The sequence below is a fragment of the Bacteroides sp. MSK.20.82 genome (assembly GCF_019052485.1).
Taxonomy (GTDB): domain Bacteria; phylum Bacteroidota; class Bacteroidia; order Bacteroidales; family Bacteroidaceae; genus Bacteroides; species Bacteroides thetaiotaomicron.
In genome coordinates this window covers 1-115,343 of the sequence record NZ_JAHQUN010000009.1, presented here as the reverse complement: position 1 = coordinate 115,343, position 115,343 = coordinate 1, and the positions used below count along the sequence as shown (strand labels likewise).

General features: G+C 41.7%; 74 protein-coding genes and 2 tRNA genes (1 of these 76 running past the window's edge). 61 read left to right on the top strand and 15 right to left on the bottom strand.

Going from position 1 to position 115,343, the window contains the following annotated elements; genetic code table 11:
• Both KTR07_RS10990 and KTR07_RS10985 read left to right on the top strand, forming a co-directional pair.
• Nucleotides 1-4,068, top strand: the 3' portion of a protein-coding gene (locus KTR07_RS10990; protein WP_055228946.1) for a malectin domain-containing carbohydrate-binding protein. Its footprint begins 198 nt before the window's first position; 4,068 of the gene's 4,266 nt are visible here — the last part of the coding sequence; its start codon lies off the left edge, out of view; its stop codon occupies nt 4,066-4,068.
• A gap of 213 nt (nt 4,069-4,281) precedes the next feature.
• Nucleotides 4,282-5,127 carry an AraC family transcriptional regulator gene (locus KTR07_RS10985; RefSeq protein WP_048692061.1) on the top strand — a complete coding sequence of 282 codons (846 nt, stop codon included), beginning with the start codon at nt 4,282-4,284 and terminating at the stop codon, nt 5,125-5,127.
• Here the strand turns inward: KTR07_RS10985 and KTR07_RS10980 are convergent.
• Nucleotides 5,124-6,623, bottom strand: coding sequence for an ATP-binding protein (locus KTR07_RS10980; RefSeq protein ID WP_061473739.1), 1,500 nt, complete (start codon nt 6,621-6,623; stop codon nt 5,124-5,126). The genes KTR07_RS10985 and KTR07_RS10980 overlap by 4 nt on opposite strands.
• Before the next feature lie 354 nt (nt 6,624-6,977).
• Between KTR07_RS10980 and KTR07_RS10975 the strand changes: the two genes are divergently transcribed.
• The 15 genes from KTR07_RS10975 to KTR07_RS10905 all read left to right on the top strand — a co-directional run bounded on the left by KTR07_RS10975 (nt 6,978) and on the right by KTR07_RS10905 (nt 40,914).
• Entirely contained in the window at nt 6,978-10,256 is a 3,279-nt protein-coding gene (locus KTR07_RS10975; protein ID WP_061473738.1) for a glycoside hydrolase family 2 TIM barrel-domain containing protein, read from the top strand.
• Between the two features lie 51 nt (nt 10,257-10,307).
• Complete coding sequence (locus KTR07_RS10970) at nt 10,308-13,160, top strand: glycoside hydrolase family 2 TIM barrel-domain containing protein (RefSeq protein WP_048692047.1); 2,853 nt, start codon at nt 10,308-10,310, stop codon at nt 13,158-13,160.
• Nucleotides 13,161-13,310: 150 nt separating this feature from the next.
• Nucleotides 13,311-13,997 (top strand): response regulator transcription factor, encoded by a 687-nt coding sequence (locus KTR07_RS10965; protein WP_008761639.1) that lies wholly within the window; start codon nt 13,311-13,313, stop codon nt 13,995-13,997.
• Nucleotides 13,994-15,361, top strand: coding sequence for a HAMP domain-containing sensor histidine kinase (locus tag KTR07_RS10960; RefSeq protein ID WP_048692044.1), 1,368 nt, complete (start codon nt 13,994-13,996; stop codon nt 15,359-15,361). Before KTR07_RS10965 ends, KTR07_RS10960 begins: the two co-directional genes overlap by 4 nt.
• A gap of 120 nt (nt 15,362-15,481) precedes the next feature.
• Nucleotides 15,482-18,133: a magnesium-translocating P-type ATPase gene (gene mgtA, locus KTR07_RS10955; protein ID WP_117981290.1), complete on the top strand. Its 2,652-nt coding sequence runs from the start codon at nt 15,482-15,484 to the stop codon at nt 18,131-18,133.
• Between the two features lie 163 nt (nt 18,134-18,296).
• Nucleotides 18,297-19,811: a TlpA disulfide reductase family protein gene (locus KTR07_RS10950; protein WP_117981289.1), complete on the top strand. Its 1,515-nt coding sequence runs from the start codon at nt 18,297-18,299 to the stop codon at nt 19,809-19,811.
• A 156-nt stretch (nt 19,812-19,967) separates the two neighbouring features.
• Entirely contained in the window at nt 19,968-23,252 is a 3,285-nt protein-coding gene (locus KTR07_RS10945; RefSeq protein ID WP_371737207.1) for a glycosyl hydrolase, read from the top strand.
• 2 nt (nt 23,253-23,254) lie between these two features.
• A complete protein-coding gene (locus KTR07_RS10940) occupies nt 23,255-24,688 on the top strand; it encodes a sialate O-acetylesterase (RefSeq protein WP_117981287.1) in 1,434 nt (477 codons plus the stop codon).
• Nucleotides 24,689-24,697: 9 nt separating this feature from the next.
• Nucleotides 24,698-27,109 carry a DUF5703 domain-containing protein gene (locus tag KTR07_RS10935; RefSeq protein WP_117981286.1) on the top strand — a complete coding sequence of 804 codons (2,412 nt, stop codon included), beginning with the start codon at nt 24,698-24,700 and terminating at the stop codon, nt 27,107-27,109.
• Nucleotides 27,110-27,137: 28 nt separating this feature from the next.
• A complete protein-coding gene (locus KTR07_RS10930) occupies nt 27,138-29,786 on the top strand; it encodes a glycoside hydrolase family 2 protein (protein WP_117981285.1) in 2,649 nt (882 codons plus the stop codon).
• 777 nt (nt 29,787-30,563) lie between these two features.
• The gene (locus KTR07_RS10925) at nt 30,564-34,943 is read left to right on the top strand and encodes a hybrid sensor histidine kinase/response regulator transcription factor (protein WP_181981937.1); all 4,380 of its coding nucleotides are present in this window, start codon (nt 30,564-30,566) and stop codon (nt 34,941-34,943) included.
• Nucleotides 34,944-35,006: 63 nt separating this feature from the next.
• Nucleotides 35,007-36,689 (top strand): polysaccharide lyase, encoded by a 1,683-nt coding sequence (locus KTR07_RS10920; protein ID WP_117981283.1) that lies wholly within the window; start codon nt 35,007-35,009, stop codon nt 36,687-36,689.
• A 67-nt stretch (nt 36,690-36,756) separates the two neighbouring features.
• On the top strand, nt 36,757-39,852 hold the full coding sequence (locus KTR07_RS10915) for a DUF6298 domain-containing protein (protein WP_117981282.1): 3,096 nt from the start codon (nt 36,757-36,759) through the stop codon (nt 39,850-39,852).
• Nucleotides 39,853-40,028: 176 nt separating this feature from the next.
• The gene (locus KTR07_RS10910) at nt 40,029-40,580 is read left to right on the top strand and encodes an RNA polymerase sigma factor (protein ID WP_008765767.1); all 552 of its coding nucleotides are present in this window, start codon (nt 40,029-40,031) and stop codon (nt 40,578-40,580) included.
• A gap of 82 nt (nt 40,581-40,662) precedes the next feature.
• Nucleotides 40,663-40,914, top strand: coding sequence for a hypothetical protein (locus tag KTR07_RS10905; protein WP_008765766.1), 252 nt, complete (start codon nt 40,663-40,665; stop codon nt 40,912-40,914).
• A gap of 106 nt (nt 40,915-41,020) precedes the next feature.
• Here the strand turns inward: KTR07_RS10905 and KTR07_RS10900 are convergent, their stop codons facing one another.
• Entirely contained in the window at nt 41,021-42,274 is a 1,254-nt protein-coding gene (locus tag KTR07_RS10900; RefSeq protein ID WP_008765765.1) for an MFS transporter, read from the bottom strand.
• A gap of 105 nt (nt 42,275-42,379) precedes the next feature.
• Between KTR07_RS10900 and KTR07_RS10895 the strand changes: the two genes are divergently transcribed.
• The 3 genes from KTR07_RS10895 to KTR07_RS10885 are packed head-to-tail and all read left to right on the top strand — an operon-like array spanning nt 42,380 to nt 44,385.
• Nucleotides 42,380-43,147 (top strand): threonine/serine exporter ThrE family protein, encoded by a 768-nt coding sequence (locus KTR07_RS10895; RefSeq protein ID WP_008761612.1) that lies wholly within the window; start codon nt 42,380-42,382, stop codon nt 43,145-43,147.
• A gap of 1 nt (nt 43,148) precedes the next feature.
• Entirely contained in the window at nt 43,149-43,643 is a 495-nt protein-coding gene (locus KTR07_RS10890; protein ID WP_008761611.1) for a threonine/serine exporter family protein, read from the top strand.
• A gap of 13 nt (nt 43,644-43,656) precedes the next feature.
• Nucleotides 43,657-44,385 (top strand): DUF6064 family protein, encoded by a 729-nt coding sequence (locus KTR07_RS10885; protein WP_008765763.1) that lies wholly within the window; start codon nt 43,657-43,659, stop codon nt 44,383-44,385.
• A gap of 113 nt (nt 44,386-44,498) precedes the next feature.
• Here the strand turns inward: KTR07_RS10885 and KTR07_RS10880 are convergent, their stop codons facing one another.
• Nucleotides 44,499-45,308: an SDR family oxidoreductase gene (locus tag KTR07_RS10880; protein WP_008765762.1), complete on the bottom strand. Its 810-nt coding sequence runs from the start codon at nt 45,306-45,308 to the stop codon at nt 44,499-44,501.
• Nucleotides 45,309-45,454: 146 nt separating this feature from the next.
• Between KTR07_RS10880 and KTR07_RS10875 the strand changes: the two genes are divergently transcribed.
• Nucleotides 45,455-46,252 (top strand): DUF4846 domain-containing protein, encoded by a 798-nt coding sequence (locus KTR07_RS10875; RefSeq protein ID WP_008765761.1) that lies wholly within the window; start codon nt 45,455-45,457, stop codon nt 46,250-46,252.
• A gap of 72 nt (nt 46,253-46,324) precedes the next feature.
• Here KTR07_RS10875 and KTR07_RS10870 read toward each other — a convergent pair whose 3' ends face one another.
• The gene (locus KTR07_RS10870) at nt 46,325-46,945 is read right to left on the bottom strand and encodes an HAD family phosphatase (protein WP_008761607.1); all 621 of its coding nucleotides are present in this window, start codon (nt 46,943-46,945) and stop codon (nt 46,325-46,327) included.
• Between the two features lie 300 nt (nt 46,946-47,245).
• Between KTR07_RS10870 and KTR07_RS10865 the strand changes: the two genes are divergently transcribed.
• From KTR07_RS10865 to KTR07_RS10815, 11 genes are all read left to right on the top strand, one after another.
• The gene (locus KTR07_RS10865; protein ID WP_011107549.1) at nt 47,246-48,334 is read left to right on the top strand and encodes a hypothetical protein; all 1,089 of its coding nucleotides are present in this window, start codon (nt 47,246-47,248) and stop codon (nt 48,332-48,334) included.
• 141 nt (nt 48,335-48,475) lie between these two features.
• Nucleotides 48,476-51,610 (top strand): DUF2723 domain-containing protein, encoded by a 3,135-nt coding sequence (locus tag KTR07_RS10860; RefSeq protein ID WP_008765759.1) that lies wholly within the window; start codon nt 48,476-48,478, stop codon nt 51,608-51,610.
• Nucleotides 51,611-51,653: 43 nt separating this feature from the next.
• A complete protein-coding gene (locus KTR07_RS10855) occupies nt 51,654-51,875 on the top strand; it encodes a DUF3098 domain-containing protein (protein WP_008765758.1) in 222 nt (73 codons plus the stop codon).
• A gap of 94 nt (nt 51,876-51,969) precedes the next feature.
• Nucleotides 51,970-52,521: an RNA polymerase sigma-70 factor gene (locus KTR07_RS10850; protein WP_008765757.1), complete on the top strand. Its 552-nt coding sequence runs from the start codon at nt 51,970-51,972 to the stop codon at nt 52,519-52,521.
• A gap of 63 nt (nt 52,522-52,584) precedes the next feature.
• Nucleotides 52,585-53,559, top strand: a complete 975-nt coding sequence (locus tag KTR07_RS10845) for a FecR family protein (RefSeq protein WP_008765756.1) — start codon at nt 52,585-52,587, stop codon at nt 53,557-53,559.
• Between the two features lie 124 nt (nt 53,560-53,683).
• Nucleotides 53,684-56,305, top strand: a complete 2,622-nt coding sequence (locus tag KTR07_RS10840; protein ID WP_061473729.1) for a carboxypeptidase regulatory-like domain-containing protein — start codon at nt 53,684-53,686, stop codon at nt 56,303-56,305.
• Nucleotides 56,306-56,613: 308 nt separating this feature from the next.
• Complete coding sequence (locus tag KTR07_RS10835) at nt 56,614-58,122, top strand: 4Fe-4S binding protein (RefSeq protein ID WP_008765754.1); 1,509 nt, start codon at nt 56,614-56,616, stop codon at nt 58,120-58,122.
• 19 nt (nt 58,123-58,141) lie between these two features.
• Nucleotides 58,142-59,545, top strand: coding sequence for an aldo/keto reductase (locus KTR07_RS10830; protein ID WP_117981281.1), 1,404 nt, complete (start codon nt 58,142-58,144; stop codon nt 59,543-59,545).
• A complete protein-coding gene (locus KTR07_RS10825; protein WP_008761597.1) occupies nt 59,545-59,979 on the top strand; it encodes a DUF1893 domain-containing protein in 435 nt (144 codons plus the stop codon). Before KTR07_RS10830 ends, KTR07_RS10825 begins: the two co-directional genes overlap by 1 nt.
• 16 nt (nt 59,980-59,995) lie before the next feature.
• Entirely contained in the window at nt 59,996-61,894 is a 1,899-nt protein-coding gene (locus tag KTR07_RS10820) for a TonB-dependent siderophore receptor (protein WP_062695098.1), read from the top strand.
• Between the two features lie 12 nt (nt 61,895-61,906).
• Nucleotides 61,907-62,416 carry a hypothetical protein gene (locus KTR07_RS10815; protein ID WP_008765751.1) on the top strand — a complete coding sequence of 170 codons (510 nt, stop codon included), beginning with the start codon at nt 61,907-61,909 and terminating at the stop codon, nt 62,414-62,416.
• A 59-nt stretch (nt 62,417-62,475) separates the two neighbouring features.
• Here KTR07_RS10815 and KTR07_RS10810 read toward each other — a convergent pair whose 3' ends face one another.
• The 5 genes from KTR07_RS10810 to KTR07_RS10790 all read right to left on the bottom strand — a co-directional run bounded on the left by KTR07_RS10810 (nt 62,476) and on the right by KTR07_RS10790 (nt 71,408).
• A complete protein-coding gene (locus tag KTR07_RS10810) occupies nt 62,476-66,465 on the bottom strand; it encodes a hybrid sensor histidine kinase/response regulator transcription factor (RefSeq protein WP_217315403.1) in 3,990 nt (1,329 codons plus the stop codon).
• Nucleotides 66,466-66,657: 192 nt separating this feature from the next.
• Nucleotides 66,658-67,827: an ABC transporter permease gene (locus tag KTR07_RS10805; protein WP_011107546.1), complete on the bottom strand. Its 1,170-nt coding sequence runs from the start codon at nt 67,825-67,827 to the stop codon at nt 66,658-66,660.
• On the bottom strand, nt 67,811-68,995 hold the full coding sequence (locus tag KTR07_RS10800) for an ABC transporter permease (protein WP_011107545.1): 1,185 nt from the start codon (nt 68,993-68,995) through the stop codon (nt 67,811-67,813). Before KTR07_RS10800 ends, KTR07_RS10805 begins: the two co-directional genes overlap by 17 nt.
• A 4-nt stretch (nt 68,996-68,999) precedes the next feature.
• Nucleotides 69,000-69,989, bottom strand: a complete 990-nt coding sequence (locus tag KTR07_RS10795; RefSeq protein ID WP_011107544.1) for an HlyD family secretion protein — start codon at nt 69,987-69,989, stop codon at nt 69,000-69,002.
• A 6-nt stretch (nt 69,990-69,995) separates the two neighbouring features.
• A complete protein-coding gene (locus KTR07_RS10790) occupies nt 69,996-71,408 on the bottom strand; it encodes a TolC family protein (RefSeq protein WP_011107543.1) in 1,413 nt (470 codons plus the stop codon).
• 741 nt (nt 71,409-72,149) lie between these two features.
• On the opposite strand from KTR07_RS10790, the gene KTR07_RS10785 reads away from it, so the two are divergent.
• From KTR07_RS10785 to KTR07_RS10770, 4 genes are all read left to right on the top strand, one after another.
• Nucleotides 72,150-72,225 (top strand) — tRNA-Gly (locus tag KTR07_RS10785).
• 357 nt (nt 72,226-72,582) lie between these two features.
• The gene (gene proS, locus KTR07_RS10780) at nt 72,583-74,076 is read left to right on the top strand and encodes a proline--tRNA ligase (RefSeq protein WP_011107525.1); all 1,494 of its coding nucleotides are present in this window, start codon (nt 72,583-72,585) and stop codon (nt 74,074-74,076) included.
• A 132-nt stretch (nt 74,077-74,208) separates the two neighbouring features.
• On the top strand, nt 74,209-74,886 hold the full coding sequence (locus KTR07_RS10775) for a response regulator transcription factor (RefSeq protein WP_117981279.1): 678 nt from the start codon (nt 74,209-74,211) through the stop codon (nt 74,884-74,886).
• 22 nt (nt 74,887-74,908) lie between these two features.
• Complete coding sequence (locus tag KTR07_RS10770; RefSeq protein ID WP_217315401.1) at nt 74,909-76,186, top strand: HAMP domain-containing sensor histidine kinase; 1,278 nt, start codon at nt 74,909-74,911, stop codon at nt 76,184-76,186.
• Nucleotides 76,187-76,311: 125 nt separating this feature from the next.
• Here the strand turns inward: KTR07_RS10770 and KTR07_RS10765 are convergent, their stop codons facing one another.
• The 3 genes from KTR07_RS10765 to KTR07_RS10755 are packed head-to-tail and all read right to left on the bottom strand — an operon-like array spanning nt 76,312 to nt 79,159.
• Nucleotides 76,312-77,268, bottom strand: coding sequence for an ABC transporter permease (locus KTR07_RS10765; RefSeq protein ID WP_008761587.1), 957 nt, complete (start codon nt 77,266-77,268; stop codon nt 76,312-76,314).
• On the bottom strand, nt 77,261-78,004 hold the full coding sequence (locus KTR07_RS10760; protein ID WP_011107522.1) for an ABC transporter ATP-binding protein: 744 nt from the start codon (nt 78,002-78,004) through the stop codon (nt 77,261-77,263). The genes KTR07_RS10765 and KTR07_RS10760 overlap by 8 nt, the downstream gene beginning before the upstream one ends.
• Nucleotides 78,005-78,007: 3 nt before the next feature.
• Nucleotides 78,008-79,159: an NEW3 domain-containing protein gene (locus tag KTR07_RS10755; protein ID WP_011107521.1), complete on the bottom strand. Its 1,152-nt coding sequence runs from the start codon at nt 79,157-79,159 to the stop codon at nt 78,008-78,010.
• A 230-nt stretch (nt 79,160-79,389) separates the two neighbouring features.
• Here KTR07_RS10755 and KTR07_RS10750 point away from each other — a divergent pair, with 230 nt between their 5' ends.
• Entirely contained in the window at nt 79,390-79,827 is a 438-nt protein-coding gene (locus KTR07_RS10750; protein WP_008765741.1) for a PepSY-like domain-containing protein, read from the top strand.
• Between the two features lie 23 nt (nt 79,828-79,850).
• On the top strand, nt 79,851-80,732 hold the full coding sequence (locus tag KTR07_RS10745; RefSeq protein WP_011107520.1) for a PepSY-like domain-containing protein: 882 nt from the start codon (nt 79,851-79,853) through the stop codon (nt 80,730-80,732).
• Between the two features lie 48 nt (nt 80,733-80,780).
• Here KTR07_RS10745 and KTR07_RS10740 read toward each other — a convergent pair whose 3' ends face one another.
• The gene (locus KTR07_RS10740; RefSeq protein ID WP_011107519.1) at nt 80,781-85,235 is read right to left on the bottom strand and encodes a translocation/assembly module TamB domain-containing protein; all 4,455 of its coding nucleotides are present in this window, start codon (nt 85,233-85,235) and stop codon (nt 80,781-80,783) included.
• Nucleotides 85,236-85,435: 200 nt separating this feature from the next.
• Here KTR07_RS10740 and tsaD point away from each other — a divergent pair, with 200 nt between their 5' ends.
• From tsaD to KTR07_RS10645, 19 genes are all read left to right on the top strand, one after another.
• The gene (gene tsaD, locus KTR07_RS10735; protein ID WP_011107518.1) at nt 85,436-86,455 is read left to right on the top strand and encodes a tRNA (adenosine(37)-N6)-threonylcarbamoyltransferase complex transferase subunit TsaD; all 1,020 of its coding nucleotides are present in this window, start codon (nt 85,436-85,438) and stop codon (nt 86,453-86,455) included.
• Between the two features lie 423 nt (nt 86,456-86,878).
• Nucleotides 86,879-88,111: a competence/damage-inducible protein A gene (locus KTR07_RS10730; protein ID WP_048693669.1), complete on the top strand. Its 1,233-nt coding sequence runs from the start codon at nt 86,879-86,881 to the stop codon at nt 88,109-88,111.
• 122 nt (nt 88,112-88,233) lie between these two features.
• Nucleotides 88,234-88,494: a 50S ribosomal protein L28 gene (rpmB, locus tag KTR07_RS10725; protein ID WP_008765736.1), complete on the top strand. Its 261-nt coding sequence runs from the start codon at nt 88,234-88,236 to the stop codon at nt 88,492-88,494.
• 21 nt (nt 88,495-88,515) lie between these two features.
• A complete protein-coding gene (gene rpmG / locus KTR07_RS10720) occupies nt 88,516-88,704 on the top strand; it encodes a 50S ribosomal protein L33 (protein WP_008761579.1) in 189 nt (62 codons plus the stop codon).
• 14 nt (nt 88,705-88,718) lie between these two features.
• Entirely contained in the window at nt 88,719-88,877 is a 159-nt protein-coding gene (locus KTR07_RS10715; RefSeq protein WP_008761578.1) for a DUF4295 domain-containing protein, read from the top strand.
• Nucleotides 88,878-89,017: 140 nt separating this feature from the next.
• Nucleotides 89,018-89,977, top strand: coding sequence for a signal recognition particle-docking protein FtsY (ftsY, locus tag KTR07_RS10710; RefSeq protein WP_011107516.1), 960 nt, complete (start codon nt 89,018-89,020; stop codon nt 89,975-89,977).
• Nucleotides 89,974-91,284, top strand: a complete 1,311-nt coding sequence (rimO, locus tag KTR07_RS10705; RefSeq protein ID WP_008765734.1) for a 30S ribosomal protein S12 methylthiotransferase RimO — start codon at nt 89,974-89,976, stop codon at nt 91,282-91,284. Before ftsY ends, rimO begins: the two co-directional genes overlap by 4 nt.
• Nucleotides 91,277-91,549, top strand: a complete 273-nt coding sequence (locus KTR07_RS10700) for an HU family DNA-binding protein (RefSeq protein WP_008761575.1) — start codon at nt 91,277-91,279, stop codon at nt 91,547-91,549. The genes rimO and KTR07_RS10700 overlap by 8 nt, the downstream gene beginning before the upstream one ends.
• 15 nt (nt 91,550-91,564) lie before the next feature.
• On the top strand, nt 91,565-93,028 hold the full coding sequence (locus tag KTR07_RS10695; protein ID WP_008765733.1) for an HU family DNA-binding protein: 1,464 nt from the start codon (nt 91,565-91,567) through the stop codon (nt 93,026-93,028).
• Between the two features lie 239 nt (nt 93,029-93,267).
• Nucleotides 93,268-94,263, top strand: coding sequence for a MoxR family ATPase (locus KTR07_RS10690; RefSeq protein ID WP_008761573.1), 996 nt, complete (start codon nt 93,268-93,270; stop codon nt 94,261-94,263).
• Nucleotides 94,264-94,350: 87 nt separating this feature from the next.
• The gene (locus KTR07_RS10685; RefSeq protein ID WP_008761572.1) at nt 94,351-95,220 is read left to right on the top strand and encodes a DUF58 domain-containing protein; all 870 of its coding nucleotides are present in this window, start codon (nt 94,351-94,353) and stop codon (nt 95,218-95,220) included.
• Nucleotides 95,220-96,308 (top strand): BatD family protein, encoded by a 1,089-nt coding sequence (locus tag KTR07_RS10680; protein WP_011107515.1) that lies wholly within the window; start codon nt 95,220-95,222, stop codon nt 96,306-96,308. Before KTR07_RS10685 ends, KTR07_RS10680 begins: the two co-directional genes overlap by 1 nt.
• Nucleotides 96,309-96,352: 44 nt before the next feature.
• Complete coding sequence (locus KTR07_RS10675; RefSeq protein WP_008761570.1) at nt 96,353-97,336, top strand: VWA domain-containing protein; 984 nt, start codon at nt 96,353-96,355, stop codon at nt 97,334-97,336.
• A 44-nt stretch (nt 97,337-97,380) separates the two neighbouring features.
• Nucleotides 97,381-98,409, top strand: a complete 1,029-nt coding sequence (locus tag KTR07_RS10670; RefSeq protein ID WP_008761569.1) for a VWA domain-containing protein — start codon at nt 97,381-97,383, stop codon at nt 98,407-98,409.
• Nucleotides 98,410-98,418: 9 nt separating this feature from the next.
• Nucleotides 98,419-99,141 carry a tetratricopeptide repeat protein gene (locus KTR07_RS10665; RefSeq protein ID WP_172685117.1) on the top strand — a complete coding sequence of 241 codons (723 nt, stop codon included), beginning with the start codon at nt 98,419-98,421 and terminating at the stop codon, nt 99,139-99,141.
• Nucleotides 99,142-99,175: 34 nt separating this feature from the next.
• The gene (locus tag KTR07_RS10660) at nt 99,176-101,002 is read left to right on the top strand and encodes a BatD family protein (RefSeq protein ID WP_008765731.1); all 1,827 of its coding nucleotides are present in this window, start codon (nt 99,176-99,178) and stop codon (nt 101,000-101,002) included.
• A gap of 18 nt (nt 101,003-101,020) precedes the next feature.
• Nucleotides 101,021-101,854 (top strand): tetratricopeptide repeat protein, encoded by an 834-nt coding sequence (locus tag KTR07_RS10655; RefSeq protein ID WP_008765730.1) that lies wholly within the window; start codon nt 101,021-101,023, stop codon nt 101,852-101,854.
• Nucleotides 101,855-101,987: 133 nt separating this feature from the next.
• Nucleotides 101,988-102,278 (top strand): hypothetical protein, encoded by a 291-nt coding sequence (locus tag KTR07_RS10650; RefSeq protein ID WP_008761566.1) that lies wholly within the window; start codon nt 101,988-101,990, stop codon nt 102,276-102,278.
• Nucleotides 102,279-102,351: 73 nt separating this feature from the next.
• Complete coding sequence (locus KTR07_RS10645) at nt 102,352-103,473, top strand: universal stress protein (protein ID WP_008765729.1); 1,122 nt, start codon at nt 102,352-102,354, stop codon at nt 103,471-103,473.
• A 225-nt stretch (nt 103,474-103,698) separates the two neighbouring features.
• Here the strand turns inward: KTR07_RS10645 and KTR07_RS10640 are convergent, their stop codons facing one another.
• Complete coding sequence (locus KTR07_RS10640) at nt 103,699-104,916, bottom strand: M48 family metallopeptidase (protein WP_008765728.1); 1,218 nt, start codon at nt 104,914-104,916, stop codon at nt 103,699-103,701.
• 32 nt (nt 104,917-104,948) lie between these two features.
• On the bottom strand, nt 104,949-107,525 hold the full coding sequence (gene gyrA, locus KTR07_RS10635) for a DNA gyrase subunit A (protein WP_008765727.1): 2,577 nt from the start codon (nt 107,523-107,525) through the stop codon (nt 104,949-104,951).
• Nucleotides 107,526-107,931: 406 nt separating this feature from the next.
• Here gyrA and KTR07_RS10630 point away from each other — a divergent pair, with 406 nt between their 5' ends.
• From KTR07_RS10630 to KTR07_RS10615, 4 genes are all read left to right on the top strand, one after another.
• Nucleotides 107,932-110,457, top strand: a complete 2,526-nt coding sequence (locus KTR07_RS10630) for an ATP-dependent Clp protease ATP-binding subunit (RefSeq protein ID WP_008765726.1) — start codon at nt 107,932-107,934, stop codon at nt 110,455-110,457.
• Nucleotides 110,458-110,596: 139 nt separating this feature from the next.
• Nucleotides 110,597-112,642, top strand: a complete 2,046-nt coding sequence (gene htpG / locus KTR07_RS10625) for a molecular chaperone HtpG (RefSeq protein ID WP_008765725.1) — start codon at nt 110,597-110,599, stop codon at nt 112,640-112,642.
• 169 nt (nt 112,643-112,811) lie between these two features.
• Nucleotides 112,812-115,112, top strand: coding sequence for a patatin-like phospholipase family protein (locus KTR07_RS10620; RefSeq protein WP_032840909.1), 2,301 nt, complete (start codon nt 112,812-112,814; stop codon nt 115,110-115,112).
• Nucleotides 115,113-115,191: 79 nt separating this feature from the next.
• Nucleotides 115,192-115,265 (top strand) — tRNA-Arg (locus KTR07_RS10615).
• Nucleotides 115,266-115,343: the final 78 nt, after the last annotated feature.

Here is a 115,343-nt window from a genome sequence, read left to right as displayed (position 1 = left end):
TGGCTGATGACTTATGTCGTTTATAATGGCAAAACCGGCACGGATGGTCGTGGATACGAAACCTGGATTGCAGAAAGTGATAATCTGCTTGATTGGCGTACCTTAGGACGTGTGCTTTCTTATCGGGACGGTAAATGGGATTGTAATCAGCGTGGAGGATTTCCCGCGCTGCCGGATATGGAGTGGGGTGGAAGCTACGAACTTCAGACCTACAAAGGCCGCCACTGGATGACTTACATCGGTGGAGAAGGTACAGGTTATGAAGCTGTAAAAGCACCACTCTTTGTCGGACTGGCATCTACCAAAGGAGATATTTCCACCGCTCATGAATGGGAGTCTCTGGACAAACCGATTCTGAGCATCCATGATAAAGATGCGCAGTGGTGGGAAAAGTTGACTCAATATAAAAGTACCGTTTACTGGGATAAAGACAAAACACTGGGTGCTCCGTTTGTGATGTTTTACAATGCGGGAGGACGTCATCCGAAAACTGATTTAAAAGGTGAACGGGTGGGAATCGCACTTTCCAAGGATATGAAAACCTGGAAACGTTATCCCGGCAATCCGGTCTTTGCACACGAAGCGGATGGAACAATCACCGGTGATGCTCATATTCAGAAGATGGGTGACGTATACGTGATGTTTTATTTCTCTGCCTTTGAGCCGTCACGCAAGTATAAAGCCTTTAATACGTTTGCTGCTAGTTATGATCTCGTCAACTGGACAGACTGGCATGGAACTGATTTGATTATTCCTTCCAAGAATTACGACGAATTATTTGCACATAAAAGCTATGTGATCAAACACGACGGAGTGGTTTATCATTTCTATTGTGCGGTGAACAATGCCGAACAGCGTGGTATCGCTGTTGCTACAAGTAAGCCGATGGGACGCTCTGCCGTTCGCTTCCCGAAGCCGGAAACGAAGAATCGCCGGATGATTACCGAACTGAATGAAGGCTGGAAAACTTGGTTAATGGAGAACGAAGAATTAGGAATGAAGAGATCTGTTGGCCAAGATGGAGTTGATGTCTCTTCTATACCTCAAAACCTTTTTAAGACTGTGAATATTCCTCACAATTGGGATGATTATTATGGATATCGTCAGTTGACTCATGGCAATCTGCACGGAACCGCGATGTATATAAAAGACTTCATTCTTGATAAGTTTCAATTCTCAACACCCGACTCTCGACTCTTGCGACGTTATTTCCTCCGTTTTGAGGGGGTAGGTACGTATGCTACTATTAAAGTGAACGGACATGATTTCGGACGCTATCCGGTAGGACGTACCACGTTGACACTGGATGTGACCGATGCATTGAAACAAGGAACGAATCGTCTGGAAGTAAAAGCAGAGCATCCGGAAATGATAGCCGATATGCCGTGGGTATGTGGTGGTTGTTCGTCGGAGTGGGGATTCAGCGAAGGATCTCAGCCGTTAGGTATATTCCGTCCGGTGGTACTGGAGGCAACAGACGAGATCCGTATTGAACCCTTCGGAGTACACATCTGGAATGACGAAAAGGCGGCTAATGTCTTTGTCGAAACAGAAGTAAAGAACTATGGCAAGACCACGGAGACAATAGAAGTAGTCAATAAGTTGAGCAATGCGGACGGTAAACAAGTGTTCCGTCTGGTAGAGAAAGTAACATTGGCACCGGGAGAGATGAAGGTGATTCGCCAACAGTCTCCTGTAGAGAATCCAGTTTTATGGGATACGGAGAATCCCTATCTTTATAAATTGGCAAGTATGATTAAGCGTGATACCAAAACAACGGACGAGATCTCTACGCCTTTCGGTATCCGTACAATCAGTTGGCCGGTAAAGAGAAATGACGAAGATGGTCGTTTCTATCTGAATGGAAAGCCTGTCTTTATCAATGGTGTATGCGAGTATGAGCATCAGTTCGGGCAAAGTCATGCCTTCAGTCGGGAGCAGGTAGCTGCGAGAGTGAAACAAATACGTGCGGCAGGCTTCAACGCTTTCCGTGATGCCCATCAGCCCCATCATCTCGATTATCAGAAATATTGGGATGAAGAAGGCGTCTTGTTCTGGACACAACTTTCTGCCCATGTATGGTATGACACACCGGAGTTTCGAGAGAACTTTAAAAAGCTGCTTCGTCAATGGGTGAAGGAACGACGTAATTCTCCGTCAGTAGTGATATGGGGATTACAGAATGAAAGTACATTGCCTCGTGAATTTGCACAGGAATGCAGTGAAATCATTCGCGAAATGGACCCGACAGCACGTACGATGCGTATCATCACCACCTGCAACGGTGGTGAAGGAACCGACTGGAATGTTATTCAGAACTGGAGCGGCACGTATGGAGGAGACGTTACGAAATACGGAAAGGAACTTTCGCAGAAGAACCAGTTGCTGAATGGAGAATACGGTGCATGGAGAAGTATTGATCTGCATACGGAACCCGGCGAATTTGAAGCAAATGGAGTATGGAGCGAAAGTCGTATGTGTCAGTTGATGGAAACAAAGATTCGTCTGGCGGAACAGGCCAAAGACAGTGTTTGCGGACAGTTCCAATGGATTTTCAGCAGCCACGACAATCCCGGACGTCGCCAGCCGGATGAAGCATTCCGGAAAATAGATAAAGTAGGTCCGTTCAACTATAAAGGACTGGTGACTCCGTGGGAAGAACCACTGGATGTATATTATATGTATCGTGCCAACTATGTGCCGGCGGCAAAGGACCCGATGGTATATCTGGTATCACATACCTGGGCGGATCGTTTCGAGAAAGGACGTCGTCGGGCTACTATCGAGGCTTACAGCAATTGTGATTCCGTATTGCTTTATAACGACATGATCAATGACAAAGTGACTTATCTGGGACGTAAAAAGAATAATGGAACAGGTACCCACTTCATGTGGGAGAATCGGGATATTCGTTATAATGTACTTCGTGCTGTAGGATATCATAAAGGGAAACCGGTCGCCGAGGACATAATTGTACTCAACGGACTGGAGCAAGCTCCCCACTTTGACGTACTATATCAGAATACGAAACCTGTATTGAAAGGGAAAGACGGATATAATTACTTGTACCGTATTAACTGTGGAGGAGACGACTATACAGATAGTTTCGGTCAGTTATGGATGCAGGATAATACCCATTATTCCCGTTCATGGGCAGCGAACTTTAAAGAATTGAATCCATACCTTGCCAGTCAGCGCACGACGAATGATCCGATTCGGGGAAGCCGTGACTGGAAGTTGTTCCAACACTTCCGTTTTGGACGTCATCAACTGGAGTACAATTTCCCGGTAACTGACGGAACATATCGGATTGAACTCTATTTCACAGAGCCTTGGCATGGGACGGGAGGCAGTGCCTCCACCGACTGCGAGGGATTGCGCATCTTCGATGTGGCAGTAAATGATTCGGTAGTATTGGATGATCTTGATATTTGGGCAGAGAGTGGCCACGACGGAGTATGTAAGAAAGTGGTGTACGCTACTGTAAAAGGTGGAATACTGAAAATTCACTTTCCGGAAGTAAAGGCAGGACAGGGGCTGATTTCAGGTATTGCCATTGCTTCTGTTGATTCGAATCTGCAACCGACTGTATTCCCCGCATCCGACTGGAGCTGGGAAAAGGCCGGCAAAGAAGTCATGGGAAAAACTCCGAAAGAGTTGCTTCCCGAAGATAAGAATGCCCGTGTCAGTGTAGCGTATGAAGCTGAAACGGCAACCCTGAAAGGCAAGTTCCGGAAGAAAGAACATCGCAAGCAAACGGGAGTATTCTTTGATAAAGGAAAAGGGAACAGCATTGAATGGAATGTCTCTACCGGACTGGCACAGGTTTATGCCCTTCGCTTTAAATATATGAATGCTACCGGAAAACCAATACCTGTTTTAATGAAGTTCATCGATTCGAAAGGAGTAGTGCTCAAAGAAGACATTCTGACTTTCCCGGAGACACCGGACAAATGGAAGATGATGAGTACCACTACCGGAACTTTTATCAATGCCGGACATTATAAAGTATTACTTTCAGCGGAAAATATGGACGGTCTGGCTTTTGATGCACTGGATATTCAATAATTCTGCCGATAAACTGAACTTTCATAATAGAAGTAAAAAAGCGGGATGCAAAGAAGCTTGTATAGCTTTCTGCGTCCCGTTTCTTATTTTGAAACCTTTTTCTTATAAATAGAATATATATGTTATTTTTTTATGATTCGATACTCGGATTTTAATTGTTTCGTGCATCGATTTTAAATAATTTCTATATTTGAAGTCAAAAACAAAATAACGATGGAAAGCGATATACCGAGGTACGATTTAACAGTTGATTATATAGTGGGAGAAGGATTTGGGGTTAACTTGCTAAATGGGTATAAAAATGTTCATTGTAAAATAGAGGCGGGATTCTTTATACTTTGTGTGAAAGGAACAATACAGGCAACAATTAATGGAGAACGATATAATATTGTCGAGAATGATTTAATTACTCTGCCACCTAATTATTTCATGGAAATTCATGAGTTCTCGTCTGATATTCATCTTTATTATGCAGGTTTTTCATCTCAGTTCATAGAAAATATAAATTTGATGAAATCCACCCAGCATCTGCTTCCGATAATAGTAGAAAATCCGGTTATCAATTTGTCTCCATTGCAAGCCTGTAGCTATAAGATGTTTTATGAGTCATTGATTCTTGCGTATGCTTCTGCCAAGACATTGGCCAATAAAGAGATCGTAAAGGCTGTACTTACTATGTTTATTCAGGGAGCAACAGAAATTTATAAGCTACAGAGCAATCGGTATTTATCTACTCAATCAAGAAAATATGAGATATATCAGGAGTTCCTGCAACTGGTCATGAAGTATTATACAGTTCATCATGGCGCTTCTTTTTATGCTGATCATTTAGGACTTAGTCTGCCTCATTTTTGTTCAACAATTAAAAAGGCAGCGGGGAATACCCCGCTGGAAGTCATTGCTTCCGTCATTCTGATGGATGCTAAGTCTCGTTTAAAGTCAAGTAATGAACCTGTGAAGAATATCGCTTTGTCTTTGGGATTCAATAATATCTCTTTCTTCAATAAATTCTTTAAGCAGCATACCGGTGTCACTCCGCAGGAATACAGAGGGCACTAATTTACTGCCTGTCTCTCAAATGGAAGAATAACAGTAAAACGACTGCCTCTGCCCATCTCAGACTCAACAGAAATATCTCCTTGCAAATGTTCCACAATCGTTTTGCAGATAGAAAGTCCCAGGCCGGTTCCTTGTTTAAAAGTATCTACTTTATAAAAACGGTCGAATATATCTTTTTGGCATTCTTGAGGAATCCCCGACCCAGTATCTTCCACAAAGATATTCACAAAGTCTGCATTGACTGGGTCAACTGCATAACCAAAATGAATATACCCTTTTTCGGTAAATTTACGAGCATTGTTAATAAAGTTACATACGACTTGTTTCAGACGTGTAGCATCTGTGTTAATATAGACATCTTCATTGGGAAATGATGCTCTGATCTCTATTTCGGATATAGGTTTCATAGCTTGTTCTTTCTCTATATCCATCATGAGAGATTGAAGAGAACAGTCAGTAAAAGTAAATTTAATGGTATTTGATTCAATCTTGGATAAATCAAGTACATCATCAATCAGTCTTACTAAATGTTCGCTGTTGATACTGATTAATCTCACAAAATCGGCACGTTCTTCCTCGCTTAATTCATCATAAGTGGAACCGATTACATCAGAGAAGCCGACTATTGCATTTAGTGGTGTGCGAATCTCGTGGCTCATATTTGCCAGAAAAGCCATTTTGAGACGGTCACTTTCTTCAGCTTTCTTACGTGCTTTGATTAAGGTATTCTCTATGTCTTTATATTCTTGAATACTCATGCAGATACCGACCAACCGATAGGGATGCCCTGAGATATTGGCAATATAAGTAGACTGGCCTTCAAACCATTCCCAAGTTCCGTCTCCACGATGCAAGCGGAAGGGGACAGATTTATCGAACGTTTCCATGCCGCTAAGTTGCACAATAAAGGCGTCGGCCATAGCTTGCCGGTCGTCAGGATGAATCATATTTACGTATTCTTCCATAGTCAGAGTGTTGTTTTCTCCGGCCGAAATACCTAAATGTTCGAAATAACGGTTGTCGAGGGTAAACTCACTTCGGTTTATATCATAATACCACGGATATATCCTGGTTCTTTGTAAGGCTGTGTTCAGAATATACTCCTGTGTCAGTTCTACAGTGATATTACGAAAAAAGAATAAGATCTTTTTCAGATTGCCATCTTCCTTGATCGTTGCAAAATCACCTCTGATCGGGAATTGTGTATAATCAATCTGTTCTTGCATGAATGTGTGCTCCGGAAGCGAATATGTTTGTTCACCCTGACGAATCTTCTCTAAAATGACAGAAAGAATATCTTCTTTATTATTTAATAACTTGAATAGGTCATTGGTTGAAAGAGGCATCATCTCATTGGCTGATGAATGGACATGAAGTTCGGTTTGAGCCTGGCGATTAAGCTGGATAACCTCTCCATTTATATTAAATATAATAACTCCGTCAGGCAGGATATCTAGTAACTCATCATTGTAAAGTGTTTGTTTATTCTCTTCCATTTCTTTTGTTTTTTAATGCAGAACATGAGATAAATGACATGAATGTATAACAAAGAAAAACATTTCCCGGAAGATAATGCGATATTCATATATGTTTTTACTCCTGTCTGAAGGAGTATTTTAATTCGCAAGACCTTAATCGTTAAAACGATGTTTGCATTTTAATAATTGATATTCTTATTTTAATTACAGTTTTAGTTCCGAATCTTCAATCGTATGCTCATACTGTGCGTGTGAAGCAAGACAACCCTTCATAGAGTGTTTCTCCTTTTATTATTCTTCAATATTAATGTAAAAGAAAGGGGTACAAAATGCCCCTTCGTCCGTCTTCTTGGTATGAAGAAAAAAGAACGAATGAAAATATATACATTACTGCTTGGCGCATTGGTCGCTTGCCCGATGCAGGCACAAACAATGCATGACTGGGAGAATCATCATGTTCTCCAGATTAATCGTGAACCGGCACGGGCTGCTTTTACTCCTTTCTCCGTACAGAAAGGAGACTGTTCGATGTCTTTGGACGGAACATGGAAGTTCCGATGGACTCCTGTTCCGGGCGAAAGAATCATAGATTTCTATCAGACAGACTTTAATGATAAAGACTGGAAGGACTTTCCTGTTCCTGCCAATTGGGAAGTCAACGGATATGGCACACCTATTTATGTATCTGCAGGTTATCCGTTTAAGATAGATCCTCCGCGAGTAATGGGAGAGCCGAAAGCTGACTATACAACCTATAAAGAACGAAACCCGGTCGGACAGTATCGGCGCACATTCGTTTTGCCTGTGGGATGGGAAGCGGACGGACAGACTTTTTTGCGCTTTGAAGGAGTGATGAGTGCTTTCTATGTCTGGATAAATGGCGAACGGGTAGGGTATAGCCAAGGCAGTATGGAGCCAAGTGAATTTAACATCACCGACTATCTGAAGACTGGTGAGAATCAGATAGCATTGGAAGTGTACCGTTATAGTGACGGGTCTTATCTCGAAGATCAGGACTTCTGGCGTTTTGGCGGCATTCATCGTAGTATTCATCTGATACATACACCTGATGTTCGTATGCGTGATTATACAATACGCACTCTTCTTGCATCTGCCGGCAATTATAAGGACTTTATTTTGCAGATCGATCCGCAATTTAGTGTATACAGAGGTATGACCGGAAAAGGATATACCCTGCAAGCTGTGTTGAAAGACGTAAGTGGAAAGGAGATAGTAAAGTTACAGGGAGAGGTGGAAGAAATACTGGATCTAGAGCATAAAGCAAGCCGGATGAATGAGTGGTATCCGCAGCGTGGACCACGTAAGACAGGACGTCTGTCAGCCATGATAAAATCACCGGAAAGATGGACAGCGGAGACACCCTATCTTTATAAATTACACCTGACTTTGCAGAATGCGGAAGGAAAAGTGATAGAACAGGCGGAGCAGTCGGTCGGTTTCCGTACTGTAGAAATCAATAAAGGACAATTACTGATTAACGGTAATCCGGTTCGCTTCAGAGGTGTGAATCGTCATGAACACGATCCACGGACGGCACGCGTAATGAGTGAAGAAAGAATGCTTCAGGATATACTGCTGATGAAACAGGCAAATATCAATGCCGTTCGTACCAGCCATTATCCCAATGTGAGCCGTTGGTATGAACTCTGTGATAGTTTAGGGCTTTATGTGATGGATGAAGCGGATATCGAAGAGCATGGTCTGCGCGGGACACTGGCAAGTACTCCCGATTGGTATGCTGCATTCATGGACCGTGCAGTCCGCATGGCAGAACGTGATAAGAACTATCCAAGTATCGTGATGTGGAGTATGGGGAATGAAAGCGGCTACGGACCGAACTTTGCAGCTATTTCTGCATGGTTACACGATTTTGATCCTACACGCCCCGTTCATTATGAAGGTGCGCAGGGAGTAGATGGCAATCCTGATCCGAAGACGGTCGATGTGATCAGCCGTTTCTATACCCGTGTGAAACAAGAATATCTGAATCCGGGCATTGCAGAAGGAGAAGACAAAGAACGTGCGGAAAATGCACGTTGGGAACGACTGTTGGAAATAGCGGAACGTACCAATGATGACCGTCCGGTAATGACAAGTGAATATGCCCATTCGATGGGAAATGCGTTGGGCAACTTTAAAGAATATTGGGATGAAATATATAGCAATCCCCGTATGCTGGGCGGTTTCATATGGGACTGGGTAGATCAGGGAATTTATAAAGAATTGCCTGATGGCCGCATTATGGTGGCGTATGGCGGAGACTTCGGTGATAAGCCGAATCTGAAAGCTTTCTGCTTTAATGGTCTATTGATGAGTGATCGTGAGACGACTCCGAAGTATTGGGAAGTAAAGAAAGTATATGCACCGGTTCAGTTGGCCGTCAACAATGGACAATTGATCGTTACAAACAGGAATCATCATATAGACTTATCTCAGTATCGCTGCTTATGGACATTGACAATAGATGGTAAACAGAAAGAACAGGGAGAAATCACATTACCGAAAGTCGCTCCGGGTGAGAGTGAAACAATTACTTTACCAGCTTTCCGTTCCTTATCGGACAAGAAGGCTTTAAACAGAAAAGGCAACAACAGCAACTCAACGAATACGCTTTCTGATTGTCTGCTAAAAGTAAGCATCGTATTGAAATCTGATGCTCTTTGGGCGAAAGCCGGTCATGAAGTTACTTGGGAACAATTCTGCTTACAGCAAGGAGAATTGTTGTCTGCCGATCTGATCAATAAAGGAGCGCTGCAAGTAAAAGAGGATGATAAATCTTTATCAGTTAGCGGACGCGGTTTCTCGGTTCAGTGGGAAAAGAAAGCAGTCGGAAGTATAACTTCCCTTATGTACAATGGCAAAGAAATATTGACTCAGAATCATTTTCCGGTTCAGCCTGTCACGCAAGCATTCCGTGCACCGACAGACAATGACAAGAGTTTCGGAAACTGGCTGGCAAAAGACTGGCAACTGCATGGCATGGACCATCCTCTGATTAGTCTGGAGTCTTTCGATCATGAAGTACGTGCAGATGGGGCAGTCATAGTACGTATCCGGACGACTAATTTATATAAAGAAGGTAACGTGACAACGACATCCGTCTATACCATTTCTTCCGATGGAGTCATTGATCTGAAAACAACTTTCTTACCGCAAGGAGTACTTCCGGAATTGCCTCGTTTGGGGCTTGCATTCTGTCTGGCTCCTGCCTATAATACCTTTACATGGTATGGCAGAGGACCGCAGGATAATTATCCCGATCGCAAGACATCTGCTGCAACAGGACTCTGGAAAGGAACGGTAGCAGAACAGTATATACATTATCCTCGTCCGCAGGATAGTGGAAATAAGGAAGAAGTACAATTTTTTACGCTGACAGACAAACAGAATAAAGGTATCCGTGTAGACGCGGTAGAAGATGTATTTTCTGCCTCTGCTTTGCATTATACTGCACAGGATTTATATAAAGAAACTCATGACTGCAATCTGAAGCCACGTCCCGAAATTATTCTCAGTATGGACGCGGCCGTGCTCGGATTAGGGAATAGCAGCTGCGGACCGGGCGTACTGAAGAAGTATGCTATTGAGAAAAAAGAACATACGCTGCATATACGCATCAGCAAGCAGTAAAATAAGAATTGATACAAATAAATAGTAACTAACACAATAATAAAAGTAACAATGAGAAAAGTAACCACTTTATTATCAACCTTGGCGTTGGCAACTACTCTGGCTGCTCAAACCCTTCCGCAAACGGAACGGCAATACCTTTCCGGTCACGGATGTGATGATATGGTAGAATGGGACTTCTTCTGTACTGACGGACGCAATTCCGGCAAATGGACGAAGATCGGTGTACCGTCATGCTGGGAGTTGCAGGGCTTTGGCACCTATCAGTATGGAATCACCTTTTATGGCAAAGCATTCCCCGAAGGTATAGCCGATGAAAAAGGAATGTATAAGTACGAGTTTGAGGTCCCCGAGAAGTTCCGCGGGCAGCAGGTAAATCTGGTATTCGAAGCTTCGATGACAGATACCGAAGTTAAAGTAAACGGGCGTAAAGTCGGCTCGAAACATCAGGGAGCTTTCTATCGTTTTTCATACAATGTCACAGATTTCCTTAAGTATGGAAAAAAGAACCTGCTGGAAGTAACCGTTTCAAAGGAAAGCGAAAATGCCAGTGTGAATCTTGCCGAGCGACGTGCCGATTATTGGAACTTCGGAGGTATTTTCCGTCCGGTATTTCTGGAAGTAAAACCTGCGATTAATTTACGTCATATCGCCATCGATGCGCAAATGGATGGTTCCTTCCGTGCCAATTGCTATACCAATCTGTCTAATGACGGAATGAGTATCCGGGCACAGATTTTGGACAATAAAGGCAAAAAACTAACTGAAACGACCGTCCCTGTAAAAGCGGGAGGAGACTGGACTTCTTTACAGCTCAAGGTCTCTGATCCGGCTCTGTGGACAGCCGAAACGCCGAATCTTTATAAAGCTCAGTTTTCTTTGCTGGACAAAGACGGAAAAGTGCTGCACAACGAGACAGAAACATTCGGTTTTCGTACCATCGAAGTACGCGAAAGTGACGGATTATACGTAAACGGTGTACGCATTATGGTACGTGGTGTCAATCGCCATAGCTTCCGTCCGGAAAGTGGCCGTACATTAAGTAAAGCGAAAAATATCGAAGATGTTCTTCTGATGAAAGACATGAATATGAACTCCGTCCGTCTGAGTCACTATCCGGCTGATCCGGAGTTTCTGGAAGCTTGTGATTCTTTGGGACTTTATGTGATGGATGAATTAGGAGGCTGGCATGGTAAATACGATACTCCGACCGGAGTACGCCTGATCGAAGGAATGATAGAACGTGACGTTAACCACCCGTCTATTATCTGGTGGAGTAATGGTAATGAAAAAGGATGGAATACCGAACTCGATGGAGAATTTCACAAGTACGATCCGCAGAAACGTCCGGTGATTCATCCGCAAGGCAATTTCTCTGGTTTTGAAACCATGCATTACCGTTCTTACGGAGAAAGTCAGAACTATATGCGCTTGCCGGAAATCTTTATGCCGACAGAATTTCTCCACGGTTTGTATGATGGCGGTCATGGTGCCGGATTATACGACTATTGGGAAATGATGCGTAAACACCCCCGCTGTATCGGTGGTTTCCTTTGGGTACTGGCGGACGAAGGAGTGAAGCGTGTCGATATGGACGGATTCATTGATAATCAAGGAAATTTCGGCGCTGACGGTATTGTAGGACCACATCATGAAAAGGAAGGCAGTTTCTACACAATCAAGCAGTTATGGAGTCCGGTACAAATCATGAATACTTCTGTCGACAAGCAGTTTGACGGTAAGTTCTCTGTAGAAAACCGTTATGATTTTCTGAATCTGAACACTTGCCGTTTCCTTTGGAAACAGGTGAAGTTCCCTACCGCAACAGATGCTTCTAATACAACTGCTCAAGTTCTGAAACAAGGGGAAGTACAAGGAAGTGATGTTGCAGCCCATTCGGCAGGTGTGCTGGATATTAAAACAACGATCCTTCCGGATGCCGATGCCCTTTTCCTCACAGCCATCGACCGATACGGTCATGAACTTTGGCGCTGGACTTTCCCTGTGAACAAACTGAATCAGGCTAATGAAGTGCTCTCTCCCTTATCTAATAAGGTAACCTCTACAGAAACAGAAAATGAACTTACCGTAAAAGCGAAGAACCATACTTTCATTTTCTCAAAGAAAGACGGTCAGCTGAAAGGTGTATCTGTAAACAATCGCAAGATCAGCTTTGCCAACGGACCTCGCTTCATCGGTGCCCGTCGTGCCGACCGCTCATTGGATCAGTTTTATAATCACGATGACGAAAAAGCGAAAGAAAAGGATCGTACCTACAGCGAATTCCCTGATGCTGCTGTATTCACAAAACTGGATGTAAAAGAAGACGGAGGCAATCTGATTGTTACTGCCGATTATAAACTGGGTAATCTGGATAAAGTGCAATGGACAATCAATCCAAATGGAGAAGCGGTGCTGGATTATACCTACAATTTTTCCGGCGTGGTAGATTTAATGGGAATCTGCTTCGACTATCCCGAAGATCAGGTGATCAGTAAACGCTGGCTGGGAGCGGGGCCCTATCGTGTATGGCAGAACCGTATTCATGGCACGCAATATGATGTCTGGGAAAACGACTATAACGATCCTATTCCGGGTGAAACTTTCACATATCCCGAATTCAAAGGATATTTTGGCAGTGTTTCCTGGATGAACATCCGCACGAAAGAGGGTACTATCAGCCTGACCAATGAAACTCCGGATGCTTATATCGGAGTATATCAGCCGCGTGACGGTCGTGACCGTTTACTTTATACGCTTCCTGAAAGTGGAATTTCTGTCTTGAATGTGATTCCTCCTGTACGTAATAAAGTAAATTCTACAGATCTATGTGGCCCGTCATCGCAGCCTAAATGGGTGAATGGTCCGCAGAGCGGACGAATCATTTTCCGGTTTATGGAATAAATAAATGAAATAAAAAGGTACTCACATTGCGTTGGGTACCTTTTTTTAATGTAAATATAGCAAATATAAAATGGTTTAAAAGAGTCATAAGTGAGGAATAATCATTATTTTTGTTTCGTTTTATAGATTCAGATTAACGAGTTCTTTCCTATGTACACAATACTAATTATAGAAGACGAACCCAGGGTGGCAAGTTTGCTGATGAACGGGCTGGAAGAAAATGGTTATCAGACCATGGTAGCTTATGACGGATTAATGGGGCTGCGGCTTTTTCAGGCACATACGTTCGATCTGGTTATATCTGATATTGTTCTGCCTAAGATGGACGGATTCGAGCTGACGAAAGAAATCCGTAAGTCCAATCCCCGTATTCCTATATTAATGTTGACGGCATTAGGATCAACGAACGATAAGCTGGACGGTTTCGATGCCGGTGCAGACGACTATATGGTGAAGCCCTTTGATTTCAGAGAGCTGAATGCCAGAATCAAAGTTCTATTAAAACGTGTCTCAGGAAATGTACCGGAGTTACCGCAGGAACTTGTTTATGCAGATCTGCGCATTGATCTTCAGCGGAAAGACGTAGAACGAAATAACGTTCCCATTAAACTTTCTCCGAAAGAATATAACCTGTTGCTATATATGGTCGAAAATGCCGAAAGAGTATTGAGCCGGGTAGAGATAGCGGAGAAAGTCTGGAACACACATTTTGATACGGGAACCAACTTTATTGATGTATATATCAACTACCTTCGCAAAAAGATAGACCGTAACTTTGAACCGAAACTTATTCATACCAAAGCAGGGATGGGTTTCATACTGACTGACAAATTATGAAAATCCGGACAACGCTGACTCTGCAATATGCGGGCATTACAGCTGCGGTATTCTTCGCATTTGTTGTAGCTGTCTATTACGTAAGCGAGCATTCGCGCAGCAATGCCTTCTTTCGCAACCTGCAAAGTGAAGCTATAACCAAAGCTCACTTATTTCTTAATAATCAAGTAGATGCAAAAACAATGCAGTCTATTTACCTGAACAATCAGAAGTTTATTAATGAAGTAGAGGTAGCCGTCTATACCACAGATTTTAAAATACTGTATCATGATGCCCTTCAAAACGACATAGTCAAGGAAACACCCGAGATGGTAAAACGTATTCTGAAACGAAAGAATATCAGTTTCTATGTGGACGAATATCAGGCAATAGGACTTGTGTATCCGTTTGAAGGGCAAGACTACATTGTCACTGCCGCTGCCTATGATGGCTATGGATACGCTAACCGGGATGCACTGAGAAATATGCTCATTCTGTTATTTATCGGAGGATTGACCGTGTTGGCGGTTGTCGGATATATCCTCTCCCGAAGCACCTTAAAGCCTATACGCAATATCGTGAGAGAAGCGGAGAAAATCACCGCCTCACATATCGACAAAAGACTGCCAGTGAAAAATGAACAGGATGAACTGGGAGAACTGAGTATTACATTCAATGCACTGCTGGAACGTCTGGAGAAGTCCTTCAACTCACAAAAGATGTTTGTCAGCAATGTATCTCACGAACTACGTACACCTATGGCAGCCCTCACAGCCGAACTGGATCTGGCCCTGTTGAAAGAACGAACCTCCGGACAATATCAGGCAGCTATCGGCAATGCACTACAAGATTCCCGACGGATCATAAACCTGATCGACGGATTGCTGAATCTTGCAAAAGCCGACTATCAGTCGGAACAGATTACAATGGAAGAGGTCCGGTTGGATGAACTGCTGCTGGATGCCAGAGAATTAGTCCTAAAAGCCCATCCGGATTATCATATCGAATTAGTATTTGAGCAGGAAGCCGAGGAAGATAATGTGCTGACCGTAATCGGAAACAGCTATCTGTTGACTACTGCCTTTGTGAATCTGGTAGAGAATAACTGCAAGTACTCTTCCAACCGGACTTCATCCGTCCTGATAGCTTATTGGGAACAATGGGCTATTATCCGCTTGTCTGATAATGGCGTAGGAATGTCCGATGCAGACAAAGAAAACCTGTTTAAACTGTTTTATCGGGGAGAAAACAAGAATATAGCTTCCGGAAATGGTATAGGCATGGTTTTGACACAGAAAATCATTCACCTTCACAAAGGCGAACTTACCGTATCTTCTCATAAGGACGAGGGAACTACTTTTGTGGTAAAACTCCCGCATATCTAAGAAACTCTAATAGTTTTCTAATACCACTCTAATCATTCTCTAACGGCTTCCTCCCGAAGTCCTCCTTACTTTTGCATCGAATTAATAAATGCAGTTAGTAACTTAAAAAAATTAGAGAGTATGGTATGGAAGAAAAAACTGCGTTCATCACAGTACACATTCAATTCAGAGAGAGTATTTTTGGTTGCCACGCAACCCGGTAAGTCAATTTATTCCTGTTTGCAGACTACAAAGCTTGGATTAACACTGAGAGAAGTACAGGAGCGGCAATCCATTTATGGAAGAAACGAAGTCATCCATGAACAGAAAAAGAATCCGTTTATACTGTTTGTCAGAACGTTTATCAATCCTTTCATAGGCGTTCTGACAGGACTTGCCATCATATCCTTGTTTCTGGATGTATTGATGGCTGAACCCGGAGAGCAAGAATGGGCAGGGGTAATCATTATTTCGTCCATGGTATTATTCAGTGCTATCCTTCGTTTCTGGCAGGAATGGAGAGCAAGTGAAGCTACAAATTCTTTAATGAAGATGGTAAAAAACACTTGTCTGGCAAAACGTGCCGGAGAACAGGAAGAAGAGATCGATATAACAGAACTCGTTCCGGGAGATATTGTGTACCTGGCAGCCGGTGATATGGTTCCTGCCGATATACGTATCATCGATTCAAAAGACTTGTTTATCAGTCAGGCTTCACTGACGGGTGAGTCCGAACCGATAGAAAAGTTTCCGGAAGTACGGGGACAACAGTTTCGTAAGGGAAGTGTTATAGAGTTGGATAATATCTGCTATATGGGCTCCAATGTGATTAGCGGTGCGGCAAAAGGAATTGTTTTTGAGACGGGGAATAAAACCTATCTGGGTACGATAGCCAAAAGTCTGGTCGGACATCGTGCCACTACAGCCTTTGATAAAGGTATCAGCAAGGTCAGCTTTTTATTGATTCGTTTTATGCTGGTCATGGTTCCGTTCGTGTTTTTCGTGAATGGTTTTACGAAAGGTGACTGGTTCGAAGCCTTCATTTTTGCCGTATCTGTGGCAGTCGGTCTTACTCCCGAAATGTTACCTATGATTGTGACGGCTAACCTGTCTAAAGGAGCAATCGCCATGTCCAAAAAGAAAACAATCGTAAAGAACCTCAATGCCATTCAGAATTTTGGAGCAATGGATATACTTTGTACTGATAAAACCGGCACATTGACTTGCGATAAAATTGTGTTGGAGAAGTATATCAATGCAGACGGCAGCGATGACAACAGTAAACGTATTCTTCGTCACGCGTACTTCAACAGTTATTTTCAGACCGGCTTGAGAAACCTGATGGATAAGGCAATCCTCTCTCATGTAAGAGAGTTGAATCTGGAACATTTGAAGGATGCCTATACCAAAGTCGATGAAATTCCTTTCGATTTTACACGCAGAAGGATGTCTGTCGTTATAGAAGACAGGCAAGGGAAGCGGCAAATTATTACCAAAGGAGCGGTAGAAGAGATTCTCGATGTCTGTTTGTATGCCGAGTTCGACGGAGAGATACATCCTTTGACTGACTCCTTGAAAATAAAAGCGCAAAAGATCAGTGAGGAAATGAACCGTCAAGGTATGAGAGTATTGGCGGTTTCCCAGAAAAGTTTCATCGAAAAAGACTGTAATTTTGCCATCGAAGATGAGAAGGAAATGGTGTTGATCGGATATCTTGCTTTTCTTGATCCTCCCAAACCTTCTGCCGCTGAAGCCATCGAACAATTATATATGCATGGAGTAGCAGTCAAAATATTGTCGGGAGACAATGATACCGTAGTGAAAGCTATTGCCCGTCAGGTGGGGATTGATATCGGGCACTCCCTTACCGGAATAGAAATGGAGGAAATGGATGAAACAACATTGAAAGAAACAGTAAAAGACACCACTTTATTCTCCAAACTCACTCCATTGCAGAAGACGCAAATAATCTCTCTGTTGCAGGAGCAAGGTAATACAGTTGGGTTTCTGGGAGATGGCATCAATGACGCAGGCGCCTTGCGTCAGTCAGATATTGGCATATCTGTCGATTCGGCAGTAGATATAGCAAAAGAAAGTGCGGATATCATCTTGCTGGAGAAGGATTTGATGGTATTGGAAGACGGCGTACTCGAAGGTAGAAAGACATTTGGTAATATCAATAAGTATATAAAGATGACTGCCAGTTCCAATTTTGGCAATATGTTCAGCGTGATGTTTGCAAGCGCCTTTCTGCCGTTCCTGCCCATGATGCCGATACATTTGCTGATTCAGAACCTATTATATGATATATCACAGACAACCATTCCATTCGACCGTATGGACCCGGAATTTCTGAAGAAACCGCGCAAATGGGATGCATCCGACCTGAGTCGCTTTATGATTTATATAGGGCCTATCAGTTCTATCTTTGATATTGCTACCTATCTGGTCATGTGGTATGTGTTCAGTTGTAACAGTCCCGAACATCAGACTTTGTTTCAGACCGGATGGTTTGTAGAAGGTTTGTTATCCCAAACATTGATTGTCCACATGATACGTACCCGTAAGATACCATTTATACAAAGCCGGGCCACGTGGCCTGTTATGGGGCTGACGTTCTTAATTATGGCAGTAGGCATTCTTATTCCTTTCACAGCTTTCGGACGTTCCATCGGCCTGACGGCTCTTCCTTTGGGTTATTTTCCCTGGCTGATTGGTATTTTGCTTTCCTATTGTATCCTGACGCAATTGGTAAAGAACTGGTATATCAGGAAGTTTGTACGTTGGCTATAGCATTCGGCCTGTTTATCCCACAAATTATGTATATATAATGTGAAATATCTAAAATTGAGACAGATAACCTGTCAAAAGTTCTTGCCTCTAAAAATAATTTCATACATTTAGAGGCAAGAACTCTTAAATGTTAGATTTACGAACATACTAATATTCAAACACAATGAAACACAGTTTATACTTTCTGATAATAATTACCTTGTTGTTTGCCGGATGCCGTCAAAAAGCCCAGAGTAATTTCCAGTCCGAATCTTCTGCACAAACAGAGGAAAGCAATCCCTCATTGGAAGAGTATGCTGAAGAAGCAGTCATTACAGGCAAAGTTCTAAACCGGGATTTCTATCCTCAGGAAAAGGAACTGACTCTCATTATCCCATTTTTCAGAGATATGGGAAATCAGTATCGTTCGCCCATACAAAAAGATGGTTCATTCTCTTTCCGCTTTCCGGTTTATGCCAAATTAAGGGAGGTTTCTATCCGCAACTATGCAGAACATCTTTATATCCACCCGGGAGACAGCATACATGTAGAAATAGACTTCAAAGATCTTTTTCATCCTAAAGTAACAGGTGATGCCGAAAAGCTTAATCAGGAGATATTGGCGTTCACTGAAAGTGCATATTACTATATACAGAATTACAATATGAAACCGGAATCAGACGTTAAGGATTTTGAGGCTGAATTAAAAAAGGATTATAATTTTCGTTTGGAACGTAGGAATGAGTATCTGGTGAAGTACAAGCCAATGGAAGATGTAGTACTGTTTACTGAAGAATTGCTGAAGCAGGATTATTATTATGCGCTGTTATTCAATGGTATGTCATACTTGTTTAAAACGAGAAAAGAGATGGACCGTTATCATACACTTTTACCTGAAATCAATAGACTATATACTAAAGGTATACTCTCGGCACGCTTATACGATGTTGCTGATGAAGCAGAAAGATATATTGCTTATGGGATCGCTTTCAGAGATAAAAAGAATCCTTCAATAGAAGAGATCATGGCTACAATGGGGGAGAGTGAGATGAATCAGTATTTATATACTAAGTTGATAGCCGGTTCTTTATGTACTAATGACACACTTGCTTTTCACGAAAAACGTACACAGTTTGACTCAATCGTTAAAATGTCACATCTACGTGCACAGGTGATGCAGATCTATAATCAGACCAAATCGTATCTAAAAAATCCACAGCCTGTTTCCGACAATTTATTATATGGCGAATTCCATGAGAACTCAAAGCATACAACACGTATGCCATACATGAAACCTGTCTATGATGTGCTCGAAAAGAATCGTGGAAAAGTGATTTATTTCGACTTTTGGGCCAGATGGTGTCCTCCTTGTCTGGCAGAAATGGAACCTTTAAAACAATTGCGCAGCAAATTCTCTACGGATGATTTGATTATATATTCCATTTGTGTGAGTGAACCCAAAGAACAATGGGAGGAATGCCTGAATGAGTATTCATTGAAAAACCGGGGAATTGAATGTGTTCATGTGACTGATTATTTGGGAATAAATAACTATCAGAAAATTCGTAAGCAATGGAAAATAGACAGGATGCCTTACTATGTATTAATAAATAGAAAGGGGCAGATTATTGATTTCGGAACTGCGGCACGTCCCAGTAATCCGCAGTTAGTATCCCGAATAGAAGAAGCGGTGAAATGAGACTTATTTTGTAGAAAGCAATACTGCCTAAGAAATTAAATAGTTTAATTTGAGCAAGGAGAATACAGTGAGTACAAAACAGTCCGTTTTTCGTCTTATCTATATATAAAAATATAGATTAGAATGAAAAGCCGACTGAAACAACAAATATTTGCAATCTCATTATTGGCATGCACTGTTATATCTCCTGCCAATGCTCTGCAAACACATTCACTTCGCGAACAATTCCAAAATCCGTCTGACGAAGCAAAGCCTTGGACTTTTTGGTACTGGATGTTTGGAGCCGTATCCAAAGAAGGGATTACGGCTGACTTGGAAGCAATGAAACGTGCTGGGCTGGGAGGTACTTATCTGATGCCTATCAAAGGTATCAAAGAAGGACCACAATACAATGGAAAGGCGCAACAACTAACACCCGAATGGTGGGAAATGGTTCGTTTCAGCATGGAAGAAGCCGACCGCTTGGGATTAAAGTTAGGAATGCATATTTGTGATGGTTTCGCATTGGCTGGTGGTCCGTGGATGACTCCGAAAGAATCGATGCAAAAGGTAGTCTGGAGTGATACAATCGTTGATGGTGGCAAAATCAAAGGACTACACTTACCGCAACCGGAGGCATACGAAGGTTTTTATGAAGATATTTCTTTATTTGCCCTGCCTGTAAAAGAGGAAGCGGCAGACGTTATGCCGGCCAAAATAACCTGTGCCAATATAGCCACAGGAAATCATATTGACATCAAGAAGACTGTGAACATGGATGATGCCGGAGTCATCCGTTCATCATATCCCTGCTATATTCAATATGAATACGAACAGCCTTTCACCTGCCGCAATATTGAAATCATTCTAAGTGGCAATAATTATCAGGCGCACCGCTTGAAAGTGATGGCAAGTGATGATGGGATTAACTACCGTTTGGTGAAACAGCTCGTCCCCGCACGCCAGGGATGGCAGAATACAGATGAAAATTCCACTCATGCAATTCCTGCTACAACTGCCCGCTATTTCCGCTTCTACTGGACACCCGAAGGCAGTGAACCGGGAAGTGAAGATATGGATGCCGCAAAATGGAAACCAAATCTGAAAATCAAGGAACTGCGTCTGCATCGGGAAGCCCGACTGGATCAGTGGGAAGGTAAAGCCGGACTGGTATGGCGTGTAGCTTCCTCCACGAAGAAGGAGGAAATAGGGGAGCAAGATTGCTATGCCCTTTCACAGATTATCAACCTGACAGATCCCTTTAAAAATAGTCCGAGCGACAATTTTAAAGAAAGAACACTGACAACTACTCTCCCCAAAGGAAAGTGGAAACTACTCCGCATGGGACATACCGCCACCGGACATACGAACGCAACTGCCGGAGGAGGAAAAGGACTGGAATGCGATAAGTTTAATCCAAGAGCTGTTCGCAAGCAGTTCGACAACTGGTTTGCGCAAGCATTTGTAAAGACAAATCCGGACGTTGCCCACCGTGTATTAAAATACATGCACGTGGATAGTTGGGAATGCGGAAGCCAGAACTGGAGCGATACTTTTGCCGCAGAATTCCGGAAACGCCGTGGATACGACCTGATGCCTTATTTACCATTGTTGGCAGGTATTCCGATGGAGAGTGCCGAACGAAGCGAAAAGATTCTGCGTGATGTCCGCACAACGATAGGTGAACTGGTCGTTGATGTTTTCTATCAAGTCTTGGCCGACTGTGCCAAAGAATATGATTGCCAGTTCTCAGCCGAATGCGTAGCGCCTACCATGGTAAGTGACGGATTACTGCATTATCAGAAAGTAGACCTTCCCATGGGAGAATTCTGGCTGAACAGCCCAACCCACGACAAACCGAATGATATGCTGGATGCCATCAGCGGAGCGCATATCTACGGCAAGAATATCATCCAGGCAGAAGGTTTCACGGAAGTACGCGGAACATGGAACGAACATCCGGGAATGTTGAAAGCCTTACTGGACCGCAACTATGCTTTAGGCATCAACCGCCTTTTCTTCCATGTATATGTCCATAATCCTTGGCTGGACCGCAAACCGGGAATGACTTTGGATGGTATCGGCCTTTTCCTCCAGCGTGACCAGACGTGGTGGAATAAGGGTGCAAAGGCTTTCTGTGAATACATCACCCGTTGCCAATCATTGCTGCAATACGGGCATCCGGTGGCGGATATTGCAGTTTTTACAGGAGAAGAGATGCCAAGACGTTCGATATTGCCGGAACGTTTAGTTCCTTCTTTACCGGGCATCTTCGGTGCAGAGCGGGTGGAAAGCGAACGAATCCGTTTGGCAAACGAAGGACAACCCTTACGTGTGCGTCCTGTAGGCGTAACACATTCCGCCAATATGGCTGATCCTGAAAAGTGGGTAAATCCACTTCGAGGATATGCTTATGACAGCTTTAACAAAGACGCGTTACTCCGTTTGGCTAAAGCGGAAAACGGCAGGATGACATTACCGGGTGGAGCCAGTTACAAAGTGTTAGTATTACCACTTCCACGTCCGATGAATCCGGACCCCGCAGAACTGTCTCCGGAAGTAAAACAAAAGATAAATGAACTGAAAGAAGCAGGCATACTGATTCCTTCTCTTCCATATAAAGAAGATGATTTCTCCTCATACGGTCTGGAACGTGATCTGATCGTACCGGAAAACATTGCCTGGACACATCGGCAAGGAGAACAGGGGGATATTTATTTTATCGCCAACCAACTGGAAGAAACACGTACATTTACCGCCAGTATGCGCATCGACGGCAGAAAGCCGGAATGCTGGAATCCGGTGACGGGTGAGATTAACGCTGACATTCCTTACGAACAAAAAAGCCATCGTACGGAAATCACTTTAACATTAGCTCCGAATGAGTCTGTCTTCATCGTATACCCTGCAGAAGAAGATGATAAGGAAACTTCGGAAAAAGAGCGCAAGGAAAAGAAGGATTCGGTAAAAGAACCTTCGGAGACAGGCTTGGAAGCAACAGAATATACCGTGACTTTTACAGCAAACGGTAAGACTATCCAAAGACAGGAACTCTTTGACTGGAGCAAAGAAGAAGATGAGCAAATACGCTATTACTCCGGAACAGCAGTGTATAAAACAACATTCCGCTGGAAAAGTAAAGTGAAAGAAGGCCAACAAGTATATCTGAATCTGGGAAAAGTATGTGATCTGGCTACTGTCCGTGTGAACGGCATAGATTGCGGAACGATATGGACAGCTCCTTATCGGGCTGATATTACGGCAGCCTTAAAGAAAGGTGTGAATGAACTGGAAATCGAAGTGACCAATACTTGGGCGAATGCACTCAAAGGAGCCGATGAAGGAAAAGCTCCTTTCGATGGAATATGGACGAATGCCAAATACCGGAGAGCAGAAAACACCCTGCTTCCTGCAGGATTGCTCGGACCTTTGAATTTTGAAGTAGCGAATAAAAACAAATAAGAATGAAAAGTTCAGGAATTAAAACAAGCACAGTATTAGCAAGCTTTCTGCTCGCTGCCTGCCTGTCAATGCGTGCGGAAGTGAAACTTCCCGCTATTTTCTCTGACGGCATGGTGATGCAGCAACAAACCAATGCCAACCTTTGGGGAACGGCAACTCCGAATAAGAAAGTAACAGTCACTACCGGCTGGAACGGAAAACAATATGCAGTAACAGCAGACAAGAACGGCTCATGGAAACTTTCAGTCTCCACTCCGGAAGCCGGCGGACCGTATACCATCACTTTCGACGATGGAACCCAAAAGACACTGAATAATATTCTGATAGGCGAATTATGGCTGTGCTCCGGTCAGAGCAACATGGAAATGCCGATGAAAGGATTCAAGAACCAACCTGTAGAGAATGCCAATATGGATATTCTTCGCAGCAAAAATCCTCATATCCGCCTGTTTACGGTAAAACGAACTTCTACCATTACCCCTCAGAACGACGTAGTCGGTTCATGGAAAGAAGCGGCTCCGGTCAGTGTCCGTGATTTCAGTGCGACGGCCTATTATTTCGGAAGACTGGTCAATGAAATATTAGAAGTTCCGGTAGGACTCGTAGTAGCGGCATGGGGCGGTTCTGCTTGTGAGGCATGGATGACTGCCGATTGGCTGAAAGCATTTCCAGATGCAAAGATACCTCAATCGGAAGCTGATATCAAATCGAAAAACCGTACCCCGACCGTACTCTATAATGGTATGTTGCATCCATTGATCGGTATGACCATGAAAGGAGTGATCTGGTATCAGGGAGAAGATAACTGGAATCGTGCCCATACCTATGCGGATATGTTTACCACATTGATTAACGGCTGGCGTGCCGAATGGAAACAAGGTGATTTTCCTTTCTACTATTGTCAGATAGCTCCTTATGACTATGGTATTATCACTGAAAAAGGTAAAGAGGTGATTAATTCAGCCTATTTGCGAGAAGCACAGGCAAAGGTAGAACATCGTGTGTCTAACAGCGGCATGGCTGTACTGCTGGATGCAGGAATGGAAAAGGGAATTCATCCCGCAAAGAAACAGGCTGCCGGAGAACGTCTGGCACTCCTTGCACTGACAAAGACGTACGGAGTAGAGGGGGTGAACGGAGAAAGTCCTTATTACAAAAGTATTGAAATCAAGAATGATACTGTCGTCGTCAGCTTTGAACGTGCGAATATGTGGATCAGCGGTAAAAACTGTTTCGAATCGAAAAACTTTCAGGTGGCAGGTGAAGACAAAGTATTCTACCCGGCGAAAGCATGGATCGAACGCAGCAAAATGCTAGTAAAAAGTGATAAAGTTCCGCATCCGGTAGCTGTCCGCTATGGATTTGAGAATTATGTGGAAGGAGATGTATATTGTGATGGGCTGCCGTTGGGGTCTTTCCGTTCGGACGATTGGTAATTTGAAAATATGAAGAGATTTTATCTGGCTATAGCAATGATATTCGTTGGCGTGTCGGTTCTTTGGAGCCAGCATGCCAATGTCGTTTGGGATACTCCCAGCCGGAATTCCTCCGAATCGATGCCATGCGGCGGGGGAGATATCGGCATGAACATATGGGTAGAGGAGGGGGATATACTATTTTATCTGAGCAGGAGCGGTACGTTCGATGAAAACAACTGCCAGTTGAAGCAGGGACGTTTTCGCCTCCGGTTATCTCCCAATCCTTTTGAAGACGCAAAGGATTTCCGGCAGGAATTAAAGCTGATCGACGGTTATGTTGAAATCTCTGCCGAAGGGACACAAGTACAACTCTGGGCAGATGTCTTTCATCCGGTAGTACACATCGAAGTGGTTAATGACCGGTCTTTGCAGGCGGAAATCTTTTATGAAAACTGGAGATACCAGGATCGGCTGATCAGAAAAGGAGAGGGGCAGCAATGTTCCTATAAGTGGGCTCCTCCAAAAGGAACGATGACGCATGCCGACTTCATTTCATTGGAGAATTCATCCGAAAAGGATAGTAAACGCCTTTTGTTTTATCATCGTAATGCGGAAGAGACAGTATTTGATGTAGCAGTTGCCCAGCAAGGGATGAATGAAGTGAAGTTCCAGATGATGAATCCTCTCAAAAATCTGACTTTCGGAGGGTATTTGTCAGGAGAGAATTTGGAATATACAGGTACTTCAGACAGTGTATATGCCGGAACTGATTACCGCGCCTGGGGATTTCGTTCTCTGAAAGCTTCTAAAAAGCATCATTTCTCAGTTGTGTTACACACAGAACAGACGGAAACCGTCACCCAATGGGAGCAAGGTCTGAAAACAGCCTGGCAACGAATTGCCCCACAAGGAAAGATATCGTCTAAAGTGGTATCACAGGATAAAAAACAAACCCGCCTATGGTGGAATGCTTTCTGGCAACGGAGTTTTATCGAAACGATCGGTGAAACCGAAAACAAGGAGAACAGCAAAGTAGAAAAAGAAACCGGAAATAAAGAAAAGAGCGACGCGAAAGATGCATTGAAAGAAATCACCCAAAACTACACTCTTTTCCGCTATATGCTGGGCTGCAATGCTTATGGCAGTGTCCCTACCAAATTCAACGGTGGTTTATTCACCTTCGATCCCTGCCACATAGACGAGAAGCAGGCATTCACTCCTGACTACCGAAAGTGGGGAGGAGGAACAATGACTGCACAGAATCAGCGTCTTGTCTACTGGCCGATGCTGAAAAGCGGTGACTTCGACATGATGCCTTCCCAATTCAATTTCTATAACCGGATGTTGAAGAATGCGGAACTCCGCAGCCATGTATATTGGCAACACGAGGGAGCCTGCTTCTGTGAACAGATAGAAAACTTCGGCTTACCCAATCCCGCAGAATATGGTTTCAAACGTCCGGCTTGGTTTGACAAAGGACTGGAATACAATGCGTGGCTGGAATATGAATGGGATACTATTCTTGAATTTTGCCAGATGATTCTGGAAACGAAGAATTATGCCGGTGCCGACATAACTCCGTATTTGCCTTTGATTGAAAGTTCGCTGACCTTTTTCGACGAACATTATCGGCTACTCGCTTCCCGTCGGGGACGCAAAGCACTGGATGGTGACGGACACCTGATATTGTTCCCCGGCTCTGCCTGCGAAACTTACAAGATGACCAACAACGCCAGCAGCACCATCGCCGCACTGCGAACTGTATTGGAGACTTACATCAAAGTTTGCAACAACGAAAAGTGGCAAAAGATGCTGGAAACAATTCCTCCGGTTCCATTACGTTATATCGAAGTCAAGGATTCTCTTAATCTTCAGGCTTCTACCATGACTCCGGCATGGAAACAAACGATTTCTCCCGCCAAAAGCTGGGAACGAATCAACAATATAGAGACACCACAACTCTACCCGGTTTTTCCCTGGCGCATCTACGGAGTAGGCAAGGAAAATCTGGAAATAGCTCGTGATACGTATTTCTATGATCCCGACGCACTCAAATTCCGCTCCCACACCGGATGGAAGCAAGACAACATCTGGGCAGCCTGTCTGGGGCTGACCGAAGAAGCCAAAAGCCTTTCTCTGGCAAAGCTATCAGATGGTCCCCACCGTTTTCCTGCCTTCTGGGGACCGGGATATGACTGGACACCCGACCACAACTGGGGAGGTAGCGGCATGATAGGACTTCAGGAGATGCTCTTACAAACGAATGGAACACAAATACTTCTGTTCCCCGCCTGGCCCAAAGAATGGAACGTCCATTTCAAACTCCATGCTCCGGGCAATACGACGGTAGAAGCAACTTTAAAAGACGGAAAAGTAACAAATCTTAAAGTATCACCGGAAAGCAGAAAGAAAGACATTGTTATAATGATAGAAAAATAAAAAAAAGAATACATAAATAAAAAGCACTATGAATAAAAGACCGTTTTTAATCTTATCCCTATTTCTACTGCTATTCTCCTTCGATGGGCAGGCAGCAGATACTTACCGTCCCGAAACATCGGTTGCCGGATTTATTCCGCTTCCCGATTGCGGGCGACAAGTATATAACTTCAATCCGGGATGGCGATTCTTCAAAGGCGATATCCGGGGGGCGGAAGCTGTAAATTTTGACGATCGTTCCTGGAAGGTCGTTTCTACCCCTCACACAGTGGAACTGATGCCCGCCGAAGGCAGTGGTTGCCGCAATTATCAGGGTCCTGCGTGGTATCGCAAGCATTTTGTAGTTCCCACCGCGACGAAAGGACAGCGTGTACTCCTTCATTTTGAAGCGGCAATGGGAAAGCAAGTACTTTACCTGAACGGCAAACGTGTCCAGGAACATCTTGGAGGTTATCTGCCTTTCACACTGGACTTGACGGCAAACGGCGTACAAGCCGGAGACTCCTGCCTCCTTGCCGTCTATACCGACAACAGCAACGATAAATCATACCCTCCCGGAAAGCCCCAATACACACTGGATTTTGCTTATCATGGAGGTATCTATCGTGATGTATGGATGATTGCCAAATCTCCGGTTGCCATTACCGATGCCATCGACTCCCGCACAGTTGGCGGTGGCGGCGTATTCGTTCACTTTGACAAGATCAGCGAAAAGAGCGCACAAGTATATGTAGAAACGGAGATTCAGAACGATAATACCCGTTCGGAATCCGTCACTATAGAAACGACCCTTACAGATGCCGAAGGCAACGTTATCAAACGTACGTCCGGCAAACTTTCTCTGAACTCCGGAGAAAAGAAATCAATCCGTCAGCAGATGGAAGTGAGGAATCCGAAACTCTGGTCACCGGATGCTCCTTATCTATATAGAGTACAATCCCGCATAAAGAAAGGAAACCGTTCCATTGACGGAGGAACGACCCGTATCGGTATCCGCCTGGCGGAATTTCGTGGCAAGGAGGGTTTCTGGCTGAATGGAAAACCTTTCGGACAATTAGTCGGAGCCAATCGTCATCAGGGCTTCGCATACGTAGGCAATGCTCTTCCCAATTCACAGCAATGGCGTGATGCAAAGCGTCTGCGTGATGCAGGATGTACCATCATCCGTGTAGCGCATTACCCGCAGGACCCATCCTTTATGGATGCCTGTGATGAACTCGGCTTGTTTGTCATCGTCGCTACTCCTGGCTGGCAATACTGGAACAAAGACCCGAAATTCGGAGAACTGGTTCATCAGAATACCCGTGAGATGATTCGTCGTGACCGCAATCATCCTTCCGTGCTGATGTGGGAACCCATTCTGAATGAGACTCGCTATCCGCTCGACTTTGCACTGAAGGCACTTGAAATTACGAAGGAAGAATATCCGTATCCGGGACGTCCAATAGCCGCTGCCGATGTGCATTCTGCCGGTGTAAAGGAACATTACGATGTAGTCTACGGCTGGCCGGGTGATGACGAAAAGGAGGACAAACCGGAACAATGCATCTTCACCCGTGAATTCGGAGAAAACGTAGATGACTGGTATGCCCACAACAACAATAACCGTGCAAGCCGCAGTTGGGGTGAACGTCCGCTGCTGATACAGGCACTTTCTCTGGCTAAAAGTTATGATGAGATGTACCGCACTACCGGTCAGTTTATCGGTGGCACACAGTGGCATCCGTTCGATCACCAGCGTGGTTATCACCCCGATCCATACTGGGGAGGTATTTATGACGCTTTCCGTCAGAAAAAGTATGCGTATGAAATGTTCCGCAGCCAATCTCCGGCAAGCCTCCAACATCCGTTGGCAGAATGCGGACCGATAATATTCCTTGCTCATGAAATGTCACAATTCTCCGATAAGGATGTAGTGGTATTCAGTAACTGTGACTCCATCCGCCTTTCTATCTACGATGGAACAAAAACATGGACCAAACCTGTGGTACATGCCAAAGGGCATATGCCGAACGCACCTGTCATCTTCGAAAATGTATGGGATTTCTGGGAAGCGCGCGGATACAGTTATACTCAAAAGAACTGGCAGAAAGTAAATATGGTTGCCGAAGGTATTATCGACGGGAAAGTAGTATGTACCCAAAAGAAAATGCCTTCCCGCCGGTCTACCAAACTTCGCTTGTATGCAGATACTCAAAAAGTAAACTTGGTAGCGGACGGTTCGGATTTTATAGTAGTAGTTGCCGAAGTGACGGACGATAGCGGAAACGTTCGTCGTCTGGCAAAGGAAAATATCGTATTCACGGTAGAAGGGGAAGGAGAAATCATTGGTGACGCAAGGATCGGTGCCAACCCTCGTGCCGTAGAATTCGGTTCGGCTCCTCTGCTGATCCGTTCCACACGAAAAGCCGGGAAGATTAAAGTGAAAGCTCATGTACAATTTGAAGGGACTCAGGCTCCGACTGCCGCTGAAATGGAATTTGAAAGTGTTCCTACGGAGCTTCCTTTCTGTTATGATGAGAAGTACTGTATTAGTCAGGACACACCCTCATTAACTGTAAAAGCTACTTTATCCGAGAATGCAACCGACGGCAAAGTGCAACTGACAGAAGAAGAACGACAACGGGTGTTGGATGAAGTGGAACGGCAACAAACTGAATTTGGAATAGAAAAGTGAGCTTGGTCGAAACTGAATGACAGATCAATATGCTTCATTCTTTCAGACCTGAGTTATATCGAACATAGGCTATTAGCAAAAATGAATAAGCTAATAGCTAATCTGGTTTTGCTAATAGCTAATTCAGTTTTGCTAATAGCTAATTTTTGGCTTGCTGACACCTTAATTTCGGGACTTCAAAATCCAGTAAAGTCTAAAAGTCCATATTAGGTTTTTCAAAAATGCATAAATGAAGAAAATAAGTTCTCACGGAAAGGGAATAATGGTGATATATATATACATAAACCTTAAACAGGCTCTGTTTTTATATCCTATCATGAAATATTTCCCGAACATAGTGGGAACCGGTAGCAAGAATCGTGTTTCTAAAAAAGCAAATAGGCGTTACAAAGCTTATAGATGAGTTTTTATAGGTTTATTTACCCCTTTTGTTCTTTTTGAAAAGCCTAATACTGGATTTTTAGACTTTACTGGAATTTGAGAATGAAAAATGAGGTAGTTTAGATCGAAATACAGCATTTAATGTAAGTACTTAAATATGACATTCGCTTTTATTGAATCTTTGCTTCGGATCATTGCTTTGGGGCTGTTTCCAGTTCAGCTTTAGCACTGAAATTCTCGCGAAATTTCAATGAATATCTTCGATGATAAAAAAGATAAGTTATAAAATTCAGTTTCTTTTTTAAAGATAAAATAGTATCTTTGATGCAAGATTCATTTCCACTAATATAATATACAATGAAGAAACACTTCTTTTTTATATTTATGTTTCTCTTGATGACGAGAATCTGTGCTTTTGCCTACCCTAACATGATTGTTGAACATTATACGGCCGAACGAGGCTTACCCAATAATATCGTCAATTGTACACTGAAAGGGCAGGACGGATTTGTATGGTTCGGCACCTGGTACGGACTATGCAGTTTCGACGGTACCAAATTCCGTTCCTATGATAATCATGACGGATTTTACTCCGCAGATATTCCTCCCCGTAAGATTCAGCGTATTGTAGAAGACAGGAACGGATACCTTTGGATCAAGACTATCGACCGCAAACTCTATCTGTTTGATAAGAAACATGAAAGTTTCCACGCAGTGTATGACGATGTAAAAGAGTACTCTGAAAATATTCAGATTATCAAGATACAGACGACAGATGACGGAGACGTACTGCTGCTGACCAAAGATAAAAGCCTGCTGCGTGCAAATACAGACCAGAACGGTAAAATCACCATGAAGCAGTTGCACGATTCGCGTCCCAATGTCAACGTCTACGACTTACGCCTCAAGCATAATGTGTTTTGTGAAACTGCCGAGTTTATCAATTGGATCGGTATGGACTATCAGATTCTTTCATTAAGAAAAGGAGAGGCTCTGAAAGATAAGCCTGTCGACTTTATTCAAAAGAAAGTTTCTGCCAATCCGGACCAGTTCACTTGTGCTTCCTACAGTTCCAAATTCTTATGGCTGGGAGATAAGAACGGACATATTTATAGCGTCGATCCGCAAAATGGAGTAGTCAACCGCTACGAAATACCGGAGATTGATCAACCGATTTCCAATATACTGGTCACTGAATCAGGATTAATGTATATCACCACCGTTGATGGTGCGTATGAATATAACATCGGCTACAAACAACTGACCAAACTACCGTTCTCCATCGCAGGGAAAAAAGTAGGAATGATATTCAATGACAAGTATGACAAAATTTGGTTTCAGGAAGGTAATGAGGCATTGACGTACTATGATCCTCTGAACAAAAGCAATCATCGCTTTCCTTTCCCCAAACAAAATGCCATCGGTAACTTTGAAAAGCAGGATGCCGGTGAACAGGGTATGTTTTTCCTCACCCCCGGTGGAGAAATTCTGCTCTTCGATAGGGAGAAACTGGAAATGACCCGTATCAATCAACTGAAACCTTTTTCCGACGACCTTCCCGATCAGCTCTTCTTTCATCTGTTGCTGGATAAAGACGGTATTCTTTGGCTGGCATCTACAGGCAGCGGAGTATACAAGGTTAACTTTCCCAAGAAGCAATTTCAACTGCTGACAGAAGTTTCTCCTGTCCCTGTAGACACAGAAAGAGCGACCTCTTGGAATCAGGGGATACGTGCACTGTATCAGGCTAAGAATGGAGACATCTGGGTCGGTACCCGTTGGCACGCGCTTTATCGTCTGGATAGCAACGGGCAGATAAAACAGGTTTTTACGGATCAGAATTATCTGATAGGCGCCGTATATCATATCATGGAAGATAAAGAAGGAAACTTGTGGTTTTCCACTAAGGGAAACGGACTTGTCAAAGCCGAACCGGATATGAACTCACCACATGGTCTGCGTTTTACCCGCTATAAGAATGATCCCAAGAATCCGAATTCTATCAGTAACAATGATGTGTATTTCACTTATCAGGATAGTCAGGAGCGTATCTGGGTCGGTCTGTTGGGCGGAGGGCTGAACTTGATTTCCGAAGAAAACGGGACACTTGTATTCAAGCATAAATACAACGGACTGAAACAATATCCCGCTTATGGTCTGTATATGGAAGTCCGTACAATGACAGAAGATGAAGACGGGCGTATCTGGGTAGGTACGATGGATGGTCTGATGTCTTTTGACGGACATTTTACGACTCCCGAACAGATTCAGTTTGAGACGTACCGACAGATCAGCGATCGTTCTAATGTGGCAGACAATGACATTTATGTTCTATATAAAGACAGTGATTCGCAAATTTGGGTGAGTGTATTCGGCGGAGGTCTGAATAAGCTGGTCCGCTATGACAAAGAAAAACGTGAACCGATATTCAAGTCATATGGCATACGTGAAGGAATGAATAACGATGTGGTCAAGTCCATCGTGGAAGATAAAAACGGAAATTTGTGGTTTACTACCGAAATTGGTCTGTCCTGCTTTAATAAGGCGACAGAGCAGTTCCGTAACTACGACAAATACGATGGTTTCCTGAATGTTGAACTGGAAGAAGGCAGTGCGTTGCGTGCATTGAACGGAGACTTATGGCTTGGTTCGCGACAGGGGATTCTGACATTCTCTCCTGATAAACTGGAGACACAACATACCAACTATGACACCCGTATCGTAGACTTTAAAGTATCCAATCGTAATCTTCGAAGTTTGAACGACTGTCCGATTCAGGAGTCTATCACATACACCGATGCACTTCAATTGAAGTATAATCAGTCTATGTTCACAATCGAATTTGCTGCATTAAATTTCTACAATCAGAATCGCGTATCTTATCGTTACATACTCGAAGGGTATGAGAAGGAATGGCACTATAACGGCAAAAACCGTATTGCTTCTTATACCAATGTTCCTCCCGGAGACTACATATTCCGTGTAGAAACGATGGATGAAGCTAATTCGGAACTTGTATCCACATGTACATTGGCTGTCACCATTCTTCCGCCGTGGTGGCTGAGTTGGTGGGCCACTCTTATCTATGTAATCCTTGGCATCGCGGCCCTCTATTTCGGTCTGCGCCTGGCTTTCTTCATGATTAAAATGAAGAACGACATTTATATCGAGCAGAAAGTATCGGAAATGAAAATCAAGTTCTTCACCAATATTTCTCATGAGCTTCGTACTCCTCTGACACTGATAAAAGGGCCGATACAAGAACTGAAGGAGCGGGAAGAACTGTCTCCGAAAGGACTGCAATACGTGGACCTGATGGAAAAGAATACGAACCAAATGTTACAACTGGTCAATCAGATTCTTGATTTCCGAAAGATTCAGAATGGCAAGATGCGTCTGCACGTATCATTGATTGATTTCAATGAAATGATAGCTTCCTTCCAAAAAGAATTCCGTGTACTTTCGGAGGAAAATGAAATCAGTTTCACATTCCAACTGCCGGACGAACCGATTATGGTATGGGCAGATAAGGACAAACTGAGTATTGTTATCCGCAACGTCATATCGAACGCGTTCAAATTTACTCCTTCCGGTGGAAGTATTTATGTAACTACCGGATTGACAGATGATGGAAAATCCTGCTATGTACGGGTAGAAGACAACGGTGTCGGCATTCCGCAAAATAAGCTGAGTGAAATTTTCGAGCGTTTCTCACAAGGAGAGAATGCGAATAATCCACATTATCAGGGTACAGGCATCGGGCTGGCACTTTCCAAAGAAATAGTAAACCTGCATCACGGTATCATCCGTGCCGAAAGTCCGGAAGGGCAGGGGGCCGTGTTTATTGTAGAGCTATTGCTGGACAAGGACCATTATCGTCCGTCGGAAGTAGACTTCTATGTCAGTGATACGGAAACTGCTCCTGCCGCTACAGACAAGAAGATGGTTATCGATTCAGAAAAGGAACCGGAGGAGGAACTGGAAATTGACGCTTCATTACCGACTCTTCTGCTGGTAGAGGATAATAAAGACCTGTGCCAGTTGATAAAACTGCAATTGGAAGATAAATTCAACATCCATATAGCCAATAACGGCGTAGAAGGTCTGAAGAAAGTGCATCTGTATCATCCGGACATCGTAGTGACCGATCAGATGATGCCGGAAATGGACGGACTGGAAATGCTGCAATCTATCCGGAAGGATTTTCAGATCAGCCATATCCCTGTCATTATTCTGACAGCCAAGAGCGATGAAGGTGCCAAGACCAAAGCGATCACTCTGGGTGCGAACGCATATATAACCAAACCATTCAGCAAAGAGTATCTGTTGGCACGGATCGATCAGTTGCTCGGCGAACGGAAACTGTTCCGCGAACGTATCCGCCAGCAAATGGAGAACCAGACGACAACGGAAGAAGACAGCTACGAACAATATCTGGTGAAGAAAGATGTGCAGTTCCTTGAAAAGATACACCAAGTGATCGAGGAAAACATGGACGACAGTGATTTCAATATTGATACGATCGCTTCCGGCATCGGACTGAGCCGTTCGGCATTCTTCAAAAAGCTGAAAAGCCTTACCGGACTGGCACCTGTCGACCTGGTAAAGGAGATTCGCCTGAATAAATCGATCGAACTGATTAAAAATACGGATTTGAGTGTTTCGGAAGTGGCGTTTGCTGTCGGATTCAAAGATTCGGGCTACTATAGCAAGTGTTTCCGCAAGAAATATAATCAGACTCCCCGTGAATATATGAATGAATGGCGGAAAGGATAGAAAGACCGATTACAAAATACTTTCTTAATCGTCTTTTTTTAAAACCTATTAAGATTCGGAAGAATGAACAAGATTAAGAAAGTATTATCAGCATGGATGTTGGTTGCCTGTGTACTACCTGTGACAGCCCAATATCCGGTGATCCCCGACTCGGTAAAAGAAAGAGGAGCAAAACAAGAGGCAGAGTTCGAACAGAAATCAAATGCGGCATGGGAAAAAGCCTTGCCAACAGTTTTGGAAGAAGCAAGGTTAGGAAGACCTTACAAACCTTGGGCCTCCAAACCGGAGGATTTGATAAAAAGTAATATTCCGGCCTTCCCCGGTGCGGAAGGTGGTGGTATGTACACTCCCGGCGGTCGTGGAGGCAAAGTGATTGTGGTAACTTCCCTGGAAGATTCCGGTCCCGGCACATTCCGCGAAGCCTGTGAAACCGGTGGTGCACGTGTTATCGTATTTAATGTGTCAGGTATTATTCGCCTGAAAAGCCCGATCAGTGTACGTGCCCCTTATGTAACGATTGCCGGACAGACAGCACCGGGAGACGGTATCTGCGTGACCGGTCATTCTTTCCTGATCGATACTCATGATGTAGTGATTCGCCATATGCGTTTCCGTCGGGGGGCACAGGATGTTGCTTTCCGGGATGATGCAGTAGGAGGAAATGCAGTCGGCAATATTATAATAGACCACTGTTCGGCAAGCTGGGGACTGGATGAAAATATGTCTATCTATCGCCACGTCTACAACAGGGATGAAACCGGGCACGGACTGAAGTTGCCTACTGTGAACATTACCATTCAGAATTCGATGTTCTCGGAAGCATTGGATACTTATAATCATGCGTTTGGTGCCACTATCGGAGGACATAATAGTATGTTCTGCCGTAATCTTTTCGCTTCCAATATCAGTCGTAACAGTTCGGTGGGTATGGACGGAGACTTTAACTTCGTAAACAATGTTGTCTTCAACTGGTGGAACCGTTCTGTCGACGGAGGAGATAACAAGAGTTTTTATAATATAATCAATAACTATTTTAAACCCGGTCCTATCACCCCGCTGGATAAACCTATTTCCTATCGTATATTGAAACCGGAAGCCGGACGCGATAAAAGCAAACCGATGTCCTTCGGAAAGGCTTATGTAAACGGTAACATCATTCACGGAAATGCTAAAGTGACAAAAGATAACTGGAATGGCGGAGTTCAGCTTGCCAGTGAAGTGGATGAGGGAAAGTTCTTACCGCAAATCAGAGTGGACAAAGCATTCAAAATGTCGCCTGTAACGATTATGGATACCCAAAAAGCTTATAACTTTGTATTGGATAATGTAGGTGCTACTCTCCCGAAACGGGATGCGGTAGACGCTCGCGTCATCAAGACTGTACAAACAGGAAAAGCGATTTATGCGAAAGATGCTCCGGAATTTATCTCTCCTTACGTGAAAAGACGCTTGCCGGCAGACTCCTACAAACAAGGTATCATCACCGATATCCGTCAAGTGGGCGGACTTCCTGAATACAAAGGAGAAGCATATCTTGATTCGGATGGTGACGGTATGCCGGACGCATGGGAAATTGCCAACGGACTGAATCCGAACGATCCGACTGATGCAAAGGAGGACTGTAATGGAGACGGCTATACCAATATCGAGAAATATATCAATGGGTTGGATACAAAGAAGAAAGTAGACTGGACAGATCTGAAGAACAACTACGATACCTTGTCCAAACGGAAAAGTCTGTTTTAATCGTATGATTTGCTTATGGTCAAATGATCTTTCAGGATTGAATAATTAGAAAACAACGTTTATTGTAATGAATATACAATTAAGAACTATCCTTTTAGGATTATTGAGCATAGGGTTTGCGCAGGGATATGCGCAAACCTTTGCTTTACAGGTTAAGGATGACCGGATCACTTACTTGAATGACGAACAGGGAAACCGGATTCTTGATTTCTCGTACTGTGGCTACAAGGGCTCCGAACAGGATATTCCTTCTGTCCGCAATGCCGTGTTTGTACCTTGGACAGCAGGAGATAATACATCACGTATTCAACGCGCCATTGACTATGTCGCCTCATTAGTACCTGATGCTTCCGGTTTCAGAGGAGCCGTGTTATTGGATCAGGGAGAATTTTCTTTATCCGGAAGCCTTCGTATAAATGCCTCCGGCATCGTACTGCGCGGAGTGGATAAAGAGAAAACGATACTTCTAAAAAAAGGAGTAGACAGAGGTGCCCTTATCTACATGGAAGGGACAGACGATCTGAAGATACAGGATACATTGCAGGTACTCTCGAAATATGTTCCGGTAAATGCGAGGACATTGGAAGTTGCTTCAGGTACTTCGTTGAGAAAGGGAGATCGGATACTGGTGAACCGTCCGTCCAGCAAAGAATGGATTGCTTCGTTAGGATGTGATATCTTTGGAGGAGGAATCAGTGCACTGGGCTGGAAAGAAGGAGATATGGATCTTACCTGGGATAGAACCGTGACAGAAGTAAACGGTAATCAGATAACGTTGGACGCTCCGCTGACAGTGGCGCTGGATGCCAAATACGGTACTTCTTCCGTGATTACTTATCAGTGGAACGGGCGCATCCGGGAGTGCGGAGTAGAAAATATGACTCTGATTTCCGACTATGACAAACGGTACCCTAAAGATGAAGATCATTGCTGGACAGGTATTTCTATCGAAGATGCGGAAGATTGCTGGGTACGCAGGGTGAGCTTTAAACACTTTGCAGGAAGTGCAATCCTTGTTCAGCGTACCGGTTCCCAAATCACGGTTGAGGACTGTATCTCACGGGAACCTGTTTCTGAAATCGGAGGAATGCGCCGCTGTACTTTCTATACCTTAGGACAACAGACACTTTTCCAGCGCTGCTATTCGGAACAGGGTATTCATGACTTTGCAGCCGGATATTGTGCTGCCGGACCGAATGCTTTCGTACAATGTGATTCGTATGAATCTTTAGGTTTCAGCGGATCTATTGATGCATGGGCATGTGGCCTATTGTTTGACGTGGTTAATATAGACGGGCATAATCTGAGTTTCAAGAATCTGGGACAGGACAAGAACGGAGCGGGATGGAATACGGCAAATAGTCTGTTCTGGCAATGTACCGCTGCCGAAATAGAGTGTTATGCTCCGGCAAAGGATGCCATGAACCGTGCGTACGGATGCTGGGCACAGTTCTCCGGTGACGGCGAATGGGCACAATCAAACAATCATGTGCAGCCCCGAAGCATTTTCTATGCTCAATTAGAAGATCGTTTGCAGAAGAAATGTGCAGAACGTGCCCGTATCCTGCCAAGAAATACAAGTGCCACCAGCAGTCCGACCGTTGAAGTTGCTATGGAACTGGCCAAAGAGGCTTACAATCCCCGCCTGACATTGGAACACTGGATTGAACAAGGAGCCTTTGCTCCTTCAATAGCTATGTCCGGAGTAAAATCAATCGATGATATTAAAGAAAAGAAGATAACTCCGAACAAGACATCGGCACAACCGGAAGTAACTATTGCAAACGGACGTATCCAGATGAACAGTACTTTGTTGGTAGGAAGTAGCCATACCACCCCTTGGTGGAATGGAAAACTTAAAACCAACTTTCTGAAAAAAGCAAGCCCTGCCATCACCCGCTTTGTTCCCGGACGTGAAGGATTAGGACTGACAGATCGCATCGATTCCGTAATCGGCTATATGAAACAAAAGAACATATTGGTATTTGACCAAAACTACGGACTTTGGTATGATCGCCGCCGGGATGATCATGAACGAGTGCGCCGTCGTGACGGAGATGTATGGGGGCCTTTCTACGAACAACCTTTCGGACGTAGCGGTCAGGGTACTGCCTGGGAAGGACTGAGCAAATATGATCTGAATCGCCCTAATGCATGGTATTGGTCGCGATTGAAAGAGTTTGCCGAAAAAGGAAATAAAGACGGACTATTGCTATTCCATGAGAACTATTTCCAGCACAATATCCTGGAAGCAGGTGCGCACTGGGTAGATTGTCCGTGGAGAAGCACCAACAATATCAACCAGACCGGATTTCCGGAACCTGCTCCGTTTGCAGGAGACAAACGAATCTTTGTTGCAGATATGTTTTATGACATCACTCATCCGGTTCGCCGTGAGTTACACAGACAATACATCCGCCAGTGTCTGAACAACTTTGCTGATAACCCGAATGTCATTCAGTTGACAAGTGCAGAATTTACAGGTCCACTACATTTTGTACAGTTTTGGCTGGATGTGATTGCCGAATGGGAAACAGAAACCGGAAAGAAAGCCAAAGTAGCATTAAGTACCACAAAAGATGTACAGGACGCCATCCTTGCCGATCCGAAGCGTGCGGCTGTGGTGGATATTATTGATATCCGCTACTGGCACTATAAAACGGATGGAGTCTTTGCACCGGAAGGAGGGAAGAACATGGCTCCCCGCCAACATATGCGTAAGATGAAAGTCGGAAAGGTCACTTTCACCGAAGCCTACAAGGCTGTCCACGAATATCGTCAGAAGTTCCCGGAGAAAGCCGTAACCTTCTATGCACAGAATTATCCGGCTATGGGATGGGCTGTATTCATGGCCGGCGGTTCATGTCCTGTAATCCCGTGCACAGATAAAGCATTCCTGAAGGATGCAGCGGCTATGGAAGTGGAAGAAACCGATACCGACAACTATAAGAAAATGGTAAAATCTGATATCGGCAGTATCATTTATTCCAAGTCCGGAACAGAAATTCCTGTTCAATTATCGTCCGGAAAGTATATATTAAAGTACATACATCCCGGTTCAGGGAAGATGAATATTATAGATAAATCATTGAAAATTAATGGAGTATACAAATTAAAGGTACCGGATAAGAAAGAAGGTATTTATTGGTTCCATAAACTCTGAAACAAAAAATCCCGCTGATGACTGATCAGCGGGATTTTTCCATTTTATAGGTAATTTCTAACAAAAGAGTGTTATAAAACATGATACTTATTTTTTCAACCTACAAACCAGATTTTACCGGTGGTTGAGGTCAGTTCTGCTTAGCTTTGCAACATCAAATCAATCGAATTAATGCTATGATGGAACAGACTAATAATTCAACCGACACTTTACTCGCTTCTTTTCAAGCGGGAAATATGGCAGCTTTTTCGCAGCTATATGATTTGCACATCAACATTCTTTTTAATTACGGATTGAAGTTGACCATTGATAAAGAGTTACTAAAAGATTGCATCCACGATATTTTCGTTAAGCTCTACACTAAAAAGGATGAATTAGGAACTATTGATAATTTGAAGTCTTATTTGTTCATCTCATTAAAGAACAAACTCTGCGATGAACTCCGCAAACGTATGTATATGTCTGATACAGCCATAGAAGATGTAAATGCAGTAGCTCCCACAGACGTAGAAGATGACTATATGGAAGAAGAGCAACGCAAAAATGAGTTCTCGCTGGTGAAGCGTTTACTGGACCAGCTTTCTCCCCGGCAGCGTGAAGCACTTACATTATATTATATAGAAGAAAAGAAATACGAGGATATTTGTGAGATTATGAATATGAACTATCAGTCTGTACGCAACCTGATGCATCGTGGATTGACAAAATTGCGTAGTCTGGCAAGTTAATTATAGTAAAAAGGATATTTGGTTGAGTACATACACAGAGTAACAGCGTCCTATCTATGTAAACGCTTAAAAAGGATGCGATATGTGCTCTAAGGTAAAGGATTTTTTGACGGATGATGATTTCATCAATTATGCACTGGGTGTAACTCCGGAAGCAGCTTCCCAATGGGAAACTTATTTCAGGGAACACCCGGAACAGATAGCAGATGCAGAAGAAGCTAAGGCCGTATTATTGGCTCCGGCAGATGTTGCCTGTGACTTTTCACTGGTTGAAAACCAAGATTTAAAGGATAGAATTGTTAGTAGTATAAAAGATTTTTCGAACATTTTGTAGTTAGATTAGATAGAAGTTAGGTTAGTTAAGGTTAGTAAAAAGATTGACGCAGTCTTTCACAGATGCTTGAGTGATCAAGTACTGTGAGAGACTGTGTTTTATATATTTACAGTTTATTTTCTTCCCGAATATCGAATGCGTTGCAGAAACTGACGATAAGTACGATACAACCTCCCAATATACCTATAATCATGTAAGCAATACGAATATCTAATGCCTGTGTAATAGCGCCTATAAGCAAAGGAGCGACCAGCGAACCAATAAAACTGATACTCGACAGGATAGTGAGCGCAATGCTGACGGGCGTCTTTGACTTGGCCCCTACAAAGCTATATAAAGTAGGTACGATACATGAGATACCTAGTCCGACCAGCATAAAGCCTAAGGAATTGATGATCACTTTCATTCCCAGTGAGTCAAACGCATTGCCCAACAATGCGGAAATGAAGAAGCCGATACAAATAAGGCTGCCTGCCAGTTGCAGTACTTTTTTCTTTCCCCAAAGCTGGTATGCATAATTCGTCAGGAATCGTCCCGTAGCCATCATGACCATAAATACAAGGAAGCCGATTTGCAATGATTTAGGCACATGGACAACCGATTCAAAATAAACAGCACTCCAGTCGAACATAGCACTCTCTACGATGAGCGCGAATAATCCGACTAAACCTAATTGTAAAAGGAGTATTTCCGGCTTTTGAAATAACAGACGGAATCCATTCGGAGCTTTATCAGCCGCTTTGTCTGTTGTCTCAAAGCCCGGCTTCGGATGTTCGCATATAGGAAGCGTTGTTTCTTGCAGATATTTTCGTCCTGCCAGTACTATGATAAGGATAATAGCGGCTATCAGCATATAATGCCAGACAGGAGAGGTGCCCGTCAGAATCATCACGAAGCCGATAAGTGCTCCGGTACAGGCTCCCAAGCTCCATCCTCCATGAAAAGTTGCCATGATTGTCTTACCATACAAGCGCTCCACTTCGATCCCTTGCGTATTGAACGATATATCGCACAAGTTCCAGAACACTCCGAAACAAAAAAGCAGGAATCCCAGCAAATAGACTTCATGAGCCAATCCGACACAAAGTAAGGACATGGCATATCCCAAAATGCTGACTTGTACCATTGTGCGACTCCCTAATTTAGATACAAGATAACCCGCCAAAGGAATTGCTACAAACTTGCCGACCGGTATCATAAATAAAATCAGCCCCCAATAAAATGCATAATTGGCTGCAAATACATCTTTGAAATCCGGGATACGGCTTGCCCAGCTTGCCATACAGAGTCCTTGGGCAAAGAAGAAAGTCAGGATGGCAAAACGTATTTTCTCTTTCGGATATGTAAATTGGTTGTTCATGAGTCATTCTTTTTATGCAGGCAAAGGTATTTATTTTTTGTGTTTTACCTTTCCTGCTATTACTCTTTTTTGTACTTTTGCAGCCGATTTAAAAATATCACATACATGAAGACAAGCGAATCTTTATTATCTATAGGTAAATTCATAGCCGAATATTCAGCCCATCTAATGGGAGCGGGGGTACATACCTCCCGTGTTGTACGCAATTCCAAACGTATCGGAGAAGCTTTTGGCTTAGATGTCAAACTGGGCGTATTTCATAAAAATATCATTCTTACTATCATCGATAAGGAGACAAACGAAGCCTGCAACGAGGTTATAGATATTCCTGCACATCCCATCAGTTTTGAGCATAACTCCGAACTAAGCGCTTTGAGTTGGGAAGCAGTAGACAAACAGTTATCGTTGGAAGAACTGAAAGAGAAATACAAAAAGATAGTCTCTGCTCCGATGATACATCCTCTGTTCGTTTTGATATTGGTAGGCTTTGCCAATGCGTCATTCTGCAAACTGTTTGGCGGCGACTTAATCTCAATGGGAATCGTTTTCTCCGCCACTATTACAGGATTATACCTGAAACAGCAGATGCAAAAGAAGAAAATGAATCATTATATTATATTCATTGTTTCGGCCTTCGTCGCGTCCCTCTGTGCTTCTACCGCCTTGATTTTCGACACAACTTCCGAGATCGCACTGGCAACCAGCGTCCTATATCTTGTACCCGGTGTTCCTTTGATTAATGGAGTGATTGATGTTGTCGAAGGATACGTTTTGACAGGATTTGCCCGTTTGACAGAAGCCTCTTTGCTGATTGTCAGCATTGCCATCGGCCTTTCCTTTACATTATTAATGGTAAAAAACAGTTTAATTTGATATGGTAGCACTTGATATTCTTTCTGATGGTTTCTTTGCAGCGATAGCAGGTATCGGATTTGGCGCAATTTCCGATCCTCCGTTGCGTGCATTTAAAATGATTGCAATATTGGCGGCATTGGGACATGCGTGCCGTTTCTGTCTGATGACTTACTTGGGTGTAGATATTGCTACGGCTTCTTTATTCGGTGGATTAGTAATCGGGTTCGGCAGCTTATGGCTCGGAAAGCGGGTATATTGCCCGATGACGGTGCTGTATATTCCCGCATTGCTCCCGATGATTCCGGGAAAATTTGCGTACAACATGGTATTCTCTCTTATTATGTGCTTGCAGACAGCGAATAAACCGGAACTGCATGATAAGTATATAAAGATGCAGGAGATGTTCTTCTCCAACACTTTGGTGGCAAGTACAGTAATTTTCATGCTTGCGGTCGGAGCTACATTCCCGATGTTCCTGTTCCCGCACAGAGCCTTTTCTTTAACAAGACATTAATTAAACTACTTTTATGGAGATTTTTTGGAGAACAATTGCGTATTATAATTCAGCCACTTGGCTTTTGCAGATTATTGTCATTCTGATCGGCATTGTGCTGACCGCATTGCTGATCAGCAAACCACGTCCGTGGGTGAAGATGGGAATGAAGATTTATATGATAGGTCTTTATTCGTGGATTTCCATTGTCTATTACTTTATCTACTGCGAAGAACGCAGCTATAACGGAGTAATGGCGATGTTCTGGGGAGTGATGGCTATTATCTGGATATGGGATACAATCACCGGATATACGACTTTCGAACGTACACACAAATATGATCTGCTATCTTATGTATTGCTGGCCATGCCTTTCATATATCCTATGGTATCGTTGGCACGCGGGCTATCTTTCCCGGAAATGACTTCTCCGGTGATGCCTTGCTCTGTAGTGGTATTTACCATCGGACTGCTGTTGCTGTTTGCACACAAGGTAAATATGTTTTTGGTATTGTTCCTTTGCCACTGGTCATTGATCGGATTATCCAAGACTTACTTCTTCCAGATACCGGAAGACTTCCTTTTGGCAAGTGCGACTATTCCGGGACTCTATCTCTTCTTCAGAGAATACTTCCTGAATAATCTGCACGCAGATACCAAGCCCAAAGCTAAATATATCAACTGGTTATTAATAACAGTCTGCATCGGGCTGGCTATATTATTGACGACTACTATGTTTTTGGAATTAGTTCCGAAGAACTGATTGCCGTACTATTACACGCTATTAGTTTCACGCCTTGAAACGATTAGTTTCATTGCTTGAAACAAAAAGTTTCAACCGTTGAAACCAACAGTTTCAAGGCATGAAACTTTTTTTTATCTGATAGCATAAAATATTCGGAGAGCATATTGCATCATATTATCCGGCAGCCAGCTCTTGCTTTTAGCAAACAGAACTTGCACCAACGGACCTACTTTAGTCCGGAAAGGAGGATTTTTACGCGCTACTATTTTACAGATTGCAGCACCCAGCTTGCGGGGATGGCATCCGTTACGCTCTTCTTTTTCAATAATCTTTAATGATCTCAGAAAACTGTCAGCATAATCTTCATTTTGTCCGGTCAGTTCAGAGATATTCCGGTTGTCGGTAAACCCGGTATTAAAATCTCCCGGCTGCACCAGGCAGACTTTAATATGAAACGGATGAACTTCCAGCGCCAAGGCCTCGCTGTATCCTTCTACTGCAAACTTGGATGCTGAATAAAATCCCTGATAGGGGATGCCCATCACTCCACCAATAGAGCTGATATTGATAATCTTTCCCCGACGTGCCTTGCGCATATAAGGGAGCACCGCTTTGCACATATTGACCACGCCAAAGAAATTTGTATTCATCTGCATGCTCACTTCTTCTTCGGTAGCCAACTCCAATGCTCCGCCAATTCCCATACCGGCATTATTAATCAGTACATCCATCCGTCCCTGCTCGGATATTATTTGTTCTACAGCCTGACGAACAGAAATACTATTCGTTACATCAACGACAAGCATTCGGACCTTACCTATATTCTCTGAAGGTTTCCGGCTCGTACCGTAAACGATATGACCTTGTTCTGATAACATTTGCGCAGTGATCTTTCCAAATCCGGAAGAAGCTCCGGTAATGAGTATGATTTGTGGTTGCATATTCTTTTATTTGCAGCAAAGATAAAGAGAATATCCGAAAATTCTGTTTTTGCCGAATAGTATTCTGATTAGACGGTTTCAGAAGCTTCCTCCTGCAAAACTTGGTTTTCTGCAAAAGATATCCTATCTTCGGGAAAAATAACGATATGAAAAGAATACTTATATTCAGCATAGTATGTCTGACTTCAATTATAGTGTCGCTGGGACAGTCAGTGGAAAGCACCATTCTTCCTCCTACGGGCTACACTCGTGAAGTATGCGATGAACATTCATTTGCCGCCTATCTGCGTCAACTCCCATTATTGCCCAAAGGGAGTAAGGTTTTACTTTACAACGGACAGGAGAAAAGGAATCAGGCAGCCGCATTCGCCGTAGTAGATATGGAAATAGGCAATCGCGATTTACAGCAATGTGCGGATGCAGTCATGCGCTTGCGGGCAGAATACCTATGGGCACAGAAAAGATACGGAGAAATCAAATTTAACTTTACCAATGGCTTTCCGGCAGAATATAAAAAATGGGCGGAAGGAAACCGTATCAAAGTAACTGGAAATAAGGTAGAATGGTATGCTGCAGGAGGCAAAGACTATTCATATAAGACTTTTCGTAAATACTTGAATATGGTATTTATGTATGCCGGCACTGCTTCTCTTTCAAAAGAGCTTCGTACGGTTCCTTATACTTCACTGCAAGCAGGAGATGTGTTTATCAAAGGAGGTTCACCGGGCCATGTCGTGATAGTAGTAGATGTGGCAATTCACCCGAAAACAAAAAAGAAAGTTTTTTTATTGGCGCAAAGTTATATGCCCGCCCAGCAAATACATATCCTCGTCAATCCTGCCAACCGAAATCTGTCACCTTGGTATGAACTGACAGATACAGACAGTGGCAGATTGTATACACCGGAGTGGACATTTGAAAAGAAAGAGCTGAAAAGGTTTTAGAAATTGCTTACCTGGCACCTTTCCTTCCGGGGTCCCCTCCTGTAGGTGGGAGGAGCATAAAGATACCTCTTCTCAACTATTTAGTATAACGGTCAACTCTTGCCGCCAATCAGCACCGTTTTCTGGTTGGAAGGTTTCGAAGCCAAGTTCTTTGCCTATGTGGATATTCGAACTTCCATCGTCAACGAAGAGCGTTTCGGAAGGTATGACATGACTGTCTTTTATCATAAAGTCGAATATTTCGGGAGCCGGTTTGGTATGTCCCAACTGGTAAGATAAATATAGTTTGTCGCAATAATCGTTCAGCGGTTTCCCTTCGGATGAAAACTCCGGACTGCATGCCCATGACATAACAAAAGGATTGGTATTACTCAAGAGATACACATGATATGATTTACGAAGTCCCAATATATAATCGAGCTTTCGCAAGTCCACTTCATTGAAAAAGCCTAACCACGCCTGTTTGGTTTCTTCCATCGTCAGTTCGCGACCGCACAGATCTCCCAATTGCTTCCGAAATTCATCGGCACTCAACTTTCCTTCTTCCAGTTCTTGGAAGATTCCGGTCTGATGGTATTTGTCCAAACGAGTATCGGCATCCGCCAATCCCAGTTTGATAAACGCCTGAACAGCTTTATCGCGATCAATGTCTACAATCACTCCGCCAAAATCAAATACAATGTTTTTAATCATGATATATACAATTTTTATTTGTTACAAAGATACGGCTAATCTTCTTAATAAACAGCCCGTCATCGCTTGATCTTTGTCAAAAAAAACATGAGGGCAATCTGCGATATGCATAATAATAGGAGCATAAATAATATAGTTACACTATCCTGCCGTGATGGTGTAACTATGATCACAGTATAGTGTCACTATGAGAGGAGGATAGTGACACCATTTTTTGTATGGTTTATAGAGGTGTATGTATCATATTATTTTTTATATTTGCAAATCCAATCGTTTGTATACAAAGATAAAAGCAGAGTTATGAATAATCTTCGAATCTTATTATACGTGGTTGTCCTTTCACTGGCTGCATGCCATCCGGAAGGGACTAATGTAAAACAGGGATTAGACAAAGCCGCACAGCTAATGGGGCAGGACCCGGATACAGCATCTATTATTCTCGAAAATATCCAGATCAACCAGATGAACGAAGCACAGCTGGCAGAATATAATCTGTTGTGTACCCAGCTGAATGAAGATAAAAATATCGCCCATACGTCTGATAAGCAAATCCGTCAGGCAGTTTCATACTTTGACCAACACGGCAATGAACTTCAGAAATCAAAGGCTTATTTTTATCTGGCATGCGTAGAGAGTGATCTTGACCAGAAAAAGGAAGCGGAGACCCACTTCAAGGAAGCAATAAAGCTTGCTGCTCTTACAGAGAAGTACGATTATGTAGCCAAGGTGTGCAGACGTTGCAGCCTTTATTATCAGAAATATGGTCATTTCGACGAAGCATTGGAAATGGAAAGAAAAGCCTATGCCAGCCAGCTAATGCTGAACGATCAGACAGGCGATACGAAGATTATTCTTTCTTCTGCATTGGGAGTCTTTGGTGTGATGTCCTTGTTACTCGGGCTGCTCTGGAAGAAGAATAAGTTTGTATATTCTCAACTGACTACTTTTAAAGATGAAATGTTGCGAAAAGAGGCAGAGTCGGATAAACTGATGTTGCAATGTAACTATCTGGAAGAAAAATATCAGTCGCTTCAACAGCATATTTATGAAAGTTCTCCGGTAGTATCGAAAGTCCGGCAAATAAAAGAACGGTCTGTTTCCCCTTCCAAGGTTGTTTCTTTTTCAGAGAAAGACTGGAGTGAATTATTAAGACTACAGGAAGGAGTATATGGACTTGTTTCCAAATTGAAAGAGATAAGTCCTAAACTTACAGAAGAAGATTTGAGAGTATGTGCTTTCCTGCGCGAAGGTATCCAGCCTGCTTGCTTTGCAGATCTAATGAAACTGACTGTAGAAACTCTTACCCGAAGAATATCCAGAATAAAAACGGAGAAACTTATGCTTGTAAGTTCCAAAGAATCACTGGAAGACTACATCAAATCATTGTAGTCCACATTTGTCCGGAATTACCTGACAAAAAGCTTTGTTTTTCAACACCTTATAGAAATGGGATGTCCGTATCCGTCCGGCTAAAAATGCCTGTTTTATATCACTGTTCTATAACTTTGCAAACAAAAAAGTTACAGAACTATGAACTACTTATTATTTAAAAGATGGAATGATTTCAGTGGTTGGCTTGTCTTCCTGATAGCAGCTTTCGTATACGGAATGACAATCGAACCTACTGCCAGTTTTTGGGATTGTCCTGAGTTTATTTCATGCGCCGAAAAGTTACAGGTCGGACATCCGCCTGGTGCACCTTTTTATATGCTGGTAGGTAATCTGTTTACACAGTTTGCCTCCGATCCCTCCCAGGTCTCACGTACAGTCAACTTTCTGAATGCACTGCTAAGTGCAGGATGTATCCTCTTTCTTTTTTGGAGTATCACTCGCCTGGTCAGATCTCTTCTGAAAGAAGAAAAAGAGAATCTGTCAGTAACCGACGTGATTATCATTCTCGGTTCCGGGTTGGTAGGAGCTTTGGCATATACTTTTAGTGATACTTTCTGGTTCAGCGCAGTAGAGGGAGAAGTATATGCTTTCTCTTCTTTTCTTACTGCCTTGGTTTTTTGGATGATTCTGCGCTGGCAGGATGAGTCGGACACCGTTTATGGTGACCGATGGATTATTCTGATTGCCTATATAATCGGACTCTCCATCGGAGTACATCTGCTCAATCTGCTTTGCATTCCAGCGATTGTACTGGTTTTCTATTATCAGAAATATCGAACGATTTCGCTTAAAGGAGCAATTGCGGCGATTGCTTTATCCGGTCTGCTTATTGTATTGATACTTTTTGTCTACATTCCCGGAATGGCGGATATTGGAGGATGGTTCGAACTACTCTTTGTCAATGCCTTGGGATTTCCTTTCCAAACAGGACTGATTGGCTTTCTGGCTATCACATTTTTCCTGCTCATAGCTGGTATCTATCGTTTCAAAAAACGATTAATCAATACAGCTTTATGGTGCATACTTATGCTTACCGTAGGTTATACCACCTATGCAGTGATATTGATTCGTGCCAATGCCAATACACCGCTCAATGAAAATGCTCCGGATAATATTTTCGCACTCAAAAGCTATTTGAACCGGGAGCAATACGAAAGCGCCCCTTTACTTTATGGCAAAACGTATGCCTCCGAACCGGAGTATGTGCCCGAAGGAGATTATTACAAGGTAAAAATGAAAACGGGTGGTGCTGTCTACAGACCGAATAGGGAAGAAGGGAAATATAAAGTGATTCGAAATAAAGAGGAAGTATGCTATACTCAAAATATGCTGTTTTCACGAATGTGGAATGATCGCATGGCTTCCTCCTACAAAAGCTGGTCGGAAGGAACGGACGGAGCTCCCACGCAAAAAGAGAATCTTACCTACTTCTTCGCTTATCAGCTCAATTATATGTATTGGCGCTATTTTCTCTGGAATTTTGTCGGGCGTCAAAATGATATCCAGGGACATGGCGAACCGGAGCATGGAAACTGGATCACGGGTATTCCTCTGTTAGATAATCTAAGGCTTGGTGATCAGGAACTTTTACCCGAATCTCTGCGTCAGAATAAAGGGCATAACGTATTTTACGCTTTGCCGCTATTATTGGGATTAATCGGGATTTACTGGCAATGGATGCGGGGAAAGAAGGGGATGCAACAGTTTAGCGTCGTGTTTTTCCTTTTCTTCATGACAGGTCTGGCTATTGTGCTATATTTGAACCAGACTCCCGGTCAGCCCCGTGAACGGGATTATGCATACGCAGGTTCATTCTATGCTTTTGCTATTTGGATAGGAATGGGAGCTGCCGGATTGTGTGACGCACTTCGAAAAAAGAAGTCGTCAGTACTTCAAGTCGGCCTGTTAATGTTTCTCTGCCTGCTGATTCCGGTTCAGATGGCTAGTCAGACGTGGGATGATCATGACCGGAGCAATCGTTTCACCTGCCGTGATTTTGGAGCCAATTATCTGATGACACTCCCCGACAAAGGAAATCCTATCATTTTCAGTAACGGAGATAATGATACTTTTCCCTTGTGGTATAATCAGGACACGGAAGGAGTACGCAGAGATGCCCGCATCTGCAATTTGAGTTATGCGCAAACAGATTGGTATATTTATCAGCAGCAATGCCCGTTGTATGATGCACCCGGATTACCCATTACCTGGAGTAAAGATCAATATCAGGAAGGAAAAAACGAATACGTAGCCATCCGACCGGAACTGAAAAAACAGATAGAAGAGCTTTATCAGAAACATCCGGAAGAAGCCCGTGATAGTTTCGGCAATGATCCGTTTGAGGTAAAAAACATCTTGAAGTACTGGGCATTATCGGAGAAACAGGACTTCCACGTAATCCCTACCGATACGATCAGTATCAGCATTGATAAAGATGCAGTGCTTCGATCAGGCATAATGCTTCCCGACTCCATCCGTCATCTGAAAGGTAAAGAACTAAAAAATGCGATACCGGATAAGATCTATATTTCTCTGAAAGATATGCGTATTCTAACCAAGGTAGATATGCTGATGCTGGAAATGCTTGCCAACTGCAATTGGGAACGCCCATTGTACATGGCAATATCCGTCGGTGAGGTCAGCAAGCTGAAGTTTGATCATTATTTCGTTCAGGAAGGATTAGCTTTCCGTTTCACGCCTTTTGATTATAAAAAATGGGGAAATGTCAAAGGAGATAATAACTATGCGATAGATGTAGAGAGATTGTATGAAAATGTAATGAACAGATATAAGTATGGCGGACTGGACACTCCCGGACTCTATCTGGATGAAACCACCCTGCGAACCTGCTATTATCATCGAAGGCTTTTCGCCCAACTGGCAAAGGAACTGATCAGGCAGGGCGACAATACCCGAGCAAGGAAAGTACTTGCCTATGCAGAACAAGCTGTTCCGGCGTACAATGTCCCCGAGATCTATGAAAGCGGGTCATTCGACATAGCCAAAGCCTATGCTGCCCTAGGAGAAAAGACGAAAGCAATGCCTCTGTTAAAGAACCTGACAGCCGAATCGGAAGATTACATCAACTGGGCATTCTCATTAGGAGACAACAGGATCAATATGGTTCAGAGAGATTGCCTGTATAAGTTCTGGCAATGGAATCAGTATAATGAACTTGTAAAAGAGATTGATGAAGAGGAATACAGGCTAAGTAATCAGCGCTTTGAGGAGAAATATGCTTTATTCTCTCAAATCGTGGGACTTAGAAACTAAAATCCGGAAATATAAACTTGAAAACAATAAAACTATCAGAAGTATGAGAAATGCATTGAGTAAAATAAATTATATTATTCTATCGATTGGTTCGATATTGATTATCACAGGATATGTATTAATGAGCGGCGAGGGGAGTACCCCTGCCGCATATAATCCTGATATCTTCAGCAGACTTCGTATATGTTTTGCACCCATTATTTGTTTACTCGGTTATTTGCTGAATGTGGTTGGCATTATTTATATTACAAAAAAGAATAATTAGCAGGGATACATCTTAAATATTTTCAAAAGAATGCGTTTTTAAGCCAAATAATTACTTCTTTTGTCCTCACTAATAAAAATGAAAGTCGGACAACATGAGTAATAACATTGACATAAAAACGCTTGAAGCCTTCCAGGATGGAAATCACAAGGCTTTTGAAACAGTTTTTATAGCCTATTACAATAAAACAAAGGCTTTCATCGACGGATATATAAAATCGGAATCGGATGCCGAAGAATTGACAGAAGACCTTTTTGTCAACCTTTGGATCAATCATGATTCAATTGATGCATCCAAGTCTTTTAGTTCTTATCTGCATACAATTGCCCGTAATTCGGCCATAAATTTCTTGAAACATAAGTATGTACATGACACTTATCTAAATAGTAGTCAGGAGATCGAATATAGTTCTACCTCCGAAGAAGATCTTATTGCTAAAGAGTTAGGCTTATTAATAGATGACATTGTCGGAAAAATGTCGGAACAGCGGAAAATGATCTATACATTAAGCCGTCAGGAAGGGTTGAGCAATGCTGAGATAGCAATACAGCTCAACACCACTAAAAGAAATGTCGAAAGTCAGTTAAGCCTCGCATTAAAGGAGATACGGAAAGCTATCTCGTGCTTTTTATTATCTTTTTTATAAAAACATCCACTTTTTCATTGAGCTTTTTGTCATCAGACTGTATATATAGTAAATACAGCAAAAATGGAAAAGAGTAATATTATCACCAGAATCATCAAAAAGTTCCTTTCCGGACGTTTTTCTGTTGAAACGGAGGAAAAGGTACAGCGATGGATTATGAAGGAAGAAAACGCGGAGGAGAAAGAAAAAGCCTCATTAGAGTATTGGAACGAACTGGATACGGAAGCCGATTCAAAAACATACAGTGCTTTAGAGCGGGTCAATTTAAGAACCGGATACAACAAAGAACATCTTGAAAATATTGTTTTATATCATAAGTTTGTCCGCATTGTAGCCGTCGTTATTCCCATATGCTTATTGGCAGGAGGATTGCTTTATTATATCCCTTCCGAAAACGAGCAGATAGAAATATCCACAGCCTATGGCGAACAAAAGCGCTTGGTTCTGCCGGATAGTTCCGAAGTATGGCTGAACGCTGGAAGTACAATTACCTATCCGAAAACTTTTACCAAAGAGAATCGTGTCGTAACCCTTGATGGTGAAGCCTATTTCTCAGTCAGAAAAGATGATGCAAAACCTTTCATAGTAGAAACATCGCAACTATCCGTCAAGGTACTTGGAACGAAGTTCAATGTAAAGGCATATGCTAATGATGCGAATATTACCACAACGTTGACTAGTGGAAAAGTGGAAGTGAGTACGCAATCCCGTCCTCCTCAAACTCTCAAGCCCAACGAACAACTCACCTATGATAAATCGACATCAGATATTGAGATATCGACAGTAGACACTGTTGACACGAACAGTTGGGTAAAAGGGAAAATAATCTTCACCAATGCTACTGCCGAAGAAATATTCAGAACGCTGGAACGACGTTATGATACTGTTATCGATCATTCTACCGATTTTTCTGCCTCTAGACGGTACACTGTCAAATTCCTGAAAGATGAGAATCTGGATGAAATGCTGAATATATTAGGAGATATAATCGGCTTTAGCTATCGGCAGAGTGGAAACAAAATAATAATAACCAAATAAAAAAAATAGCCTATGAACAAAAAGAACCGGGAAGCAGCTTGAGACCCTCTTCCCAGTTCTGAAATGTCTATCCTCATTTAAACCGCGAAGTAAAAACGAAGTATCAACGTACAAATATAAAATAATGAATCGAATTAATGCGAATAAAAAACCAGATAAGATGATCATTCTTTTGTTTTTTTCTATTCTGTCATTGACGGCAATTTCCCAAAATGCAGAAAAGAAAATTACAATTCAAAATAAAAATATCTCTTTAAAAGAAGCCTTTGAGCAAATAGAACTACAAACAGACTATAGCATAGCTTACGAACAGTCAAACCTGAACCTGAAAAAGAGGCAAGCATTGTCGCTAAAGTCCGCAAGCATTGAGAAGGCACTAACACAAATATTGAAAGGTACCGGATACATATACAAAATAAAGGGATATCATATTATTATCTCTCTGCCGACACCAAAAACAGAAACAATCGGCGAAAAGACACAAAAACTAACGCAAACCATAAGAGGAATTGTAGTCGATTCCAAAACTAATGCTCCAATAGAGTATGCCTCTGTCTATGTCTTAGAGGAACCTTCCTTGAATAGCTCCACAGATAGTCTGGGAAACTTCAGAATCAGCAATGTTCCTATTGGACGCTACAATATTCAAGCGTCTTTTACGGGATATCACATAAGCATAATCAGTGAGGTATCCGTAACTTCATCCAAAGAAGTATATGTAGAAATTCCGATGGACGAGAATATCCAATATCTGGCAGAAGTCCTCGTGAAGCCGGAAATAAAGAAAAACCGGACGATCAATCCTATGGCTATCACAGGCGGCCGTATGATCAGCATGGAAGAAGCCGGCAGATTTGCCAACGGCTTCGATGACCCTGCACGATTAAGTGCCGCTTTCGCAGGAGTAGCGGGAGACATCGGCACCAATGCCGTAGCCATTCGCGGAAACTCCCCGCAATTCACGCAATGGAGGCTGGAAGGAATTGAGATACCCAATCCGACTCATTTTGCCGATTTGTCGGGATTGGGCGGAGGTTTCCTGTCAGCTCTGAGTACACAGGTGATCGGAAATTCGGATTTTTACAACGGAGCTTTTCCCGCAGAATATAACAATGTATTATCGGGTGTTTTCGATATGCACCTGCGCAATGGAAATAATCAAAAGTACGAACACGCTTTTCAAGTCGGACTAATGGGTATCGATCTGTCATCAGAGGGACCAATCAGTAAAAAGCGAGGAAGTTCTTATCTCGTTAACTATCGTTTTTCGACTACATCACTGGCTACCGGCAATGACCTGAATCTTAAATATCAGGATTTAGCATTCAAGCTAAACTTTCCGACCTCCAAAGCCGGCACCTTTTCTATTTGGGGATTAGGATTGATTGACAGAAACAAAGCTCCAATAGAAGAGCGTTCCAAATGGGAAACTCTGGGAGACCGACAAGCAGGAGAAAACAGACTAGAAAAAATGGTGGGAGGACTTGCACACAAGTATGTGATGAATGAAAACACGTATATCCGCTCTTCCCTGTCTGCTACTTATTCCAAAGATCATACAGTGGTAGATCAACAAGCAGATGACAAACTAATCAGAGTAGGAGATATCCGGAACAGCAGGTGGGACTTCGTTTTTAATTCTTATCTGAATACGAAGTTCAGTCCGAGACATACTAACAGAACGGGGGTTACGATTACAAACCTTCACTATGATCTTGATTATCAGGTCAGCCGTTATTTCGGATTAAACAGACCTATGGAACAGATTTCAAAAGGTGATGGTGAAAGCACAGTCTTTTCGGCCTATAGCAGTTCGGTTATCAATCTGAATAATAACTGGGACACTAGCTTAGGAGTAACAGCCCAATATTTTACTTTGAACAATAACTTATCCATCGAACCGCGGGTTGCCCTAAAATGGAAAATAAATCCGAAACATTCTTTGGCGTTGGCCTATGGATTACATAGTCGCAGGGAAAAGCTGGATTATTATTTTGTAGAAAAGGTCGTCAACGGCAAGAACCAGTCAAATCGATATCTGGATTTTTCCCGGGCACATCATGTCGGGATGACATACGACTGGAATATCAATCAAAACCTGCATTTAAAGATAGAGCCTTATTTCCAATATTTATTTCGTATACCGGTTGAAAAGAACTCCTCCTTCTCGGTCATTAACCATGAGGAATTTTATTTGGACAGAATCTTGACCAACACCGGTCAAGGCAGAAATTATGGAATAGACATCACGCTGGAACAATATATGAAAAATGGCTTCTACTATATGATTACAGGTTCTTTGTTTAAATCGAAATATAGGGGAGGAGATAACGTTTGGCGTAATACAAGACTGGATAAGAACTATCTGCTGAACTTACTTGCCGGAAAAGAATGGATGGTCGGCAAACTTAAACAAAACGTACTGAGTCTCAACGGACGTTTATTCTTTCAGGGAGGGGAACGCTACACCCCCGTAAACGAAGAAAGAAGTCAGACAGAGCATGACATCTTTTTTGATGAAACGAAAGCATACAGCAAAAGATTCAATCCTTCCATAAACGGTGATGTTTCTGTCAGTTTCCGGATAAATAAGAAAAGAGTATCTCATGAGTTCTCATTGAAGATTCTGAATGTAGGTATGCGCACCGGAATGCACTTTTACCAATACAATGAAAAGACCTTTGAAATTGAAGAAAAAGAAGGAACAGGGTTAATTCCCAATATAAGTTATAAGATTTATTTCTAGACAAACTAAAATCCTAAATGTCTTAAAGTAATCATTATGCTCTGTCATTCAGACCTCCCGTTACCAAGGGAAATGTTCTGAATGACAGAAACTCTTATGTACAATGACTTTCGGTAATTATGATATAACAATCCAGAATTAAAAAAAATCCTAATCAGTAATATTGGTATAACTTTCTGTAATTTATATACTGCAAAAATCAATCACTCTGCTTAAATTTGCATCGGTTAAAAAGCATAAGATTCGATTCTGATGGAATTGAAAATAATTAAGATATAACTACTATAAATTGAAAATCTAATAAATTTATGTTGCGTACTATCAGACTTACAGCCGCAATCGTGTGTTTCACACTTATTACCCTGCTGTTCCTTGATTTCACAGGGACATTGCACACATGGTTCGGATGGCTGGCGAAAATTCAGTTCCTGCCGGCAGTATTAGCCTTGAACATAGGTGTCGTGCTATTCCTTATTGTGCTCACATTACTATTCGGGCGTATTTATTGTTCGGTCATTTGCCCGTTAGGAGTATTTCAGGATGCTGTTTCATGGTTCTCCGGCAAACAGAAAAAGAACCGCTTCCGTTATTCTCCGGCTTTAAAATGGCTGAGATATGGTGTATTGGCTGTATTCATCCTTGCCTTGGTTGCCGGACTGAATGCTTTTGTCGTTCTACTGGCACCTTACAGTGCATACGGCCGGATGGTTTCCAGTCTGCTGGCTCCGGTATGGCAATGGGGAAATAATCTCTTGGCATATTTTGCCGAACGGGCAGAAAGCTATGCTTTCTATGAAGTGGATGTCTGGATGAAAAGTCTTTCAACACTGATCATTGCTGTGATTACCCTTATTGTGCTTTTTGTTTTGGCATGGCGTAACGGACGTACTTATTGCAATACCATTTGTCCTGTCGGCACCGTATTGGGATTCATATCACGATACTCCATCTTCAAGCCTGTGATCGATACTTCCAAATGTAATAGCTGCGGATTGTGCGCACGTAATTGTAAGGCATCCTGTATTAATGCCAAAGCCCATGAAATTGATTATAGCCGTTGTGTCGCTTGTATGGATTGCCTGGGAAAATGTAAGCAAGGAGCTATTAAATATACCAGACGTATTCAAAAGAAAGAAGGGGTTAATACGGAAGCGGTTAAAATAAAATCCGTGACCTCGGAACAGATTGACAATGCCCGTCGTAGTTTTCTTTCGGCATCGACTATTTTCGCTACTTCTACCATACTGAAAGCACAGGAGAAAAAGGTAGACGGAGGATTGGCAGCCATTGAAGACAAGAAGATTCCCAACCGGGAGAATCCGATTTATCCTCCCGGATCATTAAATGCACGCAACTTTGCCCAACATTGTACTGCCTGTCAGCTATGTGTCTCTGTTTGTCCTACTCAGGTATTACGTCCATCCGGTAATCTGGCAACTCTCATGCAGCCGGAAATGTCCTACGAGCGTGGTTATTGCCGTCCGGAGTGTGCCAAATGTGCGGAAGTATGCCCTACAGATGCCATTCATCTGACCAGCCTGGCAGAGAAATCCGCTATCCAAATCGGGCATGCTGTATGGATCAAGGAGAACTGCGTACCGCTGACTGATGGAATGGAATGCGGCAACTGTGCCCGCCATTGTCCGGCAGCCGCTATTCAGATGGTAGCTTCCGATCCCGAAATAGCGGACTCACCGAAGATTCCGGCAATCAATGTCGAACGGTGTATTGGTTGCGGTGCTTGCGAGAATCTTTGTCCATCCCGTCCTTTTAGTGCCATTTACGTGACCGGACATCAGATGCACAGAATTGTATGATTTAAATCAGAACAAGATTATGGAAGAAAAAAATAAGAAAGACATAAACAGAAGAGATTTTATCAAAATCGTAGGTATCAGTGCAGCTACATCGACAGCGATACTATACGGATGCTCGTCAAAAGGCACTTCTTCATCAAGCAGTGCATCGGCAGAAGGGGAAATTCCTACCGACAAAATGACTTACCGCACGTCTCCAACAACAGGCGACCGCGTGTCGCTTTTAGGATACGGCTGTATGCGCTGGCCTCTCAAACCGTCTCCCGACGGTAAGGGTGAAGTGATCGATCAGGATGCAGTGAACGGATTAATCGATTACGCCATCGCTCATGGAGTAAACTATTTCGATACATCTCCGGCCTACGTACAAGGTTTTTCTGAGAAATCCACAGGAATTGCACTAAGCCGTTATCCACGTGATAAATACTTCATTGCTACCAAACTATCCAATTTCTCTCCGGATACATGGTCACGCGAAGCTTCCCTCAAAATGTATCATAAATCTTTTGCAGACCTTCAGGTGGACTATATCGATTATATGCTGCTTCATGGTATCGGTATGGGGGGAATGGACGCCCTTAAAGGACGATATCTGGATAATGGAATGCTTGACTTTTTGATAAAAGAACGTGAAGCAGGTCGCATCCGCAATCTCGGATTCTCCTATCATGGCGACATCGAAGTATATGATTATCTGCTTTCCCGACACGATGAGATAAAGTGGGATTTCGTACAAATACAGCTTAACTATGTGGACTGGAAGCATGCGAAAGAGACAAATGCCCGGAATACCGATGCCGAATATCTGTATGGTGAGCTACATAAAAGGGGGATTCCATCCATTATCATGGAACCGCTTTTGGGAGGTCGCTTGTCTAAACTGAATGACAATCTGGTGGCACGCCTCAAACAACGCCGTCCGGAAAGCAGCGTAGCTTCATGGGCTTTCCGCTTTGCCGGAACGTTCCCCGATATATTGACTGTATTAAGCGGTATGACATATATGGAACATTTGCAGGATAACCTGCGTACTTATTCTCCATTGGAACCGCTGACTGACGAAGAGATGGATTTTCTGGAAGACACGGCACAGTTAATGCTGAAGTATCCTACCATCCCTTGCAATGACTGCAAATATTGTATGCCATGTCCGTATGGTCTGGATATTCCGGCTGTCTTATTACATTATAACCGTTGTGTCAATGAAGGCAATGTTCCTAAAAACGGACAGGATGAGAATTATCTCAAAGCCCGCCGGGCATTTCTTGTAGGATATGACCGCAGTGTACCTAAACTCCGTCAGGCTAGTCATTGCATCGGATGTAATCAATGCGTACCTCACTGTCCTCAAAACATAGATATACCCAAAGAACTGCACCGGATTGACCAATTTGTAGAACAACTGAAACAAGGAACCTTATAATGGAAGAATTAATCAACTTATTACACTCGGGAGGATATTCCTGTGTGATTGCCAATGGAGACAACATACGTACCTTTACCCAACGTGGCGTAGCGGATTTATATGATTTGCTGACACAGGAACCGGATTTCCTGAAAGGAGCTTCGATAGCCGACAAAGTAGTAGGGAAGGGGGCTGCCGCCCTCATGATTTTGGGAGGTATCCGGGAACTTCATACAGACATCATCAGTTCGAAAGCGTTGGATTTATTACGAAGCTCGGATATAAAAGTCCATTTCGTACAAGAAGTACCTTTTATATGGAATCGTGATCACACAGGCTGGTGTCCGGTAGAAACGATGTGTAGCGAAGAAGAATCGGCAGAAGCCATATTGCCGCTGATTCGTGATTTCCTCGAAAAAATAAGAAGTGGTAAAAAGTTGCAGGAGAAATAAAAGCGCGAAACAGAATATGAAAACAAATACAGTTTGTTTGTTTTTGTTCGGCAGCCTGCTTTCCATTTCAGGAATGGCACAACCCGGAAAAGACAGCACACAAGTCAAAAGAAACTATACTATCGACGAAGTCGTAGTTACCGGAACACGGAACGAGACGGATATTCGTCACCTTCCCATGACTATTTCAGTAGTAGGAAGGCAACAAATAGAGAAAAGATATGAACCTTCACTTTTGCCGCTATTGACGGAACAGGTTCCCGGATTCTTTACTACCAGCCGTGGTATTATGGGATATGGTGTGTCCACAGGTGCGGCAGGTGGCATGAGTCTGCGTGGTATCGGAGGCAGTCCGACGGCAGGTTTATTGGTTTTGATCGATGGACATCCGCAATATATGGGATTGATGGGACATCCGATTGCGGATGCATATCAGTCTATGTTGACAGAGAAAGTGGAAGTCTTGCGCGGCCCTGCCTCTGTACTCTATGGCTCGAATGCAATGGGCGGAGTAATCAATATAGTCACCCGCAAACAGCAGGATGAGGGAGTAAGAACGAATATGCAGGTAGGGTATGGCTCATACAACACTTTGCAGACGGAATTTTCCAACCGTGTAAAGAAAGGACGTTTCAGCAGTATCGTTACCGGTTCTTACAATCGTACGGACGGACATCGTCCCGATATGGAGTTCAAACAATATGGAGGATACGCGAAGTTAGGATATGATTTCAGCTCTTCCTGGAAACTCTGGGGAGATGTAAATGTAACCCATTTCAATGCTTCCAATCCGGGAACGATACAAGTTCCACTTATCGACAATGATTCGCGTATTACACGTGGTATGACCTCGCTTGCCTTGGAAAACCATTATGAGAAGACATCAGGAGCTTTGAGCCTTTTCTATAATTGGGGACGGCATAAAATCAATGACGGATATAAAACAGGAGAACAACCACAAACATCACACTTTAATTCTAAAGACAAGATGCTCGGCATTTCCTGGTATCAGAGTGCTACGTTCTTCACAGGCAATCGTCTGACGGTAGGATTTGACTATCAGCACTTCGGAGGGGAATCATGGAACAAAGTCTTGGCTACCGGAGAGCGGAAACCGGGAGTAGACAAGCAAATGGATGAATTTGCAGGATATGTCGATTTCCGTCAGGATATAAATAGCTGGTTGTCATTGGATGCGGGTGTTCGTGTAGATCATCACTCTCATGTAGGTACTGAATGGATTCCACAAGGAGGACTGGCTTTTCATCTTCCCAAAAGTGCAGAACTTAAAGCGATGGTGAGCAAAGGATATCGCAACCCTACCATCCGGGAAATGTATATGTTTGCTCCTGCCAATCCGGAACTGAATCCGGAAAAACTGGTCAGTTATGAACTTTCCTATTCCCAACGGTTATTGGAAGATGCCTTATATTACGGACTTAACCTGTATTATATTAATGGTGACAATGTAATTATGAGCAACGGTTTGACGCCTCCGCTGAACGTCAATTCCGGAGAAATAGAAAACTGGGGAATTGAAGCGAATATCGGTTATCGGTTTAATTCTCATTGGAATGTGAATGCCAACTATAGCTGGTTGCACATGGAGAATCCGGTTCTCGCCGCTCCTGAACACAAATTGTATGTCGGAGCAGACTATACCGCAGGTCGCTGGACTGTATCGACAGGAATGCAATATATTAAGGGACTTTACACTTCTGTAATCGTTAATAATAAAGGCACCGAGCAACAGGATAGTTTTGTTTTATGGAATCTGCGAGGAAGTTATCGTGTTTGTAATTTTGCCAACATCTTTGTGAAAGGTGAAAACCTGTTGGCACAACGTTACGAAATAAATGCAGGGTATCCCATGCCCAAGGCAACATTCATGGGTGGTATTAATTTGAATTTCTAAAAGAATAAAGATATGGAAACAACAGTAAAACTCTATTCACTGAATTACAGTAATGTGAAGACCTATTTGGCAGCCTCGTTATTCATCGTTGGCAATATCCTTTTTCCCAGGCTCTTTCATCTCATTCCACTAGGTGGATTAACCTGGCTGCCTATTTATTTCTTCACTCTGATCGGTGCTTACAAATATGGCTGGAAGGTCGGTTTGCTAACTGCTATCTTGTCTCCAGTCATAAACTCTCTGCTCTTTGGTATGCCAGTGCCCGCAGTATTGCCTGCCATCCTATTGAAATCCGTATTATTAGCTATCGCCGCCGGATGGGCTGCGCAACGCTTCGGACGCATTTCTATCCCTGTATTAGCAGGAGTAGTCTTGTTTTATCAGATCATCGGAACATTGGGAGAGTGGATGTATATAGGAAATTTCTACAATGCTGTTCAGGACTTCCGCATCGGTATTCCCGGAATGTGCCTGCAAGTATTAGGAGGTTATTTGTTTATTAAATACTTGATACGCAAGTAATGTCTCTAATTAAAAAATAATAAGCTGCTTTTTCTGCAAAGAAAAAGCAGCTTATTATTTTATTCATCTGAATCATCTTCTATAATACCGGAAGAAGAAATACTATATTTCTTAGCATATTGACTCGGACTCATCTTATATTCTTTCTTGAATACTTCCCGGAAATATTTGGATTCTGAAAATCCACACATCTCCGAGATTTCAGTAATATTATACTCACCTTCTTTTAATAGTTGCGTAGCACGTTTCAGCCGGGTTGTTTTTATCAATTCCTGAGGAGATAGTCCTGTTATTGCTTTCAGTTTATAATAGAAACGTGTACGGCTCATATTATGCAAATCGTTGAGAACCTCAACAGAAAAGGCAGGATTATTGATGTTGTCTTCTATCGTTTTTTTCACAGCCGATAAAAATTGCCAGTCAAGGCTATTAGTACATTTCGCTAAAGGAGTCTTAACCTCTATATCTATTTCCAAATTCGCATATTTGCTGCGCAATAATGCCCGATTCGCCAATAAATTGGCAATACTGGCTTTCAGGATTCTTATGCTGAACGGTTTTACAATATATTCATCAGCACCAATATCCAAACCATCGAGAATATTCTGTTCTTCACCCAAAGCAGTAAGTAACAAGACAGGAATATGTGATGTTTCAATATCATTCTTAATAGTGGAACACAGTTCGTCACCCCGCATTTCCGGCATCATAATATCGGATAGAATAAGCTCCGGCCAGAATTCTTTTACAATGATCAATGCTTCCTTACCATTACCGCAAGCCTGTACATTATACATCGGTGATAATGAATTGACCAGATAAGCACGTAGTTCATCATTATCCTCGACAATAAGAATACGTTGCAGATTCTCATCGTTTGTCTTTTCCGCCGCTTCGGATATAACCGGAGCATCCAGTACAGCTTCCTGTCTGCCGGTTTTTTCCGGATCTATCAGGTTCGAGTGACGGAAATGCTTATTACCCTTCGGGAAAACAACAGTGATAGTAGTGCCTTGTTGCTCAACACTCTCTATATTTATCTTACCACTATGAAGGTGCACCAATTTATCAACCAGCTTTAATCCGATTCCACTACCAGTTATTTTTGCATTAATGGCATTTGTACCCCGAAAGTGCATCTTAAGCAGTTTATTCTGTTCGTTTGCCGGAATGCCTATTCCCGTATCTTTGACTTCCAGCTTCCATGAGTCTTTAGTCTCAGAAATAGATACGCTGACTATCCCATTTTCTGGAGTATATTTTAACGCATTGGAAATCAGATTTTTTAAGATAGAATCCATCTTATCTTTATCAAACCATACATTCAGATAATTAAAATCACTCTTATAAGTAAAATCAATATGCTTGATATTGGCATACGAACGAAAACTATTACATATCTCATTCATATACGTGTTCAGTTCATATTCTGAGATACGCAATTCGGAAGAATAAACATCGGCCCGTTCAAAGTTGATTAAATTAGTGCTCAACCGTAAAAGGGCATTCACATTTCTCAATGCCGTATTAATACGCTGCGAACCGATCTCTGTCAGTGTTTCTTCCTCAACAAACTCTTCCAAAGGAGCCTTTATCAGCGTAAGCGGAGTGCGGATGTCATGAGCTGTATTAATAAAGAAATGTGTTTTCTCATCCGATATCTTTTTCTGCTTTTTCAGAATCATTATCCGGAAAGCAATGCTGAAAACAAAGACGATCAGAAGCATATATATGAATATAGCCCAGCCATTTAGCCATACAGGTTGCGATATGATAATTCCAACTTGCCGTTCTTCGAAAACGATACTAGGTTCTTCCTTCGATATGGCACGTACATAAAGTTTATATTTGCCGGGACTTAAATTGGTAAAACGAATTAAACTATTGCCACTCAGTTGTACCCATTCATTATAAGAAGAGCCTTCCAACCTCCAATAATAAACTGAATGAGAAGGAAAATCATAGTTGATGGAAGAAACACGAAATGAAAAAGTATTCTCACCATATTTAAGTCTCAACACATCAGTCTTATCAATGTCTTTCTCTAAAGGAGAATCTTTTTCTCCCGGATAAATCGGTTGATAGGAAATATGAAAATCGCTGAATATCATTTTCGAATATTCATAATCCGGCAACTTTATACCTGCCGGAAATTCAACTGCCCCATCAACACTGCCAAAAACAAAATTATTATTCTTACGTAACGCACCGGAAGTTGCATTAAAACAAGCAGACATCATTCCCTGTTCGCGACTCCAGTTATGAAATGATCTCTTTTCTATAGAAAAGCTGGTAATTCCATTTTCCGTACTCATCATTATCTGTCCGTTCATTTCCGGAAGAATCGTATAAATACTGTTAGATACAAGTGCCGAATTATCAGCGTAATAGTGTTCAAAACTCATGTTTCCAGGATCATATATAAGTACTCCCGAGCCGTTTGTACCGATATACAGTAATCCGTCATTGGCCTGATAAAGAGTATTGATATATGTTGACTCCACAGGCATTAATATATACTGATATTCACCGGAATTCCGGTTAAGCAGAAAAAGTCCAGTAGCTGTCCCCACCCACATGAAATTAGTATCTTTTTCCTCAATCGCCGTAACAGTATTGACTCCGGGATACAACCGGACAGTATTTTTTCTAGGATCAATACATTTTAGATTGTAATACCCTCCCGACCATATATATCCTTTTGAATCTTTAATCATATCCCTGATATACTTATCCGGACGTATGTTGACAGAGCTAAGAAGAAAAGGCGAAAAGTACTCTACAGACAATGTTTTCTTGTTAATCTTATAAATACCCGACGTATATCCTCCTGCCCAGATAACACCCGGAGAAACTTCGCATAAAGTAATGAAAATATGGTTCTTATCTTTCAGCTGCTTATCATAAGAACTCAGAAAAGAATGCCATTGACCGGTTTTTGAATCCTGGAAACTTATCCCATTACTGGTTCCAAACCATAAATCTCCTTCACTATCTTCAATAACCGCATGTACCTGATCATTGACGATAGACTGCTTATTACCGATAGAATGCTTTATCCAACGATAATTCTTATAACGGAAATCGACTACTGTGATTCCTGCCGGGTAATTAGCAAGCCAGATTCTTTTTTCTTCATCAATATAAATATCGGTAATATTATTTCCATTCATCTCATTATAACTTTCGTAGTTTGCCACAATGAACGGAGAGGTATTACAAGTATTTACATCAATTTTGTGTACTCCCATTCCTTCCGTAGTAACCAGTAGTTCCTTTTGATTCAACGGTCTGATATGAGTAATACTCACATCACCCAACTTCGTATCTGATTTGATAATTTGATGAGCAGACATATCATAGGCAAAAGTACCATCACTAAAAGTTCCTACAAAAAGTCTGTGAAGCTGAGGATGGAAATAGAGACTGTTAATTTGCGTATAGACATGATCAAGCATATCTAAAGGAATGACTTTCAAAGCTTCGTTTTCAAACTGAGTATACCGGACCCCCATTTCTGTTGCTATAAAGAAATGAGTGTCATCAGCCTGTTCTACTACCGTAATATTATCTTCCAACAAATTAGGAAGCCGCATAACCTGAGTAGTCTTAGTATTATACAACAAAATAGAATCTTTGCCGCATAACCATAAATTGTTGTTACGGTCCAAATAACCGTAACTGATGGCATCAGTGACTTTCGGTGACTTATAGACCATTGTAAAACGATCATACTTTTCTTCATACTGGAAAATACGTCCTTTTTTTCCAATGACCCATATCCCGCCTTCTTTATCAGCATATAGCCATCCGAGATGTATTTCGGAACTCAATTGTTTGTTTTCTTCGATAAGTTTATAGTGCTTTATATCCTTACCGTTATATCGGTCCATACCCTCATTAGTAAGAAACCACATATATCCTTGGTGATCCTTCTGAATATTGTATATTCTCCGATTGCTCAAACCATCCTCTACTCCAATATGTTTGTATGTTTGTCCATATGCCATTAACGGCAGTAATAATAAAAATAGTATAATATTCCTCATATAAATAGTTGTATTTAAAGTAGTACTATGGTCTATCTCCAAATAATAGTTAACAAAATAAATAAAAAAGGACGAGATAATCAAGTAAAATGTTCAACAAAACTTTTTTATTTCCATAGTTAATTATTCGTTGGTTGAAATATTATACTTTTGAGCGATATCAGTTTAAAATATGCAACTAAAATACTACTTTCAGCTGAGTTTCTTTTTATATACCCATGCACTTAATATAAAATAGATAACTGCCTGAATCCATAAAGTAATATATTCGGGTCGGATATCAGCCATACTTGCTCCCATTGAGTTCAACTTCACAAAGGCGAGTGTAGCAGGTGCTGCCGGAAAAATATAATGAGCAGCTTTCCAATACCAAGGCATCAGCTCCATCGGATAGGAAACACCGGAAAGAAAAATCAGTCCTACCGAGAAAAAGGCAATCATAAGCAATGGTGCTTCCGAATCAGTGAAATATCGGGAGGCTGCCAGCCCCAGAAAAGATGTCGCCAGCAAGTAGGGGATCATCATCAATACAATATACAATCCGTTTCCAATATTGGGAATACTAAAGAAATGAGGAAGCAACCCTAATAGAAAGAATGAAAAAACAGCATACAAACTACAGTAAACAAACGTTTTCCCTGATACAATACGTATAGCGACTGCCCAGCTTTTTCCGAAGGGAGTATAAGCAAGGATGCCTTTTGTCATATGCTCTTCTCCGGTCACCATACCAATGACCATCAGTAATGTCTGAAAAATGATAATGACCATAACGGCCGGAATCAGATAAGATCCATATCCTTCCGTATAGTTATAGAGTGCGGTTCCCGCTATATTTACAGGCTGTGCCATAGCTACCGCCAATAATCCCTGGGGAGGCAGAAAGACTGCTCCATCCGGACGATATTTGTCATTGATAGCCAGCATCACACGTGAAGAAGCTCCTTGTAAGGCTTCAAAATAGAGAAAAGCATCGGTAGTGGCATACAGAGAAAACACGGCTTCATCTCCACGAAATACCCGTTCCTCAAAATCATGAGGGAGATATAAAATACCTTGTACTTTTCCAGCTTTCATCCATTCCTTAGCTTCGTGATAATCCATAGCCTGATCATAAATTTCCGCTTGAGGCGTAGCATCCAGCCAGCGGATGAAGTTACGGCTCAACTCGCTATGTGAATTATCGACTACGGCAACCGGGACATCCGTCACAATATTGGGGGCATACATATAATTATAGAGCAATCCGTACACGAAGATTCCACCCATCAATACCAGTAATACAGCATAGCTGGTACTGATAGCCAGATATTCACGTCGGATGATGAACGATAACTGTTGTAACTTATTTAATTTTTTCATATTTATGACTTTCTATGGCACGTTTCAGATGAGGAAGTAACACTAAAGCCAGCAGCGGAAAGATACATAGTATCACAGCCGATGGCCAAAGGTGAATAAAACCACTCCCCCCGTAGAGCATATTTTGCATCATTTCCGTGAAATGCCGGACAGGGAAAAGATAGGAAGCATCTCGTACCAAAGGATACATATTGGGCACCGGAAAAGTGACACCGGACAAAGTAGCTCCCAAAGAGCCGACCATGGAAACAATACTTATGATCAGAGAGATAGCCGGAAATAGTGAAAACAGGAATAATCCCAATGCCTGTGTTGCCACGACAAAAAGCGCTGTCAGCATATTCATCAATAACCAGCTTCCTTGAAAAGGAATATGCAGAATGCCGAACATCACATAATTTGCCAGCCATCCTATCAGAATAAAGATAATGGTGTAGGGGAGTAGTTTTCCTAAAACAGCCGTTACCATATTTCCTTTGGCAACAAACAGCCATTCATCGGCAGTGCGAAATTTAATCTCAATTCCGACTGCATATACAGTAATGAGTAAAATCAATACCTGAAACAAGACGAAGAAAAACGGTTGGCTCAGATAAACCGAATAATCCAGACTCGGATTGTATATAGGGTGATTGCTGGCTTGTACGGGCAACAGGAATGTAGTGATCTTGTCTTGTTCCACTCCGAGAGCGACAGCTTGCATCACAATGGGAGAGAGCGACACAGGAGCCAGCGACGTTTCGAAAGCAGCCATCAATTCGCCACCTACCGAAAGCAACGCATAATGATAATAATAGGAGAGAGTCGCATTCTTTCCCGAAATAGCATCTTGCTCAAATTTGGGAGGAATGGAGAGATAACCATAAATTTCCTTCTTCTGTACGGCCTTTCGGGCAGCTTCCTCATTCACAAAATGCCTTGTCACTTTAAATGTTGGCACAGCAGATATATTTCGGGTGATTGCCCGTGAAGAGGCAGTATTGTCCTGATCGACAATACCGATGGGAATGTTTTCCATCTGCCCGTTGCCGAAGATTGTTGCCATGAAGAAAAGGGTAAATAGCGGCAGGATGATACACACACACAGATAAAGGCGTCGTGAAGTCATCCGTCGCCACTCCCTGAGCAGCACGGAACGAAAAGGAGAATATGTTTGTGATGAACTCATTCTATCATTCATTTAATGTCAGTAATACGGACATACCGGGGCGCAGGTCATCCACTTTCTGAGTGGGACGGGCATGAATCTCGAAGGTTCGTAAGTCATAACTTCCGGTCTGCTTCGTTGATTTCCAAGTAGCAAAACTTCCTAACGGACTGATATAATAGATTTTAAACTCAATACCTTTTTTATCGATGGCAGGTACATCCGCAACAAAGGTGCCCTCCATCTTAAATTGTGGCATCAAATCCTCACGCACATTGAGAACTACATGAATATCGTCCATGACAACCAAGTTCATAATAGGAGTTCCCGGCGCAACCAATTCCCCACGTTTAGGAAAGATGGTAGCTATCTGACCGTTTTCGGGTGCTGTCAGCCGGGCATCGACCAATAGTGCCGAAACTTCTTCCACCGTACTTCTGGCAGCATTCACCATACTGGCGGCAGATTCTTTATCTTCTTTCTGTGCACCGTCTACCGCCATCTGATATTGTTCATAGGCTGCCCGTTCGGCTGCAACAGCAGCTTTATACATAGCTTCCACTTCATCTTTCCGCTGGGAAGTGACAACACTGTCTTTATATAAGGTAAGAATACGGTTATAAGTTGTTTTAGCCAGTGTAAGATCACTTTTTGTTTTGTTCCATAGTTGCAGCGCGGTAGCAACAATCTGTCGGCGGGTACCGGCATCTATTTTCTTGTTCTGCTGCACGGCTACTTGCTCCAATGCATTCACCTGCTGATACTTGGCATGTATTTCGGGGCTGTTGATCACAACAAGAGTATCTCCTTGACGTACCCAGTCACCTTCCTGAACCAAAAAGGTATCGATACGTCCGGGAAGTTTCCCGCTAATACGGATTTCTGTCGCTTCTGCCTGCCCTTGCAGGACGAGCGGTTGTTTGTGCATCAATATTATTCCCAGAGCAGTAAAAATACCGACTGCCAGCATAATAATGACGAATGCCCATGAAAGGGTTCTACTAGTTGGTTTCATTGTTTGTTACGGTTTAGGTTGATAGTTTACAAATTGTTCCGGTGTGCCGCAGAGTGAAAGAAGATTCATCAATGCCACATCATATTCATAATATGCTGCCAGACGAGCCACTTTTACGTTGGCAAGCATAGTTTCAGCATCAATCACTTCGGTAGAAGTTGCCATCCCTTCAGTAAAGGATTTCTTTCGGATACGTACCAGTTCTTCACTCAGTTCGATGGTCGCATTCAGCGCTTTTACGTTATCCTGAGCTTTCTCCAATTGTGTATAGAGTTTATCCACTCCGACAGCAAGATCATCGCGTGCTTTCATCTTCCCTAAAGCCAACGTTTGCTGGGTTAGCTTTGATTGCCGGATCTTCTTTTCCCGATCCAGTCCGTCAAAGAGATTCCATGTAAAACCGATTCCCACCATGGTACGCGGCAGTAAATTGCTTTGAATGCCATGCGAATAGAGGGTCTGTTTTCCAAAAAGGGCTATATTCGGCAAGTATCCGCTTTGGGCAATCCGTACTTCCTGCTTGGCGATATGTTCTTGCAGCTGCAGTTGATTAAGCATATAGTTTCCACTATTGACCGACATATCAAAAAGCATTTTGGGTGGTAACGAATCATTCATGAAAAGGGGAGAAGTAGGAACGATATTCTCATCCGTATCTTTTTTATTCAACAAAACTTTCAAGGCACTTTGCACCACTGTTTCTTCCTTTCGTGCAGCTTCCAATGCCCGTTTTGCTTCATCCATATTCACTTGGGCAAACAGTCGTCCTGCTTTGTCTATCATTCCGGCAGCTTCCAGTTTCAAAGCATTTTCATAATGCTTTTGCAGACCTTTATAAGTTTCTTCACGTACCGCTACGACCTGTTGCGCCAGTCGCAGACCATAATAACTTTCTGCCAACAGGTTTTGCTGGCTTGCAGCAGTCTGTGCACGATTCTCTCGCGCCAGATCCACCATTGTCCGACCAATATTTGTTGCACGAAATCTTTTTCCTCCGGAAAAGAGCACCCATTCTGCTGACAGATCAACAGTCGTCAAGTTTCTCGGAGTTAGTGGAAAGACAAGAGTATTGGCTCCTATTTTATCCAGAATAGCTGAGATTATCTGGTCATCCGGAATAATGGAATGTACAAAGTCTTTTGCCGGATCAGTAAACTGAGACAGTGGCTGCTTCACTTCTATCTTCTCGGACATATGCACAAATGCACCTGTAGACTGCAAGGTAGGATACCAAAAAGCATTGAGCTTGTCACGTTCTGCCTTGGCAATCTCTATCCCTTTATCAGCTATCTTCAAACTCTGATTTCCCTGATTAAGCAGGTGCAACGATTCTTCGAAACTTAGCGGTGTCTGTGCATTTGTCCGAATGACGAAAAAACACAAAGCCCATAGTACAAAAAGTATCTTATTTTTTTTCATGCTGGTTAGGTTAAATCTAAAATTGAGACTTTCTAACAGATGAGAGGACGGGTTTGTTCACTTTAACAAACAGAGAAAGAATCTTAAAAAAATGTTCTATATTTAAGATTACACAAAGAATAGCCCCATACATATTTCATCAAACAGCAGAAATTATGCATAAAAACGCGTAATAACATACAGAATTTCAATATATTTTTGCATATATATTATCGGATTATACAGAAAAAGAACGTTATTTGAGCTATTTCCTTTTAAAGGAACGACTCCTTGGTTTTAAACCAACGGGACATTGGTCGTTGAGGAACGTTCTGCTCCCTTAAAAGGAATGAATAAAACACAAGTGAAACAGATTATTTGTTCCGGATACAACTAATATCTCAATCATTTTAATCTTTCAGATTGAATCAGTTAGTAAGCATACAATTAACTTATCGTTAGCATAAACTGATAAAATCGCACATATTGACAAGAAGTAAATCCAATAATATTAAGTTCTGAAAATATCTGATTAGAAATCCAGAGGATTTTATCGAATCATTTTATTTCTATCTGTATATTTTAAATTATACAGCAATCGAATATACGATTTTTCATATCCGATTCTTTTTTTCATCTGGAATAGAAATTATAATATAGATTTTCCTCTACTAAAATTTGAAGAAATTTATTTGAGATATAAAAATTATGTTTACCTTTGCATCACCATTTCATAAGGCTTTTATGAAAGATACAAGTAATGCGGTAGTAGCTCAGTTGGTAGAGCATTAGCTTCCCAAGCTAAGGGTCACGAGTTCGAGTCTCGCTTACCGCTCCACTGAAAAAACAGGTAGTCAGACAATGACTATCTGTTTTTATATTTTTACAAGAGTTCTTTTAACTCATTTTCTTGATATTTTATGTATCAGATAAATACCATAAAATCCCAGTAAAGCAGAAATGAATATTAGGAATAGTAGTCCAATAACAATAAATTTCTTCATCTGAGTGAAATCCATAGATATACTCTTCCATGACACCAAGTAAAGTGACTATAATAGTAACTATAAATGGATAAATCAGTCACATAAGGCGATATAAAGAAAATAATGCGAGAAGAATAGGGCAGTTCGTTCCTTTTTCGTATTTTTGCACCCTGTTTTAACATCCAAGAAAACTTAAATAGAAAAATATAATGGCAAAAGAACTGAAAGACCTCACCAAACGTAGCGAAAACTACTCACAGTGGTACAACGATTTGGTGGTAAAAGCTGATTTGGCAGAACAGTCTGCCGTACGCGGATGTATGGTGATTAAGCCTTACGGATACGCAATTTGGGAAAAGATGCAACGTCAACTAGACGATATGTTCAAGGAAACAGGACACGTGAATGCTTATTTCCCATTATTAATTCCAAAATCATTCCTGAGCCGCGAAGCAGAACACGTAGAAGGTTTCGCTAAAGAATGTGCCGTAGTGACTCATTACCGTTTGAAAAATGCAGAAGACGGCTCCGGCGTAGTAGTAGACCCTGCTGCCAAATTGGAAGAGGAACTGATTATTCGCCCTACATCAGAAACAATCATCTGGAATACATATAAAAACTGGATTCAGTCTTATCGTGACCTGCCTATTCTTTGTAATCAGTGGGCAAACGTTTTCCGTTGGGAAATGCGTACCCGTCTTTTCCTGCGTACTGCCGAATTCCTGTGGCAGGAAGGACACACCGCTCATGCCACACGCGAAGAAGCAGAGGAAGAAGCGATCAGAATGCTGAATGTATACGGCGAATTTGCTGAGAAATACATGGCTGTTCCGGTAGTGAAAGGTGTAAAATCCGCTAACGAACGTTTTGCCGGTGCACTTGATACCTATACCATCGAAGCTATGATGCAGGATGGAAAAGCATTGCAAAGCGGTACATCTCATTTCCTTGGACAGAACTTTGCCAAGGCATTTGATGTTCAGTTTGTGAATAAGGAAAATAAGATGGAATATGTATGGGCAACTTCATGGGGTGTTTCTACCCGTTTGATGGGTGCTCTGATTATGACTCATTCCGATGATAACGGTCTGGTATTACCTCCACATCTGGCTCCGATTCAGGTAGTAATCGTTCCTATCTATAAGAACGACGAGCAACTGAAACAAATCGACGCGAAAGTGGAAGGCATTGTTGCCAAACTGAAAGCACTGGGCATTTCTGTGAAATATGACAATGCGGACAACAAACGTCCGGGCTTCAAATTCGCAGATTATGAATTGAAAGGTGTCCCTGTTCGTCTGGTGATGGGAGGACGTGACCTCGAAAACAATACAATGGAAGTAATGCGCCGCGATACACTGGAAAAAGAAACTGTGACTTGCGATGGCATCGAAACATATGTTCAGAAACTGCTCGAAGAAATTCAAGCAAATATCTACAAAAAAGCATTGGATTACCGCAATTCTAAAATCACGACAGTAGATACTTACGAAGAATTTAAAGAGAAAATCGAAGAAGGCGGCTTTATCCTAGCTCATTGGGACGGAACAACCGAGACTGAAGAAAAGATTAAAGAGGATACAAAAGCAACGATTCGTTGTATCCCATTCGATTCGTACGTTGAAGGTGATAAAGAACCGGGAAAATGTATGGTAACGGGCAAACCTTCTGCCTGCCGCGTCGTTTTTGCACGTTCTTATTAAAAATATCTATTTCAATAGTAAAAGAGTCAGATTTTTAAAATTGAGAATCTGACTCTTTTTTTATCCATTTCAGTTTTATTTCAGAAATATCTCTTTTCTTTGTAGACAGTAATAAAGAAAGGAGAAGATTTTATGAAGATATTAATTGTAGAAGATGAACCCTCTTTAAGAGAATTGATCCAACGTTCGCTGGAAAAAGAACGTTATGTCGTAGAAACGGCCGGAGACTTCAACAGTGCATTATACAAAATAGAAGATTACGACTATGATTGTGTCTTACTGGATATTATGCTGCCGGACGGGAGCGGTCTTGACCTTCTCGAACGTTTGAAAGCTCTCCACAAACGGGAAAATGTGATTATTATCTCTGCCAAAGATTCGCTGGAAGACAAAGTACTGGGACTGGAATTAGGAGCTGACGATTATTTGCCGAAACCATTTCATCTGGCAGAATTAAATGCACGGATCAAAAGTGTGATCCGTCGGAATCAACATGATGGAGAAATCTATATCCGTCAGGGAAATGTAAAGATAGAACCCGATAAATACCGGGTGTTTGTCAACGAACAGGAGCTGGAACTGAACAGAAAAGAATATGATATCCTGCTTTATTTCATAAATCGTCCCGGCCGTCTGGTCAATAAAAACACACTGGCAGAATCGGTATGGGGAGACCACATCGATCAAGTGGATAACTTTGACTTCATTTATGCACAAATCAAAAATCTTCGCAAAAAATTGAAGGATGCAGAAGCAAATATTGAAATCAAGGCCGTTTATGGATTCGGCTATAAACTGATTGTAGAATAATCGAAACCAGAAAGGATCATCCATGAAACTTATATATTATATCATTTTTCGCATCACCCTCGCCCTGACTCTTATCCTGACTGTCTGGGCAGTCTTTTTCTATGTTACGATGATTGACGAAGTCAACGATGAAGTGGATGATTCACTGGAAGACTATTCGGAAACAATCATTATCCGCGCATCGGCAGGAGAGGAGCTTCCCTCCAAAAATAATGGTTCCAATAATCAATATTATCTGAAAGAAATAACCAAAGAATATGCAAAGAGCCGGGAAGATATCCAATATAAAGACTCCATGGTATACATTGTAGAAAAAGAGGAAACAGAACCGGCACGTATTCTGACCACTATCTTTAAAGATGACGAAGACCGTTATTACGAATTGACCGTATCCACTCCCAGCATCGAAAAAGATGATTTGAAAAGTGCGATTCAAGTCTGGATTATTTTCCTGTATGTAGCTCTGTTACTTTGTATCATCATCATATCCGTATGGGTATTTTATCGTAATATGCGACCGCTGTATATACTACTTCATTGGTTGGACAGCTATCAGACCGGAAAGAAAAACAAACCTCTGAAAAACGATACACGGATCACGGAATTCCGCAAACTGAATGATGCGGCCACCCGTTACGTAGAGCGGACAGAACAAATGTTCGAACAGCAGAAGCAGTTCATTGGAAACGCCTCACATGAAATTCAGACACCGCTTGCCATCTGCCGCAATCGGTTGGAAATGCTGATGGAAGACGATTCTTTGTCCGAGAAACAGCTTGAAGAGTTGATGAAAACCCATCAGACACTGAAATATATCACCAAACTAAACAAATCCCTGTTGCTGCTATCAAAAATAGATAACGGCCAGTTCACCGACACCAAAGAGGTAGACTTAAACGTACTCCTCAGGCAATACCTGGAAGACTATAAAGAAGTCTACAGCTACAAGAACATAGAAGTAAGTATAACAGAACAGGCTAATTTCCATATAACCATGAACGAATCTCTGGCTATTGCTTTACTAACAAACCTGTTAAAGAACGCGTTTGTACATAACGTAGACGAAGGACATATCCGGATTATCATAACCAAACATAGCATCACCTTCCGAAATTCCGGAGAGAAGCAACCACTGGATGAGACTCACATCTTTGAACGTTTCTATCAAGGACACAAAAAAGAAGGATCTACTGGATTAGGACTGGCAATAACCGATTCCATCTGCCGTCTGCAACAGTTGAACTTGCGATATTACTTCGAACAAGGAGAACATTGTTTCGAAATCTCCAACAAGAACTAGAAGTAAAACAATTAATAAAACATCTGCCATCCAGAGCAAGACAATGTGCTGGATGGCAGAATTAATATGGTACTACCTAAGATTACACCTTATGACAATACCTGATTTGGACTCCGCATATATGATTATCGGGATCGGATTTCCCTTCTCATAAACATAATATATGAGATTGCAAAACAGATAACAGTCGCTGCAATCAGCCCCGTGAGCTGTGGCCAAACAACAAGCAGACTCTGTCCCAACGGCAGCGGACTCGGAATAGCCCCTTGTACCTGTTCCATCGTAAGCGGTCCGATACTTCTGACGGAAGGCATCAGCAGCGTTGTAGTAGCTTCATTAAACAATTCACTGGGTGCCAGACGCATTAATCCAAGAATAAATTTCTGATAACTGATAATCTGATAAGGAGACGCCATCTGCGACGGACTTAATCCCTTTGCCACCAAATTGACAATCATCGTATAGAATACGCTGAAAAACAGCCAAACGGCTACGGAAGCCAGCGCAGAAGTAGCAGCCTGACGGAAACGGAGTGAGAATAAGATGGCCAAGTTCAACCAAAAGGCTACATAAAAGATACTCGTTATAAGAAAGAAAACGATTCTCCAGAATTCTTCAGCCGTAGGAGGAATGCCAATGGCAATCAATCCGAATCCCATCACCAAAAAGCCCAGTACAAACAGCATAATACCTATCACGATCAAAGCAGCCACAAACTTCGCATTAATGATACAATCACGATGAATGGGCTGAGACAGCATACGGCTCAATGTCCCCTTATTCTGCTCCGAATTGACAGCATCGAATCCCAAAGCAATTCCCAACAAAGGACCTAAAAAGTTAATAAACAGCACAAAAGAGGGGAGAGTCCCGTCCGAAGCTGTAAATAACTTCAAGAAGAGGAACGAACTGTCCGGATCATCCGGTTTGATAGCCGCACCGATATTAGTAAGCGCCGTGTATAGCGATCCCATACAAGTAAGTGCTATGATACCGATCAGAATAAGAAAACGCCAGCTTTTGACATGATCGGATATTTCCTTATGTACGATAACCCAAAAAGGATGATTGACTTTACTCATGCCCTTCGCCTCCTTCCTCAAAATAATGGTTATAAATATCAGACAATTCCTGTTTCTTTTCTTTCAGCTCTGCCATATCAATCAGAGCAAGTATTTTGCCGTTACTGAACAATCCTACTCTGTCACATACTTTCTGTGCCTGGTCCAGATGGTGGGAAGAAAACAAAACCGTCAGCCCTTCCTCTTTGCTCAGCCAGCGAATCAGTTCAATAAACTCCTGAACACCCGCAGGGTCAATTCCCGAAGTCGGCTCATCTAGAATAATGATTTCGGGATTCTTAATAAGCACATCGGCCAGACCAAGACGTTGTCTCATACCGCGGGAATACTTTCCGGTTTTCTTTTTCAGCTGATCTTCAAGCCCTACGCGCTTCATCAGCTCCAGTGCTTTTACTTTCGCCTCCTTGTCAGGGATACCGTTCAGCCGTGCCGTATACATCAGATTTTCCAGACCTGTCATGTCATCATAGAATCCCACATCTTCGGGCAGATAGCCGATTTTCCTTTTCACTTCAATAGGATGAGTGGTAGAATTAATTCCACAAATCTCGACAATTCCCGATGTGGGCTCCGTTAATCCCATCATCATCAAAATAGTAGTTGACTTTCCGGCACCGTTCGGACCCAGCAAACCGAAGATTTCTCCTTTCCGGATACTCAGGCGAATATGATCTACAGCAGTAAATTTACCGTATTGTTTGGTTAATTCGGTAAGTACGATCACTTGTTCGCCCATAATTTACCTCCTTCCATATTTACGGAACAGATAGTAGACAACACCGATAGTAGCCAGAATAATCAGAACACCTACCCATCCCCAAATCATCGGAGTCTTTACGGCAATTCTGAATTGCGCATCTGCATTCACTTCCGGAGTTTTGGCCATCATCGTAGTTACATAATCACCCGGAAGCGCTTTCTTAGATGCTTTCAAGATGGCTACAACAGTAGCCGTTTCTCCGGCTTTCAGCATTTCTATCTTTGACGGTTCGAAAGCTACATCCCAGTCAACCGGCTTGTTGGCAGACAGTTGGATATCTTTCAATAAAGAAGAACCTGTATTTTTAATTTCCAGTTCGATTCGTTTGGTATCACCGGCAGTCACGTCAGAACTTAATAATCCTCTCGGGGTGGTCAGTTCCATCTGATAAGAACCGGTGACAACTACTTCCAGTTCCAGTTCAGCCGAAGTATTGCCTGTAGCGGCACGTACGGGAATTTTATAACTGCCAGCTTCCACATTGGCAGGAGGAGTGATGTCTATACTTACATTCTGGCTGCTGTTGGCTTCTACTTGTGCGGAAGTTGCCTGCTTATAATTAGGTTTGAAAATAACATTCCAGCCTCTGGGTGCTTTAGCCATCAACGCATACAGTTGCTGATCGGCAGTCTGATTCTTTAGTGTGGCATTAAAGGTGAAAGTTGATTTGGAATTTCCCTGCATATTGGGCTGGTCGGTGGTAAACTCCGTCTGATAAGTACCTTGTTGTGCCACAACGACATTCAGAGGGAGTTGCGCTTCTCCGGCAGACACTACAAAATGATAGCTGCCTCTGCTTACTTTTAAAGGAACATCTACCTTTAGATTAAAAGTTTTCTTTTCTTTAGGGAGTACGGCCAACTGACTGAGATTCCAACCACCGGATTTCATTTCATGTTTCCAGCTGCTTGATAGGCCACTGACGGAAAGATTGGCATTCACCAACTTGTCTGTGTTGTTAATCAGGTCGATGCTGTAGTCAATAGACGCCCCCGGTGAAACGGAGATTTTTGTGTAAGGTGTGTACAAGATCACGCTTTTAGGTATAGAATCGTTAGCGTGTGTGTTACTCATGGGAAGTATTCCCAGCAAAACAGTTAATAATAAAAAACAATTTGTTCTCATAGTCATACGAAAGTTCTTATGGTTGATTTAATATGAATATTGTCAAATTTGTGCCTGCAAAAATAAGCGATGAATTTATTAGTTGCTGTTAAAAGAAACAAAAGAATACAATAAGAAAGATTTCCTTTGTTTTTTTCAGATTTTGCCCAAAATTCCCAAATCTTTTCAGATTCTCCTCTCATCTTTGCATTATAAATTAAATGATAACAGTAAAACCAATTAAAAAAACAATGATTATGAAAAAGTTAGTATTCTTATTAGTATGCTTGTTCACTTTACAGACAGTAGCACGTGCAGATGACGATAAACCTATCCAGGTGACTCAAATGCCACAATTAGCACAACAGTTCATCAAACAGCATTTCTCTGACAGCAAAGTGGCACTGGCAAAAATGGAAAGTGACTTCCTTTACAAAAGCTATGAAGTGATTTTCACGAATGGTAATAAAGTGGAATTTGACAAGAAGGGAAACTGGGAGGAAGTAGATTGCAAGCACACCTCCGTACCTGTTGCCATTATTCCTGCCGCCATTCAGAAATATGTAACAACTAATTATCCGGATGCAAAAGTGCTGAAGATAGAACGTGATAAGAAAGATTACGAAGTAAAGCTATCCAACCGTACAGAACTGAAATTTGACCTGAAGTTTAATCTGATTGATATTGATAATTAACTTTCTTAAAATCTACGACAACAATGAAACTCAGAATTTATACACTACTGATAGCATTCTGTGCAGCATGGAGCCTGCACAGCTGCGACAACGATGACGATGAATCAATTGCTGTTCCTACCCCATTGCAAGAAGCATTCTCGACCAGGTATCCTAACGTCAAGAACGTAAAGTGGGAAACAAAGGCAGGATATTATGTAGCGGACTTCTATGATGGATATGAGGCATCCGCATGGTTCACAACGGATGGCAACTGGCATATGACTGAAACGGATATCCCGTACACCGCATTGCCCGATCCGGTAAAGAGTGCATTCGAAGCAAGTGACTATAAGACATGGAAAAGAGACGATGTGGATAAACTCGAGCGGCAAGGCATCGAAACAGTCTACGTCATTGAGGTGGAAAACCAAAATCAGGAAGTCGATCTGTATTATTCTGCCGACGGAGTGCTGATTAAAAGCATTGCAGACACAGACGATCATGAAAACGAGCACCTTCCGACCACTCAACTGCCCGCCGTCATGAAGACTTTCATTGATGGGAAATATGCAGGAGCAAGAATCGTGGAAGTAGACGTGGAAGATGATAAAAACGACTGGGATTTCGGATTTACGGAAGTAGATATCATCCATTTCGACAGTGGCCTGAACCGCAACGTTTCCAAAGAAGTCCTGTTTGATAAAGGCAGAGAGTGGTATTCTACCTCATGGGAGGTACGGAGAAACGAACTGCCCACAGCAGTGACCAATGCCATCAGCACCGAGTATGCAGGATATCAGATGGATGATGCCGAATACTTTGAGATGGCAACAGAAACATCCTATTATCAGATTGAACTGGAAGGAAATAATTCTCCGGATATAGATATTAAAGTAACCGCAGACGGTACGATTCTCAAATAAAATAAAATAGTGACACTATCGGTTATGGTATAGTGTCACTATTTATTTTTATTCCTGTGCTCGCTTTCTCTTTAGCTCCGACTTAGCTTTATCATCGGCAATGCTGTCTGTTTGCTGCTGTTGCACCTTTTCGGCTTCTTCACGTTTCCGCTTGCTGCGCAGTTTCCATTTATTCCAGAAGAAAAGGTCACTCCATTTATTGAAATCCTTCTTATACATGATACCGACTCCCTGCGTAGTAAGGTTTGTCTTTGTGTAGTAACGGTCATTTGTTTCATTATAAGCCTTCAGACGAATATCTCCCGAGCGGTTGATCAGCCATTCAGCTTCGAAGTCGCCTATAAAGTTGGTATTCGCCATCGGATTGTCCCGATAGCCGAAATTACCATTAACCAACAGGCGGTTGTTCAGCAACTGACCGGACAGGATACCTTCTACTTCCATATCCGTCCATCCTTTATCACCCGTGCTCAGATTGGTACCGATATTCCAGTTATTAGTCTCAAAAACCTGAGATAAGGCATTATTCAACTGACCGGACAGAGTAGAAGAGAGTACCGATGACATCACGTTCGAGTTCTGATTGTTCCGTGCAGCATCTTCCGTATAGAACTTACCGATACCCAGCAGATAAAGAATCTGCATATTCATCTGCTCTTCCGTACTGATATAATTGCGCACCAACGTCTGAATTTCATCTCTTTCATTCGGAAGCTCGATACCCAGCTTAATGGTCGGCCGCAGTAAAATCCCACTCAGATTCATGATACAGTTTACCCGTACATTAGTCTGCTGGGCAATGGAGGAAACATCCGGATTCAAGTCGTTCAGTGAAGCGGAGTTTACCGTGTATGATGCCTGAATATCCATATTCGCATCCAAAGGAGCGCCGTTGAAAGTAATCGTACTTCCATCTTTGATGATAAAATCCTTGCGAATCACTTCCTGCAAACTGAACTTATATATTCCCTGACTGATCCGGTAATTACCAAACATCTTCACATCCCCTTTATTATAAAACTCCGTGCGTATGTTTCCTGTTCCCTTCGCACTGATGTAGTCTCCGGCTATAGGGTCCATAATAATTTTCATGGTGGCATCGGGTGTAGCATCTACTAGAATATTCAAACGAATATCTGTCTGATGCTCTTCTTCGTCCGCCTGACGCTTCTGTTGCATCTGCTCAAAATAGGAATTTACCCGAATGGAATCCTGAATGTTTCGACGGGGCGTTTTATCTACAAACTTTATAAACTGGGTGCTGGCAGCCGACGCCACATTTCCGTTGATATAGGTGAATACCGTATTCCGGTTGGTCGTCATGGCGAGATTTACGTCCAGTCCCTGTATCGCATTCCCTGCAAGCAACGCATTTCCCGTAGCATATACCGTTCCAAAGAATGGCATATCCGTCGATTCCTTCGTATTCATCAAGAGCATATTATTAGCCTGTATCTCAAAACGGTAATTTATATTCTTGAAATGCTGGAAACGCAGATACCCGTTCAAGGTTCCCGAATGCCCTTCCATATCGGCAATATGCATATTATTGAATTTCAATCCGGTAGGAGCCAAATGAATCGTATCTCTAACGGCAAAGTGGGTATTCAGAATATCAAACTTCATGGAAGCATCCGTCATAACAGCCCCATCTAGATTCAATCCCTTGAACTTTCCGTAAAAATGTACTTTTCCCGTTCCCCGTCCTTTTATATCCTGTGCTATTGATTTCATATAAAATTCGAGGAACTTCAAGTTCAGTTCATGGGCATCGATATTCAGATCGAGTCCGCTTTCCGGTTTCAACGGGTAGATCATACCGATGACTCGCGATGGTGACGGTGATATATCCTGAATGGAAGCATCCAGATAGATTCCTCTTTTCTCATTATCCCAGGCGCCATATACGTTCAAATCACCTAAACGGCCCTGATTGAGCGAGAAGTTCTTGACGAAGAGGCGGGTATTCATCACAGGTTTCTTGAACACGCTGCTGGCATATGCTGTTCCCGTAGCATCTCCTTCAAAGTTTACGTCATCGGATATGTTTGCAATATCAAATACGTATCCCATATTAATGTCTTTCAGGTCCACTTTTACGGTATCTGCCGGATTGTCGGAAAGCCGCCCATTGATACGCACATAACGGTCATGATGGCTGAAATAGAAATTATTCACATCCACCTTGCCCGAGTCCACCACTACCTGCGAAGGATGTATCTGCCAAAGTGTATCATTCAAGATAACGTCTGTCTGTTTCACATCCACCATCGCTTTCAGCAAAGGCTTTTCACCTGCTGTACGCAGGAATTGTGCAACAGCCGCCAACTTTCCGCTATAAGTTGCTATGGCATTATTTCCCCAGTTCAGAGTCGTGCTGACTTTATCTTCTTTGGCCTGTGCTTCCAGAGAAAGATTCACGGCTCCATTCTTTTTCAGACTGGTCAGCCGCACCTTCGCACTGATATGGTCCGAAGGATTCTCGCACAAGATCATACCCGACTCGATAAAGTTGTTTTTATATTGCAGGCGGGGGAAGTAGCCTTCCACACGTAGCCGCTGCAAGGCATCATTAAAATACCCTTTCAACGTAGAATGTGTATATACAGTCAACGGAACATCAAATATCGTAGATAAAATGTCCGTATTATATATATGTACATCAAACGCAAAATTATTGTTCGTCTCTATCGGTTTCTTCGGAGGCAATATCAAAGACGGCACATACCGACGCATGATATTGAAAATACTTGCCGGTAAAGTATGGTACTGGAATTTTCCCGCTATGTTTGCCGTCAGAAATTCAGAAGTCAGTTTAAGCTGATTTTCATTATCCTGCCGGGTAGCCCGTACATTCATGTTCTTCATGAAATATTCCTTGTCCGGTGCCCTGAACTCCAGACTGTCCACATTGATTTCTCCAATCATCTCGTCAATGGAACCTCCGGTAAAATTAGCTTTTACCTTCAGAGAGAACTCCGCATCCTGGTAATCAGGTGTAAGATTTAAATCATTAGGACGGAACTTGTCGACAACGGCAAGGAAATTGAAAGTAGGAACCTTGGATGTCACATTCACATCTCCGTTCAGATAAATAGACCCATTCGGATCATCCAGCGCTATCTTTCCGTTAAATCCGCCTTGCTTGTATTCGCCGTCCAGCGTAATATTCTCATATTTATATCTGCTATATTCCACAGATGCGATCAATCCCTTCAACTCTACAGCAGGAAGCTGTTTTTCGATATGCCGTCCATGTACATCAAGATTAAAGGTGATTTCCCCAAATTTCTCATTATTCAATAACTTGCCCAGTTCAAACTCTTCTGTTTTGACAGCACCGGAATAAGCAAACAGCCCCTTAGCCTTATCGGAACTTAACTTTAAGTCGGTTTTTACATTACCAAGCCCGGTACGAAGCTGTCCGTAAGTAACTAGATCGGTGAAGTATCCGGAAATCTCTCCACGGAAATCAATATCCCCCAAACGTTCCAGAAGGGGAGGTACACCATTGTAATTGCTGCTCAGATTACGCACCAAAAAACCGACACCACGATTGTTGGCGGAAAGTTCGGAAAGCTTCCCGTACACATACGCATCCTGCGGACTCGATAGTTCCTGAAGCGATACATCCCCCGATAGCCGGAACTGGCGGTCGTCGGCCGTAATCTCCAGATGAGAGCAGGTAAGCTGGTCGACCGTTCCTTTTACCTGCATATCCAGCGTTATCGGTTCCTTGAAATGCGCCAATATAGGTACAAAAGGGGAAATATCTTTCAGAGTAATCTGCGAGGGTAACGTACGGAAAGAAAAGTGGACCTTCTCCGAGAACTGATCAAAAGCCTTCAGACTGTCATACACCAAATGAATAGTATCCATCTTCAGTGAAGTTTCGGGCAGCTCAATGGCAAAATTCTCTATATTAGTCCGTTTATCATTGGCAACCAATTTCAGACTCATCTTCTTTAAAGAGAATCCGGAAGCCTTTTCATCGAAGCTCAGACGCTTGATACCAAGATTCAAAGAATCCCTGCTCATCGCCTTCAATGAAATATTGGCTATAATATTCTGAAGCTGGACATGCTTGGCATTAAACTTTCCGGGAGTCTTTTCCTCTGACAATACATGATAAGCCATCCTTCCCCGACGAATCAAAACGGAATTGATACGCAAATCCAGCGAACTTTCCTTTTTTACAGTGTCCTTGGAAGCAAAAGCATCCAATACGAACTTAAAATTCGGAGGAGAGTCGGGAGTCTCTTTATTCAGATTGATGGTAAAGCCGAATAACTGGACACTGCTAATGGAAATCTTTCCCTTAAAGAAAGGAAGGATATCAAACTTAGCCGATAAGCGGGTTACTTTGAGCATTTCCTTGCCGCTCTGGTCGTCAAGCAGCACATCATCAATGATAATACGGTTTAATAGACCGATATTTATTTTGCCGATAGTCAGGCGTGTATTCAGCACCTCGGACAATTCCTTGGCGATAAACACACTCATTGCTCGCTGAACATTTGGAATATTCAGCAAAACAATAGTTCCGATATATACTCCCAGTACAATACCAACTACCCAGCGTACAGTCTTTTTCAGCGTTCTGATAAGCGATAACTTTTATTTAGCGAACAAAAATATAAAATAGTTCGTTATGAATCGTAGTTTTATCATTACTTTTGCACCGTTTAATAGTTTAAAAACATATGAGTGCAATAATATTAGGAATTGAATCCTCCTGTGATGATACGTCGGCAGCCGTAATCAAGGATGGTTATCTGCTGTCAAATGTGGTATCAAGTCAAGCCGTACATGAAGCATACGGCGGAGTAGTACCCGAATTAGCTTCACGGGCACATCAACAAAATATCGTTCCTGTGGTACACGAAGCACTGAAACGGGCAGGGGTTACCAAAGAAGAACTGAGCGCGGTAGCTTTCACACGTGGACCGGGATTGATGGGATCTTTACTTGTAGGCGTCTCTTTCGCCAAAGGATTCGCACGTTCACTCGGTATTCCTTTGATAGATGTTAATCATCTGACAGGGCATGTCTTAGCTCATTTTATTAAAGCAGAAGGAGAAGAAAATATCCAACCGAAATTCCCGTTCCTTTGCCTGTTGGTATCCGGAGGAAACTCACAGATTATATTGGTAAAAGCCTATAATGATATGGAAATTCTCGGTCAGACGATTGATGACGCTGCCGGAGAAGCAATCGATAAATGTTCTAAAGTGATGGGTCTCGGATATCCGGGCGGACCGATCATTGACAAACTGGCACGTCAAGGCAATCCGAAAGCGTATACTTTCAGCAAACCGCATATTCCGGGGCTGGACTACAGTTTCAGCGGACTGAAAACTTCTTTCCTATACTCCTTGCGTGACTGGATGAAAGACGATCCCGATTTCATCGAGCATCATAAAGTGGATTTGGCCGCCTCTCTGGAAGCAACTGTTGTAGACATTCTGATGGACAAACTGCGGAAAGCTGCCAAAGAATATAAAATAAAAGAAGTAGCCGTAGCCGGAGGAGTCTCTGCCAATAACGGATTGCGTAACTCTTTCCGAGAACACGCTGAAAAGTATGGCTGGAATATTTTTATTCCTAAATTCAGCTATACGACCGACAATGCAGCCATGATTGCCATTACCGGATACTTCAAGTATCTGGATAAAGACTTCTGCTCCATTGATCTTCCGGCTTATTCCCGTGTCACATTATAAAACAGTTTTTTAACGTCATCGTCACTTTATATAATAAACTATTGTCATAGAATAATTTAAGTAGTGACGATTAAAGTGACGGCAATAACAATAGTGACGGCAAACACCGAAAAAATGTCACCGACCCAATAGGCGGTGGCATAAAGAAGCCTTGCTGAAAACAAAATGCACCTATATATAATAGGGAGACAAAGGAGGATTAATGATATAAGAAGCCTTCATTAAGAATCTTTGTTTATAGCATTCCTTCGTTCCACGTGCGTAAGCCGTCCAGTTCACATACGTGATCCATTCGGCTCACGCACATGAACCGAATGGATCACGTATATGGAACGAAAAAATGAAGTAAACCTAATGACTTAACATAGCGTATATACCTTATTAATATAGGTAGCATATTCTATTAACTAACGTAGGAAAAAGATGTTTGCTGAAGTTATTACCATTGGTGACGAGCTGCTGATAGGGCAGGTAGTCGATACAAATTCTGCCTGGATGGGGCAGGAATTAAATAAGATAGGTATCGAAGTTCTACGCATTGTTTCGATCCGTGATCGGGAAGAAGAGATCATGGAAGCAGTAGATAATGCGATGAAAAGGGTGAATATCGTTCTGGTAACCGGAGGACTCGGTCCCACAAAAGACGATATCACCAAACAAACTCTCTGTAAATACTTCCATACCGAACTGATATTCAGCGAAGAAGTATTTGAGAACGTAAAGCGGGTGCTTGCCGGGAAAATACCGATGAATGCGCTGAATAAGAGTCAGGCAATGGTTCCCAAAGATTGCACGGTCATCAACAATCCGGTAGGAAGCGCTTCTGTCAGCTGGTTTGAGAAAGACAATAAAGTACTCGTATCCATGCCGGGTGTTCCGCAGGAAATGACTGCCGTTATGACTGAGTCCGTATTGCCCAAGCTACGTGAGAAGTTTCAGACGGATGTAATCATGCACCGGACCTTTCTAGTACAACATTACCCCGAATCCATACTCGCTGAAAAGCTGGAACCGTGGGAGACAGCCTTGCCGGAAAGCATCAAATTGGCATATCTGCCCAAACTTGGAATCATCCGCCTGCGACTAACCGGACGGGGACAGAACAAGATAGAAGTGGAAAGCGCACTGAACGACGAGCAGGCTAAGCTGGAAGCGATACTGGGCGATGATATTTTCAGCGAAGAAGATATCCCACTGGAGGTAATCGTAGGCGAACTGCTGAAAAAGAAGAATTTAACCGTTTCCACCGCAGAAAGTTGCACCGGAGGAAGTATTGCGGCACGTCTGACGTCCATTGCCGGAAGTTCGGAATACTTTAATGGAGGAATAGTGGCATATTCTAACGAAGTGAAGATGAATCTGCTCCATGTTTCACCGGAAACACTGGAAGTGTATGGCGCTGTCAGTGAGCAGACTGTGATCGAAATGGTAAAAGGAGCGATGAAAGCGCTGAAAACCGACTGCGCTGTCGCAACTTCAGGAATTGCCGGTCCCGGAGGTGGAACACCGGAGAAACCGGTAGGCACTGTCTGGATCGCTGCTGGTTATAAAAATGAAATTCGTACTTACAGGCAGGAAACGAACCGCGGAAGAGCCATGAATATTGAAAGAGCGGGCAATAATGCGCTATTAATTCTTCGTGATTTGCTCAAATAAGGAAAAATTGGTGTCTGGAAGTGAATTATTTTAAGAAATCCTTGTTTTATACGGATAAAAGTGCTTACTTTGCGTCCTGTTTGAAATAAGTATAGATATAAAACTATAAAAATAAGATAGAAATGTCGAAGATTTGTCAAATTACCGGAAAGAAAGCCATGATTGGCAACAATGTTTCACACTCAAAGAGAAGAACAAAAAGAACCTTTGATTTGAACTTGTTTAACAAAAAGTTCTATTATGTAGAACAAGACTGTTGGATCAGCCTTAGCCTTTGTGCTAACGGTCTGCGTATCATCAACAAAAAAGGACTGGACGCTGCACTGAACGATGCAGTAGCTAAAGGTTTCTGTGATTGGAAAAGCATTAAAGTAATCGGCTAAACGTAGAGGAGAAAACTTACAATGGCAAAGAAAGCAAAAGGTAACAGAGTACAGGTGATTCTGGAATGTACAGAACACAAAGAGAGTGGAATGCCGGGAACATCTCGCTATATCACAACTAAAAACAGAAAGAATACAACTGAAAGACTTGAGTTGAAGAAATACAACCCGATTCTGAAGAGAGTAACAGTACATAAGGAAATTAAATAATAATAGTATAACCCATGGCAAAGAAAACAGTAGCAAGTTTGCACGAAGGCTCTAAAGAAGGTCGTGCTTACACCAAGGTTATCAAAATGGTGAAATCTCCGAAAACTGGAGCTTACGTTTTTGATGAACAAATGGTTGCAAACGAAAAAGTACAAGACTTTTTCAAAAAATAATCAGAATAGCATAAAACGCTATAAACACAAAATCCCCTCATTGGCAAACAGTGAGGGGATTTTTTATTGCTTCTTTTTTTACTTTTCCAATCCTTTGTTATATCTTTGTAGCATAATGTATTATACAAATAACTGTAGATATGGGATTTTTTAGTTTTTTTTCAAAGGAAAAGAAGGAAACTTTAGATAAAGGATTATCTAAAACCAAAGAGAGCGTATTCAGTAAAATCGCTCGTGCCGTGGCTGGTAAGTCGAAAGTAGACGACGAAGTATTGGATAATCTGGAAGAAGTTTTGATCACATCTGACGTGGGGGTAGAGACAACTTTGAATATTATCAAACGTATCGAAAAACGGGCCGCTGCAGACAAATATGTGAATACTCAAGAGTTGAATCACATACTGCGTGATGAAATTGCTGCCCTTTTGACCGAGAATAATTCGGATGACGTAGCAGACTTTGATGTACCTATCAAGAAAAAGCCTTATGTAATGATGGTAGTGGGAGTAAACGGGGTAGGTAAAACAACAACAATCGGGAAATTAGCTTATCAATTCAAGAAAGCGGGCAAATCTGTTTATTTGGGTGCCGCCGATACATTCCGTGCAGCTGCCGTAGAGCAGTTGATGATCTGGGGTGAACGCGTAGGTGTGCCTGTTGTAAAACAGAAAATGGGTGCGGACCCTGCATCTGTCGCTTTCGATACACTGAGTTCTGCTGTTGCCAACAATGCGGATGTAGTGATTATCGATACGGCCGGCCGCTTACACAATAAAGTAGGCTTGATGAATGAGCTTACCAAGATAAAGAACGTCATGAAGAAGGTAGTACCCAATGCACCGGATGAAGTCCTGCTGGTATTGGATGGTTCTACCGGACAGAATGCTTTCGAGCAAGCCAAGCAATTTACATTGGCTACGGAGGTGACTGCAATGGCTATCACCAAGTTGGACGGAACCGCCAAAGGCGGAGTAGTGATCGGCATCTCCGACCAGTTCAAGATTCCTGTAAAATACATTGGATTGGGTGAAGGCATGGAAGATTTGCAAGTCTTCCGCAAAAATGAATTTGTTGATTCCCTGTTTGGAGAGAATGCATGAAAAGAAAGAGAATAGATATTATTACTTTAGGTTGTTCTAAAAATTTAGTAGACTCGGAGCAGTTGATGCGTCAGCTGGAAGAAGCAGGATACAGCGTAACTCATGATACAGAAAATCCGGAAGGGGAGATAGCGGTAATCAACACCTGCGGTTTCATCGGTGACGCGAAAGAAGAGTCTATCAATATGATTCTGGAATTTGCAGAAAGAAAAGAAGAAGGCGACTTGAAGAAACTGTTTGTAATGGGCTGTCTTTCCGAGCGTTATTTACAAGAACTGGCCATTGAAATACCACAGGTAGACAAGTTCTACGGCAAATTCAACTGGAAAGAACTCTTGCAGGACTTGGGAAAAACGTACCATGAGGAATTGTATATTGAGCGTACTTTGACCACTCCCAAGCATTATGCTTATCTGAAGATTTCAGAAGGATGTGACCGCAAGTGCTCTTATTGTGCTATTCCCATTATTACAGGACGCCATATATCCAAGTCGATGGAAGAAATACTGGATGAAGTCCGGTATCTGGTATCGCAAGGGGTAAAGGAGTTTCAGGTGATCGCTCAGGAATTGACGTATTACGGAGTCGATCTGTATAAAAAGCAAATGCTGCCCGAATTGATCGAACGTATCTCGGAAATTCCGGGTGTAGAGTGGATTCGTCTGCATTATGCGTATCCGGCACATTTTCCAACGGATTTATTTCGGGTGATGCGGGAACGCGATAATGTCTGCAAATATATGGATATAGCCTTGCAGCATATCAGTGACAACATGTTGAAACTGATGCGTCGGCAAGTAAGCAAAGAAGATACGTACAAGCTGATCGAACAGTTCCGTAAAGAAGTACCGGGTATCCATCTGCGCACTACGCTGATGGTAGGACATCCCGGAGAAACGGAAGAAGACTTTGAAGAGCTGAAAGAATTTGTACGCAAGGCGCGTTTCGACAGGATGGGGGCTTTCGCTTATTCTGAAGAAGAGGGTACTTATGCTGCCCAGCAATATGAAGACTCTATACCACAGGAGGTTAAACAAGCCCGACTGGACGAGCTAATGGATATCCAGCAAGGTATTTCAGCAGAATTGAGCGCTGCAAAAATTGGTCAGCAGATGAAAGTCATCATCGACCGGATCGAGGGAGATTATTATATCGGACGTACGGAATTTGATTCACCGGAGGTAGACCCAGAAGTATTGATCAGTGTTTCCAGAGAAGAACTTGAAGTCGGACAATTCTATCAGGTAGAAGTAACCGATGCGGACGATTTTGATTTATATGCAAAGATATTAAACAAGTATGAATAATAAGGAATTTACATCGGAACTGGCAGACAGACTGGGGTATACTATCAAAGACACTTCTGAACTGATAAGTTCTTTATTGTCTGACATGACACAGGAACTGGAAGACGGGAATGCGATTGCAATACAGGGCTTTGGTTCTTTTGAAGTGAAGAAAAAAGCGGAGCGCATTTCGATCAATCCGTCCACGAAGCAACGTATGCTGGTTCCTCCTAAATTGGTATTGACGTACAGACCCAGCAATACACTGAAAGACAAGTTTAAATAATATATATTTCCCATTATGAATGAAAGACTGACAATTCAAGACCTTATCGACTTATTGGCGGCTAAACATAGCATGACCAAGAAGGATGCCGAAGCATTCGTCAAAGAGTTTTTTCTCTTGATAGAACAAGCCCTGGAGAATGAGAAGACTGTGAAAATCAAAGGATTGGGGACTTTCAAACTTGTGGATGTAGATAGTCGGGAAAGCGTTAATGTCAACACAGGGGAACGTTTCCAGATAAAAGGTCATACCAAAGTATCGTTTACTCCGGACACCAATCTGAGAGATACAATAAATAAGCCTTTTGCACATTTTGAAACGGTAGTATTAAATGAAGGTACGGTATTGGAAGATACCCCTATGGAAGAATCCGATGAGGAGGAAGGTGCGGTTTCTGATACAGAGACTGAAATGATCGACTCTGAAATAGCAGGAAATGAAAATGCCGGTGGAGATATTCAGGAAGAAATACAACTGGAAGAACCTGTAATCGAAGAGCAGCCGACTGCTGAAGCAGTAGCTGTGGCTGAAGTTCCTGAAACTGACGCGAATGAAACCGGTCAACCTGAAACAGAACCGGAACTAATTGCAACAGAAGAACCAGAAGCTGAAGAATTGCCGGAAGTGAAAATTGAACCGAAACCGGAATCTGTATCTGAGGAAGCCCCAGGAGAAGAGCCTGTAGAGGAATCTTCGGAAACTGTTTTGGAACCTGACTTCAGTCCGGTGACAGAGGAACCTGCTAAGGAACAATCGGAAGAAACAATTATAGAAGAGCAGAAACCAGAGACTGAAACAACAGAAGAGGAGGAAGAGAAAACGGTTATTACAGAAAAAGCGGAAGTTACTGCAGAGCAAATTATAGCCCAAGAGCTTCATAAAGCAAATATGGAGCCTGTCACTCTCCAAGAACAGCCGGAAATAGAACAACCGAAAGCCACCTATACTGATAAAGACAGTGATAAAAAGGAAAAATCAGCTATTCCTTATTTAATAGCAACTATTATTATAGTCTTACTACTGTGCGGAGGAGCTATCCTGTTTATTTATTATCCGGATTTGTTCTCATCTTCGTCTGATAAGAATGTGGTTGATATACCGGAAGTTACTCAACCTGTGCAGCCGGAAGCACAGCTTTCAGATACAATTGCACACAAGGATACTGTGGTGGAAGCAGTCCAACCGCAACCTGTTGTCAAGAAGGAACCGACAGCGGAACCTGTCAAAGCAGAAAGTAAACCTGCCCAACAACAACCAACAGCTTCGGCATATTCGGATTCCGCATCCTACAAGATAACCGGTACCAAAACAAAATACACAATTAAAGAAGGAGAGACTTTAACGAAAGTTTCATTACGCTTTTACGGTACAAAAGCCATGTGGCCATATATCGTAAAACATAACCCGAAAGTAATCAAGAACCCCGATAACGTACCATACGGTACGACAATCGAGATACCGGAACTTACAAAAGAATAAAAACAAAAAACACCTATTCACCCGGCTCATACAGCAATGTATAGCCGGGTGAAATGTTACGTAAGTACAAAAGCGTATGAAAGTACCTTAATCTAAAGATTTCGCATTGTTTTTTAATAAAAATTAGTTGCAATCGTTAATTATATGGCGTACTTTTGGGAGCGAATTTAGAAGCCTTACACACTGGTAAGTCTTACACCTTAATTAATGAGAATTAAATAATAAAATATTAAGTATTTATGGCTGAATCAATTGATATCCGCGAACTGAATGAGCGGATTGAAAGACAAAGTGCTTTCGTTACCAATCTTACGACAGGTATGGACCAAATCATTGTTGGTCAGAAACATTTGGTTGAATCACTGCTTATCGGATTGCTTTCCGACGGACATGTTCTTTTAGAAGGTGTACCCGGTCTGGCAAAAACTTTGGCTATCAAAACACTCGCTTCCCTGATCGACGCGAAATATAGCCGTATTCAGTTCACTCCCGACTTATTGCCGGCCGATGTTATTGGTACAATGGTTTACAGTCAGAAAGATGAATCTTTCAAAGTACAAAGAGGACCTATCTTTGCCAACTTCGTATTAGCGGATGAAATAAACCGTGCTCCGGCCAAAGTACAGAGTGCCTTGCTGGAAGCCATGCAAGAACGTCAGGTTACTATTGGTAAGGAAACATTCATGTTGCCGGAACCTTTCTTAGTATTGGCCACTCAGAACCCGATTGAACAAGAAGGTACTTACCCGCTTCCTGAAGCACAGGTAGACCGTTTCATGCTGAAAGTAGTGATTGACTATCCGAAGCTGGAAGAAGAAAAACTGATTATCCGTCAGAATATCAACGGTGAGAAGTTCAATGTGAAACCTATCCTGAAAGCAGAAGAAATTATCGAAGCCCGCAAGGTGGTTCGCCAGGTTTATCTGGATGAGAAAATAGAACGTTATATTGTAGATATTGTATTTGCTACTCGTTTCCCCGAGAAATACGATCTCAAAGAACTGAAAGACATGATCGGATTTGGTGGCTCACCGCGTGCTTCTATCAATCTGGCACTAGCTGCCCGCACATACGCTTTCATCAAACGCCGCGGCTATGTAATCCCGGAAGATGTACGTGCTGTTGCGCATGATGTTCTTCGTCACCGTATTGGACTGACATACGAGGCGGAAGCCAACAACATGACTTCGGACGAAATCATCAGCAAGATTCTGAACAAGGTTGAAGTGCCCTAATCTGCCGTAATATTACAATGCAGTAAAAGGTAGTCAAGTGTATTTTACTTAACTACCTGACTACTTACTACTTTAACTACTGTATAAATGGAAACAAGTGAAATATTAAAAAAAGTTCGTCAGATTGAAATCAAGACACGAGGACTGTCTAACAATATCTTTGCAGGCCAATACCATTCGGCTTTCAAAGGTAGAGGTATGTCGTTCTCTGAAGTCCGTGAGTATCAGTTCGGCGACGATATACGCGACATCGACTGGAATGTGACGGCACGATTCAACAAACCTTATGTGAAGGTGTTTGAAGAAGAGCGCGAACTGACAGTGATGTTGATGGTCGATGTTTCCGGAAGTTTGGAATTTGGTACGGTTAAACAACTGAAGAAGGATATGGTAACGGAAATTGCAGCTACTCTTGCATTTTCCGCTATACAAAACAACGATAAAATTGGTGTGATCTTCTTTTCAGACCGGATAGAAAAGTTTATTCCTCCTAAAAAGGGACGTAAACACATTCTATATATTATCCGCGAACTGATTGACTTCCAACCGGAAAGCCGTCGTACCAATATTCGTCTCGCATTGGAGTATCTGACTAATGTAATGAAAAGACGTTGTACAGCGTTTATTCTATCTGACTTCATCGATCAGGATAACTTTAAAAACGCTCTGACTATTGCCAACCGAAAGCATGACGTAGTGGCATTGCAGGTTTACGATAGGAGAGTGAGTGATCTTCCTCCGGTGGGACTGATGCGAATAAAAGATGCGGAAACCGGCCATGAACAATGGATCGATACTTCTTCCAAAGCTGTACGCCGGGCACACCGTGACTGGTGGATAAACAAACAGACCGAACTGAACGACACATTTACCAAAAGTAATGTTGACTCCGTATCTGTGAGAACCGACCAGGATTACGTAAAGGCATTGCTGAATTTATTTGCCAAACGAAATTAATGGAATCAAAGATGAATAGAAATATTATTCTGATAGCATTGTTATGTCTGCTTTCTATAGGTAGAACTGTGGCACAGTCTGTTACAGTGGAAGCTAAGATAGATTCGTTGCAGATATTAATTGGCGAACAGGCGAAAGTACAATTACAAGTAGCGATGGACGCCAAACAACGTGCTGTTTTTCCTGCTTATACCGATACACTGGTGCGAGGGGTAGAAATTATAGAAACCGCCAAACCGGATACACAATTTCTGAATGATCGCCAACGAATGCTGATTACTCAGGAATACATTGTTACCTCGTTTGACTCAGCTCTCTATTATCTTCCGCCGATGCCTGTCACTGTGGATGGCAAAGAATATAGATCGAAAGCTCTGGCATTGAAAGTATATTCTATGCCAGTTGACACATTGCATCCAGACCAGTTCTTCGGACAGAAAACGGTGATGAAAGCGCCTTTCGCATGGGAAGACTGGTATGGGCTGATCGGTTGCTCATTTCTTGCATTGCCTTTACTCGGCTTATTGATCTATCTGATCATTCGTATACGTGATAACAAACCGATTATCCGTAAGATAAAAGTAGAACCTAAGTTGCCACCACATCAGGCTGCTATGAAGGAAATCGAACGTATCAAGAATGAGAAAGTATGGCAGAAAGGACAGCCGAAGGCATATTATACGGAATTGACAGATACTCTTCGTACTTATATTAAAGATCGTTTCGGATTCAATGCACTAGAGATGACTTCTTCTGAAATCATCGATAAGTTATTGGAAATGAATGATAAAGAGGCAATATCAGATTTGAAGGAACTCTTCCAGACAGCTGATTTAGTAAAATTTGCCAAGCATGATCCGCAAATGAATGAAAATGATGCGAATTTGATTAATGCAATCGACTTTATCAACGAAACAAAGCAACCGGAAGAGGAGAATCAGAAACCGCAACCAACGGAAATCACAATTATCGAGAAACGTTCTCTGCGTACTAAAATATTATTAATCTGCGGTATTGTATTCTTGTCAGCAGCATTAATAGGTACTTTTGTATATATAGGTATGCAGCTTTATGATCTCTTTGCATAATGTGGTGTGAATACTAAATAGTAAACTGTTAAATCGAAAATAAAATGGTTTTTGCCAATATTGAATATCTGTTTTTGCTATTATTGCTTATACCTTATATTGTATGGTATATCTTGAAGCGAAAGAAAACTGAAGCTACCCTTCAGATTTCGGATGCACGGGTATATGCGCATACTCCTAAAAGTTATAAGAATTATTTGCTACATGCTCCATTTATACTGCGCGTCATTGCATTGGCTTTGATTATTGTGGTATTAGCGCGTCCGCAAAGCACTAATAAGTGGCAAAACAGCGAAATAGAGGGAATTGATATTATGCTGGCTATCGACGTGTCTACCAGTATGCTGGCGGAAGACTTGAAGCCAAACAGACTGGAAGCTGCTAAAGATGTAGCAGCCGAATTTATTAACGGACGCCCGAATGATAATATTGGTATCACTCTGTTTGCCGGAGAAACATTCACTCAATGCCCGCTGACTGTGGACCATGCTGTATTGCTGGATATGATTCATAATATCAAATGTGGCCTTATTGAAGATGGTACAGCTGTTGGTATGGGAGTTGCAAATGCTGTAACCCGCCTGAAAGACAGTAAAGCGAAATCAAAAGTTATCATCTTATTGACGGATGGTACCAATAATAAAGGAGATATTTCGCCATTGACAGCCGCTGAGATTGCCAAAAGTTTCGGTATCCGTGTGTATACCATCGGAGTGGGTACGAATGGAATGGCTCCATATCCTTATCCGGTCGGTAATACAGTACAGTATATCAATATGCCGGTGGAAATCGATGAGAAAACACTGACTCAGATTGCCGGTACTACCGATGGTAACTATTTCAGAGCTACGAGCAACTCGAAACTGAAAGAGGTATATGAAGAAATTGACAAGCTGGAGAAAACAAAGTTGAACGTAAAAGAGTATAGCAAACGGGAAGAAGACTATCGCTGGTTTGCACTGGCTGCTTTCCTTTGTGTACTACTGGAAGTTTTATTGCGTAATTCAATACTCAAGAAAATTCCGTAGGAATGTTTCGTCAATCGTGATTTGTAACGTAAAATAGGAAGAAGATGTTTCGATTTGAAGAACCTGCATATTTATATTTATTGCTGCTATTACCGTTTTTAGCAGCTTTCTACTTGTATTCCAATTACAGGAGACGGAGAAATATCCGACGTTTTGGAGATCCGGAATTGTTAGCGCAATTAATGCCGGATGTATCTAAATATCGACCGGATGTGAAATTTTGGCTCATCTTTGCCGCTATCGGCTTATTCTCAGTATTGCTGGCTCGTCCGCAATTTGGTTCCAAGCAGGAAACGGTGAAACGTAAAGGGGTGGAAGTGATTATAGCTCTGGATATATCTAATTCTATGCTGGCGCAGGATGTGCAGCCCAGCCGTTTGGAAAAAGCCAAGAGATTAATATCCAGATTGGTAGATGAATTAGATAACGACAAAGTCGGTATGATCGTATTTGCCGGAGATGCTTTTACCCAGCTACCGATCACGAGCGATTATATTTCCGCCAAAATGTTTTTGGAATCTATCAGCCCATCGCTGATTTCCAAGCAGGGTACAGCAATCGGAGAGGCAATCAACCTGGCAACCCGCAGTTTTACTCCGCAAGAAGGAGTGGGACGTGCTATCATTGTCATCACGGATGGTGAGAATCATGAAGGTGGCGCTGTAGAAGCTGCTAAAGCTGCTGCCGAAAAAGGGATTCAGGTAAGTGTGCTGGGAGTAGGTATGCCCGAAGGTGCTCCTATTCCTGTAGAAGGTACCAATGATTATCGCCGTGACCGCGAAGGTAATGTAATTGTAACCCGTCTGAATGAGGGCATGTGTCAAGAAATAGCCAAAGACGGAAAGGGTATCTATGTACGGGTAGATAATTCTAATTCTGCTCAAAAGGCTATCAGTCAGGAAATAAGTAAGATGGCTAAGTCTGATGTGGAATCGAAAATATATACGGATTTCAACGAACAGTTTCAGGCTATTGCATGGATCATTTTACTATTGTTACTAGCTGAGATGTTAATTTTGGATCGTAAGAATCCATTATTCAAAAACGTTCATCTGTTCTCTAATAAGAAGTAAGCTATGCGTATGTTAAAAATGAAATATATCCTGTTTGCTGCTTTTCTGTTATCGGCTGCCGGCGTTTCGGCACAGAAAGCAGAGCGTGACTATATCCGCAAAGGAAATCGTCTGTTCAATGATAGTGTATTCGTAGATGCAGAAGTTAATTATCGCAAGGCTTTGGAAGTTAATCCTAAATCTGCTGTATCCATGTACAATTTGGGAAATACGCTCTCACAACAACAAAAGTTTCAGGAAGCCATGGAGCAATATGATTCTGCCAGCAAAATAGAAAAGGATAAAATGAAATTGGCACACATTTACCATAATATGGGAGTGCTTTTTCAAGCTGGTAAAGATTATGCAAAAGCAGTGGATGCCTACAAAATGTCGCTGCGCAACAATCCTGCAGATCATGAAACACGGTATAACCTGGCACTCGCTCAAAAGATGTTGAAAGACCAACAGAATCAGCAGGATCAAGATCAAAATCAAGACCAGAATAAAGATCAGCAGCAGAAGCAAGACCAGAAACAGGATCAAAACAAAGATAAACAGAACGATCAGAAGAAAGACGACCAAAAGGATCAGCAACAACCGCCGAAGCCTGAAAAACAAGATAATCAGATGTCAAAGGAAAATGCTGAACAGTTACTTAACTCTGTGATGCAGGATGAGAAAGACGTACAGGACAAAGTGAAGAAACAACAGAAAGTTATTCAGGGCGGTCGTCTGGAAAAAGATTGGTAATAATAAAAAGTTGATGATATAAATTTCATAAGCAATGAAAAAACTGATTGTTATATTGATGGCATTGATAGCATATAGCACCCAAGCGCTTGCCGACAAGGTGTCATTCACTGCTTCCGCTCCCGATGTAGTGGTTGTAGGGGATCAATTCAGGCTATCTTATACAGTAACCACACAAAAAGTTAAAGACTTTCAGGCACCGGCTATCAAAGGATTCGACGTCCTGATGGGGCCAAGCCGTTCTCAGCAAAGTAGTACACAGATAATGAATGGTAATGTCACCTCTACAAGTAGTATTACATTCACTTATATATTGATGGCAAATACTGCCGGTGAATATACAATCCCCGGAGCTTCTATTGTAGCTGATGGCAACCAGATGGTTTCAAACTCCGTAAAGGTGAAGGTTTTGCCACAAGACCAAGCTAGTAATGGAGGACAAAATGACGGTAGCTCATCTGCACGCTCTTCATCCGGTACAAGTGTATCTAACCAGGATTTGTTTATCACAGCAACTGCCAGTAAAACGAATGTATACGAGCAGGAAGCATTTGTCTTAACCTATAAAATATACACCAGAGAACATGACTTGCAATTGAATAATGCCAAACTGCCTGACTTTAAAGGATTTCATTCTCAAGAAATTGAAATGAATGCAAATGCAAGATGGACACAGGAGCATTATAAAGGACGTAACTATAATACGACAATCTATCGCCAATTCGTATTATTTCCCCAGCAACCAGGTAAGTTATTTATAGAACCGGCACAGTTCCAGATGACGGTAGGTAAAGCTGTACAATCTGACGATCCTTTTGATGCATTTTTCAATGGTGGAAGCAATGTAGTTAAAGTACCGAAATCTATCGTTACTCCTAAAATAGCAATTAATGTCAATCCGCTTCCTGCTGGTAAACCTGCAAACTTTTCAGGTGGAGTGGGAGAGTTCAACATTTCTTCTTCCATTAATAGCAAGGAGCTGAAAACTAATGATGCTATCACCATTAAGTTGGTAATCTCCGGCACCGGAAACCTAAAGCTGATTTCTAATCCAGAAATTAAGTTCCCGGATGACTTTGAAGTATATGATCCGAAGGTGGACAACCAAGTCAGATTAACTCAGGAAGGTCTTACAGGAAACAAAGTCATTGAATATCTGGCTATTCCAAGACATGCAGGCAATTATAAAATCCCGGGGGCATCTTTCAGCTATTTCGATATCCGTTCAAAATCTTACAAAACGTTGAAAACGGAAGACTACGTAATCAATGTTGAGAAAGGTGCAGGAAATGCTGATCAGGTGATTGCCAATTTCACCAATAAAGAAGACTTGAAAGTATTGGGTGAAGATATCCGTTACATTAAGCAAAATGAAGTTACTCTCCAACCTAAGGGTAGTTTCTTCTATGGCTCAATGACCTATTGGCTATTCTATATCATTCCTGCTTTAGCCTTCATCATCTTCTTTATCATCTACCGCAAACAAGCCGCTACAAATGCCAATGTTGCTAAAATGAAAACAAAGAAAGCTAATAAGGTAGCAACCAAGCGCATGAAACTAGCCGGTAAGTTGCTCTCTGAAAACAAGAAAGATGCCTTCTATGATGAAGTACTGAAAGCATTGTGGGGATATATCAGCGACAAACTCAGTATTCCGGTTTCCCGTTTGTCGAAAGACAATATTGAAGAGAAGCTGAGAAACCATGGAGTAAGTGAAGAACTAATTAAAGAATTCCTGAATGCATTGAATGATTGTGAATTTGCTCGTTTCGCTCCAGGTGATGAAAATCAGGCAATGGATAAAGTCTACTCTTCTTCAATAGAAGTGATAAGCAGAATGGAAAATTCAATAAAACATTAACCCAGAAGAGATTGTGTCATGAAAAAAATATTGTTTTTTATATTATTATCAATGTCAGTTACTTGCTTCGGACAGGGAACTCAGAGCATTGATTCTATACAAATAACTGAAGCTGATTCTATCCATGCGGGTTCACATACATTTTCTGATACGAAATTGGAAGATGTAACAAAAGCCGAAGGAGATTCCGCATATATAAAAGATGATTATGCAACTGCTATCCAAATATATGAATCCTTATTAAAAAATGGGGAATCTGCGGATGTGTACTATAATTTAGGAAACAGTTACTACAAAGCTGGAGAAATTGCAAAAGCCGTACTCAACTACGAACGTGCTTTGCTTATGAAACCAGGAAACAGCGACATCCGTGCCAATCTGGAAGTGGCACGCGCTAAAACAATAGATAAAGTAGAACCTGTTCCGGAAGTTTTCTTTGTATCATGGACCAAAGCCTTGATAAACAGTATGAGTGTAGACGCATGGGCTACATGGGGAATTGTCTCCTTTATTCTATTTATCATCGCTTTTTACTTCTTTATTTTCTCCAAGCAGATTATACTAAAAAAAACAGGATTTATATCAGGTATCGTTTTCTTAATCGTTGTGATATGCTCTAATCTTTTTGCTTCAGAGCAAAAAGAACGTTTAGTAAATAGAAGCGAAGCGATCGTCATGAATCCTAGTGTAACAGTTCGCAGCACTCCGAGTGAAAGTGGAACAAGTTTGTTCATCCTTCATGAGGGACGTAAGGTCAGTATCAAAGATAACTCAATGAAAGAATGGAAAGAAATTCGCTTGGAAGACGGCAAAGTAGGATGGGTACCGGCTTCCGCTATTGAAGTGATATAAAATTCGTAAACAGAATTTAGGAATTTAGGAAAAAAGATAAGCAAATAATTTGTTTTATCTTTTTTTTTGCTTAAGTTTATAGCGTGATAAAAAATTAAATACAATATAGTATTAACCATTAAATTTATGAGACATGAGAACAATAACATTTAATGAACTTCGCAAGATTAAAGATTCATTGCCTAGCGGTAGCATGCATAGAATAGCAGACGAACTTGGTTTGCACGTAGATACAGTGCGCAACTTCTTCGGAGGCCATAATTTCAAGGAAGGAAAAAGTGTCGGAATACATCTTGAGCCTGGTCCGGATGGCGGGCTTGTAATGCTAGATGACACAACTGTTCTCGACCGGGCTCTAAAAATTTTAGATGAAATAAACATGAGTATGCAAAAAGAACAAGCTACCGAACCTATGCAAATTTAAAATATAAAACAAGAATCCCAATTGCCCAAACAATTGGGATTTCTTATTTGTTTACCTTCAAAAACAGATTATTATGGAAGATAAATTAGTAACCTTAGCTATTCTGACTTATACAAAAGCTCAGATTCTAAAGAATGTCCTCGAAAATGAAGGAATAGAAACATACATTCATAACGTAAATCAAATACAACCTGTTGTATCTTCAGGAGTACGTCTGCGAATTAAAGAAAGTGATCTACCACGTGCATTAAAAATAACGGAAAGTTCTACTTGGTTATCTGAAAGTATAGTGGGAGAGAAGACACCTAAGGTAGATAGTAAATCGAACAAAATTTTAATACCTGTCGACTTCTCCAATTATTCGATGAAAGCGTGTGAATTTGGCTTTAATTTGGCCAAAACTGAGAATTCTGAAGTGATTCTATTACATGTTTACTTTACACCGATATACGCTTCGTCATTACCATATGGCGATGTATTCAATTATCAGATCGGAGATGAAGAATCTGTTAAAACAATCATCCAGCAGGTCCATTCAGATCTCAACGCACTATCTGATAAGATTAAGGAAAAAGTTGCATCTGGAGAATTTCCGGATATCAAATATAGTTGCATTTTACGAGAAGGAATTCCGGAGGAAGAAATCTTAAGATATGCCAAGGAGCAACGTCCTAAGGTTATCATTATGGGAACGCGTGGAAAAAGCCAGAAAGACATTGACTTAATTGGCAGTGTAACAGCTGAAATTATTGATCGAAGCCGCACAGCAGTATTGGCTATTCCGGAAAATACTCCATTCAAAGAATTCAATGAAGTAAAACGTATTGCTTTCTTAACCAATTTTGATCAGAGAGACTTGATTGCTTTTGAAGCATTTTTCAACACATGGAAATCTTTCCATTTTTCAGTCTCATTAATACATCTGGCTGAATCCAAAGATACTTGGAATGAAATTAAACTTGCAGGTATCAAAGACTATTTCCAAAAACAATATCCCGGGCTTGAAATTCATTATGATGTGGTAATGAATGATAATCTATTAAAAGGACTTGACAAGTATATCAAAGATAATCAGATAGATATAATAACATTAACTTCCTATAAGAGGAATATATTTGCACGATTATTTAACCCGAGCATTGCTCGTAAAATGATTTTCCATTCTGATACGCCATTGCTTGTTATTAACGGATGATGAGAAAGAACGAAAATAAGCTGTTTACGTTTAGGGAATAATGATGATTCTCTTTTTGTGAGAAAATAAAAAAGAGGCTATACCAATTTTCTATTAAACATAATCATCATTATATAGTTTGATAAAAATCAGAATCATCATTCAAGCTTCTTTATTTGTAAAAATAAAAAGACTATCCCAATTTAAATTTTGGGATAGTCTTTTATAATAACTGACTTAATATAATTATTTCATCATCTTATCGATTTCTTCAAATTCAGGACCCATGTTCAGATTATAGTAAACACGGTAAAGCCCCTGTAACCACAAATCTTTTTGATCAGGTTTCAAAGCTCTGGCTTTTTCGTAGAATGGCTTAGCTTCTTCATAGAATTTCTTCACTGTAGCTTGTGCCTCTGCATATTTAGGATCATTGATATCTGTTGTAGCTTTATCAGCATAATCCTGAGCCTTCATCAAATACACTAATCCTACATTAGAATATGCTTCTGCATATTCAGGATCTGCAGCAATAGCTTTCTTGTAGAACTCAATAGCATTATCATATTCTTTCATATTATGATAAAGATATGCTTTCACATAAAGATACAACTTGTTATTGGCATCAGTAGACAACATTCTATCAGCAAATTCCATAGCTTTAGAAGCTTGGTTAGAGCTAGTATAGTAATCTACCAAATTCGCAAAGAAATAATCATTTCCAGGGAATTTTAAAATACCTTCTTCCAATGATTTAACCCATGCCGCAGTATCACCTTTAGCTTTATATGCATCTGCCATCAATTGCATTGCAAACTTACCGCCATCTTTGTCATCCAATGCAGCAGGAGCATATTTAATAATTGCATCTTTATCTCCTACTCTGTCAGCAGCCAATGTTGCGTAATATGCTATTTGTGCCAAAAGAGTATCTGTTTTAGCCAAATTTTGCTCTGCCAACATAGGATAAGAAGCTGATTCTACGTATGTTGCAAAGAATTGCAAAGCTTCCTTATTCTTATCAAGGTTAAAGAATTGAATACCACCGTTGATCAAATTAGGACGTTCAACCAATATAGTTGAAGCATTTGCTTTTCTATATTTGTTTTTAATTTTACCTTTTTCATTAGGTACTTGAGCTAGATCATCACATTTAGTATAATACTCAAACATTTTTAAAATGCTGTTGTATGCCTTCAATGTGTCAAACGGCTGTTTCAGAACACCTTTCTTATCACGTTCTTCTTCGATAAAACGTTTCTGAATAAATCCAGCAACGTCCCATGTGTCAGGAAGATCCTTGGTCTCAGGGTTCTTAATGGCTTCATTAATCAGCTTTTCAGCTTGATTAAAATTCGGTTTTACATCACTGGCAATGCTTTTGGCTTCTTTTACATTCTTCATTTGAGCGAATGATAAGCTTACGGCCATCAATAAAACCATTGAAAATAATACTCTTTTCATGATTGTTGTTTGATTAATTATTAATATTATGTCTATTCCTCAATTTCGTTGTTATTTTCATTAACATCTGTAGCAGTATCTGCATTGTCAACATCCTGATCAGTAGTCAGATCACTAACAATAGTACCCTCTGCTTCTTCTGCAGGAACTTCATCCTCAAGACTTTCTGTCATTACTTTACATACAGAACCAATCTGATCATTACGTTTTTCAAGATTAATCAGACGAACACCTTGAGTAGCACGTCCCATAATGCGGACATCGGCAACTTTCAGACGGATAGTTATTCCAGACTTATTGATAATCATTAAGTCATTCTCATCGGTCACTGACTTAATTGTTACCAACTTACCTGTTTTTTCAGTAATATTCATGGTCTTTACACCCTTGCCACCGCGATTAGTCTTACGATAATCTTCAATTTCAGAGCGCTTACCATATCCCTGTTCAGAAACAACCATTACGGATTCTGTTTCCAAATCTTTGATACATATCATTCCTATTACTTCATCTTGACCATCATTATCCAATGTAATACCACGTACACCTGTAGCCGTACGTCCCATTACACGAACTGCAGCTTCATGGAAACGAATAGCCCGACCATTGCGATTAGCAATAATGATTTCATTATTACCATTCGTCATTCGAACTTCAATTACACTGTCATCCTCACGAATTGTAATAGCATTTACACCATTCTGACGCGGGCGTGAATATTGTTCAAGCAATGTCTTCTTGATAACACCCTTCTTCGTACAGAATAATACGTAATGACTATTAATATATTCAGTGTCATCCAGGCTCTTAACACGCAAATATGCAGTTACACTGTCATCAGAGTCTATATTTAACAGGTTTTGTATAGCACGTCCTTTGGAATTCTTCGTTCCTTCTGGTATCTCATAAACTTTCAGCCAATAACATTTACCTTTTTGTGTAAAGAACATCATGGTATTGTGCATAGTAGCCGGATATATATGCTCTACAAAGTCCGCATCACGAGTTTCTGTTCCCTTAGAGCCTACTCCACCACGATTCTGCGCACGGAATTCTGTTAATGGCGTGCGTTTGATATATCCCATATGAGAAATTGTGATAATCATCTGATCATCAGCATAGAAGTCCTCCGGATTAAACTCTTCGGAAGAATAAACGATTTCAGAACGACGTTCGTCACCATATTTCGCTTTAACTTCCAATAATTCATCTTTCATCACCTTACGACATACCTCATCATCAGCCAAAATACTTTCCAAATAAGCAATCTGTTTCATGATTTCTTCGTATTCAGCATGAAGCTGATCCTGCATCAGACCAGTCAACTGACGCAAACGCATCTCTACAATTGCACGTGACTGTATTTCTGTCAGATTAAAACGTTCTATCAAACCTGCAATAGCATCATTTGGAGTCTTAGCTGCACGAATAATACGAATAACTTCATCAATATTATCAGAAGCAATGATTAAACCTTCAAGGATATGTGCACGTTCCTTTGCTTTACGCAGATCAAACTGAGTACGGCGGATAACTACTTCGTGCCTGTGCTCTACGAAGTATTTAATCATATCTCTCAGATTCAATGTCTTAGGACGTCCGTGAACCAATGCAACATTATTCACACCGAAGGAAGTCTGCAAGGCTGTCATCTTATACAACTTATTCAGCACTACGCTTGCATTAGCATCACGTTTTACATCAATAACGATACGCATACCGTCACGGTCAGACTCGTCGTTTGCATTCGAGATACCTTCTATTCTCTTATCATTAACAAGATCAGCAATATATTTGATCAGTTCAGCCTTATTAACATTATAAGGGATCTCAGTCACTACGATTTTATCATGTGTCTGTCCGGTTTCAATTTCCGCTTTTGCACGCATTACTACACGTCCACGACCTGTCAGATATCCTTCACGTACTCCGCTGATACCATATATATAACCACCTGTAGGGAAATCCGGAGCTTTGACATAAGTCATCAGTTCCTCTACTGTGATTTCCTGATTATCAATATATGCTTCACAAGCATCAATTACTTCCGAAAGATTATGAGGAGGCATATTAGTTGCCATACCTACCGCAATACCGGAAGCACCATTAACCAAAAGATTAGGAATACGGGTCGGCATCACCTTCGGCTCTGTCAACGTATTATCAAAGTTAGGTTCGAAGTCTACAGTTTCCTTATACAGGTCATCCATCATCGCTTCACCCAACTTGTTTAGACGAGCCTCCGTATAACGCATGGCAGCGGGGCTATCACCATCTACAGAACCAAAGTTACCTTGGCCATCTACTAAAGGATAACGCATTGCCCATTCCTGAGCCATACGCACCATAGCATAATAAACTGAAGAGTCTCCATGCGGATGGTACTTACCCAATACTTCACCCACGATTCTTGCAGATTTTTTATAAGGTTTGTCTGAAGTATTACCCAATTCCATCATTCCGTATAAAATTCTACGGTGAACGGGCTTAAATCCATCTCTAACATCCGGAAGGGCACGTGAAACAATGACCGACATGGAGTAGTCAATGTACGATGACTTCATTTCCTCCTCGATGTTAATCTTTATAATTCTGTCTTGTTCAAGCATTTAAAATGATTATTAATTATACATTGTATGGTCTGTGAAAAACCACGCTAAAGTACTACTTTTCCACGATATACGAAAGTTTTTCCGAAGAAAGTTTTTTTCTGCTTGAAGGACAGTCTGTTTGTCTATATTTAGTTATTAAAATTAAAAATTTCAAGGAGCGAATTGACTTCTAACCATTAATATTAGAAAAAGAAATGAGAAAAAGAATAAATACTACCATTAAGGAGACCATATTTGTGAAAAACAGGGAGTGGTATTTGTTATACCTTATATATATAATACAAAGCATTGTTTTTATGGCACGCCATTTGTAGATATAAGAAATAAAGCAAATATGCAATACAAACTTGATTAAATACGTATATTTGCCAGTAAATAACCCCTTAGAAGAAAAGGAAAAAGTATGAATAATCAATTCTCACAAAGAGTTTCCGACATTATCGTCTATAGCAAGGAAGAAGCTAACCGGTTGAGGAGTAGGCATATCGGACCTGAGCACCTACTTCTGGGAATGCTTCGTGACGGTGAAGGAAAAGCTATCGAGATATTGTCAAAACTCAACACCAATTTAGCTGCAGTAAAGCAGCAGATTGAAGCTCGGCTGAAGACAGAAGCTGATGATATGCTATTGCCTGATGCAGAGATACCGTTGTCTAATGACGCGGCAAAAATATTAAAAATGTGTATTTTAGAAGCACGTGGAATGAAAAGTAATATAGCTGATACAGAGCATGTTTTGTTAGCGATCCTAAGAGAAAGAAACAATATGGCTGCTTCCGTGCTCGAAGCTAATGACGTTAATTACGTGAAAGTGTTGGAACAAGCCACATTGCAACCGGATGTAAATTCCGGTATGGGATTTCCGGAAGACGATGATGATGAAGAAATGTCTTCTCCCCGATCTGGTGGAAGCGGTTCTGAAGAACGCCAGCAACAGGCGCAAACAGCTTCAAAAAAACCGGCCAATGACACGCCTGTACTTGACAATTTCGGTACAGATATGACAAAAGCGGCAGAAGAAGGACGTTTGGACCCTGTGGTAGGCAGAGAAAAGGAAATTGAACGCTTGGCTCAAATTCTGAGTCGCCGCAAAAAGAACAATCCGATTCTGATCGGTGAACCTGGTGTAGGAAAATCAGCAATCGTTGAAGGACTAGCTTTGAGAATTATTCAAAAGAAAGTCTCACGCATCTTGTTTGATAAGCGAGTAGTAGCTCTTGACATGACCGCAGTTGTGGCAGGAACAAAATACCGTGGTCAGTTTGAAGAGCGTATTCGTTCCATTCTCAACGAGTTACAAAGGAATCCGAATGTGATCCTGTTCATTGATGAGATCCATACAATTGTAGGTGCAGGTTCTGCAGCCGGTTCAATGGATGCAGCCAATATGCTGAAACCTGCATTGGCACGCGGCGAAATACAATGTATTGGTGCTACTACCCTTGATGAATACCGTAAGAATATAGAAAAAGACGGTGCTTTGGAACGTCGTTTCCAAAAAGTTATGGTGGAACCCACTACTGCTGCCGAAACTCTTCAGATTCTGCGTAACATCAAGGATAAATATGAAGATCATCATAACGTGAACTATACAGATGAAGCATTGGAAGCTTGTGTCAAGTTGACAGACCGTTATATTACGGACCGTAACTTCCCTGATAAAGCTATTGACGCTTTGGATGAAGCAGGATCACGTGTACATCTGACCAACGTCAATGTGCCCAAGGAAATCGAAGAGCAGGAAAAACTCATCGAAGAAGCTAAAAGCAAGAAAAATGAAGCTGTGAAATCGCAAAATTTTGAACTCGCTGCCAGTTTCCGAGATAAGGAGAAAGAGCTTACGCTTCAGTTGGACGAAATGAAACGGGAATGGGAAAACAGCCTGAAAGAGAACAGACAGACTGTTGATGCAGAGGAAATTGCCAATGTTATTTCTATGATGTCCGGCATTCCGGTACAGCGTATGGCGCAAGCCGAAGGAATTAAGCTAGCCGGCATGAAGGAGGATCTGCAATCGAAAGTGATCGCACAAGATCCGGCTATAGAGAAACTGGTTAAAGCTATTTTAAGAAGCCGTGTGGGATTGAAGGATCCCAATAAGCCCATTGGAACCTTTATGTTCTTAGGCCCGACTGGTGTAGGTAAAACCCATTTAGCCAAAGAATTGGCAAAATATATGTTCGGCTCTTCCGATGCACTGATTCGTATAGACATGAGCGAATTTATGGAAAAATTCACTGTCTCACGTCTGGTCGGAGCTCCTCCGGGATATGTAGGATATGAAGAAGGCGGACAATTAACTGAAAAAGTACGTCGCAAACCTTATTCTATCGTCTTGCTTGATGAGATCGAAAAAGCACATCCGGATGTGTTCAATCTCCTTCTTCAAGTGATGGACGAAGGCCGTCTAACTGACAGTTATGGCAGAATGGTTGATTTTAAAAATACAGTTATTATCATGACTTCCAATATTGGCACCCGCCAGTTAAAGGAGTTTGGACGTGGTGTAGGATTTGCTACACAAAGCCGTCTGGATGATAAAGAGTTCTCGCGAAGTGTTATACAAAAAGCATTAAATAAATCATTCGCGCCAGAATTTATCAATCGTGTCGATGAAATCATAACATTTGACCAACTCTCTTTGGAAGCTATCACGAAAATCATTGATATTGAGCTAAAAGGACTATATGATCGTATTGAATCTATTGGATATAAGCTAGTTATTGATGATGAAGCAAAAAGATTTGTGGCCGAAAAAGGATACGACGTGCAATTCGGAGCCCGCCCTTTAAAACGAGCTATTCAAACTCATCTAGAGGATGGACTGTCAGAACTCATTATAACTTCTTCTCTGAAAGAAAAAGATGTCATTCAAGTCTCTCTGAATAAAGAGAAAGGTGAATTGGAGATGAAAGTTATTGCATCTTGAAAGAAGATTGCTTAAATAAGATAAGTTATAAAATATGCCAGAATGTCAGACCTTAGGGTCTGGCATTTTTTTTGTCTCTATCTGAACAAATATCAATTAAAAACATTCTAATAAATAAACCAAAAAAATATACGTTATTATGCAAAAAGGTAATATTGGGGTTACAACAGAGAACATTTTCCCTATCATCAAAAAGTTCTTGTACAGTGACCATGAAATTTTTCTTCGCGAATTAGTGTCTAACGCAGTAGATGCCACTCAGAAACTGAATACCCTTGCTTCCATTGGAGAGTTTAAAGGTGAACTGGGCGATCTGACAATTCACGTTGAATTAGGTAAAGACACTATTACTATCTCCGACCGTGGTATTGGTCTGACTGCAGAAGAAATAGAAAAGTACATTAATCAGATTGCATTTTCAGGAGCAAATGATTTTCTGGAAAAATACAAAGATGATGCAAATGCAATCATCGGACATTTCGGTTTAGGCTTCTATTCTGCCTTTATGGTTGCAAAAAAGGTTGAAATTATCACCAAATCCTACAGAGACGAAGCACAAGCTATAAAATGGACTTGTGATGGTAGCCCTGAATTCACTATTGAAGAAGTAGATAAGGCAGATCGTGGTTCAGATATCATCTTATATATCGATGACGATTGCAAAGAATTCCTCGAAGAAGCACGTGTTTCTGAGCTTCTGAAGAAATATTGCAGCTTCCTTCCTGTCCCCATTGCATTCGGAAAAAAGAAAGAATGGAAAGATGGCAAACAGATAGAAACCACTGAAGACAATATTATTAACGATACCACTCCATTGTGGACTCGTAAGCCGAGCGAACTGTCGGACGAGGATTATAAGTCGTTCTATACCAAGTTGTACCCGATGTCAGACGAGCCATTATTTTGGATTCATCTGAATGTAGATTACCCGTTCCATCTGACCGGTATCCTCTATTTCCCGAAAGTAAAGAGCAATATTGAGCTGAATAAAAATAAGATTCAATTATATTGCAACCAAGTATATGTAACGGATTCTGTAGAAGGAATTGTACCGGACTTCTTGACTTTATTACATGGAGTTATTGATTCTCCGGATATTCCATTGAATGTATCCCGTTCTTATTTGCAAAGCGACTCGAATGTGAAGAAGATTTCTACCTATATCACAAAGAAAGTTTCCGATCGCCTGCAATCGATTTTCAAGAACGACCGCAAACAGTTTGAAGAGAAGTGGAATGATTTGAAAATATTTATCAATTACGGCATGCTTACTCAAGAGGATTTCTATGAGAAAGCGCAAAAATTCGCCCTTTTCACCGATACAGATAACAAACATTATACATTTGAAGAGTATCAGACCCTTATTAAAGATAATCAGACAGACAAAGATGGAAATCTGATCTATTTGTATGCTAATAATAAGGATGAACAATTCAGTTATATCGAGGCTGCCACCAACAAGGGGTACAATGTTCTGCTTATGGATGGTCAATTAGATGTAGCTATGGTAAGTATGTTGGAACAGAAGTTTGAGAAATCTCGCTTCACCCGTGTAGACAGCGATGTTATCGACAACCTTATCATCAAAGAAGACAAGAAAAACGAGACATTGGAAGGAGAAAAGCAAGAAGCTATCACAACTGCTTTCAAGAGCCAATTGCCCAAAATGGATAAAGTTGAGTTCAATGTAATGACACAGGCATTGGGAGACAATTCAGCTCCGGTGATGATTACTCAAAGCGAATATATGCGTCGTATGAAGGAAATGGCAAATATTCAGGCCGGAATGAGCTTCTATGGAGAGATGCCGGATATGTTCAATCTGGTTCTGAACTCCGACCATAAGCTTATCAAGCAAGTGCTTGACGAAGAAGAAGCAGCTTGTCACCCTGAAGTAGCTCCTATACAAACAGAGATGAATAGTGTCAGCAAGCGTCGCAATGAACTAAAAGACAGCCAAAAAGACAAGAAGGAAGAAGATATTCCTACTGCAGAGAAAGATGAATTGAATGAGCTGGATAAAAAATGGGATGAACTGAAAAATAAAAAAGAAGGCATCTTTGCAGGATATGCCAGCAACAACAAGGTAATCCGTCAACTCATCGACCTGGCTTTATTGCAAAACAATATGCTAAAAGGTGAAGCTCTGAACAACTTCGTGAAGCGCAGTATTGAGCTGATTTAATACCGCCCCTTTATTTATAACATAAATCAATGAAAGAGCATTCAACACTAAAACGTGTTGCAATGCTCTTTTTTCATCATAAAACGAACGCTAAAATATCGATAAATTGGAAAGTATTGTATATATTTGAACACTAAATGATAAATACTTCAATTGTTTGATTTGGGTTATGAGAAAAATACTTTTAGTGTTAATTGCTATATGGTTATTCATGCCGACTGTCTGTGCCCAAAAAGTAGGTCTTGTCTTAAGTGGTGGCGGTGCCAAAGGATTGACACACATCGGCATCATTCGCGCCTTAGAAGAAAATAACATTCCTATCGATTATATTACAGGAACTTCCATGGGAGCCATTATCGGCTCTCTTTATGCGATGGGGTATTCTCCTGATGATATGGAAGAATTATTGAAGTCAGAAGACTTTAAAAGATGGTATTCTGGACAAATAGAAGAGAAATACGTATACCACTTCAAGAAAAATGTCCCGACACCGGAGTTTTTTAATATCCGTTTCTCATTCAAAGACTCATTAAAAAACTTCAAACCACAATTTCTGCCCACAAGCGTAGTAAATCCCATACAGATGAATCTGGTTTTTGTAGATTTGTATGCACGCGCTACAGCTTCGTGTAAAGGCGATTTCGACAAGTTGTTCGTTCCTTTCCGATGCATAGCTTCTGATGTCTACAATAAAAAGCAACTCGTAATGAGAAACGGAGATTTGGGAGATGCCGTCCGAGCTTCCATGAGCTTTCCCTTTATGTTTAAGCCTATAGAGATTGACAATGTGCTGGCATATGACGGAGGGATCTACAATAATTTCCCAACAGACGTTATGAGAGACGATTTTCATCCGGATATTATAATTGGAAGTGTGGTATCTACAAACCCCACCAAACCCAAGGAAAATGACCTCATGAGCCAGATAGAAAACATGGTCATGCAAAAAACCGACTATTCTATTCCGGATTCAATGGGTATTCTGATGACATTCAAATATGACAATGTCAGCTTGATGGATTTTCAGCGAATAGATGAATTGCATGATATCGGATATAACCGAACCATAAGCATGATGGATTCTATAAAAAGCCGTATACAAAGGAGGGTTAATTTGGATAATATACGTTTGAGAAGAATGGTATACCGAAGCAACTATCCGGAATTACGCTTCAAAAACATCATTATTGACGGAGCCAATCCCCAACAACAGGCATATATTAAAAAAGAATTTCATAGCTCTGACAATAAGGAATTCACTTACGAAGACTTGAAAGAAGGCTATTTCCGGCTGCTTTCAGACAACATGATTTCCGAAATCATCCCGCACGCCGTATATAATCCGAAGGACGAAACGTATGACCTGCATTTAAAAGTCAAACTGGAAAATAATTTTGCCGTACGATTAGGTGGGAATATTTCCACGTCCAACTCGAATCAAATTTATCTCGGGCTCAGCTATCAGGATTTAAATTACTATGCGAAAGAATTTCTTTTTGACGGTCAACTCGGGAAAGTCTATAATAATGCACAATTCATGGCTAAGATCGACTTTTCTACTGCGATCCCGACCTCTTACCGCTTTATCGCATCTATTACTACTTTCGACTATTTTAAGAAAGACAAGTTATTTTCCAGAAATGACAAGCCAGCATTTAATCAGAAAGACGAACGCTTCCTTAAACTTCAGGTAGGGCTACCGTTCCTTTTAAGTAAACGAGCTGAATTTGGAATAGGAATCGCCAGAATAGAAGACAAATATTTCCAGAGAAATATCATCGATTTTGAGAAAGACAGATTCGACAGAAGCCGTTATGATTTATTCGGCGGCTCTATCAGCTTCAATGGAAGCACACTTAATTCACGGCAATACCCGACACAAGGCTACAAAGAAGCTCTTGTTGCACAGATATTCATGGGACGGGAAAGATTCTATCCAGGTGAAGAGACCAAAGGAGTTCAAATAAATAAAGAACACCATTCCTGGCTGCAATTATCATATATGAAAGAAAAATACCATACGATGAGCGAACACTGGGTTTTGGGATGGTATTTAAAAGCTTTGTACGCTTCCAAGAACTTTTCCGAGAATTATACGGCGACTATGATGCAAGCAGGTGAGTTTTCACCTACTCTACATAGTAAACTCACCTATAATGAAGCTTTCCGCGCCAATCAATTTGTGGGAGCCGGCATTCGTCCCATCTATCGTCTCAATCAAATGTTCCATCTGCGAGGTGAATTTTATGGTTTTATGCCTATATATCCGATTGAAAGAAACTCATTAAATAAGGCATATTATGGAAAAGCCTTCTCTAAATTCGAATATTTGGGAGAAATTTCTGTTGTGTGTCAATTACCGTTCGGAGACATCTCTGCTTATGTAAATCATTATAGCTCACCGAGAAGGGAGTGGAATGTCGGGTTAAGTATCGGTTTCCAACTGTTTAATTACCGTTTCATCGAATAATTTTCTACAAAAAAAAGTCGCCGAATGCTTGCTAATTCGGGAAAAGTACGTATCTTTGCACCCGTTAAAACGAAACAATGGTCGCGTAGCTCAACTGAATAGAGTAGCTGACTACGGATCAGCTGGTTACAGGTTTGAATCCTGTCGCGATCACTTTTTCGGAAAAACAGAATGGCCGCGTAGCTCAACTGAATAGAGTAGCTGACTACGGATCAGCCGGTTACAGGTTTG

Excerpts from the sequence above, each read along its gene's own strand:
- KTR07_RS10640 (WP_008765728.1), bottom strand. The coding sequence starts at position 104,916 with ATGAAAAGAGTATTATTTTCAATGGTTTTATTGATGGCCGTAAGCTTA.
- KTR07_RS10825 (WP_008761597.1), top strand. The coding sequence starts at position 59,545 with ATGGAAGAATTAATCAACTTATTACACTCGGGAGGATATTCCTGTGTG.
- KTR07_RS10835 (WP_008765754.1), top strand. The coding sequence starts at position 56,614 with ATGTTGCGTACTATCAGACTTACAGCCGCAATCGTGTGTTTCACACTT.
- KTR07_RS10630 (WP_008765726.1), top strand. The coding sequence starts at position 107,932 with ATGAATAATCAATTCTCACAAAGAGTTTCCGACATTATCGTCTATAGC.
- KTR07_RS10895 (WP_008761612.1), top strand. The coding sequence starts at position 42,380 with ATGAAGACAAGCGAATCTTTATTATCTATAGGTAAATTCATAGCCGAA.
- KTR07_RS10690 (WP_008761573.1), top strand. The coding sequence starts at position 93,268 with ATGGCTGAATCAATTGATATCCGCGAACTGAATGAGCGGATTGAAAGA.
- KTR07_RS10645 (WP_008765729.1), top strand. The coding sequence starts at position 102,352 with ATGGAAGATAAATTAGTAACCTTAGCTATTCTGACTTATACAAAAGCT.
- KTR07_RS10715 (WP_008761578.1), top strand. The coding sequence starts at position 88,719 with ATGGCAAAGAAAACAGTAGCAAGTTTGCACGAAGGCTCTAAAGAAGGT.
- KTR07_RS10870 (WP_008761607.1), bottom strand. The coding sequence starts at position 46,945 with ATGATTAAAAACATTGTATTTGATTTTGGCGGAGTGATTGTAGACATT.
- KTR07_RS10815 (WP_008765751.1), top strand. The coding sequence starts at position 61,907 with ATGGAAACAACAGTAAAACTCTATTCACTGAATTACAGTAATGTGAAG.
- KTR07_RS10795 (WP_011107544.1), bottom strand. The coding sequence starts at position 69,989 with ATGAAACCAACTAGTAGAACCCTTTCATGGGCATTCGTCATTATTATG.
- proS (WP_011107525.1), top strand. The coding sequence starts at position 72,583 with ATGGCAAAAGAACTGAAAGACCTCACCAAACGTAGCGAAAACTACTCA.
- KTR07_RS10935 (WP_117981286.1), top strand. The coding sequence starts at position 24,698 with ATGAAGAGATTTTATCTGGCTATAGCAATGATATTCGTTGGCGTGTCG.
- KTR07_RS10695 (WP_008765733.1), top strand. The coding sequence starts at position 91,565 with ATGAATGAAAGACTGACAATTCAAGACCTTATCGACTTATTGGCGGCT.
- KTR07_RS10660 (WP_008765731.1), top strand. The coding sequence starts at position 99,176 with ATGAAAAAACTGATTGTTATATTGATGGCATTGATAGCATATAGCACC.
- KTR07_RS10665 (WP_172685117.1), top strand. The coding sequence starts at position 98,419 with ATGTTAAAAATGAAATATATCCTGTTTGCTGCTTTTCTGTTATCGGCT.
- KTR07_RS10685 (WP_008761572.1), top strand. The coding sequence starts at position 94,351 with ATGGAAACAAGTGAAATATTAAAAAAAGTTCGTCAGATTGAAATCAAG.
- htpG (WP_008765725.1), top strand. The coding sequence starts at position 110,597 with ATGCAAAAAGGTAATATTGGGGTTACAACAGAGAACATTTTCCCTATC.
- KTR07_RS10910 (WP_008765767.1), top strand. The coding sequence starts at position 40,029 with ATGATGGAACAGACTAATAATTCAACCGACACTTTACTCGCTTCTTTT.
- tsaD (WP_011107518.1), top strand. The coding sequence starts at position 85,436 with ATGAGTGCAATAATATTAGGAATTGAATCCTCCTGTGATGATACGTCG.
- KTR07_RS10775 (WP_117981279.1), top strand. The coding sequence starts at position 74,209 with ATGAAGATATTAATTGTAGAAGATGAACCCTCTTTAAGAGAATTGATC.
- KTR07_RS10855 (WP_008765758.1), top strand. The coding sequence starts at position 51,654 with ATGAGAAATGCATTGAGTAAAATAAATTATATTATTCTATCGATTGGT.
- KTR07_RS10770 (WP_217315401.1), top strand. The coding sequence starts at position 74,909 with ATGAAACTTATATATTATATCATTTTTCGCATCACCCTCGCCCTGACT.
- KTR07_RS10675 (WP_008761570.1), top strand. The coding sequence starts at position 96,353 with ATGGTTTTTGCCAATATTGAATATCTGTTTTTGCTATTATTGCTTATA.
- KTR07_RS10970 (WP_048692047.1), top strand. The coding sequence starts at position 10,308 with ATGAGAAAAGTAACCACTTTATTATCAACCTTGGCGTTGGCAACTACT.
- KTR07_RS10810 (WP_217315403.1), bottom strand. The coding sequence starts at position 66,465 with ATGAGGAATATTATACTATTTTTATTATTACTGCCGTTAATGGCATAT.
- KTR07_RS10900 (WP_008765765.1), bottom strand. The coding sequence starts at position 42,274 with ATGAACAACCAATTTACATATCCGAAAGAGAAAATACGTTTTGCCATC.
- rimO (WP_008765734.1), top strand. The coding sequence starts at position 89,974 with ATGAAAAGAAAGAGAATAGATATTATTACTTTAGGTTGTTCTAAAAAT.
- rpmG (WP_008761579.1), top strand. The coding sequence starts at position 88,516 with ATGGCAAAGAAAGCAAAAGGTAACAGAGTACAGGTGATTCTGGAATGT.
- KTR07_RS10670 (WP_008761569.1), top strand. The coding sequence starts at position 97,381 with ATGTTTCGATTTGAAGAACCTGCATATTTATATTTATTGCTGCTATTA.
- KTR07_RS10805 (WP_011107546.1), bottom strand. The coding sequence starts at position 67,827 with ATGAAAAAATTAAATAAGTTACAACAGTTATCGTTCATCATCCGACGT.
- KTR07_RS10765 (WP_008761587.1), bottom strand. The coding sequence starts at position 77,268 with ATGAGTAAAGTCAATCATCCTTTTTGGGTTATCGTACATAAGGAAATA.
- KTR07_RS10820 (WP_062695098.1), top strand. The coding sequence starts at position 59,996 with ATGAAAACAAATACAGTTTGTTTGTTTTTGTTCGGCAGCCTGCTTTCC.
- KTR07_RS10985 (WP_048692061.1), top strand. The coding sequence starts at position 4,282 with ATGGAAAGCGATATACCGAGGTACGATTTAACAGTTGATTATATAGTG.
- KTR07_RS10875 (WP_008765761.1), top strand. The coding sequence starts at position 45,455 with ATGAAAAGAATACTTATATTCAGCATAGTATGTCTGACTTCAATTATA.
- KTR07_RS10730 (WP_048693669.1), top strand. The coding sequence starts at position 86,879 with ATGTTTGCTGAAGTTATTACCATTGGTGACGAGCTGCTGATAGGGCAG.
- KTR07_RS10880 (WP_008765762.1), bottom strand. The coding sequence starts at position 45,308 with ATGCAACCACAAATCATACTCATTACCGGAGCTTCTTCCGGATTTGGA.
- KTR07_RS10925 (WP_181981937.1), top strand. The coding sequence starts at position 30,564 with ATGACGAGAATCTGTGCTTTTGCCTACCCTAACATGATTGTTGAACAT.
- KTR07_RS10760 (WP_011107522.1), bottom strand. The coding sequence starts at position 78,004 with ATGGGCGAACAAGTGATCGTACTTACCGAATTAACCAAACAATACGGT.
- KTR07_RS10755 (WP_011107521.1), bottom strand. The coding sequence starts at position 79,159 with ATGACTATGAGAACAAATTGTTTTTTATTATTAACTGTTTTGCTGGGA.
- ftsY (WP_011107516.1), top strand. The coding sequence starts at position 89,018 with ATGGGATTTTTTAGTTTTTTTTCAAAGGAAAAGAAGGAAACTTTAGAT.
- KTR07_RS10620 (WP_032840909.1), top strand. The coding sequence starts at position 112,812 with ATGAGAAAAATACTTTTAGTGTTAATTGCTATATGGTTATTCATGCCG.
- mgtA (WP_117981290.1), top strand. The coding sequence starts at position 15,482 with ATGGTATGGAAGAAAAAACTGCGTTCATCACAGTACACATTCAATTCA.
- KTR07_RS10800 (WP_011107545.1), bottom strand. The coding sequence starts at position 68,995 with ATGAGTTCATCACAAACATATTCTCCTTTTCGTTCCGTGCTGCTCAGG.
- KTR07_RS10700 (WP_008761575.1), top strand. The coding sequence starts at position 91,277 with ATGAATAATAAGGAATTTACATCGGAACTGGCAGACAGACTGGGGTAT.
- KTR07_RS10915 (WP_117981282.1), top strand. The coding sequence starts at position 36,757 with ATGAATATACAATTAAGAACTATCCTTTTAGGATTATTGAGCATAGGG.
- KTR07_RS10890 (WP_008761611.1), top strand. The coding sequence starts at position 43,149 with ATGGTAGCACTTGATATTCTTTCTGATGGTTTCTTTGCAGCGATAGCA.
- KTR07_RS10860 (WP_008765759.1), top strand. The coding sequence starts at position 48,476 with ATGAACTACTTATTATTTAAAAGATGGAATGATTTCAGTGGTTGGCTT.
- KTR07_RS10920 (WP_117981283.1), top strand. The coding sequence starts at position 35,007 with ATGAACAAGATTAAGAAAGTATTATCAGCATGGATGTTGGTTGCCTGT.
- KTR07_RS10960 (WP_048692044.1), top strand. The coding sequence starts at position 13,994 with ATGAAAATCCGGACAACGCTGACTCTGCAATATGCGGGCATTACAGCT.
- KTR07_RS10905 (WP_008765766.1), top strand. The coding sequence starts at position 40,663 with ATGTGCTCTAAGGTAAAGGATTTTTTGACGGATGATGATTTCATCAAT.
- KTR07_RS10885 (WP_008765763.1), top strand. The coding sequence starts at position 43,657 with ATGGAGATTTTTTGGAGAACAATTGCGTATTATAATTCAGCCACTTGG.
- KTR07_RS10965 (WP_008761639.1), top strand. The coding sequence starts at position 13,311 with ATGTACACAATACTAATTATAGAAGACGAACCCAGGGTGGCAAGTTTG.
- KTR07_RS10865 (WP_011107549.1), top strand. The coding sequence starts at position 47,246 with ATGAATAATCTTCGAATCTTATTATACGTGGTTGTCCTTTCACTGGCT.
- KTR07_RS10740 (WP_011107519.1), bottom strand. The coding sequence starts at position 85,235 with ATGAGTGTGTTTATCGCCAAGGAATTGTCCGAGGTGCTGAATACACGC.
- KTR07_RS10850 (WP_008765757.1), top strand. The coding sequence starts at position 51,970 with ATGAGTAATAACATTGACATAAAAACGCTTGAAGCCTTCCAGGATGGA.
- KTR07_RS10975 (WP_061473738.1), top strand. The coding sequence starts at position 6,978 with ATGAAAATATATACATTACTGCTTGGCGCATTGGTCGCTTGCCCGATG.
- gyrA (WP_008765727.1), bottom strand. The coding sequence starts at position 107,525 with ATGCTTGAACAAGACAGAATTATAAAGATTAACATCGAGGAGGAAATG.
- KTR07_RS10940 (WP_117981287.1), top strand. The coding sequence starts at position 23,255 with ATGAAAAGTTCAGGAATTAAAACAAGCACAGTATTAGCAAGCTTTCTG.
- KTR07_RS10845 (WP_008765756.1), top strand. The coding sequence starts at position 52,585 with ATGGAAAAGAGTAATATTATCACCAGAATCATCAAAAAGTTCCTTTCC.
- KTR07_RS10745 (WP_011107520.1), top strand. The coding sequence starts at position 79,851 with ATGAAACTCAGAATTTATACACTACTGATAGCATTCTGTGCAGCATGG.
- KTR07_RS10950 (WP_117981289.1), top strand. The coding sequence starts at position 18,297 with ATGAAACACAGTTTATACTTTCTGATAATAATTACCTTGTTGTTTGCC.
- KTR07_RS10650 (WP_008761566.1), top strand. The coding sequence starts at position 101,988 with ATGAGAACAATAACATTTAATGAACTTCGCAAGATTAAAGATTCATTG.
- KTR07_RS10980 (WP_061473739.1), bottom strand. The coding sequence starts at position 6,623 with ATGGAAGAGAATAAACAAACACTTTACAATGATGAGTTACTAGATATC.
- KTR07_RS10750 (WP_008765741.1), top strand. The coding sequence starts at position 79,390 with ATGAAAAAGTTAGTATTCTTATTAGTATGCTTGTTCACTTTACAGACA.
- KTR07_RS10680 (WP_011107515.1), top strand. The coding sequence starts at position 95,220 with ATGGAATCAAAGATGAATAGAAATATTATTCTGATAGCATTGTTATGT.
- KTR07_RS10790 (WP_011107543.1), bottom strand. The coding sequence starts at position 71,408 with ATGAAAAAAAATAAGATACTTTTTGTACTATGGGCTTTGTGTTTTTTC.
- KTR07_RS10655 (WP_008765730.1), top strand. The coding sequence starts at position 101,021 with ATGAAAAAAATATTGTTTTTTATATTATTATCAATGTCAGTTACTTGC.
- KTR07_RS10830 (WP_117981281.1), top strand. The coding sequence starts at position 58,142 with ATGGAAGAAAAAAATAAGAAAGACATAAACAGAAGAGATTTTATCAAA.
- KTR07_RS10840 (WP_061473729.1), top strand. The coding sequence starts at position 53,684 with ATGAATCGAATTAATGCGAATAAAAAACCAGATAAGATGATCATTCTT.
- KTR07_RS10930 (WP_117981285.1), top strand. The coding sequence starts at position 27,138 with ATGAATAAAAGACCGTTTTTAATCTTATCCCTATTTCTACTGCTATTC.
- rpmB (WP_008765736.1), top strand. The coding sequence starts at position 88,234 with ATGTCGAAGATTTGTCAAATTACCGGAAAGAAAGCCATGATTGGCAAC.